The organism is Mycoplasma sp. 06067-C1-B144P-99-0482-3 (assembly GCF_051053925.1).
Classification (GTDB): Bacteria; Bacillota_I; Bacilli_A; order Mycoplasmatales; family Mycoplasmataceae; genus Mycoplasma; species Mycoplasma leachii.
Genome location: NZ_CP144017.1, coordinates 519,044 through 634,386, shown reverse-complemented (window position 1 = coordinate 634,386; position 115,343 = coordinate 519,044). Strand labels below are relative to the sequence as shown.

The following is a 115,343-nucleotide window of genomic DNA, read 5'->3' as shown; positions in this document are numbered from 1 at the left end:
AGTGAATATCAAGTACAAAAACTAATAAAATATTAAAAATAAAGACATTTAGTCTTTATTTTTTTATAATTATTCTAATATAAGGATGTGATAGTGTGCTCAATAAGTATAATTATATGTCTTTTGATTATCGTGAAATTAAAGATTTTAAAGATTTATTAACTGAGTTAAAAAAATATATTAAAAATAAAAGTGAATTAGAACGCATTGAACAAGCTTATAAATATGCGTTTAAATGTCATTTTAATCAAACTAGAAAAAATGGCGATCCTTATATTTATCATCCACTATCTGCTGCTTATTATTTAGCTCAATGAAGAATGGGACCAAATACTATTATTGCTGGATTATTACACGATATTTTAGAAGATACTCCTATTCAAAAAGAAGAGCTTGTAGAACTTTTTAATGAAGAAGTAGCCAATTTAGTTGAATCAGTTACTAAAGTAAGTTTTTTTGCAAAAGAAAATCGTCAACAAATTAAATCAAAATATTTAAGAAAACTTTATTTATCAATGTCAAAAGACATTAGAGTAATTATTATTAAAATTGCTGATAGATTACACAATATTTATACTATTAAAAATTTACGCTCTGAAAAACAAAAAATCATTGCTCAAGAAACATTAGAAATTTATTCAGCAATTGCTCATAGAATTGGTATGAAAAGTGCTAAGTCTTTATTAGAAGATAGATCGTTTGAAATATTAAATCCAGAAGAATTTAAAAAAATCACTGATTTATTTAATAGTGATATGGAAAAACGCCAGCAAATTATTAATGAAATTATAGTTAATCTTGAACAATATTTAAAAAAAGAAAAAAATATTAAAATTATTAGTATTTTTGGAAGACCTAAAACTATATATTCTATTTATAGAAAAATGAATGTCATTGGTAAAAATTTTGAAGAAATTTCTGATTTATTAGCAATTAGAATTATTACAAAATCTATTGATGATTGTTATAAAATTTTGGGGTTTATTCATCAAAAATACATTCCTTTGGCTGGAAAATTTAAAGACTATATTGCAACTCCTAAAAATAATGTTTATCAATCTTTACATACTACTTTATCTGATTCAAATGGCAATATTTTTGAAGTTCAAATTAGAACTGAAGAAATGAATCAAGTTGCTGAAACTGGGGCAGCTGCACATTGAAGATATAAAGAAGGAGAAATTGTTGATATTGCTAAAAAACAAAAAGAAATAGATGATAAGATAGATATTTTTAGTCGAATTTTAGATTTAGATCAATCTGATGATCAACAATTATCAATTGAACAATCGATTAAAGATGATTTATTTACTGCTTCTATTTATGTTTTAACACCAAATGGAGCTGTGATCACTTTACCTTACGGATCAACTGTTTTAGATTTTGCTTATAGAATTCATACTGAAATTGGAGAAAAAACAATTGGAGCTAGAATTGATGGTGTGTTTTCACCAATTAATACTGTTTTAAAATCTGGAGAAGTTGTTGAAGTTAAAACATCTCCAAAACAAGAACCAACTCATGAATGGTTAAAAATTGTAGTTACTTCTAATGCAAGAAACAGAATTAAAAAATATTTACAAAAGAAAATTAATGAAGAAACATTAGATAAAAAAGATCAACAAAAAGAATTAATTAAAAAAACTGAAACTAATATTAATGCTTATATTAATCAAAAAGATTGAAAATGAAAGAAAAAAACAGCTGATGAAATATTAGAGACAGTTAAATCAATGGGTTATAACTCATTAAATGATTTTTTATTAGATGTAGCTAAAGGTGAATTTACAATAAATCAAGCTGCTGAAAAAGTTTTTATAAAGCAAAATTATTCAAAAGATGATGAAGCTTATGCAAGTATTAAATCAAAAATTATTTATGATACTAGTATTAAAAATGATATTTTGGTTGATGGTATTAAAAATATCAAAACTACTTTAGCAAGTTGTTGTATGCCAATTCCATATGAAGAAGTTGTTGGATTTGTTACTAAAAATAGTGGTATTAAAGTACATTTAAAAGAATGCATAAATATCGATTGAACTAATATGAAATCAAGATTAGTAGTTGTACAGTGAAATGAAGCTGTTGCTGAAAAAAATATGTACACTACTAAATTAAAATATTTTGGAATTGATAGAAATAAATTACTTTATGATATTAGTAAAATTATTTCAGGATTAAAAGTTTCAATTATTAATGCTAATATTTTTACTGATCAAAAATCATTATTATCTAGTGGAGAGATCACTGTTAAAATTAAAAATAGTACTCAGTTAATCCAAACAATTTCAGCTTTAAGATCTATACCTGGCATTAATGGAGTTGAAAGAGGAATTTCAAATCAAAAGATTAAATAATAAAAATCCGGGCCCAAGGATTTTTTAATTAATTAGTGTAAATTTTTAGCTTCAACAAGTTTAACATTAATAATTTTTGTTATTCCTTTAGTTTGCATTGTTACTCCAAATAATGAATCACATTGAGTCATTGTTCCTTCTCTATGAGTAACAATTATAAACTGAGTATTATCTGAAAAATGTCTTACATATCTTGCAAATCTTTCAACATTAACTGGATCTAGTGGAGCTTCAGCTTCATCTAAGATTACTAAAGGTAGAGGTCTTGCTTTTAAAATAGCAAACAATACAGATAAAGCAACTAGAGATTTTTCTCCTCCAGATAATAAGTTTAGATTTGTAATTTTTTTACCTGGTGGAAAAATTTTAATATCTATTCCTGTTTCTAATATATTATTTGGATCAGTATAAATTAATTCAGCATAACCTCCACCAAACATTTTTGAAAATACATCTGGTAAAGCTTTATTAACATCTTCAATAATTTGTTTAAATTGAGACTCCATTGCAATATCAATATCTAAGATAATACTTTCTAATTTTTCTTTAGCACTATAAATATCTTTTATTTGTTGATCATAATAATCAAAACGTTCTTTTTCAGTTTTATATTCTTCAATAGCATCCATATTAACATTTCCGATATTTTGAATATAAGCAGTTAATTCTATAATTTTTTCTCTTGCTAATTGTTCGTCTTCAATTTTTGGAATATCCATAGTTAAAGCAGTTTCTTCAGTAATTTGATATCCATTAGATAAACGGTCAATTATTGTTATTCTTCTTTGTAATAAAACATTATACTCAGTATTAATTGATCCTGCATGGTTTTTTAATTCATCAAGTTCATTTCTTTTTAAACTGTTAGCAGAATTCATTTCTTTTTGTTTTTCCATACTTTGAGTACGTTTAAAAGAAATTGAATTAATTTCAATTTGAACTTCGTCTCTTTGAATTTCTAGTTCTGAAATTTGTTTTGATAATATAATTGATTCTGATTCTTCATTTTTACTAAATATACCAGTAAATAAATTTTTACCAGTCAAGCTTTTATGTTCATCAGATAACTCTTTAAGATTTTCTGTTCAATTAAATAAATTATTTTTAGCATTTCTAATAATACCGTTTAAATCATTAATTTGATCTCTTAAATTATCATTTGCTGTTTTATATTCAGTTAGTTCTTTTGTTTTTATTAATTCTTTTTGTTCTAAAGCTTCTATTTTATTTTTTAATTCTTCTAAATTATTATCTTGATTTAAAGAATTTTGTTTTGCAAAAATATTAGCATTTTTTGCTGAACCACCTATTATTGCTCCATGTGGTAAAATTCTTTGTCCATCTAGTGAAACAATATTAAATCTAAAATTAGTATTTTTTGCTAAATTAATAGCATCATCATAAGTTTGCACTACTATTATATTTGCTAAAGCATATTCAACAGCTTTTGAAATCTCATTAGAATACTCTACTAATTCATTAGCAAAGCCAACAAAACCTTCGCTTTTTTCTAATATTTGTTTTTGAGCAGGATTAATCAAATTAAGACTTAAAGTATTTAAAGGTAAAAAAGTTACTCTACCTAAATTAGTATTCTTTTTTAAAAATTCTATAGCTTTTTTAACATCTTGATCGGTTTTCATAACTAGTGAGTTCATATGACCACTAGCTGTTACTGAAATAGCAATTTGATATTCTTCTTTTACATTGATTAGTGTTTTTAAAACACCAATAACTCCACTAATTTGTTTTTGATTATTTAAAATAGCACTAATTGCATCCTGATATGAATTTAAAGCAGTTTTTTTTCTATGTTCTATTGTTTCAAGTTGAATATTAATTCTTGAAATTGCTGTTCTAATAGTTTCAATTTCTCTATAAATTTCATTATATTTACTTGTATAATAGTCATATTTTTCTTTTAATTCTAATAATGAATCTTCAGCTTTAGTGATTTTATCTTTTTCAGATTTAATACTAATTTGTTTTTCATCAAATTGTTTTTTAATTAAAGTTGCTTTATATTCATCTTGATCTTTTGTATTAAGATTTTCTTGTTCTTTTAATTCTGCTTTTTGTTTTCTAACTTTTAAATTTGCAATTTTTTGGACTAATGAATTAAATTTAGTATTAAGTTCAGATAATTTTTGATTATCTTCAGCATCTTTATCAATAATTAAGTTAACTTCATCTTGATTCATATTAATTTCATTAGTTAACTTTTTAATTTGAGTTTCATATTCTATTTTTTCTATTCTTAATTCTTCAATTCTATTTGATAAAACTCTTAAATCTTTAGTTAAAATATATAATTCAATATTTTTTAGTTCATTGACTTTTTGTTGGTATTCTAAAGCTTTTTTTGATTGACGTTCTAAATTTGGTAATCTTCTAGAAATTTCTTTTGCAATATCTTCAAGTCTTGTTAAGTTTTCAGTTGCTTTTTCTAATTTTAATAAAGTTTCTTTTTTTCTTTTTTTATACTTACTTACTCCAGCTGCATCATCAAAAATTTCTCTTTTTGTTTCAGGTTTTGATTCAGTAAAGTTAGCAACAGTTCCTTGAGAAATAATAGCAATACTTGATCTAGTTAATCCCGCTTCTAAAGCAATAGATTGAACATCTTTTAGTTTACATTTATTAGAATTAATATAAAATTCACTTTCTCTAGTGTTTTTATCAAACTTTCGAGTAATTTCTACAATATCACTTTTGATTGAAGAAAAGTTTTCATGAGTATTATTAAAAACTAATGTTACTTCAGCAACATCAGTTGCTTTTTTTTCATTATTTCCACTAAAGACAATATCATCCATTTTACTTCCACGTAAAGTTTTAGTTGATTGTTCTCCTAAAGTTCATCTAATTGCATCAGTAATGTTTGATTTTCCAGATCCATTTGGACCAACAACTCCAGTCATATCATAATTAAAATCCATTACTGTAAGATCAGCAAATGATTTGAACCCACTAGCTCTAATCTGCTTTAAAAATAACATTAATTAATAACTCCTTTATATAATACATTTATATTATATTATTTTAAAAAATAACAAAATCAAAACTAGGACAAAATATTTGGACAAATATGTTAAAAAGGTTATAAGTGCACAATACTTTAGAAAAGGAATTGAAGATAATTTACCTAATGAAAAAACACCTAAATTTAATCAAGATGTTTTAAATCATATTGATCAAAAATAAAATTTTTTATACATTGAAATGGTTTATTTAATAGTCTTTAAATCATTTTCATTAATAAAAAATACTTATTTACTTTTTCGTGGGTTATTATACAAAATGGTACTATAAGTTATAATTATATTATCAAAGAAATTAGAGAATAATAGATCTATTCTAACAAGCCTAATTTATCTTTGAGTTCATGGGAAAACCTTGAACAATCACTTTTAACCCTCAATACGATTCCTGAGATCTCGTCAACTAACTCACTAGGTAATCCATTGGGGTATTTTTTTATGTATAAGAGTGTTTTGTCTAATCCACTATGAATTCTTCTTGTTTGGTTTATCATTGTTAGTATTTTTAAATCTTCTTTTCTACTTTCATCTAATTGTTTTCTTCTAACAAAATCAACTTCAACTCAATCAGTTGAACCAATTTCTAATGGCTTTGCAATATAGCGTTTAGTATCTGTTCTAAAGTAAAGTTGTTCATCTGAACCAATTACAAGTTGAATATTTTCTTTTTTATAAAATCTAAAACGTTTACCAAATTCATCGTATGGAGCATAAATTTTAGTTTTATACTCTGCTACACCATTTGCAAATTTTCTAGGTATAGGTAGGTCAAAGAATTTTTCAACTTCATTTTCACCTAGTTGTCTAAATGCATTATCTCTTTTTCTTTTTTTACATTTACTATTAACAAAATCTATTAATTTGTGTTTTATTTGATTTGCTTGTTCAATTGTTTTTATATCATTTTGTTTAAAGAAGAAAGGTGCATTTTTTTGGACTGTATCTCACATTCTTTCAACATGTGGTTTTGCATTAGCATTAGATGAAGAAATCACCTCTATACCCCTATTTTCAAGCTCTAAACGCGTTCTAGCGTTATTTCTTTCATCTTTTTTAAAATTAGCTCTATTATCAGTAATAATTCTTTGAGGATAGCCATAAGTTCTAAATATTGTTTCAAAAATTTTTTGATAAGAATTTAAAGATTCTTCGTATTCTTCAAAACACATATCAAGTATTTGATTAGTTCCAACATCAACAGCCATAACACATGTTGCTATTGTGTTATTTTGAAAATAATAATGAGTACATCCATCTACTTCTATTACCTGTCCAAATTTATAATTGTTTGCTACTGCTAGTCTGTGTTTTTCTACGTTTTTAGGCACATAAAAAACTAGCTCATTGCTATACCTAATTAATTTTCCTTCTTCTTGTTGTCTTCTTATTTTTTTAACTTCTTTTTTGGTTTTACGTTTGCAATAAGGGCTTGCATAACCTTGTTGTATTAGTCTCCTATTTAAAGTTGAATAAGAAATTTTATTTTTAGTGTTAGTTGACATAAGAGTGCTGTGATAGTTTTCTAAAGTTAAATAAGAACAACTAGCATTATTTACATCTCCACCAGTTATTTTTACTTGTTCTTGGTATTTTTCACCTAAATTATGTATTATCTCATCACTATATTTTTGAGCATTTTTATTATTAGTGTTTTTATGTGAAAGAATTAGCTCTGCTTCCTTGCTCTTTCATTTAATATATTCACTTTTATATTTTTTTACAGTAGAAAGTGATTTTTGAAACTGTATAGCGATTGATAACAACTTTCTGTTAGGCTCTTTTTCAAAAGTATCTATTATAAGTTTCTTTTTTTCATTAAACTTTTTATTTTCTTGGATAACAAACATTAGACCTCCTGTTCAATTATAAGACCACAGATCTGTGGTCTTATAATTGGTCTGGTACCATTTTGTTTAATAATCCAACTTAATAAAAAATACTTATTTACTTTTTTTTTTTTTTTTTTTGTAAACTCAAAAAGAAAAGAAAGGAAAGTATATGAAAAATATCTTAAAGTTTTTAAGTGTGGTTACTTTAATTCCAACTACAAGTTTATTAGTAATAAGTTGTACATCGCAAACAAAAGAAACGACAAAAAAAACTGAAAAACCAACCCAAACTCTTAGTCCAAAAACTGAAAAACCAACCCAAACTCTTAGTCCAAAAACTGAAAAACCAACCCAAACTCTTAGTCCAAAAACTGAAAAACCAACCCAAACTCTTAGCCCAAATAAACAAACAATTGATGAAATTAAAAATATTTTAGAACAACAAAGTGAAGCTTTTGGTAGTTTTCATACTTTCCAAGACGTTGTTGATCAAATTAAAGTTTATGCTCAAAACCAAGGTATTAAAGACTTGGATAAATTAGAACTTTTAGATAAGACACTAGCTAATAAGAATTTAATTCCTGGTGATAATAAAAATAATTTTAAACTTAAATATTTTGATATAGAAATCCCATTTGTTCTAAAAAATGTTTTAGAAAATGAAGTAAAAACTAAATATTCATCTACTAACCCTAATGAAATAATACAATTAGGTTATAAAAAACATGATGATTATATACAATTAAATATTGAAAATAAAACTACAACAAAAGTTCCTGTTACATTACCATTAAAAATCAATTCATTTTATAAAGCATTTAAAGATCTTAAAAGTGAAACTATAACTAACCTCGATAAATGAAATACATCAAATGTAAAAATTTTTACAAACGCATTTGAAAAAGCTAAAAACTTTAATACTGATATTTCTGAATGAAACACTTCAAACGTAATAGAAATGACTAATGCTTTTTATGAAGCAACAAATTTTAATCAAAATATTGGTAAGTGAAATACTTCAAAAGTAACTGATATGTCTTCTATGTTTGAAGGAGCAACAAATTTTAATCAAGATTTAAACAATTGAAATGTTAAAAATGTAAAAAATATGGCACAGATGTTTTGAGACGCAATAAAATTCAATGGAAAAATATCAGATTGAGATGTTTCTAATGTTGTATCAACCAATAATATGTTTTCAGGTGCCAAATCTTTTAATCAAGATATTTCAAATTGAAAAACAAATAAAGTTGAAAGTATGCGTGGAATGTTTGCCTGAGCAAATGCATTTAACCAAAATTTATATAAATGAGATGTTAAAAAGGTTATAAATGCACAATACTTTAGAAAAGGAATTGAAGATAATTTACCTAATGAAAAAATACCTAAATTTAATCCAGAAGTTTCAAAACTTATTGATTAAAAATAAAATTTTTTTATACCTTAAATTTGTCAGTCTAATACTTTTTAAATAATTTTTAGGGACTGCTACCCTAAAAGTAAACACAAGAAATATCATTTAAATTAAAATGATTGTTAGCTTTATTCTAACTATTTTATTTTTAAATTTCAAGTACTTTTTGATAAAAAAATAAAAAAATAATAACGTCAAAAATCATCTATTGATAAAATAGATGTTTTTCTATTACTTTTAATCTAAAAATTTAAAATTTTAAAATTTTTCTTTTATTTAAATTGATTTTTGATTCTTTTTCTTGATTATGTCATTTTAAATATTCAGATACATCTTTTAAATAATCATTAAAATCTTTATAATTCTTTTTATTTGAATGTATTGTGTTCTTTTTTAATTGAGCGTGATAACTTTCAATAACAGCATTATCAGTACAACTGTAATTAGCTCCCATTGATTGTAAAATATTATATTTTTTACAAATTTTTCTAAAAGAGTTAGATTCGTAAACTAGTGCATGATCTGAATGAATGATTATATTATTTGTATTAATATTTAACTGTTTTAATTTATAAATAGCATTTTTAAAATTAGTATTAATTAAATTGGAATTATTTTTTTCACTAATTCTATAATCTATAATCTGCCTACTTGCACCATCTAACATAGTTGATAGATAAGTTTTTTTGCCTTTATAAATTAAATAAGTAACATCAGTATATAAAACTTTACCAAATTTAATTACTGATTTAAAATTTCTTTGAATTAAATCTGGTATATTAAATTTATTATGTCCGGATTTGTGTTTGTTATGCCTTTTATTTTTTAATCAGCCTACAATTAGTTTGTATTTTCTCATTATTTTTAAAATAACTTTATGATTAATAACTAAATTAAACTCTTTTAAAAGTGCTTCTTTAATTTTTCTATATCCTCTTGGTCTTTTATCAAATATATGTTTTATTAATTTTTCTAATTTATTAGTTTTAGTAATTTTATTTTTATTAACTTGTTGTTTTAACTTTTTATAATATGAACTTTTTGAAATTTTTAGAAATTCTAAAATAGGTTTTAGTGAAATTTTGTATTTTTTTCTTATAATTTCTATTTGTTTAAATACTTTGATTTTATTTTCATTAGTATTTTGTCATAAGTTTTGTATTTCTAATAATCCTTGTTGTTCTAGATGTTTTTTATTAGCTTTATTAAGTAAATAATTATATGATTTATTAATAAAAAATACTTAAAAACTCTATGATTTTTGATAAAAATTCTAAAAAATAAATCTTTAAATGAGATAATTTTATTTATTTTTTTAAATAACTTATACTTGCTTAAAAACACATTATATTAGATATTAAATAAAATAAAAATAGTGTCAATAGAATTAAATCTAAATAACACTATTTTTTTATTGATTGTTTTAATAATTAGTTGTTTTAAATAAATTAATTTATATTTCTTGTTATAAAAACATTAAGATTTCGCTCTTAAGAATTAGTCATGATATTCATGATTAGGATCTATTTTTGTTAGAACAAAATAATTGTCTTTATTTAAATAGCCAAATAATCTAAAAGGATTTCTATTTTTTCCTAAATGTATTTCTCTAATTTCTAACTGCTCACTTACTCATCTTTTTTCAAGTGGCTTAGAATGTGTTCTCATATATAATTTTTCAACTTGAGCAATTGTTAATTTTTTACTTAAAATATCATATATTAAGTTATGAAAATTTTTAAGACCACTTATTGTAAGTGATTTAAAATCAAAACCATTATCTAACTCATGAATAATAGCAATCTTAAATGGATATGATTTGTCTTTAGATGATAGCTCACTTTTCTTATCTCAATTTAGTTCTTTAGTTAAGCTTTTTTTCAAAATTAATCACCTGTATAAATACTTCTATAATAATTTTTCATATCTTCTGGTTTAATTAATTTAGTTGATGCTTCTAATTCTTCTAAACCTTTTCTTGCATTTATTCAAGGTGTTTCAGAGTGTGATATGGCTTCTAATTCATATCCAGTTCTTTCACCATAAGTACTCCAAACTGCATCTAAAAGCTCTAGAGTATTTTTATCCAATTTATAATCATTATTTTCTTTTTTTGGAATTTCATTTCATCCATAAACTTTGTAATCTCTTCATAATTCAGGAGAAACAGGACCATGTATTCACGCTTGAAATAATGTATCACTCAGAATGCCTTCATCAAATAATGCATAAGCTCATGCTTCAGCATAATAAGTTAGTTTTTGAAGTTTTTTAGGTGTCATACTTTCTTTTGATAAAAATCAATCTGAAATATCTTTGTAACTATATTTTGGTCTCATATTGTTCACTTCTTGATTCTTATATAAATTTTAGCATAATTACTTTACTAAAATAGTTCATAAAAATTTTTATCTACTAAGAGCAAAATTATAATAACAAGTAATAAAAAAAGAACTCACGTTCTTTTAATTACTTAATGGTTTTTTAAGTTTTGACAAACAATCACTAGCAGCATTTTGTTCAGCCTCTTGTTTAGAATAACCTTTACCAACTCCAAATTTTTGCCCATCTAAATTAATGCTAACTGTGTATAAAGTTTTATTTTCATTTGCAAAAAATTCTTCATTTTCAGTAATGTATTTTAAATCACTTCTTTTTTCTGATTGTAATAATTCTTGTAATTCAGATTTAAAGTCTTTTGTAACATTAATAAAAGTGGGATCTTTCATATATTTAAATAAAGTTTGCTCTAGTCAAATTAATAATCCTTCTTCACTTTGATCCAAATAAACAGCTGCAGTTAAAGCTTCAAATATATCAGCTAAAATTGATTGTTTTTCATAACCTTTAGTCATTAGTTCACCATGACCTAATCTTATTAATTGACCTAAATTAATATCTCTAGCAATTCTAGATAATGATTCTTCTCTAACTATACTTGCTCTTAGTCTGGTCAGTTCACCTTCACCTAATTTAGAGTAATTAAAAAATAAGAATTTTGAAGTATACATTTGTAAAATAGCATCACCTAAAAATTCTAATCTTTGATAAGAATATTTTAACTTGCGTTCATTAGCATAAGAATTATGAGTTAAAGCTTCTTTATATATTTGTTGATCATTTATTTTTATTTTATATTTTTCAAAAAAGTTTTTAATATTCATTTTCTATTAATCCTTTTTCTATTTTTTTAACAATATTATTTTTAATAGCATCTAAAGTCATTCTTAGTGTTGCTTTAAACGATCTAACATCACTTGAACCGTGTGATTTAAAACAAATTCCTTTTATACCTAATAAAATAGCTCCAGCATGATTTTTATAGTCAAATTTAGCAGCAACATTTTTAAATGATTTTTTTAAAACTAAAGCAGCTAGTTTTCTAACAAATGATGAAGTAATTTCTTTTTTAATTTCATTTAATAAAACTTTCGCAGCACCCTCACAAGCTTTTAAACATATATTCCCACTATAACCATCAGTTACAATAATATCAACATTACCAGTTAGTACATCTCTTGATTCAACGTTTCCAATAAATTTTATATTTTTTAGTTTTTCTAATTGTTTAAAAGTTTGTTTTTGTAATTCTAAACCTTTAGATTTTTCAGTTCCAATATTTAATAATCCAACAGTTGCATTAGGATTTTTTAAAACTTCTTTATAGTAAATATTTGCCATTTTTGCATAATTTATTAAATCTTCAGGTGTATTTTCATTATTTGCCCCAACATCTAATAATAAAGTTAATTTATTTTTAGCATTAGGCATTGTTGGCATAAAACCAGCACGAACTATATTATTTAGTTCACCTAAAATAAAATGAGCAGCACCTATAAAAGCAGCCGAATTTCCAGCTGTTAGCATTCCATCAACTTTTTGATCTCTTACAAGTTCTAAAGTTCTAATAATAGATGCATCTTTTTTTCTTCTAATATCTAAAATTGATCCATTCATATCAATTACTTGACTAGTTGGTAAAATTTCATATTTATTTTTATCAATTGGGTTTTGCTCTAAAGCAGTTTTAATTTCAGTTTCATCTCCAACAAAAATTAAATATAAATCATCATGTTCTTTAATAAATTCACTAGCTGCTTTTATAGCTGTTAAACTTCCTAAATCTGATCCCATTATATCAAAAGCTATTTTGTACATAATTTCTCCTTTAAAAAATCCCTATTAGGGATTATTCTATTGCTATTAATAAATTATAAGTTTCTTGACCACCATCAATAATTTCATACTCAACATTATATCCTTCATCTAAGAACTTTCTTAATTTAACTAAATCTTGTTCATTAGTTTCACCACCAGAAAAAATAGTGATTATTTCAGTTTTACTTTTAATATATTTTGATAATTGTTTATCAAATATTGCTTCTAATGTTTGTTCAACACCAATAATATTATTATCAACAATTGCTAATAGATTATCTTTTTTAATTTGAATACCATTATAAGTGGTATTTTTTTCTGCTTTTGTAATGTTGAATGAAATTACATTTTTAATTGCTTTAGATAAGTAAGAATAATTTTTTGAATGAGTAACAGAAGGATCAAAACTTAATATAGCTACCATACCTTGTTGAATAGTTTTTGTTTGAATTACATAGATTTTAGATTTATTCTCTAATTTTTCAGCTTGTTTTGCAGTTAAATAAACATTTCCACTGTTTGGTAATAAAAATACTGTTTTAGCATCAACTGTTTCTATTGCTTGTAAGAAATCTTCAGTTGAAGGGTTCATTTTTGATCCAGCATTAATTGCAAAACTAATTCCTAGTTCATTTTCAAAATAATGTTTTTGTTTTTCACTTGAAACTACAGAAATAATTGCAACTTCATTAGCAAGTTTTCTTTCAGCTTTAATGTTTGAGTTTTCTTTTCATTTTTGATCAGCATTTTTTACTTGTTTATTTGCTTGAAGATTCATATTTTCAATTTTTAAAGTTTGAAAATCTCCATATTGTTGTAAAAATTGTAGTACTTGTCCTGGTGAAAGTGAGTGAGTGTGTACTTTTAAAATATCATTGTCAATAACTACAACTATAGAAGTATTTCCAAAAATTTGTAATTGATCTCTAATCATTGAATTTTGTAGCTTATTAATTCAATCATTATTTAACATAACAATAGCTTCTGTACAATATCCAAATTCTTCTTCAATTTGCATATCAATGTTTCCACCAGTATTAGTTTCTAATTTATCTAATTTAGCAACAACTTTCTCATTAGAAACATAACATTCAATACCTTCTAAAAATTTAACTAATCCATAACCACCAGAATCCACAACACCAACTTCTTTTAATAAAGGCAATAAATTAGGGGTGTTTTCTAAAGAGTTGTTAGCATTTTTAACTATTTGTTTTCAGAATTTTTTAATATCAATATTATCATCAAGCTGGTTAATTTGTTCACTAGTTTCTCTAATAACTGTTAAAATTGTTCCTTCAACTGGTTTCATAACAGCTTTATAAGCAATCTCACTAGCTTTATTAAATCCAGATTTTCATTCACTAACAGATAAGTCTTTAGCATTACTCATTCCAAGGGATAGACCTTTGATAATTTGACTAAAAATAACTCCAGAATTACCTCTAGCCCCCATTATTAATCCTCTAGAAAAAGCTGATAGAAATTTACCAATGCTTTCATATTCAACATCAATAACTTCATTATAACCATTTGCAGTAGTAAGATTCATATTAGTTCCAGTATCACCATCAGGAACAGGAAATACATTTAATTTATCTATTTGTGGATAATGATTGTATAGATTATTAACTCCACTTGTGATCATGTTTTTTAATAATTCTAATTTTTTCATTTTACTCAGATCTTTTCTATTTTTTAAAATTAAATCTTTAGCAATAAATCTTCAACAATTATATCAATTTTATGTTTTATATTATTTTTTAATTTTTTTTCTAATTCATATTTAATGCGAATTTGAATTTTTTTTAGAACATCTAAAATATTTACTCCATAAAGTAAAATCACATGAATTTTAAAGTGCTGTATATTCTTATCTATTACAAATTCAATAGCTTTGTGAATGTCATTTGTAGATAGGTCATTTTTATCTTTTGAAGAGAAATTTGCAAGCCCTACTACACCAGGCACTGTAACTACAGCTTCTTTTATTGTCTGAACAACAAATTGATCTATATTACCCACGAAAAACACCTATCTTTCATCCTAATTATTCTAACATAAAAAAAGACAATTATTTAGTAAGGAAATTAGCAAATAATTATTTTATAAAGATATAATTTTCTTGAATTTTAAATTAAATATAGTACTATTTAATAGTATGAGTAATTTTAGAACTAAGAGGTGAAGTTTATGGCAAGAAGAGATGCTTTGACTGGTAAAAGTGCTTTGTCAGGTCAATCAAGATCACACGCATTAAATGCAACTAAAAGAAAATGAAACTTGAATTTGCAAAAAGTTAGAGTAATAGATGAAAATGGTAGTGTATTTAATATAAAAGTATCTGCTAGAACATTAAGAACTCTAAAAAAACAAGAAAAAATCGTTTAATAATGAAATAATACTAGTATGACATTTGTCATATTTTTTTTATATAATAAAACTAGTATCAAGCCCTTTTGGCGGAATTGGCAGACGCATTAGACTCAAAATCTAACGAAGAAATTCGTATCGGTTCGACCCCGATAAAGGGCACCAATTGAGTATAAACTTGGAGAAATCCAAGTTTTTCTTTTTTTTATTTATTAGAATAAAATAAGTAAATAATTTAATTGGTGTTAATATGAGTTGAACTATAAAAAAAACTAATGATAAAAAATTAGTAGTTAAAAAAGATGAAAATGGTAGTTTTTTAGAACACAACAAAGCAGTTAATCTGGCTATAAGAATGGCTAAAAAACAAAAATTAATAGTAGAAATTTTTAATGATAAAAACCATTTAACAAAAACTTATAATTTTAATCAAGTATTAACTCAAACTGAACTTGTTGAAAAAATTCAAACTGAATTAAAACTTGCTTATGCTAAAAAAACAGTTGCAAAAATTAAATTAGAAAAACATAAAAAAAATTTAAAAGAAAGCAAAAAAAATAAAAATAATCAAGAAAAAGAGCAACTAAAAGAGCTATTTAAATTAGCAAAATTAAATTATAAAAATAAAAAAAGACAAATTAAATATATAAAATTTAGATATAAAATAGCAAAAAGAAATCTTAAAGATTGATAACTTATAAAATTAACAAAATCTTTATAACGTTGTGATTTGTTATAATTATTAAATAGTTAATTCTAAACTTAGGAGTTTTTTAATGCAAAAAACAAGTAAAACAACTAAAGTTAAAAATAAAAACTATCTTAAAGACCTTTTTTTAAACAAAAAATCTTGACTAGTTTTAATATTAGTAATTTTTTTCATTTTTTCAATTTGAGTTTGAACTCTTGTTTCAATTAAAAATGATGTAATTAATATTGGTGGAAGTGCTAGTGCTGATTTAGTATTACAAAAATTAATTAATGAATACCAAAAACAAACTAATAAAAAGTTTAATTATTCTTCAACTGGTTCTGGAGCTGGTGCTAGAAATGTAATTAATAAAACTTATAGCATAGGTTTTATTTCTAAATCACAAACTGATTTATCAATTCCATCTGAAATTAGAAATGTTTTTAATAATCCAAAAACAAAAGACGATCTTGAAGAATTTATAAAAATTAATCAATTTAATAAACAAGAAATTTTTAATAAACTTCAAAATAATAAAACTTATCATTACACTAGCTTTGCAAAAGATTCTATTGTATTTATTTATAATATAAAAAATACTGGATTAACTGATGATCAAATTAATCAAATTAAATTTAATGTTTCAAATAATATGATCAGTAAACAATCTCAAAAAGCTTTACACAAAATTTATACAAATAATAATCAATCAGATCTAATTAGTTGAAAAGAATTTTATAAACTACTAACAAATAAAGATGAAAATAATATTAGTAATAAGATTAAAGTAAGAACTTATTCAACAAATAGTGGTTCTGGAACAAGAAGTTCATTTGAAGAGCTTTCAGGATTAAAAAAAGAAAAGAAAAAAATTGGTCAAGCTGTTAATGAATATAATTCAAATGGAGCTATTTTTACACAACTAAATGCTTCTGATGGTTCTTTTGGGTTTGTTTCTATGCAATATGCTCAAGATTTAAAAAAATTTCCTAATTTAAGATCAGTAATTATTAAACAAGATAATCAAGAGTGAAATTTAAATAAAAATGATGATAACCTTTTAACTTATCCATTAAGTAGACCATTTGTTGCTTTATATAAATTAACAGATAATCAAAAATTAAATAATGACGTTTTAGATTTTGTTTATTGGTTTAGTTGTTCAGATGACAAAAAAGTTCAAGAGATTTATAATCATTTAGGTTTAATTAGAAATTGTTTAAGTTTTAAAAATAATTAAAATAAATTATTTTAATCAATTAAATAGTAAAAATATTAAAAAAATAAGTGGGTATAATTTATGTTATTTAAAAAAATAACAAATAATTTAGAGTTTCGAGTTATTAAACAAAAAAAAGAAACTAGCTTTGTTTGTTTAAAATCTATTATTATTGCATTAACTATTTTTGTTTTACTAGCATTAGTTATTTTATTAGGTTTTGTAATGATTAAAACTAATGTCTTATTTAATAAACAATCTTTTTTTGATTTTGTGTTTGGTAAAAATTGAAGTCCAGATTCTAAGCAATTTGGAATATTAACCATAACATTGATGACATTAATTTTAATTTTTATTTCAATGTTAATTGCTGTACCTTTAACAATTTTTACAAGTTTTTTTATTTCAGAATATTTAACACTAAAATCTCAAAAAATCACAATAACAATTATTAAATTACTAGCTGGTATTCCTAGTGTTGTTTTTGGGTTATTTGCAAGAGAACAAATTGGAGCTTTATTTAAATTAATGGGAGCTTCAAGTAATGATAATTTGATGGTAGCTTCTTTAACAATGGCTTTTATGGCAATACCAATTATGATTAGTTTAAGTTATGATGCTATTAAATCTGTTCCTTTAATTTATAGAGATGCTTCATTAGCTTTAGGAATTTCAAAAGAAAAAACAACATTTAATATTATTAGAAAATCAGCAACACCAAAAATTATTTCAGCTGTTATTTTAGGAATGGCTAGAGTAATTGGTGAAACTATGGCTATAATGATGATTGCTGGTAATTCAACTGCTTGATTTGATACAAATAATGGAGTTTCTGGATTTTTATTTTCATCAATTAGAACACTATCTTCAACTATTGGATTAGAAATGTTAGAAAATAGTAGTAATTTGCATGAATCTGCATTATACGCTATTGGAATGTTTTTATTTATTTTAGTATTTATTATTAATCTTTTGATTTTATTTGTTTCAAATAAAAATTCAATTTCTCAAAAAATTCATTTAGTTTTATTTAAAAATAAAAAAACTCACAAAATAAAACATATTAAGTTGTATCAAAAAAAAACATTAGACCAAATTATTACTAATAGAACTGAAAATAAGTTATTTAAAAAGATTTATTCAATTATTATGTTAATTTTGATGTGACTATCAATTAGTTTTGTAATTATGTTTACTTTTTGAATAGTCTTTATAACTATATTTAATGGTTTATCAAGTTTAAAATATAGTGAAGCCTTTTTAACTATTGAAGGTGAAGATGGAATATTTGCAGCAATTCTAACTACATTATTATTAATTTTATGCACATTATTATTTTCTATACCTTTAGCTTTAGCTTGTGCTATTTATCTTAGTGAATTTGCTAATAAAAACTCTTATTTAGCAAAGTTTTTTAGATTTTTATTAAACTTAGCCGCTTCAACTCCATCAATTATTTTTGGAATATTTGGATTATCTGTATTTATTATTTATTTAAAACTACCTTTTTCAATTTTTTCAGCCTCAATTACAATGACAATTGTTGTTTTACCAATGTTGATTAAAAACTTTGAAGACGCTTTAACTTCAGTTCCTCTTTCATATAGAGAAGCTGCTATTGCTTTAGGATTAAGTAAAACCAAAACTTTATTTAAAATAGTTTTACCAAATGCTTTACAAGCTATTATTACTGGAACTATTTTAGCTATGGCTAGAATCATTGGTGAATCAGCTCCTATTTATTTAACTTTAGGAACAGCTATTAAATATCCTGATAAGGGCTTTTTATCTTCAGGATCAACTTTAACTACAGGAATTTATAAAATAGCTAGTGAATCAGCTCCAGGGCAAGGTAATGATATTGCTTGATTAATGTCACTAATTACAATTATTTTTGTTTTAACTTTAAATTTATCAAGTTCTAAATTATCTTTACTACTAGTTAAAACTAATAAAAATGTTAAATTTCAATTTAAACAGATTTGTAAAAATTTTATAAAAAAGGAATTTTATAAAATCTATATTAGTTCATTTAAACACAATTTAAAGAAGTTTATTAAAAGTTTAAAAAGATATCTTAATATAAATAATTTATTTAAAGAAATTAAAAAAACTATTAAATATAAAAAAGAATATAAAAAACTTAAAAAAAGAGATAACAATTATGAGTAATGAACAATTAACAACTAATATAAAACCAAAAAAAGAACCTTTAAAAACTGCTATTGAAATTAAAGATTTTAGTTTTTTTTACAACAAAGGAAAAACTCAATCTTTATTTAACATTAATATGGAAATTAAAGAAAAATCAATTACTACATTTATAGGTCCATCTGGTTGTGGTAAGACCACATTATTAAAATCTATTAATCGATTAAATGATCTAATTGATGGAGTAAAAATGTCTGGTGCTATTAAAATTTTTGATAAAGATATTTTTGACTCTGATATTGATATTACAAAATTAAGAACTGAAGTTGGAATGGTATTTCAAAAACCTAATCCATTTCCAATTTCTATTTATGATAATGTTGTTTATGGATTACGCTCTTTAGGAATTAAAGATAAAACAATTTTAGATCAAATTTGTGAAGAATCATTAATAAAAGCTGCATTGTGAGATGAAGTTAAAGATATTTTAAATGCACCAGCTTTAGGATTATCTGGTGGACAACAGCAAAGATTGTGTATAGCTAGAGCAATTGCTATGAAACCAAAAATTTTATTAATGGATGAACCAACAAGTGCACTAGATCCTATTGCAACTTTAAAAGTTGAAGAATTAGTTTTAGATTTAAAAAAAGATTATACAATTGTTATGGTAACTCACTCTTTACAACAAGCTACAAGAATTAGTGATTACACTGCTTATTTTTTAAAAGGTGAATTAATTGAATTTAACAAAACTAAAAAAATATTTACAAATCCAAAAGATTGAAGAACTGAAAATTATATATCAGGTAGATATGAATAAAGGATGATATGTCAAGTAATAAAATATTAGATCGCGATCTTGATCAATTAAGAGAACTTATAGAAGATATGATCAAAGAAACTAAATTACAATATGCACAAAGTTATCTTGTAATTAAAGAAAAAAATAGATTAAGTGAAGCTCAAAAAGTAATCGAACATGACAAGCTTATTAATGATATGCAAAATAAATTTACTTCAATGGCTTTATGAAAAATTTCAAAACAAAAACTAGTAGCAAAAGATCTAAGACTTGCAATTGGAGGAATTTTAATTACTAGAGAAATTGAAAGAATTGCTGATTATTCTAAAGCAATTTCTAAGTTCTTTATTTTTTATAAACCTAATGAAAGACACCTTTTAATGATTAGTGAATTGTATCAATTAGTTGTTGAAATGTTAGATATTTTTTCAGATGTTTTTGGTAATTTAGAAGTTGATAAGGAACAACAAGTCTTAAGTTTAGAAGAAAAAATTAATCAAAAATTTAGATCTTTTTATGATTTATTAATTGATGATATTAGACAAAAAACTACAAAAGCTAGAGCTGAAGAAATTGCTGCTGTTTTAAAACAAATGTTTAATTTAGAAAGAGCTGGAGATCATTTATTAAATGTTCAACAAATTATTAATTTTGTAAAAACAAGCAAGTTTATAGAAAAAACTGAAAAAATTAAATAAATAAACTTAAAAGACTTAAGTAAATAAATTATAAAATTAAATTATCTAGCTTAAAAAGGAGACTAATTATGGGTTTTTGAGCTAAATTAAAAGAAAAATTAACTAAAAAAACTGATCAAGTAGATGAAAGTGAAAATATTTTACAAGATAAAGATAAAAAAATAGATCAAGATCAAAATCTAGTAGATGAACTTGAAAAAACAACTCAAGATATTAAAAAAGCAGAATTAAAAGAACAAAGTAAAAAAAATCAAGAACAAAAACTAGAAGTTGAAAATATTAAAGAAAAAAAAGTAAAAACAACAAAAATTAATCAAACTAAAAAAATAGAAAAATCATCTGAAACTTTAAAAGAAAAAAAGAAAAGAGAAAAACAAAAACAAAAAGATAAAAAAGTTGAAAAAGCAATGCTTAAATCAGCTTTTAATTTTTCTCAAGATATTAAAAAACTTTCAAAAAAATATAAACAAGCAGATGATGAATTTTTTGAAGAACTAGAAGATGTTTTAATCCAAACTGATATGGGTATGAAAATGGTTTTAAAAGTTTCTAATTTAGTCAGAAAAAAAACTAAAAGAGATACTTCTTTTGAAAACATTAAAGATGCTTTAGTTGAATCTTTATATCAAGCTTATACAGATAATGATTGAACTAATAAAAAATATCGCATAGATTTTAAAGAAAATAGATTAAATATTTTTATGTTAGTTGGAGTTAATGGGACAGGTAAAACTACTTCTTTAGCTAAAATGGCTAATTATTATGCTGAATTAGGATATAAAGTTTTAATAGCTGCTGCTGATACTTTTAGAGCTGGAGCTACTCAACAATTAGAAGAGTGAATTAAAACTAGATTAAATAATAAAGTAGATTTAGTTAAAGCAAATAAATTAAATGCTGATCCTGCAAGTGTTGTTTTTGATGCAATTAAAAAAGCAAAAGAACAAAATTATGATCTTTTATTAATTGATACTGCTGGTAGACTACAAAATAAAGTTAATTTAATGGCTGAATTAGAAAAAATGAATAAAATTATTCAACAAGTAGAAAAATCAGCTCCTCATGAAGTTTTACTAGTAATTGATGCAACAACAGGACAAAATGGAGTAATTCAAGCTGAAGAATTTTCAAAAGTTGCTGATGTTAGTGGAATTATTTTAACTAAAATGGATTCAACAAGTAAAGGTGGAATTGGTTTAGCTATTAAAGAGTTATTAAATATTCCTATTAAAATGATAGGAGTTGGTGAAAAAGTAGATGATCTTTTAGCTTTTGATATTGATCAATATATTGTTCATTTATCTTCTGGATTTATGCAAGGTGATGAAGTTGAAAAATAATTTATTAGAAAAAACATTAGAATTATCTGAGTTATTTAAAATTTATAAAGAATTATTAACTGATAAACAAAAACAATATTTTGAATTATATATTGATGAAGATTTATCATTATCTGAAATTGCTGATGAATTTAATATTTCAAAAACAGCAGTTTATGATTCTATTTCTAAAACTAGTAAATTATTATTTAGTTTAGAAAAAAAGTTACATTTAAAACAAAAAGAAGAATTACTAATTTCTCTAATTAATAAAATTGAAACAAATCAAATAGATCAAAAACAATTTATAAAAAGTTTAAAAGAGGTGATTTGATGAAAGCATTAATGATTGGAGATGTTTATGCAAAACCCGGAAGAGAAATGCTAGAAAAACATTTAAAAAATATTGTTGATCAAAATCAAATAGATTTTGTTGTTGTTAATGGAGAAAACACAACTCATGGAAAATCTATTTGCAAAAAACATTATGAGTTTTATAAATCACTAAATGTTGATGTTATTACTAGTGGTAATCATATTTTTAAAAATTCTGAAGTTTTAGAATATATTAAAACAACTAATGATTTATTAAAACCTTTAAATATGAGCAAACATACTCCAGGTAATGGTTATGTTATAGTTAAAAAAAATCAAAAAAAGATAGCAGTTGTTAGTTTAATGGGACAAAGCTTTATGGATATAGTAAATAGTCCATATGACGCATTAGACGAGTTTTTAAAAACTAATACTGATTTTGATGTTTTATTAGTAGATTTTCATGCTGAAAGTACAGCTGAAAAGATTGCTTTTGCTTTTAATTATGATGGTATAATTACTGCTTTTGTTGGAACTCATACTCATGTAATGACTGCTGATGAGAGATTATTACCAAATAAAACTGCTTTTATTTCAGATATTGGAATGACTGGAGTGATTGATTCAATAATTGGTGTAGAACCAAATGATGTGATCAAAAGAGCAAAAACTGGTTTACCTGTTAAATTTAATATAGCAACTGGTAAGTGTTGATTAAATGCTGTAGTTATTGAAATTGATGATAAAACAAATAAAGCAATAAGTATTAAAAGATTAACTATTAAAGATTAATAGTTGTGTTAAAATATTAAAAGATTAGAAAACAAAATAATATCTTATTAAGAACCATGGAGAGATAAAACTTAGTGAAGTGGTAGCAACCTATTAAATTAGGTGCTTAAATAAGGGCTTTAAGCTAACAATGAGATTGTCTTAAACCATGACAATTTTATTGTTATGGTTTTTTTAATTTTTATTAATTCAAAAATAAAGGGAAATAAAAATGAATCAAAATATAGAAAAAAGATTATTTACTAGTGAAAGTATTAGCGAAGGACATCCTGATAAAATTTGCGATCAAATTTCAGATGCTATTTTAGATCAAGTACTAAAACAAGATATAAATGCTAAAGTAGCTTGTGAGGTATTTGCTACAACCAATTATTTACTAATTGGAGGTCAAATTAGCTCAACTGCTATTGTTGATTATGAACAAGTTGCAAGAGATGTTTTAAAAAAGATTGGTTATGTTGACGATGCTTATGGCATTAATGCTAATACTTGTAAAATCGATATAAAAATTGAATCACAATCACCAGATATTGCTCAAGGTGTTGAATTAAGTAATGATCAAATTGGAGCTGGTGATCAAGGAATTATGTTTGGTTATGCTACAAATGAATCAAAAACATATTTACCACTAGCAATTACTATTGCTCATGAGTTAGTTTATAATGCGTCATCTCAAAGAAAAAAAGGTCTTTTTAAATGAGCAAGGCCTGATATGAAATCTCAAGTTACAATTGATTATACTAATATTAATAATCCTAAAATTGATACTATTTTAATGTCTATTCAACATGATCCAAATTATAATGAAGTTGAATTTAAAAAATATATTAAAAAAAATATAATGGATTTAGTTGCTAAAGAATTTAATTTAAATACTGATTTTAAAGTTTTAATTAATCCAACAGGTAGATTTGTAATTGGAGGACCACAAGGAGATACTGGTTTAACTGGAAGAAAAATTATAGCAGATACTTATGGTGGATATTCAAGACATGGTGGTGGAGCTTTTAGTGGTAAAGATTCAACTAAAGTAGATCGTTCTGCTGCTTATATGTGTAGGTATGTTGCAAAAAATTTAGTAGCTGCTGGTTTAGCTGATAAAATAGAAATTCAAGTAAGTTATGCTATTGGTATTAGTCAACCAATTTCAATTTTTATAGAAACTTTTAATACACATAAAGTTGATTTAAATACTATTTATAAAGCAGTTTATGAAAATTTTGATTTTAGTGTAAGTGGTATGATAAAAACGTTGGATTTAAAAAAACCAATCTTTTTTAAAACTTCTAAATATGGGCATTTTGGTAAAAAAGATTTACCATGAGAAAAATTAGATAAAATAGAAGTACTAAAGGAGTATAAAAAATGTTCTTAGAAGTAATTGCAAAAGATCTTAATGATATTAGAGTAATTAATAATTCTAAAGCTGATCGTATTGAATTTTGTAAAAACTTAGAAGTTGGTGGTTTAACTCCAAGTTTAGATGAAATCATTTTAGCTAATCAAATTACTTTAAAACCTTTACATATAATGATTAAAAATAATTATAAAGATTTCTTTTTTGATGATTATGAATTAATTAAACAATTAGAAATGATTTCAGTTGTTCAAAAACTTCCAAACGTTCATGGAATTGTAATTGGAGCTTTAAATAGTGATTATACAATTAATGAAGATTTCTTACAAAGAGTAAATAAAATCAAAGGAAGCTTAAAAATTACTTTTAATAGAGCTTTTGACTTAGTTAAAGATCCAATTAATGCTTTAAATGTTTTAGCTAAACATAAAATTGATGCTGTTTTAACTAGTGGAGGAACAAATCTGAACACTGGTTTAGAAGTAATTAGACAACTAGTTGATCAAAACTTAGATATTCAAATTTTAATTGGTGGTGGAGTTGATAAAAACAATATTAAACAATGTTTAACAGTTAATAATCAAATCCATTTAGGTAGAGCTATAAGAAATAATTCATCTTGAAATTCAGATATTTTAGTTGATGAAATTAATCTGTATAAAGATCTAGATAGAGAACAAAATAATGAACAAGAAAGTTAAAATTATTGGTGCTGGTTTAGCTGGTTGCGAAGCTGCGTATTTTTTAGCAAATAATAACATACAAGTTGAATTATATGAAGTTAAAACTCTTATTAAAAATGAAGTTCAAAAAACAAATAACTTTGCTGAATTAGTATGTTCTAATACTTTTAGAAGTCAGTCATTATTAAATGCTGCTGGTATTTTAAAAGCAGAAATGAGACGTTTAAACTCTTTAGTTATAAAAATAGCTGATTGTTGTAAAATTGATGGAGATGATGCATTAGCTGTTGATAGAGAAGATTTTTCAAAAAAACTAACTGATGTTATTAAAAATCATCCAAATATTACAATTATTGAACAAAATGTTAGTCATATTGATGATGAGAATGATTTAACATTAATAGCTACAGGTCCTTTAACTACAAATGAATTAAAAGAAGATATTCAAAGATTAATTGGAAAACAAAAACTATTTTTTATGGATGCTTCAGCTCCAATTATTACAAAAGATTCAATTGATTTTAATAAAGTTTATTATTCAGGAAGACACAAACTTGGTAAATATATTTGTTGTCCTTTAAACGAACAAGAATTTAATGAATTTGTAGATAATTTAATTAATGCAGAACAAGTACAATTAAAAGAATTTGAAAAATCAATCTTTTTTAAAGGCTGTCAACCAATCGAACAACTTGCAAAAACTAGTAAAAAACTCTTATTAAAAGGACCAATGTCACCAAATAATTTATTAGATCAAAACAATCAACAACCTTATGCAGTTGTGCAATTGCGTCAAGATGATGCAAAAGATAGTTTATATAATATAGTTGGATTTCAAACTAATTTAAAATGACCAGAACAAAAAAGAGTATTTCAAACAATCCCAGGATTAGAAAAAGCAAAAATAGTTAGATATGGAGTAATGCATAAAAACTATTATATTAATTCTCCAAAAATTTTAAATTTTAAATTACAAGTAACTAGAAAGAAAAATGTCTTTTTTGCAGGACAAATTACTGGAGTTGAAGGATATATTGAATCAGCTAGTTCTGGTATATGAGCTGCTATTAACATTCTAGCTTTTATTAATAATAAAAAAATAAAACCTTTACCAAACACAACTATTTTAGGTGCACTAACTAACTATATAACTAATTCTAAAATTTATAGTTTAAAACCTATGAAATGTAATTTAGGTATTTTAGAACAAGAAAATAAATATCAAAGTGATGATAAATTTTATTCTTTTAATAATTCTAAAAATTCTTTAGAAAATTATATAGAACAATTAAATAAAATATTAGGATTAAATATTTAATTTTAATAAAAAAGTTTAAATATTACTTATTATTTAGTTAATAAATTAACTATAAAAAGAATTTTAGAACAATTTTATAAACACTATTTATAGAAAGTAAGTATGAAAATTTTAAAACTTAAACCTTATTTTTCAAAAAAAATTTGAGGTGGAAATAGGTTGAAAGATTTTGGTTTTGATATAAAAGATAATCAAAACATTGGTGAAGCTTGAGTAATTTCAGCTCATGAAAATGGGATGAGTTATGTTATTAGTGATGATCAATACAATAATTTAAGTTTAAAAGAATTATTTGAAAATCATAAACACCTTTTTAATAACTATAAAGGTTGTTATCCTTTATTAGTAAAAATTATTACTGCTAGTGATTATTTATCAGTTCAAGTACATCCTGATGATAATTATGCTTTAAAAAATCACAACCAATTAGGTAAGCCTGAAAGTTGATATATAATTGATGCTAATAAAGATTCTGAATTAATTTATGGACATACGGCTAAAAATAAAAAAGAACTAATTGATTTAGTTAGTCAAAATAAATGAAATCAATTATTAAAAAAAGTTAAAGTTAATCCAAATGATTTTTTATATGTAGCTCCTGGTAAAGTTCATGCAATCTCACCAAACTTAGTAATTTATGAACTACAAAGATCTAGTGATATTACTTATAGATTTTATGATTATAATAGAATTGATAAAACTACAAATAAACCTAGACAATTAGATATTTTTAACTCAATAGAGTGCACAATAACTCCAGATATAAATGAACAAATTATTCATAATGCAAACAATAAAGTATTTTCTTCAAAATATTTTTCATTATATATTTTAGAATGTACTAATTTAAAAGAGTTTGAAGTAGATGAAAAATGTGATTGATTACAATTAACTGTTATTAGTGGGTCTGGATATATTAATGAAGTATTTTTTAAACAAGCAGAATCAGCTATTACTATTGATGGAATTGACAAACTAATAGTTAAAGGAAAAATTAAGATTATAATATCTTGAATAAAAAATAATGAATAATTTACATCATAGTTGAAATAAACTATTTACTAGTTTAAATTTATTTGACCAAATAAATAATTTAATCACTAAAGCTTATAGTAATAATGAAATTGTTTTTCCAAAACAAGATGATGTTTTAAACTTATTTAAATTAAGTGATTTAAATAATATTAAAGTAGTAATTATAGGTCAAGACCCATATCATGATTTTAATCAAGCAAATGGGATTGCTTTTAGTTCTAATCATATAAAAACTCCAGCTAGTTTAAAAAATATTTTTAAAGAATTAGAAAGTGATTTAAATATTAATCATTTTAATAATAATAGTTTAGAAAATTGAGTAAAACAGGGAGTGTTTTTAATAAATACTATTTGAACTGTTGTTGCTCATAAACCAGGTTCTCATACTAACTTAGGGTGAGAAAAAATTACTAAAAAGATTTTAGAACAAATTATTTTAAATAATAAAAATGTAATTTTTTGTTTATGAGGAAATTTTGCTATTAAAATGTATGATTCTTTACTAGTTAAATCTAAATTTGTTTTTAAATCAGCCCATCCTTCACCACTAAGTTATAATAAAGGTTTTAAAAATAGTAAACCCTTTAGTAAAATTAATAATTTATTAATAAATCAAAATTCTACACCTATTGATTGAAGTCTTTAAAAAGTTGATTATTAGTTAAACAATAATTAATCATATAAAATATAAATAGATTAGAAAGAAGAAAACTAATGAAAAAAGTTAAAGATATCAATACAAAAGATAATTTAATAGATGCTATTTTAAGAATAGAAAGAGTAGTAGTTTCAACTGGAAGTAGTGGAAATAATTATTTAATATTACACTTAGCAGATAGTAGTGGAAGAATTGAAGCTAGAAAATGAATAGTTAATGAAGAAGACAAACAGTTATTAAAACCAAATGCTATTATTTTATTAAAAAATACTATAGTTAATGAATATCGAAACATTTTACAATTAAAAATTGAAAATTATCAAATACTTCATGAAAAAGATTTAATTAAATATCATTTAAAAAAATCTGATTTATACATTTGTGCTCCTTTAGATATTAAAACTAGCTTTCAAGAGTTAATAACTCTTTTAAATAATATTAATAATCAAACTTATAAGACAATAACAATTAATTTAATAGAAAAGTATAAAAAAGAGTTTTTAACTTTTCCTGCTGCTATGAGTATTCATCACAATGTTACTAGCGGGTTATTTTGACATAGTTATACACTTGTAAAAAATGTTTTAAGTTTAAAAGAAAACTATTTTTATGCAAATATTGATTGAGATTTACTAATATGTGGAGCGATTTTACATGATATTGGTAAAGTAGTTGAAATTTCTGATATGAATGGAAGTGATTATAGTTTTGAAGGTAAATTACTAGGTCATATTTCAATTGGAAATGCTGAAATTAATAAGTTAGCTGAACAATTAAATCTTTATAAAGATCAAAATAATAAGATTAATAAAGATATTACTTTATTACAACATATGATTTTAGCTAGTCACGGTAAAAAAGAATTTGGTTCCCCGATTGAACCAGTATTAATAGAAGCTGTAATTTTGTCAACACTTGATGATTTAGATGCTAAAATTTATAAAATTAATGATGAATTAGAAAAAATAGAACTAGATAATTGAACTCAAAGAATCATAAGTATAGATAATAAAATGTTTTACAAACATAAAAAATAGAAGCCTCAAGCTTCTATTTTTTTTATTATTAGTTATTATATTATTTTATTAAAAGTTTCTTTTACTTCATTAATATCAGCAATCTCAACTTTTAATATAAAGCCTTTTTCTTTTTCATATTTTGGCATTATATGTTCATGATAGTGTAAAACAGTTTGTCCTGAAATTGGATTTTCATTTGATAAATAATTAAATCCTACAGGATTTAATTTTTCTTTTAATAAGTTAGTTAAATATTTTTTAGCTAATATTACTTCTTGTAGATATTTATCATCACAAGAGCTAAAGTTTTCAAAATGTTTTTTAGGAATTATTAACAAATGCCCATTACTTACAGGTTTAACATCTAAAAAACTATAAACATATTCATTTTCATAAACTTTATAAGAAGGAATTTCTTGATTAATAATTTTACAAAATAAACAATCCATAATTAGTCCAATGTAGGTTTTTCACTTTCTATATATTTTGAAATCTCATCAAATAGAGATTTATAATAAATTCCATCTGTGTATAAATAAGCACTATATAGTTCAGTCTTAGCTGCATTTTGAACATCACTATTTTTAGCTGCAATTGCTTCTAATTGATCTAATAATACTTGTTTTTTAGTTGCTGATAAATCTTGAATATCATTTGATTTTTTAGGATCATTATTTCAAATGTAAGCATCATTTTGCTTATCTTTGATATTATCATAATTTTTTAGGTTGATATCATAAGAGATCTCTGCATCCATATTTTTAGTAAATAATTGTTTATTAAAATCAAAAGTTTTTGATAATTTGTAAGTAAAGTCTAATGATTTTTTATCTTTTTTTTCTAGTTTTTTTAATGTAATTGTTTTTTTAGAACCATCTGAATAAGCGATTTCTATTTGTTTATCATTGCCATTTTTTAAAGAGACATATCATTTATCACCTTTATGGGCTACTAACACATCTCCATTACTTAATGATTTAGCTTCTTTTATACTTAGATTGCTAAAATACTTATTATCTAAAAAGTACTTATCATTTAGGTTAATTCAAGTATTCTGTGCTACCTTTAATTCATATTTATCATCATTTGTTCCAGATTGACCATTATTTCCACCACCATTAGAAGAACTACTAGGTTGTTTTTGAATTTGAACATCATTTGATGAAAATAAATCATTTAAATAAATTGGTAAAACAAATACATAATCTACGTTACCATTAATTTCTGATGAAAATCCTCTATTATTATTAGTTAGTAACGATGGAGTATTTACAGTAGCTACTGCTTTTTTAGCTTCTTCTGTAATTTTTAAATCACCACTTAAACTTTCAATACTTGCATCTTTATTTTTTACAAATCCATTAAATCCACTTATCGAAAATAATGAATCAGTTCCTTGTTTGCTTTCATTTGTTACTGAAGCTGTTTTTATTTGATCAAAAACAACTTTTAAACTTTTTTTATTATCTTTATTTTTTAAACTTCCATCAGAATTAACATATTGGTCAATTTTATTATTAACTTCATTAACTTTTTGTTGATCTAAAGAGAAAGCTCAAACCATTTTAACATTTGATGTAGTTCTGTCTACTTGTGAATAGTTAGATTGAATATCACTAATTAATTTATTTACGTTATTTAAAATAATTTTTTTATTTGCTGCAGACTTATTATCATATTTATCTATAAATAAATTTGAATCAATATATGAGTGCCCTAATAAGTCACTAAATAATTTTGCTTCGATTTTAGTTTTAAAATGGTACATAAATCTATATTGCATTATTCCTTGACCATCTGTTTCAAACTTATTTGTAGAGTTTTTATATCATTCTACTGAATTATTGTCACCATTACTAGTTGGTTTTCCATTATCATCAACAGAAGATGTCTTATTGATATATTCTTGATTTTTAGGATTTTTTAATTTACCAATTCTAAAATTGTTTTTGTCTGATTCTGTTAATAGACTAATACTTGGTAATTGAGGAGTACTTGGTATTTTATTATCTAATGTATCAAATTCCCCAGTTGTTTGTCATCTTAGTCATTTTGAACTACCATTAGTTCCTTCTCCACCTGATGAAGTAGAACCATTGTCTTTATAGTAAATTGCATAAATAGAATTATCTTTTTTATCATTTTTTGAATCTAAATCATAAGGATTTAAAGGGAAATTTTCACTATAGCTTAAATCAATGTTATCAGAATGTTCTTCAGCAGCTCTTTTTGAAGTGTAATCAGCAAATAATTTTATAGTTGCTAGGTTTTTTAAAACCTGTTCAGCTTTTTCATCACCTAATAATTCTTTTGTTTTAGATATTTCTAATCCAAACTTTTTAGATAAATTATTTAGATTATCAGCATATTTATTTTTTGAAATAGTTTCATTAATCATATCTAGAATTAATGATTTGTAATCTAGTTTTGAAAATCTTTCACCAGTAGTGAAATTAAAATCACTTGATAATTTCAAACCACTAATTATTTTTTGTGCTAATTCTTCAGTTATAGAGGGTTTTTCAAATTTTTCGTTTTTAGTACTACATGCTACAGCTGTAACCATTGTTCCAACTGACAGGCACATAGTTCCTAGAATTGTTAGTAGTTTCTTCATTATACATCACCCCTCATTGGCTCAGAACCACTGCTAGATCCTGAAGTGCTATTAGATGAACTAGTATTTGCTTGTGCTTTCAAATCAGTATTAAAAATTCCAGATTGTAATAAATTGTCATATCTTTTCTTTTTATCTGAAGTCATTGAGTTCAAGTCTATAGATTGATCAGGAATAAAGTTTTTATCTAATGAAGCATTTTTAGAATATTTTTTATAATTTTCTTTAACCTTATTTACTCATTTTTGATTAGCTTGTTGTAATTTTCTAATACCAGATGCTTTTAAATTTTTTGCTTGATATAAAAAGATTTTTTGAATTTGTTCATTATCTCTACTGTTGTCTGTTGTAATTATTGTATTTAATAAGTTAATATTTTGTTGACTACCATTTTTTAATATTTTAGTAAACAATTCATACAATCAATTAGCTTGTGAAGAAGAAACATTACCAGATTGAATTGATTTAGATACTTCGCTTAGAATGTCAATATTATAAAATGGTTTAGTTTTAGAATTATCAATCAACGATGTATTTACTAAAAATCTCTCATAATCATTTTTGATATTTGAATTTAATGAATTTACATCAATTCCAAGATTTTTAATAGCACCAGCATAACTTAAGTCTTTTTTAGTTCAATCCCATTTACCATTTGTAGCAGCGCCACTACCTCCAGTACTTGGTGTTCTTGGAGCTGGAATTGTATTTTTATTACTTTCAAGCGTAGAATTAATTAAGTAAGGAACTAAAACATTAGAATTACTTGAAGAGTAAAGAGATCTAATTTGTTTTAAAGCAGCACTTTGTTTAATTGAGTTTGCATTTTGTTGTTCTTGAGTTGATGAAACACTTGTATTATTTTCTTTATTATTAATTAATTTATAACCATCTACTTTAGTTATGTGTAAACCATCTCCATCAATAAATGCAATTATTCCTTCTTCTTTATTTAATACAGTATAAATATTTGAACTATTATTAACACCATTTGTACCAGTGTTTGATGCTCCAGAAGAACTAGAACCACCACTATTTCCAGAAGAATTACTATTATTTTTTTGATTAATTTTTTTAAATAGCTCAGTTAGATTATAGATTGTTAATCTTGTGGCATCTCTTGCTTCATTTTTGCTAGATGATTCAGATATTGCGTTATCTACTTTGTTTGCTTCATCACTAGAAAGACCACCTGTAGTCAACGCTTTTTTAAACTCATCAGAACTTAATTTACCATTCATTTCATCTTTTCAAGTTCAATCATTATCATTTTTATTACTTGTTAAGAAATCATAAATAGAAAATTTTACTGTATCAGAATACGTAGTGTCACTAAGAGTTAATAATTTACCGCTTGCATTAATCTTGTGATGATCATTTTTAGTATCTCATTGAGTTCAATTTTTATAATCTGTTGATTTGTTTGTAGTAGTGTTTGCTTTTATTTTAGATTCTTCTCCTCTAAAAATAGTATCAAATCTAGAAAGACCAGCTGTATAGTTATTAGTTTCTTTATCTTTACTATCATTTCCTACATAGGTTTGTAGTACTGCTTGAATTCCTTGAAATCTTTCAATTAATTTAGTGGTTAAATCTTGTCCTGAAGACTCAGTTGGTATTAATGCTTTTAAAGATAGATTTTTTTCAATATCAGTTGATGTTTTATTATTTGCAAACTTAAAAATTAAATCAGAAAAGACAACAGGTTTTTCATAGCTGAAGTAGTTATTAATTGCATATTTTTGAGAATTTGAAATTGCTCCATATTCACCCTTAATGGGGTCTATTTTTAATTCACCATTTTCTAAAGTAGGAATTTGAGTGACTATTTCAGTTCAAGATTGAGGAGTTTGATTATTATAATTTATAAAATTCTTTGGTCCATCTTTTGAATAGTTTAGAGGTTTATTTCATTCTCTAAAGGCAATAGATCCACTTCTTGCATCATCTGATACTTTACTTAGTATTTCTTTAATTCAAGTTTCCCCATTAGCTGTTCCATTATTAGAACCTGATATTTTTTGTTTAACTTGTTTTGCTGAACTATAAGTAATAGTTAATGTATTATTAGAAGCACCACTACCACCTGTTGAACTTCGATCTGATATACCTCCTAAACCATTAACCATATTTGTAAAAGTTACAACTTTTGCATCATTTCAATTTTTGTCGACTTTGTCAAAAGCTTCTTTAACAGCCTTAGCTAGTTCTTCTAAACTATTTTTATTTGGATATGCATTAGCAAAATTATTAGTTAAAGTCTTTCAATCTAAATTAGTTGTTTGAATTCCTTTTTGTCACATAGAATCAGCAACTGTTGAATTAAACATTAAAAGATTTTTTAATTTAATAAAAGCACTATTTGAACTATCATTTAAAATAAAGTTTGACTTATAAGCATTTTCTAAATCTGCTAAATTCTTTTTAACACCAGGAAACATTTCTTCTAAATGTTTTAGTCAACCTTTTGCATCATTTTTATATTTATTATCTTTTAAATCATTTAAACTTTTATTAGCTAAACCATATAAAGTAGCTGTATCAGTACTATTTTTATCTCCTAATAAATTTTTAATTTGAGAATTAATGCTAGAATCTCATCCATTTTCATTTTTATCAGGTAATTGTAATTTATTATCTCTAATTGCTAATAAAATTCCAGCTGCTAATAAATTATTAGTTTTATTAATAAGTTCTTGGTTATTTGAACTAATTCCGTTTCATTTTTGATTTCATTCTAATAAGTTTTTTGAATCAATCTTAATGTCTCCAAAATTAGTTAAAAAAAGTGAATTTTTATTTTTTACTTGTTCAGTTTTACAACTAATAGCTAAAACACTTGATGATGCAACTAGGGTTATAGCACTAAGTCAAGTTAAAAGCTTTTTCACTAATATCATCCTTTCTGTTGATTTTAAAATGTATTAAAAAACACTTTTTTAAAATCACATATACCAATTAATTATAACTTAATTTAAAATAATTATTTATAATTATTGTTTACTTGGTTGGATTATTTATAATTATTGTTTACTTGTAATACTAATAAAATTTGACTATCTACTCACTAATAAATATTTTGTAAAACTATATAATTATAGGTAAATAAAAGGAGTTGAGATAGTGAATGATCAATTTGAAAAAATTAAAAAACAATTTCCTTTATTAAAAAAACATCCTAATTTAATTTATTTTGATAATGGAGCTACAACTTTAAAGCCAAATTCTGTAATAAATGCTCAAACTAATTATTTAAAAAATATTTCAACAAACCCACATTCAAGTGATTATAAAATTGGATATCAAAGTTTAGAAATTTTAAATAACACTAGAGAACTTGTAAAAAACTTTATTAATGCAAATCATACAAGTGAAATTATTTTTACTTCAGGAACTACTCAATCTATTAATATGATTGCAAAAGGTTTAATTAACTTAGTTAATCAAGATGATGAAATTCTAATTACTAGTTTAGAACATTCATCAAACTTAGTTCCTTGAATTTGATTAAAACAAAAAACTAATGCTGTTATTAAAAATTTAGAACTAACAAATGATTTTGGAATTGATATCAATAAATTAGATCAATTAATTACTAATAAAACCAAAATAATTAGTTTTGCTCATATTTCAAATACAACAGGATATATTAATGATGTTAAAAAGATTATTCAAAAAATTAGATCAATTAATCAAAATGTAATAATTGTTGTTGATGTTGCTCAATCAATTGCTCATTTTAAAGTTGATGTTAAAGATTGAGATGTAGATTTTATTGCTTTTTCAGCTCATAAAATGTATGGCCCATTTGGAGTTGGTATTTTATATGGTAAATATCAATTATTAGATAAATTAGAACCCTTAAATTTAGGTGGTGGTTCTAGTTTAACTATTAGTAAAGATTTTACAAGTTATACTTTAAAAAGCTTACCAGAAAAACTAGAAGCTGGTACTTTAAATATTTCAAATATTTATGGTTTTAAAAAAGCAATTGAATTTATTTTAAAAATTGGAATTAATAATATTTGTTTATATGAAACTAAATTAAAACAATACACAAGACAACAAATTAAAGCTAATCATTTAAAAAATAAAATTACTTTTTATAATTTAAATAATGATTCTCCTTTATTATTATTTAATGTTAATCAAATTAATGCTCAAGACATTTCTAGTTTTTTAGATGTTAAATATAATATAACTAGTAGATCTGGAGCACATTGTGTTAGAAGATTAGAAGATGTAATTCATATAAAAAGTGCATTAAGAATTAGCTTTGCAATTTATAATACAACTGATGAAATTGATAAATTAATTGATGCATTAAATAACACAGATAAATTTTTAGATATATACTTTTAAATTATGATAGATATAAATAATGATTCTTTATTAAGAGAAATAATAATAAAACACTTTTTAACACCAACTAATAAAACTTTAACAAATAATAAAAATGCTATTATTAGAGAATTAAAATCTCAAACTTGTGCAGATCAGTTAATAATAGAAATATTAATAGAAAATCAAATTATAAAATCAATGAAATTTGATGGATCAGCTTGTGCGATTGCTACAAGTTCAATAGATCTTTTAATTAATAATTTAATTAATTTAAACACTAAAAAAGCAATTGAACTTATAAAAAACTATCAAAACTTTTTATTAACTGGAACTTTAATAAATATTGATCAATTAAATGAACTAGTTGTAATGAAAAATATACATAAACAAAAAAACCGTATTTTATGTGCTAGTTTAGCTTTAAATGATCTTTTAGAAATTTTAAATAAAGATGAATAAATCTATATTAAGAAAACAATTACTAGAAAAAAGAAAAAACTTTGATTCTAATTATATAACTACTAGTAATTTATTAATTACAAATAAAGTAATTAATTTTATTAAAAAAAATAAGTTCAAACAAATTTGTATTTACTTATCAACTAAATATGAAGCTGATACTAAAAAGATTATTAATTGGTGTATAGAAAATAATATTTTAGTATTTGTTCCAAAAGTATTAAATGATAATAACATGAATATGGTTTTATTAAATAATAGTTCTTTAACTAATTTAAACAAGTTTAATATTTATGAACCAATTAGTAATATTAATGCTAGCTTAGAACAAATAGATTGTATTTTTACTCCACTAGTTGGATTTGATGAAAAACTTAATAGAATAGGAATGGGTAAAGGGTTTTATGATAAATTCTTTAGTTTAAATTCTTATAATTATTTAAAAGTTGGCATTTGTTTTGATAAACAAAAAACAACACAAATAATTATTGATGATAATGATATTAAACTAGATTGCATTATTACTGAAAAACAACTATTATTTATAAATAAAAACTAAATTAAAAAAAGGAGTTAGTATGAAATATCAAATTAAAGATAATCTTTTTAAAGCTATTAATAATGAGTGATTAGAAAAAACAGAAATTCCAAATGATCGTACTTCAATAGGAGAGTGTGTTGAACTAGATATTAAAAATGAACTAATTGTTAAAAAAATTGTTAAAAATTTAGTAAAAAAACAAGAAAATGGTTTATTAAAAGATATCAATTTAATTAACTTTACTAAGTTTTATGCTTTAACTAGTGATTTTAAAACAAGAAATAAAAACAATATTGAACCATTAAAAAAATATGTCTTTGAAATTTTACAAATTAATGATCTTAATGATTTAAACACACTATATACTAAATTCATTTATAGAAATTATTTATTACCAATTAATTTTGATATTTCTAATGACTATATTGATTCAAGTATTAAAACACTTTATTTAACAATTGCTTCTCACATATTACCAGATAAAAGTCATTATGAAGATAAACAAAAAAAGACTATGTTTTATTCAAAATTTAAATTAATGGTAAAAAAATTGCTAACACCTTATTTTGATGATTTAAAAAAAGTTGATCTAATTATTAAACAAACATTAAAATTTGATCAAATTATTGCTAAATACTCATTAAGTTCACTAGAAAAAGTGCGCTATAATGAGTTGTACAAACCTTATAAATATTCAAAAATTGTTAATAAAACTAAATATTTAGATTTAAATAATATTATTAGTAATTTAATTGATAAAAAAGTTGATCAAATAATTTTTACAGATGATCATTTTGCTAATAATCTTGATAGAGTTTTTAACTCTAAAAATCTTGATTTAATCAAATCATGATTAATAGTGATGTTAATTATTCGTTTTTCTAAATATTTAGATGAAAAAACAAGAACATTAGCTAGCAAATATTCTTTATTTATAAGTGGACAAAACAAAGTTAAAAATAAAGAAAAACATGCCTTAAATTTAGCTTTAGATTATTTTTCTATGCCAATAGGTTTATATTATGGTCAAAAATATTTAGGTTCAAAAGCTAAAAAAGATGTTGAAAATATGGTATTTCATATGATTGAAATTTATAAACAAAGATTACAATCTAATACTTGATTAAGTAAACAAACTATTGATAAAGCATTGTTAAAATTAAATGTACTAGGAGTTCATATCGGATATCCAAGTGAAATTGAACCTTGTTATGCTAACTTAGTGACAAATTCAGAATCATTAATTGATACTGTTTTTAGTTTTAATCAAATAATTAATAAATATGTTTTTAGTGAATATAAAAAACCAATTAATAAAAATTATTGAAGTATGTCACCATATCAAGTTAATGCATATTATCATCCTATGTATAATCACATTGTTTTTCCTGCAGGAATTTTACAAGGTTCATTTTATTCAATTAACCATTCAACATCACAAAATTATGGAGGAATTGGGGCTGTAATTGCTCATGAAATTTCTCATGCATTTGATAATAATGGTGCTAATTTTGATGAAAATGGTAATTTAAAAATGTGATGAACAGAAGAAGATTTTGCTAAATTTAATCAAAAAACTAAAGCTATGATTGATCTTTTTGATAATAAACAAACTGATTTTGGTAAATGTAATGGAGCTTTAACCGTTAGTGAAAATATTGCAGATGCTGGTGGAATTAGTTGTGCTTTACAAGCAGCAAAACAAGAAAAAGACTATAATGGTAAAGAATTTTTTATTAATTGAGCAAAAATCTGAAAATCTAAATATAAAGAGCAAACTGCTTTAAGATTATTAGAAACTGATCCACATGCTCCAACTGAATTAAGAGCAAATATTCAAGCTGCTAATCAAGAAGAATTTATTAAAGTGTTTAATATTACTCCAGAAGATAAAATGTATATTGATCCAGAAAAAAGAGTAAAAATTTGATAATAAGTGTTAAAAAAATTAATACTAATTGTTTTAAATTTTTATTTTTTTATTCTATTTTTTAATTTGTTATAAGCTTTATAATTTTTTAAAAATTTTATTTTAAAAACTATATTTAATTAATTAAATCTTAAATTTAATAATTATAATTAGTAATTTTTTATATTTATCATCTTGTTTTTTAACTAAGTTAAAATTGATTGAATTAAATTAGATTGTATTATTACTGAAAAATAAATTTATTAGTAAAATATTAAAGTAAAAGGAGTAATATGATTAAAGTAAATTTAGATCATGCAGATATTAATATAAATAAGGTTGCAGATCTTAATAAGATAAAAGAAATTCATCAAATGATTTTTAATAAAACAGGAAAAGGTAATGATTTTTTAGGTTGACTAAATTGACCAGTTGATTTTAATAAAACTGAATATGAACAAATGAAACAAGTTGCTAGTGATTTAAAAAATCAAATTGAAGTTTTAGTTGTTATTGGAATTGGTGGATCTTATTTAGGGTGTAGAGCTGCTGATGAAATGATTCGTGGATTATATCATCAAAATAAAGTAGAATTAATATATACAGGAAACACAATGTCTTCAACTTATATTTATCAAGTGGTTGAATATTTAAAAAATAAGAATTTTGGAATTTGTGTTATTTCAAAATCAGGAACTACTACTGAACCTGGAATTAGTTTTAGAGTTTTTGAAAAATTATTAATAGATAAAGTTGGATTAAAAAAAGCTAAAAGTTTAATAGTTGCAATAACAGATAAAAATAAAGGTGCTTTAAAACAATTAGCAGAAAAAAAAGGATATCAAACTTTTGTAATTCCAAATGATATTGGTGGAAGGTTTTCAGTTTTAACTCCAGTTGGAATTTTTCCTTTACTAGTTAGTGGAATTGATACTGATAAAATTTTTCAAGGTGCTTTAAAAGCCAAAAATGATTTAATTAATGATGATTTATCAAATCAAGCTTATAAATATGCTGTAGTTAGAAATTATTTATACAATCAAGGATATAAAACTGAAGCTTTGATTAGTTATGAATTACAATTACAAATGCTAACTGAATGATGAAAACAATTATTTGGTGAATCTGAAGGAAAAGAAAATAAAGGTTTATTACCAAGTTCAATGATTTTTTCAACAGATTTACACTCACTAGGTCAATGAGTTCAAGAAGGACCTAGAAATGTGATGTTTGAAACAATTATTAAAATTGAAAAGCCAAATTATGATTTAAATGTTCCATTTGATGAAGATAATTATGATGGATTAAATTATTTAACAAAAAAATCATTTCATCAAATCAATCAAACTGCTTTAAAAGGAGTAATTCAAGCACACTCAGTTACTGGTAAAATGCCAAACATTGTTTTAGAATTTGAAAAAATGGATGATGAACAATTTGGATATTTGGTTTACTTTTTTGGATTAGCTTTAGCTATGAGTGCTTATTTATTAGATGTTAATCCATTTAATCAACCTGGAGTTGAAGTTTATAAATACAATATGTTTAAGCTGTTAAACAAACCTGGAATTAAATAAGGAAAGGATTTTATTAAGATAAATTATGATAAAACAAAATAAAAAACTAGATGACACATATAAAGCAGGCTTAATTTTAATAATTATAGGATGCAGTTTTACATTACTATGAGCATTAATTGGATTTTTTAGTATAATTGCTGGAAGTCTTGCTGCTAGTTCTATTACTAGTAGTTATCCAACAGATCCTAACATTGATATAGTTAAAACTAGTATAACTACTGCTATTATAGGTGTTAATATTATAGTTATCATAGCTTCAATACCTGCATTAATTACATTACTATTTGCGATTAAATCATTAAAATATCAAACTTATAAATACAAATTAGTTTGTGGAATTATGGGGATTTTATTTGGTTTTTTACTTGGTTTTATTGGTGGGATTTGTTTATTAGTAACAAATAACAAAGATGAAGAAGAAATCATTATTAAAAATAAAAATGATGATAATCAAATAACTTTAAAATAATAGCTATAAATTTTAAAAAAAAGAAAAGAGTAAGTTAAAATGATAGATAATAAGACATTAAAGTGATTAAGTGAAAAACAAGTAATATTAGATCAATTTATTCAAAATAAATGAAACTTTAAAAATGATAAAACTTTATTAGATAAAAAAATTACAGCTTTTTTAGTAGAACTTGGTGAATATGCTAATGAAGAAAGAAGTTTTAAATATTGATCTAATAAAAAACCATCAGATTTAGAAATTCAATTAGATGAATATATTGATGGGATTCATTTTATCATTAGTGTTGGAAATCAAATAAACTATAATTTTGAACAATTTGATTATAATTTTTTAAATAAAGATTCTATTATTGATATTTATTTTGAAATTATTAGTTGTTTAAATAATTTTATTAAGGATAATAATAATATAAACTACTCTAAATTATTAAATGCATTTTTAAATATTTGCGAGATTAAAAATTATAATCAAGATCAAATTATTGATGCATATAATATTAAAAATGAAATTAATTTTCAAAGACAAAACAATAATTATTAATAAATAGGAAGAATTTATGGAAGTCATTAGCTCGGTCTCTAACCCAAAAATAAAAGAGATATTAAAATTAAAAGATAGAAAGCATAGAAATAAACAAAAACTTTTTATAGTTGAAGGTTTTCATATGATTATGGAAGCTTATAATGATCAGATTATAAAAACATTACTAGGTACTAGTAAAGCTTTAGAAGTGTTAAAAGATGAAATCCCAAACATAGAACAAGTAATTGAGATTTCAGAAAATGTTGCTAAAAAAATTAGTGATACAGTAACAAGTCAACAGATTTTTGCAATTTGTAGTATGCCTGAAAATACTAAAATTGATTTTGAAAACAATATTTTATTATTAGATCAAATTCAAGATCCAGGCAATTTGGGAACACTAATTAGAAGTGCTGCTAGCTTTAATTTTAAAACAGTGATTGCTTCACCAAATAGTGTGAATTTTCATAACCAAAAAGTTTTAAGATCAACTCAAGGTAATTTATTTCAAGTTAATTTAGTTAATGAGTATTTAGTTACAGTGATAAATCAATTACATGATAATAACTACATTATTATTGGAACTTCACTTCATGATGATAGTAAACCTTTAAGTAAAGTGAAATTTGATTCAGATGATAAATATGCATTAATTATTGGAAATGAAGGTAAAGGAATTTCACCAGAATTATTAAATTTAATAGATTTAAATATTAATATTGAAATGGCTGAAAATGTTGATAGTATTAATGCAGCTGTTGCTGGATCTATTATTATGTATCAAATTAATAATGCTAAATAGTTTATTAATAATTAGAATAAGTTCGATTACTGTCGAACTTTTTTTATTATTTTTTTACATATTTTTAAATAAAATTTATTTCAAAAATTGAAAAATATTGCTTATTAAAATTAAGTTAAAAAAATATTATTTTTATATAATAGAATATAAGCAAAGGAGAAAAAATATGTACAAATTTAAAGCACTTTTAGATGGTAAACTATTTGATAATAATAAAGAATTAGAAATTATTAATCCTGTTGATTTTAGTGTTGCTGGAAAAGTTGTAAGCTTAACTAAACAAGATATTAATGATGCATTTTTAGCAGCAAAAACTAGTCAAAAAGCTTGAGAAAACACTGATTTAGAAAAAAGAATCACTATTTTAGATAAATGAAAACAATTAATTGATCAAAATAAAGAAGAATTAGCACAAATTATTATGAGTGAAACAGCTAAACCTTATAAAGATTGTTTAACTGAAGTAATTAGAAGTGTTGAATATATTGATCAAACTTTTTATGAAGTTAGAAATTTAAAAACTTTAATTATTGATGGAGCTAAATATGGAGCTAAAAATAAAATTGGAACTTTTATGAGAGTTGCAAAAGGAGTAGGAGTTGCAATTAGTCCATTTAATTATCCAATTAATTTAGCTGTTTCAAAAATTTTTCCTTGTTTAGTAACAGGAAACAGTATTGTCTTTAAACCGGCTACTCAAGGAAGCTTAATTGGTGCAAAACTAGGTGAATTGGCATATCAAGCTAATTTACCAAAAGGAATTTTTAATGTTGTTACTGGTAGAGGAAGAGAAATTGGTGATGATATTGTTACAAATAAATTAGCTGATTTTGTTTCTTTTACTGGAAGTGTTGAAACTGGAAAACATTTATTAGAAATCTCATCAACAAAAGATGTAGTTTTAGAATTAGGTGGAAAAGATCCTGCTATTGTTTTAGATGATTTAGATTTAGAAAAATATGCAAAAGAAATTATTAGTGGTGCTTTTAGTTATTCAGGTCAAAGATGTACAGCTATTAAAAGAGTAATTACAACTGATAAAATAGCTGATCAATTAATTCCACTTTTAAAAGAAAAAATTAATAAATTAACTGTTGGTTTACCAAAAGATAATTGTGATATTACTCCTTTAATTGATCAAAAAACAGCTGATTTTGTATATAGTTTAATTGATGATGCAAAGCAAAAAGGTGCTAGAGTAATAATTGGTGATAAACAAGAAAAAAATTTAATTTATCCAACTTTAGTTGATCATGTTACAAGTGATATGAGATTAGCTTGAGAAGAACCATTTGGACCAGTTCTACCAATTATAAGAGCAAATAGTGTTGATGAAATGATTGAATTAGCAAATAAATCTAATTTTGGATTACAAGCTAGTGTTTATACTAAAAATCTAGATCAAGCTTTAACTGTTGCTAAAAAATTAGAAGTTGGAACAGTAAATATTAATGGAAAATCTCAACGTGGACCAGATGTCTTTCCGTTTTTAGGAGTTAAAGATTCTGGATTTGGAGTACAAGGAATTGTTGATACTTTATTATTTTCAACTAGATATAAGGGAATAGTAATTAATAATTAGTATAATAGTTAAAAAATCCAAGTTTTTTAATAACTTGGATTTTTTTGTTTTTATAATTATTTTTTCTTAATTTCATGTCCACCAAAACCGTTTCTTAAACTAGAAACAACTTTTGCTGAAAATGTATCTTCTAATTTACTTCTTTGACGCATAATTACAGATAATGCAATTACTGGAGCTGGTGTGTTTTGTTCTAAAGCTTGTTGAACAGTTCATAATCCTTCTCCATTCATCTCAACTTGACCAGTTAAACTTTCTAGTTTAGGATCGTTTTTAAATGCATCAATCATTAATTCAATTAATCAAGATCTAATAATACTTCCATTATTTCACATTAAACTAACTTTTTCTAAATCATAATCAAATTCTGAATTATTTAAAATTTCAAAACCTTCACCAATTGCTTGCATCATTCCATATTCAATACCATTATGAATCATTTTACAAAAATGACCACTACCGACTTTTCCAGTATGCAAAAAGCCATTTTTTACACATAAAGATTTAAAAAACTCATTTAATGGCTCAATAGCTTTTTTATCAGCTCCAACCATCATACATGCTCCATTTAAAGCACCACTAATTCCACCACTAATTCCACAATCTATAAAATTAATGTTTTTAGATTTTGCTATTTCATATCTTTTTAATGAATCTTTATAAAATGAATTTCCTGAATCAATAATAGTATCACCAGCTGATAAATAAGATAAAACTTCATCAAAACAATCTTGAGTAATTTTTCCACTTGGTACTAATAACATAATAACTCTTGGGGTTGATAAATTATTAACTAGTTCTAAAATACTATTTGCTGTTTGAATATCTTTTTGATTTAATTGCTGATACATTGATTTGTTTAAATCATATCCAATTACTTCATAGTTTTTATTTTTAATATTTTGAATTAAATTAAAGCCCATTTTACCTAAACCAATTAATCCGATTTTTAACATTATTCTTCTCCTATTTTTAAACTTTTAAAAAACTTATAAATTTGATCAGTACTATTTAATTCATTTGTCATTTGTTCAACTTTTTTAATATCTTCAAATAAAATTGCTATAGTTTGTAGCATTTCTATTTGTTTATCATTTAATAAACTTAATCCAATAATTCAATTAACTGGTTCATTATCTCAGCTCATAGTTTTATTTAGTTTAACTATAACAATACCTTGATTTTTTATAAATTCTTGTCCTTGTATAGTTCCATGTGGGATTGCTAAATAATTACCAATAGCAACACTTGCTAATTGATCTCTTTGTTTTATAAAATCTATGTATTTATTATCTATATAGTTTAGTTCAACCATTTTTAAACCAACAAATTCTATAGCTTTATTTTTATTTTTAAAACTATCTACTATAAAAATACAATCTTTATTTTTTATCATTATTATCACTCTTTTTATTTTTTAATAATTCTTTTTTTATTGGATTATAAATATTTTGACCTAGAAATTTATCTACTCCAAAAACATAAGCATTAGGTGACTTTTCTTTAGCAAATTCAACAAAATTATTCATTGTAATAATTACATCTATATCATTTGTCAAGTCTTTAACAGCACAATTTGAAACATTTACTTGAATTTGATTATCTTTAACTCATTTTTTTAAAATTCCAGCAGCCATTGCACTTGAACCAACCCCAGCATCACAAGCAACAACAATTGTTTTTACTTTAGTTCAATCAAATTGAGTATTTTGTTTTTGTTCTTGATTTGAAAACTTAACTCCAAAATCTCCTACTTGAACATTCATAACTACATTATTATGTTTTTTCTTAATTAACATAATTATTGAAGCAATAATAAATGAAACAATTGCTCCTAAAAATACAGCTATTATATTAACAATAATTCTTTTAACTGTAACACTCATAGCAATAACTGAAATTAAACTACCAGGAGAAATTGCAGCAACAGCTCCACCACCAAATATTTTAACAATAGATAAACTTGTAAAGGCTCCACTAATTGTAGCTAGTACCATTATCGGTTCACTTAAAATATAAACATAATGAACTTCATGAATTCCACCAATTAATTGAATAACACTAGCGCCACCAGCAGCTGCTCTTTGTTGTTTTCTTCAAATAACATAAGCAATTAATAACCCAAATCCAGGACCAGGATTACCACCAACCATAAAAAATGCACTAAATCCAGTTGTTTCAACTTCTTTTAACCCAATTGGAATTAATACTCCTCAATTTAAAGCATTATTTAAAAATACCGCTCTTAATGGTTCAGTAAAAATTGCCATAAATGGAAAAATTCAAGGTAATTTTGTAAATAAATTAATAATTGCAATCATTACATAACTAATACCATACATTATAAATGGCCAAATTCAAAATATACTTAATCCAAATATAATTGCTAATCCTGCTAAAGAAAAGTTTTTTACTAACATTTCATAACCAGGTCTAACACGATTAACATATATCAATTCAATTTTTTTAACAATAAAAACTAATAGAGGTGAAATAATCATCGCTCCAACTATTTGATTTGGTGGAGTAGTTTGACTTACAGTTGTTCCATTAGAACCAAAAGTTCAATCTTTCATTACAGTCTTATATAAAAAATCATTTCCTATAATTGCACAAACTATTAAAAAACCAGCTAACATGCCACCGCGTTTTTGATAAATCATATTACCAGCTGTATAAGCAATTAAAATGGGTATTAATCATTTCATAACAGGACCTACTAATTGACCAAAAGCTTCAAAATTAAATCAACCAGTGGCAACTCACTTACCATCTACATATTTTCCTAAAAATATAGCTGTAATTAAACCTCAAGCAATTAAAATACTTACAGTTGGCATAATCATCCCAGCCATAAAACTTCCAATTTTTTGGATATGTTTTTTAACTTTATTTTTAGAAAATTTAGCATTTTGTACTAAAGAACTATCAATATCTGCTTTTGTTTTAAAAACACCTATTTTCTTTTTTAATTCCATTTTTATTTCTTCCTTTCAATATTTTTATAACAAAACTAAAGTTTGTATAAAACAAATTTGAAATAAAAAGTGTTTTTATTTTTTTAATACTTATATAAAAAATAATTTGTTTAAAAATATTAGTTTATTTGTAAAATTGATATGATAATTTTTTAAACATTTAATTTTAATCGTTTTAGAATAAATATAATTATTATATGTAGAAGTACTTATAAAGGAGAAAATTAATGGCTGAAAATAAAAAATATGATGAATCAGCGATTCAAGTTTTAGAAGGACTAGAAGCAGTTAGAAAAAGACCTGGAATGTATATTGGATCAACTGATAATAAAGGATTACATCATTTAGTATGAGAAATAGTAGATAATGCCATTGATGAAGCTTTAGCTGGATATTGTACTCAAATTGATGTTATTTTAGAAAAAGATAACTCTATTACAATTAGTGATAATGGAAGAGGAATTCCAACCGGTATGCATAAAACTGGAAAATCAACTCCTGAAGTTATTTTTTCTATTTTACATGCTGGTGGTAAGTTTGATAGTACTGCTTATAAGTCAAGTGGTGGATTACATGGAGTTGGATCAAGTGTAACTAATGCTTTATCTAAAAGATTTAAAGCAACAATTTATCGTGATAAAAAAATTCATGAAATTGAATTTAAAAATGGTGGTAAATTAGAAAAACCATTAACTTTTATAGCAAATACTTATAAAACTGGAACAACTATTAATTTCCTACCAGATGATAGCATTTTTAGTAATACTAAATTTAATTTCTCACTAATTAGTGAAAGATTAAAAGAATCAGCCTTATTGAACTCAGGATTAAAAATTACTTTATCAGATTTAATTTCAAATAGATATGTTGAATATCAATTTGAAGATGGATTAGTTGAATTTATAAAAGAACTAGTTGATGATAAAAAAGTAATTACAGATATTATTACTATTAATAATGAAAGTAAAAATATTATTGCTGAAATTGCTTTACAATATATTGAAGATGATAATGAAATTATTTTAGGTTTTGCAAATAATGTTAAAACTAGTGATGGAGGAACTCATTTAGTTGGGTTTAAATCAGGTTTAATTAGAGCAATTAATGATTATGCAAAAGATCAAAAAATTTTAAAAGATAAAGCTAAATTAGATTCAAACGATTTAAGAGAAGGTTTAGTTGCTATTGTAACAGTTAAAATTCCTGAAAATCTAATTGAATATGAAGGACAAACAAAATCAAAACTTGGAACTTCTGATGCAAAAACAGTTGTTGAACAAATTGTTTATGAGTTTATGAGTTATTGATTAATTGAAAATAAAGTTTTAGCAAATAAAATTATTGAAAATGCATTAAATGCTCAAAAAGCAAGAATAGCAGCAAAACAAGCAAGACAAGCAATTAAAAGTGTTAAAGGCAAAAAAAACATTAATAAATTAATGTTAGGAAAACTAACACCAGCTCAAGGTAAAAAAAGAGAAATAAATGAATTATATTTAGTTGAAGGAGATTCAGCTGGTGGTAGTGCTAAATCTGGAAGAGATCGTAATTTTCAAGCAATTTTACCTTTAAGAGGTAAAGTTATTAATTCAGAAAAAGCTAAATTAGTTGATTTATTAAAAAATGAAGAAATTCAATCAATTATTAATGCAATTGGAGCTGGTGTTGGAAAAGATTTTGATATTTCTGATATTAATTATGGGAAAATCATTATTATGACTGATGCTGATACTGATGGAGCACATATTCAAACTTTATTATTAACTTTTTTTTACAGACATATGAAAGATTTGATTGTTCATAAAAAAGTTTATATTGCTTTACCTCCTTTATATAAAATTACTTTTAATGATAAAAGTTTTATTTATTTATGAGATGAAGAAGAATTAAATGAATTTAATAAAACTAATACTAAAAAATATGAGATTCAGCGTTACAAAGGATTAGGAGAAATGAATGCTGATCAATTATGACAAACAACAATGGATCCTAAAAATAGAAAAATTATTAAAGTAACAATAACTGATGGTTTATTAGCTGAAAGAATGTTTAAAACACTAATGGGTGATGATGTTGAAAAACGTAAATTATGAATTCAAGAAAATGTTAAATTTACTTTAGAAGATGATCAAATAAAAATTATAGAAATGGAAAAATAAAATGTCAGATAAATCAGAAATTATTTTATATCCATTAGAAGAATTGCTAGGTAATAGATTTAGTCGATATGCAAAATATATTATCCAAGAAAGAGCTTTACCTGATGTTAGAGATGGATTAAAACCTGTTCAACGTCGTATTTTATATGCGATGAACCAATTAAATTTAACATTTGATAAACCTTATAAAAAATCAGCAAGAGTAGTTGGAGAAGTTATTGGTAAATATCACCCACATGGAGATAGTTCTATATATGATGCAATGGTTAGAATGTCTCAGTGATGAAAAGTTAATATCCCACTAGTTGATATGCAAGGAAATAACGGTTCAATTGATGGAGATAGCGCTGCTGCTATGCGTTATACAGAAGCTAGACTTACTAAAATTTCTAATCTTTTATTAGAAGATTTAGAAAAAAACACAGTTATATTTTCACCAAACTTTGATGATAGTGAAAATGAACCAACAGTTTTACCTAGTTATTTTCCAAATATTTTAGTAAATGGAGCTACTGGAATTGCTGCGGGTTATGCAACAAATATGCCTCCACATAATCTAAGTGAAATTATTGATGCGACTATTAATATAATTAAAAATCCAAATATTACTATTGATCAAATTTTAAAAATAGTTAAAGGTCCCGATTTTCCAACTGGAGCTGTTATTCAAAATAAACAAGGAATAAGAGAAGCATTTTTAACTGGTAAAGGAAAAGTAATTATTAGTAGTAAATGGCATCAAGAAAAAAATAATGTTGTAATTGATGAAATTCCATATGAAGTAGTTAAACAAGATCTTGTTAAAAAAATTGGTGATGTTATTGATAATAATCCTAATCTAGGAATTAAAGAAATTAGAGATGAAACTGATAGAAAAGGTTTAAGAATTGTTATTGAATTAAATGAAAAAGCTAACTTAGAAACTGTTAGAAAATTTTTATTTAAATCAACTTGACTAAGTGTTTCATATAACTATAACAATATTATTATTGTTGATAAACAACCAAAACAATTAGGTTTAATCGATATTATTAAAGCTTATATTTTTCATTATAAAGAAGTATTTATTAAAAGAACTCAATTTAATTTAAATAAAGCAAATCTAAGATTAGAAATAGTTAATGGTTTAGTTAAAGCTTTATCAATATTAGATGAAGTTATTAAAGTAATTAGAAAATCAGAAAATAGATTAGATGCAATTAATAATTTAGTTATAACTTTTAAATTTACAACAAATCAAGCAACAGCTATTGTTGATATGAGATTATATCGCTTGACTTCAACTGATGTTAATAAATTATTATTAGAAAAAACTGAACTAATTGATAAGATTAAAAAATATCAAGAAATTTTAAATAATAGTTTAGTTTTAGATAATGAGATCATTTCAAGATTAGAAGAAGTTAAAAAGCAATTTGGTATAAAAAGAAAATCTCAAGTTGAAGATTTAGTTGAAGATTTAGATGTTGATCAAAAAGAAGTGATCATTGAAAAAGAAATTAATTTATGAATTTCAAAAGATGGTTATATTAAAGTTATTGATAATAATATTTTAAATAAAAATGAATTAAGTTCTTTTGGTAAAAAACCAAATGATATGTGAATTAGTCAAGGAGTTTGTTCAAATTTAGATCATTTGATTTTAATTTCAGATCAAGCAAATTATTATTCAATTCCTTTATATAAAATCTCAAGTAGTAAATGAAAAGATCAAGGTGTGCATATAAATAGTGTAGCAACTACTCAACCAAATGAAACTATTATTAATGCTTTAGTAATTAAAGAATTTATAAATTCTACTCAACACTTATTATTAGTTAGCAAAAATGGGTTAATTAAAAGAACTCAAATTTCAGATTTAGAGACTAAAATTTTTAACAAATCATTTAAGATTATGAAAATTAGTGATGATGATAGTTTAGTTTATGCAGATCTAGTTAGTTCTAAAACTTCATATTGTTGTATTGTTACAAAAAATGGATATGCTGTTAGATATAATATTGAAGATATCCCAATCCAATCAACTATTTCAAAAGGAGTTAAAGCTGCTAATTTAAAAGATGATTATATAATTAGTGCTTTAAGTTTACAAAATAATAAAGATGTTTTAATTTTTACAAATAAAAATAATTACAAAAGACTAGATCAAAACTTAATTCCGATTTATATTAGACCAAAAAAAGGAATTAGAATTTTAGTTGAAAAAAAGAAAAACAAAGAACAAGTAATATTTGGTTTTGCAATTAATGATCAAATGAGTATTAGTATTTTAGATACAAATGATCAAATCACTGATATTAATGTAAGTGATTTAAAACATACTAATTTAGAACAAAACAGTATTTCTACAAATATTGATGAAATTTCATATATTTCTATTAAACAATTAATAAGATCAATTGCTTTTGATCAACCTGCTTTAGCAAATAATTTTAATGATCAAAATACAAATGATCAAATAGAAACTAAACCAAAGTTTAATAAATTAGTAAGTGAACGTATTGTTGTTTCAAAAGATACTAAAAACAAAGCTATAAGTAATGCAAACCAAGTTCACGGATCTAATTTAAGTTCTTATTTAGATGATATTTCCTCACTTTTATCTAAAGTTAGTCAAAATAAAAAAGATAAAAAAACTAAACAATTAGATTTTGAAGATTATTTTAGTGATGGTGATCAAAATCAAGATGATAATTAAAGTTCAAATTATTTGAACTTTTTTTATTTAATTAGTTTTATTTTATTAAATTTTAATTTAGTAATGTTTTGATATTATTAAAATAGATTTTAAGATTGGAACATATTATGGAAGAACAAATAAAAATCAGAGGTTATTTATCTAAGTTTTTATACAAATCAGATTATTGAGCTTTAGCTATTTTTACAAGTGAAAATAATCCTAATAAAACTATAAAAATTAAAGGTGAAATTAGTGATTTAAAACCAAAAATTTTATATGAATTAATAGGAAAACAAACAAGTCATATTAAATATGGAACAAGTTTTGAAGTAAGTAGTTTTACTTTAGCAAGTATTAATACAGAACAACAAATTATTAACTTTTTAAAATCTGATGTTTTTCCAGGAATTGGTAATTTAACAGCTAGTAAAATAGCTAAACTTTATTCAAAAAACTTTATACAAGAAATTTTAAATAATAAAGAACAGTTTTTTCAAATCAAAGATATTAGTAAAGACAAATTAGAATTAATTTATAATAAAATCAAACAAATTAATGAACAAAATTATTTAAGAATTGAATTTATTAATCATAATTTAAACTTAAAAATACTAGATAAACTAAAAAAGTTTACTGATGATGAAAATGAAATAAAACAAATTCTAACTAATAATTGGTTTGAATTTAGTTTTAAACATGAACTTGGTTTAATGCAAGATATTGATAAGATGTTTTTACATTTTAATAATAATGATATTAATAATTTAACTAGAATTAGTTATTGACATTTATATGCTTGTAATGAGATTTTATTTAATTTAGGAGATAGTTATACTTATAAAAACTACTTATTTAAAAAAGTTTCTGATTTAATAAAAATTAATGATTTAGACTTATTAAATAATGGTTTAGATTATGCTATTAAAAATGAATTATTAGTTTTAAAAAATGAAAAGATTTATACTTATGAATCATTTAATGATGAATTAGTAATTAGTGAAGTTTTAGTTAATAATCATTTAAAGACTAATGATACTGATGATGATTTATTAACTAGTTATATTAATCAAATTCAACTAAATACACAAATTAAAGATTTTAAATATGACAAAGATCAAGTTTTAGCTTTAAAAAACTTTATTAAACATAAAATCAGTATTATAACTGGAGGGCCTGGAACTGGTAAAACAACAATTATTAAAGCAATAGTTGAATTGTTTAAAAAAGTTTATCATTCTAGTAATTATGCAATTTGTACACCAACTGGAAGAGCAGCTGCAAAAATTAGAGAAAACTTTACAGAAAGTCATGCAATAACTATTCATAAACTTTTAGGTTATGAAAAAGACAATAAATTTAGTATTAATAAATATCACCCACTAGATTATGATCTATTAATACTTGATGAGTGTTCAATGATCGATGCTCGCTTATTTTCTCAATTTTTATCTTCAATAAATAATGCTCAAAAAATTGTTTTGATTGGTGATGTTGATCAGTTAGCAAGTGTTGGGTATGGAAATGTTTTTTATGATATTATTAATTCCAAAATTATTTGTACTACTAATTTAATAAACATTCATCGTCAAAGTTTTAATAATGGAATTATTGATCTAGCTTATATGATAAAAAATGATAATTTAGATCTAAACAAATTACAAAACTTAGATAATGTAGAGTTTTTCTTTAATAAAGATAAACAAGCTTGTTTAGAGTATTTAAAAACAGTTTATAGTAAAACTATTAATCAAACTAAAAGTATTCAAGTGATTTCTCCAGTTTATGCTGATATTTTAGGAATTGAAAATTTAAATAATTTTATTCAATATAACTTTAATCAAAATATTTTAGATACTAGTAATGTTTATGATAGATTAAGATTTAGATATGCTGTTAATGATAAAGTTATGTATTTAAAAAATGATAGTGAATTAAATTTATCAAATGGTGATATTGGATATATTTGTCAAATTAATAAAAATAATAATAAATTTAATTCAGCTATTATTAACTTTAATAACAACTTGTTTGAATTTACAAGTGAACAATTTGATGAAATTAATTTAAGTTATTGTTGTAGTGTACATAAAACTCAAGGTAGTGAATATGATCAAGTAATTTTAGTTTTACAAGATACTTTATTTAGTAGTTTTTTAAATAAAAAACTTTTATATACAGCTATGACTAGAGCAAAAAAACAACTAGTAGTAATTGGTGATTTTGACTTGTTTATAAAAGCAAGTAAAAAAAATGCAAGAATTAGAAAAACTACTTTAGTTGAACATATTTTAGATAAATTAAATAATTAGTGTAAATAAAAAGTCATAAGATTTAACTTATGACTTTTTATTAGTTCTTAATTTTGCTTTCAATAACTTGTAGTCTTGATTCTAAAGCTTCTCATTTACTTCTTGATTGTAAAACAAAATGAAGAATAATTCCAGAAACTAATCCAAGTAAACCAAATCCTAAAACTACTAATAAAATTAATTGGTTACCAAGTCTATCAGCAACAATACTTTCTCTTCCATTAATAATAATAGTCATTTGGTGTTTTGCTTCAATTGCTGATCTAATTTGTTTAAAGAATGCATCTGGTGTAAAGGCAATAACACTAACAACATTAACTGCTGCTGCATATTTTTCATTTGCAATTCTTAAATCAGTTCCAATTGGAGATCATCTAATTGTAACAACAGCTCAAGTAACAGCTCCCATTACAACTAAATTTAATCCAGCTGCAACTTGTAATATAATAGTTGAAGCTTTTTTTAGATTTGGATCTGTATCATTTGTAATATTATCTAATCCAAATCCAGGTAAAATTACTCCAACTCCAACTAATAACATACCAAGTAATAAACCTATACAAATTAGTGGAATATAAAAATTTTTCTTATCAGCATATTTACCAAATCATCCTGCAATCATAAATCTCATAGCATATGTTCTCATTAATCCAATTAACATAACAGCTAATCCAGGAACTCAGAACACGTTTTTTAAATAGTTTACATATGAAGATAGCCCCATTTGTAACATGTAAACTCCTAAAACTAAAATAGCTAATAAAATTACAGTTTTATCTTTAATAACACTTACTAGTGCTTTAACTGAAAAGCTTGGTGGTTCTTGTAATTTAGGTTCTTTAATTAAAAATAAGGCTAATAGTGCTGAAAGAATAATAAATCCAGCATATAAAGAAATTAAAATTAAAAATCCTACTGAAACTCCGTTTTCTCCACCAACTTTACCTAAAATTTGATGGTTTTGCAATTCTAAAAGTAATGTACCAAATAAAGCAATTGCTAAACCAATTAACCCATTTAGCATTCCTTGAATACCGTTGTTTTTTCCAACTTGTTTTTCTTGTAACTCTTTTGGTAAATGTTCAGTGTTAACGTTTTTTACAAGTTTTCATAATGGTGCTCAAAATAATGCACAAGTTGCAAAAGCAAATCCTGCAAAAATTATACATAATTGAACAACCATTAAATTTCTAAAAGCACCTTGTAAAACATGGTCTGTATTACCAGCTAATAGAGGAATAAATGGTAAAATAACATACCAAACTCCTAAAACTCCAGTAATAACAATACCTAATACAACCATTGATTTGGCTCTAAATTTATCTCCTAATCAAGCTCCAAGTATATAACATGGAAGTGAAACATAACCATAAATTGCTCCAGCTTGTGAATAATCTGATTGAGCTAATCTAAAGTTAGCGTTCATGTTAGGAATAAAATTATCCATATAAAATGGAATAGCCATAATAGCAACATCGGCTAAAGCTAAAATCAAAAGAACATAATTACGTTTAAAAAATTCAGGAATACTTCCAAAAAATTTAGTAACCTTGTCCATATTAATCCATTCTATCAATTTTTATTTTTATTTAATCTTAAATAATTAGTTATTAAATTAATAATTAAACTAATTTAATAACTAATTAGTAGTTTATATAGAACAATAACTAGTCTATACACTTTTATATTACAATATTAAATCTAGTAAAAAATAATAATATTAAAACTAACTAATAATTCATTCTTATTTTTGTTAAAATTTTTAAAAAAGCAAATTTTAAAAGAAAGGAGTGTTTTAAAATTCTGACTGTTTTAAAAAATTATAGATATTATATAGACTTACTAAATATAATTTAATAATATTTAACAAAATAAAATTGAAATTAGTTCTTATTAACTAATTAATATAAATGAAAGAATCAAATTAAAATCTTATGAAAAAACCAAAACCAAATAATGATAATGTTTTAATTGAAATTAATGACTTAAGGTTTAAATATCATAAAAAACAATTAAATTATGATTTATTAATAGATCATTTACAAATACAAAAAAACCAAATTATTTCTTTACTAGGACCTTCTGGGAGTGGAAAAACAACTTTATTAAACCTTTTATTAGGATATATTAAACCAGATAAAGGAAGTATTCACATTTTAAATAATCCTAAAATTCACGAAGTTGCTTATATTATGCAAGAAAACTCAGTGTATGAAAATACAACTGTTTTTAATAATGTTTTTTTAAGTGCTAAAAATTATTCAAAATGAGTTGAACAAACATATTTGAATTATTTTGAAAAATTTTTAAATAATAAAGAGTTATTTTCAAAAAAATTAATAGATCAATTTGAAGTTTATAAAAATCTTATAAATGATTTAAATTCAAAAACTAAAACAAAAAAACAAGCTTTTTTAAAACTTGTATTTTTATGTTTATTTGAAAAACAAGTAAAACATAAATTTAAGTTTTTAAAAGAAATTAAATTAAAAAAATTATTTAAAAATGAAATAGAATTAATTTCTAAAAAATTAGGTATTGATCAATTATTATATAAAAATGTTAACCAGTTATCTGGTGGTCAAAAACAAAGAGTGGCTTTTGCTAAAGGAATTATTAAAAAAACTAATTTAGTTTTATTAGATGAACCATTTTCAGCACTTGATGCCAAAATTAAAGAATCAACTATTGATTGATTAATTAAAATTAAAAAAGAATTTAATTTAAGTATGATAATAGTTACTCATGACCAACAAGATGCTTTAAAAATTAGTGATCAAATTATTTTACTAGATAAAGGTAAAATCCAACAATTTAGTTCTGGAGAACAAATGTATAATGATCCAAACAACTTGTTTGTTGCAAAATTTATAGGAAGTCCTGAAATTAATTTTATTAAAACACAAAATAATAAAAGTTATTATATAAGACATAATAAAATTAAAGTTAAAGCTAATTTAAATGGTAAATATCAAATTATTGATAAAAAAAGTTTTGGAGATAAAGTACATTATTTAATTAACTTTAATAAAGATATTAAATGAACTTTAGTTTTAAATGATAATTCACTACAAGTTAATGATTTAATTGATCTTAAATATAATCAATCTGATGTATTAGTTTTTAATAAGAATGGAAATCGTATTTATGAATAAGTTCTTATTAAAATTTAAACAAAAAGATAGTTTTAATTTAAAACTAAAATTAAAAAACTCACTACCTGTTTTAAAAATAATTTTATTAATGTTACCTTTATTACTTTTAATTTTATTATTTACTATTATTCCTATTTTTCATACATTTATAAAATCTTTAAGATTTACACCAAATGAAGCAAATAGAACGATTTATGAATATAACTTTAAAAACTATAATAACATTTTATCTGATCCTAACTTTACACATGCTATTTTAAATTCAACGTTTGTTTTATTATTTGGTACTGGAATTTCAATAATTCTAGCTTTAATTTTTAGTTTTATTATCAATTCTTTAATTAGTAAATCTACAAAAAGTATTTTACTATCAGTTATTTATTCTCAATTTTTTATATCAGGATTTGCAATCGCAATTGCTTTTACTAATTTTTTTGGATCTAAAAACTTATTTTTTTATATATTAAGATTAAATCAATATAGTTTTACTAGTGGAAATAAACGTTTACCAATTTGAATTTATTATGCAATTTATCAAATATGAAGATCGTTACCATTTAATTTAATTTTATTTGCAGCAGCTTTATCAAGAAGTGATTATAAATATAAAAAGTTAATGTTAAATGATAAATTAACATTAATTCAATCTTTTAAATATGTTTATTTAAATGAACTATCTAAAGTATTATTTTCAATCTTATTTACTAACTTTATTTTTGCTAGTTTATTATTACCATCTGCATTATTAGAAGATAATTTTAATGTTGATTTAAATTATGCTCATACTTTAACAAGTTATACAATTAAATATCTTGGATGAGGAGCAAATGGAGTATTAAGATTTGAAAAAGGTTATTCAGCAGCTTTTTTTAGTTTTTCTTATTTGATTTTATTATTGTGTTTAATTTTATTATTAAGACCAAAAACAATTAAAAACATTTATAAACTAGTTAAAAAAACTATTTTAAAATATAGAGGTAAATATGATGACAAAAATAGTAATTAAAGAAGTTATTAAATATTTATTAATCTTATTATTATGTTTATTTTTATTGTTTCCTTTGTATTATTTACTATTACAAGCTTTACTTTCAAATTCTTCTATTATTGAAAATAAAACTTATTTATTTATTAAAGAATGAAATTGATCTAATTTTATAAAAGCTTTTCAAAGTAATTTTTTAATTGCTTTTGGTTGAACATTATTATTTGCAACTATTTTAATTAGTTTAAGAATAGTTATATATTCTTTAGCAATTATTGGTTTATTAAAAATGAAACCAGTATATCAAAAAGTGTTTTTATACTTTTTTATAATAATTAGTTTGATTCCTGAGTTTTCTATATTTTTAAGTTTAAAGTTTGTTTTATTACAAATTCATCTGTACACAACTCCAATTGCTTATGTTACAAATGCTATTTTTTCATTTTTTAACTTTACATATATTTTTAATTTAGCAAAAAGCATAGAATCAGAAAAATCTAAAGTAATGATAAATGATAATTTAAAATGATATGACAAATTGTTTTATGTTTATTTACCTAAAATGAAATTAGGATATTTTTTATTAATTATCTTTTCATTTATATCAGTTTGAAATGATTATTTATGACCACAATTCATTCTTTCAAATGGATTTACAAATATAACTATTTGATATCAAACTTTAGGTAGAGAACATGAAGCAAGTTTAATAAACATTCAAGCAGCTGGAGCTATGATATCTATATTAGTACCACTAGTTATTTATATAAGTTTTTCTAAAAAGATTGGTAGATTTAATTAACTATCAATCTTTTTTTAAAATGAATTTTTTCATTTTTTTTTAGAAGTTTTAAAAGTTCTTAATATAAAATATAAGTGAAAAAAGAAAAAATATAAAAATATAGGAAAAGAAGAGATGAGAAAAAAATTACTTGGATTGTCAGCTATGGCATTAACTATGACAACACCGTTTGTTGCAATTGCATGTTCATTTAAATCAGATAGAGTTTTATTTTCATTAGCTCAAGGTTCAGGTTGACCTTTAGCTAGATCTTTAAAACCATTGGTTCAATACTATAATAATAATTTTAAAAATGATAAAGATTTTGTTCCTGTTAAATTCAGTTTTGCAGATAATAAAAATAAAGATCCTGATGTTGAAACACATAGTATTTATACAGAATTTAATCTAATTAAAAAAGTTAAAGAAGATATGGAAACTGGTAATATAAAAGCTTTACCAAATATTATTTTAGGTGCTCAATCTGGAGCTTATATTATTAATCAAGATCAAAGATTATTAGATGTTTCAGATCAAGGAATTAATAAAGATTTGTTTAGTAGTAAAATTGCTGACTTACACTCTGTTTTAGCTGGACAAACTGATACAAACAAGCTATATAATATTCCATTTGATAATGCTGATACTGATTCAGTTCACTATAATTTAAAATTAATGAAAAAAATGTTTGATTTAATTGAAGAGGGTGGTGGAACTGTTGAAAAAAGCTTTGAAATATATAAAAAGGCTGAAGAATCATATAAAAATAATAAGGGAAATGCAATACCTAAAAAAAGTATTTGAAATGCTTTAAAAGTAAAAAAACCTAAAAATAAAAATGGAATGAATATGTCAAATGATAATGAGGGTTCTTTTAAAGATCTTAAGGTTAATGCTGAAACATTTAAATCTATTAAATCTCTAAGAGAACTTGCTGCTAAATTCACAGAGGGTGTAGAAATTGACCAAAAAAAAATTGATAGTGATACTCTTTCAGGTGAAGTTTTTTCAATAGATTATCAAGAAGGTGAATTTTATAAAGAATTACACTCTAAAATTGATAAATCAGTTTTTGAGTTAGAAAAAGGTAAAGAAAAAACAATACCAAAGGTTAAATATAACTTAATTAATGATAATAGTGTTAAAGAAGAATTTAAAAAATTATGAGAAGAATGAAAAAATTCTATAAAAAGAATAGATAGTAATAAGAATAATTTACTAGACAAAAAAGTATTTCAATCAATGAAATTTATGGCAAATGCTGACAAAGAATGAGGTTCATGAAATATTTTTAGATTCCAGAGTGCTTTTAGTTTAGCAGCTTCAGTTGGAGCTCATCAAAATAAAATAACTGATTTTACAAGAAAACATCCTTATTTTAAAGATGATGTTTTAAAAGATCCAAATTTTGATACTAACAATGCAAAAGAAGCAGATGTATTTATGGACTCACAAATAACCCCATTGATTAATAAAAGTAATAATAACAATGGTACTATTAGTGCTAATATGTCATCAAATGGTTCAAATATAACTCCAGGAATTTTCCATGAAGGTGGTTCTAGTATTATTCCTATTAATGTGGATAATGAAAAAATAAATTTAGGAACTAAAAAATTCTTAAAATGAATTTACACAAGTTCAAATAAAATAAATGGTATTGAAGAAGAAAATTGATTAACATTAGCAAAAACCTCTGGTTACATAATGCCTTTAAAAAAAGTTGTTACTGAAGAAACTATTAAAAAACTTCAAGATTTAGTTACATCATTAGAAAATGAACTAAGTAAAAAAGAAGATATTTCAAAAGAACCACAATACTTCACTTTAAATATGTTGAGATCATCGTTACTTTCTTTAAAATCACTTGTAAAACTAGAAAAAGGAGAAGTTATTGCAAAAGCTGTTGTCACTGATGATAGTACATCTCAAATGACAAGCTTAATTTCTAATGCTCTAATCAAACAAACAGAAATTAAAGGAAATACAACAACACAAGCTGAAGAATTAATTAAACAATTTGAACAAATTGTTAAAAAATAATAATTTCATTATTCTTTTCTAATAATTAAATCATTAAAACATTTATAAAAATTTAATTGTTATTGGTGTTTAATATTAGATAGTTAGTAAATATAATGATTTCATTTATGTCAAAAAACTAACTTTTTAATTTTGAAGAATATTATGTTTAATAAAAATCATAATGATTCTTATATCTCTTTTAAGGAATAAATAAAAAAATCTCTAATTACCCTACAAATTAATAAGTGTAGGTATTTTAGAGATTTTTAATTATTTTTATTTTTTTACATTTTTTTCAAACGTTTTTATTGTTTCTTGTGGAATGGTTTCACAAAAACTAAACATGTTTACCACATCTTGAAATGATGATTCAGGAATTTTTAAATCTTTTAATTGATTATGTTTAACATATAAATTGATTTGATCTATTTGATCATTTTTAATTTTTAAAACAAATTCAGGATCAGCTACAAAAACTGAACTTAAACCAACTAGATCAGAATATTTTAAAGCTTCTAAACACTTATCTGGTGTATTAATTCCCCCAGATGAAATTATAGGTAATTTATTTTTATAAATATCATAAATTACTTTATTAACTAATTGTCCTTTATATTTAGTATTTGATCTAACTTTATTTAAATAAATATCATGACCTCAACTTGCAATTGCTAAATATGAAATCTTTCCAATTTCAACAATTTTATCTACAAGTTGAGTAAAATCTTCAATTGTATATCCCAAAATATCTCCATAAGTTTCTTCAGGAGTTGCTCTAAATCCAAAAATAAAGTTTTTTGGAGCATACTTATCAATTACTTCTCTTATAGCTTTAACTACTTCTAAACAAAAACGAGATCTATTTTCAAAATTAGTAGCTGAATATTCATCAGTACGTTTATTTATTATTTGACTAAAAAAAGTTTGTATTAATAAACGTTGAGCCATTGAAATTTCAATACCATTAAATCCTGCTTTAATTACTCTTAAAGTAGCATCTTTATAATCTTGAATAATTTGTTTAATTTTTTCTTTTGGTAGTTCTAAAACTTCATGCTCAATTGGTGTGTGGTTTTTTTCATAAGATGGTCCATATAAATAACCATATTTTTTTAATGAAGTTTTTGAAAACTTCCCAGCATGAGCTAATTGTAAAATAACACAATTAGAATCGGTTTTCATTTCTTGATACAACCTAGTTAAAGAAGGAATATCATCATCACTTTTAGCACTAATTCCATATTCAAATAACTGTCCAAATTCATCAAAATAAACTCCTCCAGTTATTTGAAGTGGAGCTGAATGTGATCTTCTTTTAACATAATCAGCTTCTTTGTCTGTAATTTTTCCATCTAAAGTAGCTAAACTTAAAGTCATTGGTGAAAGTACAAAGCGATTTTCTAGTTTGAATCCATTTAAATAAAAGGGTTCAAATAATTTTTCATATTTATTCATTATTCTTCATCTAAAATGATTTTTGCTACTTCTTCTGGTTTAACTTCTGTAAAGAAATAACTTTGAAGATCTGCATCACTAAATGCTTTAACTAAATCTTCATAAGTCATTTTAGTTCCTATTAATGCTTTTTCTAGTTCTAATAAATCTTTTTTAGCAAAAAAATCACCACTAATTTTAATTTTTTCAATTCTTTGATTTTCAATAGCTAATGAAAAGTTAATAGTACCAATTGCTAATCTAGCATCACGGTTATATTCATATCTAGGACTTAAACCATAAGTCCATTCTCAGTTTTTATATCTAGTTTTAATCAATTCATCAACTTCTTGTCAATCTTTATCAGTCATTATATAACGATTAACATCTTTTAAATCATCAACATTAAAGATTTTTTTAATCATTAAGTCTTTAAATTCAAATATATCTAAATTTCTATAAGGTTCATCTAAATATTGACTTAAAGCTGCAACTCTTTGAGAAACTGACTTAACACCTTTAGCTTCAATTTTTTTACGGTTTGGATTTAATACTTGACTCATTGCATCATAATCAACATTATAAAGTAATGAATTTCCACCATAAATAACATCATCTAATAACATCATAGCAGCACCAGAAACTTTTTTACCATCAATAGTTAAATCATTTTTACCTGATTGAGTAATATTTTTAGCCCCTAATTCTTTTAAAATTTTAATAGTTGGTTCATAAAACTTAGCATAATTTCCTAATATTTCAGTACCTTTTTTATATGGAATTAAATAACAAATATTAACTGAGTTTGAATCAATATAAATTGTTCCTCCACCAGTAGCTCTTCTAACTATTTCTAAGTTCTTTTCTTTTAAATATTTAAAGTTAACTTCAACTTCTGGATTTTGAAAATATCCCATTTGAATATGAGGATCTGCAATACTTGGAAAAACAATAGTATCATCTATTTTTAAATTACTAGCTGCTCAAATTTGAATAGCTAATCAATAAGCACCATCTTTTATATATTTACCATTTCTAATTGGTTCTATTAGTACCATTTTTTACCTCTTCTAAATTTTTAATTACTAAATTAAGATCATTTGTATATGTAATTGTTTTAGATCTAATTTCTAAAGGAATACGATAAATCTTTTTATTCATAGTTAAATAAGTTGCCTTATCAAATTTTTCAACCATTTGTCAAAAAGGTTTTTTAACAGTTAATTGGTTATTAAAATTAACTCCAATTTCTCAAAACAAAAGTTTTTTATTTTTATTTTGATTAATAAATTGTTCGTAATTATTTTGAGTTTGTAAAAATTCATCATCTTTAATAAACACTTGACATCAATAACGTTGATGAACTTTTAAAAAACTATTACATTTTTTACAACGTGGAATTTGATCTAAATCAACTTTTAATTTTTTTTGATTATTTGCCATATTTAAAATAGCATCATCATTAATATAAAGTTCATCACTACATTTTTTAGAACATTCTAATAAATTTAATTTACTATCTAAATAAAAAATCTTATTTAAATCAAATCCAGCTAACTCTAAACTATTATCACGATTAGTTGTAATAATAAAATAATTTTTATTTTCTAAATAGTTTTTTAAATCAATAAAACTATTATCTAGTTTTTGATCAAAATAATTTAACTTAATATATCTTGAAAAAAATGCTCAATAGTTTTTAATATCTGAAAATGGATAAACACTAGCTTGCTTAAAATCTATAAAATTAAATTCTTTTATAAAATCACTAAAATTATTTTCAAATTCAATTTGTTTATCAGTTTGATAAATTTCAGACCCAATAGCAATTATTAAACTATCATTTTGATTAATTAAATTATCAAGTTGATCTATATTAAGATTTGCATTCATTTTAAAAATCTTCTAAACTCATAAATTTATTTTCATCAATATCACTTAAAACCATAATTCAGTTTTCATTATCATCATGAGAACTAATTAATTTAGGATTATCTAAAGCTTTTTGATTTCACTTAACTACAGTTGCATCAAGTGGCATTTTTAAATTTAAAATAGCTTTTGAAGCTTCTAAAGCTAAAAAGATATCATCTTCTTTTAAGTGTTTTTTATCTGTATTTTTAAATTGTAAATAAGAAACTGTACCAATATCATCTTGCATTTCTGAAGTCATTCTTAAATAATATTCATTTTTATTATCTATTTTTTCAATAACTAAATATTTAATAACTTTTTTCATATTAACCTTTCATATATAAACTCCAATTTATATTTTATATAAATTATCATTTTAATTTTAAACTTATTTTTATTTACAAATAACAAACTATTTTTAAAATGTGAAAATAAAAACATATTTTTTTTAGAATTAACAAAAAACTAATATGATGTAATAAAATGTTTTTAGAACTATATTAGGAGAATGATATGAATCTAATTTATGATTATAATTACGTATTTAAAAACAATAATAATGATAATGAAAGTATTATTTTTGTTCATGGGTATAATTCTTCACCAAGAACTTTTGAAATATTTGAAAAATATTGAACAAGATCAAATTATTATGCACTACAATTTCCAGGATCAAATCTAGTAAAAGCAGTTAAAGATCATAAAGTAAGTGTTGAAGGTTTTGCTAAATTATTAATTGATTTTATAGAACAAAATCAAATTAAAAATGTGGTTGCTATTGGACATTCTATGGGTGGAGGAGTTATTAGTATTGCTTATAAAATGCGTCCTGATTTATTTAAAAAATTAATTTTTATAACTCCAATGAATAAACCTCAACGTGCGCTATATGAAAGATATAAAATTGATTATTTTCCAAAAACATTTGATGAATATATAACAAATACTCTTTCATCTTTATATTATGATCCATCAATTTTAACTTCAAATGAAGAATGAATGAAAAAAGCAAAACAAGAATTTGATCCTTATGTTTATAATAATGAAGTTATTGTTGAACTAGGTCAACCAAAAGATCGTACTTTTGAATTAATAGAACAAGGACTAGATGCTATTAAAATACCAAGTTTATTAATTCTTGGTGAAAAAGATGGTGTGATTTTAAAAGATGAATGTTTAGATTATTTTAAAAAACATGTAAATGGTGTTGAAATGCATTGAATGAAAAAAACTGGTCATATGGTTTTTCAAGAAAACTTTAATGAATTTATTAAAATAGTTGAAAACTTTTTAAACAAAACTAATTAGTATGAAAAAACTAATATATGATTATGACTATGTTTTTAAAGACAATAATAATTCTGATCTAAACATTATTTATGTTCATGGGTTTAACTCATCATATAAAGCTTTTGAAATCTTTGAAAAATATTGAACTAAAACAAATTATTATTCAATTCAATTTCCAGGATCTCAATTAGTAAAACCAGTTAAAGATCATAAAGTAAGTGTTGAAGGTTTTGCTAAATTATTAATTGATTTTATAGAACAAAATCAAATTAAAAATGTGATTGCTGTTGGTAAATCTATGGGTGGAGGTACATTAGCTATTGCTTATAAAATGCGTCCTGATTTATTTAAAAAACTAATTTTTATAACACCAATGAACAAAACTCAACTTCCATTATATCCAAGATATAAAATTGATTATTTTCCAAAAACATTTGATGATTATATAAATAACACACTTTCATCATTATATTATGATCCTTCATTTTTAACTTCAAATAAAGAATGAATGAAAAAAGCAAAGCAAAATTTTAATCCAAAAATGTATGATAATGATTTAATCATTAAATTAGGTACACCTAAAGCTAAAACTTTTCAACTAATTGAAAAAGGGTTAGATTCAATTAATATTCCAACATTATTAATTCTTGGTGAAAAAGATGGTGTGATTTTAAGAGATGAATGTTTAGATTATTTTAAAAAACATGTAAAAAATGTTGAATCATATTGAATTAAAAAAACAGGCCATAGAGTATTTGAAGAAAACTTTGAAGAATTTATTAAAATAGTAGAAAACTTTTTAAAAATAGGTTAAATATGAAAAAAATAATTTATGATTATGACTATATATTTAAAGATAATAATAATGATACAGAAAATGTTATCTTTTGTCATGGTTTTAATGCTTCACTAAATGTTTTTAATATTTTTAAAAATTATTGAACTAAAACAAATTATTATGCACTACAATTTCCAGGTAATAATAAAGTAGAACCAATTAAAGATCACGAAATTTCAGTATTGCAATTTGCAAAACTAGTAGTTGAATTTGTTAAAAATAATAATTTAAAAAATGTTACTTTAATAGGTCATTCTATGGGTGGAGGAACTATTTCACTAGCTTATCAATTAGCTCCTGAATTATTTAAAAAATTAGTTTATGTTTGTCCTATGAATAAAGCTAGTGAAGATGTTAATAATAATTTTTTACATGATTATTTTCCAAAAACATTTGAAGAATTTACAACTGATTTTTTAGGTTCACTATATTATGATCCTTCATTTTTAACTAAAGATCCTAAATGAATGCGATTAGCTAAATGACATTTTTCAGGTAATGATTATAATACTAAAGAATTAACTGATTTAGGAAAAACTTTAGTTTCAAAAGAACTACATGAACAAATTTATCAAGCAATTAAAACTATTAAAATACCTACTTTATTAATTCTTGGTGAAAAAGATGGCGTTGTAAATAGAGAAGCTTGTTTAAAATACTATCAAGACGAAGTTAAAAATGTAATTACTACTTGAATTCCAAAAACTGGTCATATGGTATTTGAAGAAGATTGAGATTCATTTATAAAAATATTAGAACCATTTTTATTAAATAAATAAAAAAGATGATTTCTAACTTAGTTAGATTTAAATCATCTTTTTTTAGTTTTAAAAATAAATCTTTTAAGCTATATTTAATATACAAATTTAAAAAGAAAAAATAATTAAATAAAAAATGCAGGTGTAGAGGAAAATCTGCATTTTTTTATTATTGTTATTATCTTTTTATTATTTTGGTATTAATTTGTCAAATTTCTTTTAAGCAGTAACTTATATTTTTAAAATATTATTCAAATAAATGTTTAACTGAATCGATTGTTTTATGTAAAGTTTCACAAGATTTATCAAATTTTTCTTGTTCTTCTTTAGTTAAATCTCATTCAATAATTCTTTCTCAACCATTTGATCCAATAATAGCTGGAACTCCTGTATATAAGTCCTTATTTTTGTATTCACCATTTAATTGAGCACCAACCATTAAAGTAGCTTTTTCGTCTCTTAAAACTGCATTAACTATTTTAGTTAAACAAGCTCCAATTCCATAGAATGTTGCTCTTTTTAAATTAATAATTTTATAAGCCATATCAACAGTATCTTTTTGAATTTGATCTAAATCTTCTAAAGTTAAACAACCACATTTTACATAATCTAAAATAGGTCTTCCCATGATATTTGCTTGAGATCAAATTGCAACTGAAGAATCACCATGTTCTCCAGCAACATAAGCTTGAACTGATTCTGGTTTTACATTTAATTTTTGACCAACTAATCTTCTTAGTCTTGCTGAATCTAAAGTAGTTCCAGATCCAATAACTTTATGTGGATCAAAACCTGTTATTTTTTGATATACATGAGTTATAACATCAACTGGGTTAGAAGCAATTACAGTAATTCCATCAAATCCTGATTTTTTAACTTCTGTTGCAATATTTTTCATAATTTCAGCATTTCCAGCAACCATTTCTAATCTAGTTTCTCCTGGTTTTTGTGGTCTTCCTGCTGTAATTACAACAACATCAGCATCTTTACAATCTTCATAACTTCCTGCTTTAATTGAAGTAAATGAGTGAGGAATAACTGCTAGTGTATCTGAAAGATCTAAAGCATTTCCTTCAGCTGGTTGTGGGAATGCATCAATTAATACATAGTGTTCTGCAATCCCTTGATTAATTGCTGCATATAAAAATGATGTTCCAACAGCTCCTGCTCCAATAAGAACAACTTTGTTTGCGGTTTTCTTCATTTTGTTTTTTTCTCCTATCTTCTAGTTTTATTATATAACATCAAAAAAATATTTATAATTTTTTATTTTTACTATTTTTAAAAACTATTTTACCTTCAACTAGTACTTTATTAACATATAAATCATCATCTAAAACTACTAAATCAGCTAATTTATTAACTTCTATACTTCCTACAGTATCAAAAATATTTAATTGTTTTGCTATATTAATAGAAGTCATTTTAATTAAATCAGTCATTTTAATATTACATATCTTTTGAAAAACTCTAATATTATGATCATAAGTTGAACCAGCTCCAGCTAAAGCATTATTATTTTTTAATCTAATTTCTATACCTTTTTTATAAACTTCTAAATTACCTAATTTATATTCACCATCTTTTAAGCCTTTAGCATTCATAGAATCAGTGATAATACATAAATTATCTGCTGTTTTAAAATTGTAAATCATTTTTAAAATTTCTTTATCTAAATGGATTCCATCACTTATAATTTCACATAAAACATCTTTATGATTAAAACTAGCAACAACTAAACCAGGATTATGTTGATCAACTCCACTCATTCCATTAAATAAATGAGTAATATGTCTAACACCTAATAAATAAGGTTGTTTAAATTGATTTGCTTTTAAATTAGAATGACCAATACTTGGAATAATTTGATTATTAATTAAAAATTGAGTATAAGTTCCATCATCTAATTCACTAGCATAAGTAACTATTTTTAAACTATTATTAGATAATTTATTTCATTTTTTAGTTAAATTAATATCTGGATTTAATAACAAGTTTTCTTGATGAGCACCTTTTTTAAATTTAGAAATAAAAGGTCCTTCTAAATGAGCTCCTAAACACTTAGCTTTACCATTATTTAATTTTATAAATTCTCCAAATTCTTTATAAATTTGGTTGTTTTTTTTAACACTATTAGTTACACTTGTTTGAATGTATCTAGTAACTCCTTCTTTTATTATGTTATCTGCAAAATATTTAAATCTATTTTTATTTCCAGTTTCAAAATCAACTCCATACCCACCATGAACATGACAATCTATAAATCCTGGTAATAATCATTGATTTTTTAAATTAATTCCATTATTTTTTTTATAATCAGATCCAATTTCAACTATTTTTTTATCTTTAATAATCAAATAACCATTATTAATAATTTTATTTTCTAAAACAATTTTGGCATTTTTTAATATCATAATTACCTCTATAAATTTATAATATTACTTTTTCTAACTAAATAATTAAATTGTTAAATTATCATATCTTTAAAGTGTTAATATATAAGTATTATGAAATTTAACATTAAACATAAATTTAAAAATAGTAGATTTACTAATTGAAAATGATATTTTCAATTAGCTGTTATGTTGTTATCTGCTATTACTTTAATCAATGCTTTTTTTAATGGTATTTTAAATGAGCAATGATATTTTGAATCAATTAATTCTTTTCAACCTAAAAGATTAATCAATTATGATATTTTATTAAGTTTTTTTTCAGTTCAAGTAAGTATCATAACAACTATTTATTTATTAATTGTTGTAATTAATTATAAAAATGTAAATTCAAATATTAATACTCAAAGAACTAGAAATATTGTTTTAAATTGAAATTTATTAGATTTTATGATTTTTTGAATTGGGATTGTTGGTTTTAAAAACACAATTGCAGGACAAATTGCTTCTTTAACAAAAACTCAAATCTTTTCAACTGTTATTACTCATTTTATAGTTCCATTATTACTACTTTTTATTTACTTATTTGAATCAGGTAATAATAAGTATGAAATTAAAAGATTTTATAAAAATATAAAAGAGTTATTTTGAGTTTATTCTTATCCATTTTTTTACACACTTTTTGTTTTAATGAGAGCTCAAATTTATTTAAAAGATAATAGTATAACTGATTTTATTTATCCTTATGAATTTTTAGGTTTCACAACACCATATATAGGACATTCTAAAGTTGGTTATTTAATATTTATTTGAATAGTATTTGTTATTTGATTAACATTAAATCATTTAATTATTTTATTAATTAATAATTTAATATTTAAAATTAAAAATAAGAAAAAAGAAAAAATCGTTACTTCAAATTAGTTACGATTTTTTTAATCTTCTATAAAAGGATTTTTAGAATTATTTTTAGTTTTTGTTTTATTATCTTTATTAGTTTGATTTTTTATTATAACTTGTTTGTTTAAATTATTATTTTGTTGTTTTAATTGTTGTTGTTTTTGATATTCTTGTTTATATAATAAAATTTGTTCATTTAGTCTTGATAAAGTTTCAAAAATACTACTTAATATTATACAAATAAAAAATATACTAATAATTATATAAAATGAGATTTTAATAGCACTACTATTATTTACTAATAAACCTATTAGTAAGTAAATAATAGTTAAAATAAAACTAAACATATATAAACTTAAACTAGTATATAAATAAATAATTTCTTTTTTAACATATTTATAATTACTAGATTTTTGTTTTTTAATTCGATTAATTATATAAATTAGTAAAGAAATAAATGCTAGTATTAATAAAATTATTTCTAAACTAATAAAAGGAATTAAACTAGTAAAAATAGGTCTGTCTTTTGTAAATTGAATAAAGGTTAGTAAAATACAAATTGCTAAAACAACACTACTAATTGTTGCTAAATGTTTTAATAATTTGTAAGTTTTATAATTAATTTTATTTTCCATATGATTATTTTATTCTAATAGTATTTTTGTTTTTTGGTTTAAAGATTTTATTATATATAATATAAAAAACAACTAAAGTTAAATTAATTCCAATAACTCCAATAATAAAAATAAAATATAAAGTTCAGTTTTTATTTTTATTAACAACAATATTTCCTTGATATAAATTTGCTTGTTGATGATTTGCTCAAAAGTTTAAACTTGAAAATGTATTTTTATTAAGTTTTTCTTGATAAGAGTTTAAAGCTAAAAAACTATCTAATACATGTCCAAACTCATGATTTAATGTTTGAAATTGATTGTTTGAAGCAAATCAAGATCTATTATACTGAAATTGATTTTCAGTTTTATTAAAACTATCTGCTTTAATCAAAACATAACTATAAGAAGATGAATTAGTATTTTTTGAAAAACTTGTACTAGTTATTCCCTTAATTTTTGAATCATGAATAGTATTATTAAGTCTAAATTGGTTATCATTAGTTAAAATTAAATTAACAAAAATCTTATCTAAATTATTATGAGTAACTTTTTGTAAAGTGTTAAATAAATGAACTGTATTAGCTTTTAGTTCTTCTAAATCAAAATAATCAGAATCTAAACGACTAGGAATTGCTTGTCAAATATTTTCAAAATTTTTCTTTATTTGAATAGCACTATTGTTTCCAAAATTAAATTTTGATTTTTCTTTTCAATAAGTATCTAGTTCATCAAAATTATTAAAAAATTGTTGATCATTATTTTTATTAATAATATTTTTTGGTTTATACAAGTTTAGTTTCATATAATCTAAAAAAATCTCTATATTTTCTTTATAATAGTTTAAAAATTTTGTAACACTTAAAATGTTTTTATTTTTATTTAACAAATCTAAATTATTAATTTGAGCTGTAAAAATATTATTATAAATGTAATTAATAGTATCATAAACATACTGAACACTATTATAGCCATATTGTGGAATGCTATTTCTAAACCTTTCAAAACCTAAATTTGTATATCCTAAATCTAAATGAGTTAACCTATCATAGCTAATATCTAAATTAGTTTGAGGTTCTAATTCATATTTATAAAAAACATCAGTTTCATTATCAATCACATTTTTAATTTTTTTTCAATTTATAGTTTTATCATTTGAAGTTAAAATTCCAATATTTTGTTGTTTTAATTTATAAAAAGTTTTAGTAAAAAAATGTTCTAATAAATACCAAGTTAGATTTTTTTGTTTTTCATTAGATGAAACATATCTACTAAATGATTCAGCAAAAAACTCTTCAGGTGATGTTGAACCATATTCTGAAGTTACTAAAATACTTGATAAAATTGCGTGTTTAAATTCTTCAGATTGCTGTTCAGTAATATAATAATTAGAACGATATCTTTGTTTTGTTTTTGCTTTAAAAAACATTTCAAAATTGGCTAATAGATTATCTGTAAATTGGTTAAAACTTTTATTAGTTTTTGCAGTTGAGTGTTTGTATAAAAAGTATCTTAAAGCTTTTCCACCTCATAAAAATTCTTTTTGTGTTTGAGTTTCATTATCATCATTAAATTGAGTATTATAAGTTAAATTAATTTGGTTTTGATTTTTATTATTAATAAAAAATAAGCTAGTAAAAAATATTAGAATTATTAAAAAATAACTAAGAACTTTTTTCATAACACTAGACTTTCTATAACTTAAAAATTATAGCAAAAATTACTTATATAAATTATTTAATAATAAATATTGATTTTTTACTAAGTTTATACAAGTATATTTTTATATAAACTATAATATTAAATGTAATAAGAAAAAGTAGGATTAAATTTATGGCAAAAAAAGAAGTTAAACAATATTTAACTGATGTTTTGATTAATAAAATTGATTATTATGTTTCTATTAAAAAATTTGATTTTGATACTATTAAAGAAATGCTAGCAATTGATTTAATAGATTATGAACCTTATATGATTCAAACTATTGATAAGTATATTAAATACATTATTTGACTAGATCAAAAAAATAAAAATAAATCTGAAGCTTTTTTAAAGTTTTTAAATAAATATCAACAAGAACAACTAGAAGAAGTTGAATCAAATGAAGATTTAGAAAGTCAAAATAACAATGATAAAAAAAATGATGATAACTTATTAGATTATCAGCAAAGAAAAAAACATCAGACTTGATTAGATCAATATTTTAGAAAACAAAAAGCTAAATATCATATTTATGATTACTCGCCATTAGATGATTTAAAAAATAATTTTGATCAAAATTTAAATGATGAAATTGTTAAATCAAATGATGATTATCAAAATGATGAACAAATTGTAAATAAAGACTTTAATTTAACTAATTTAATCACTAATGATAATACTTTTTATCAAACTTCAACAATTAGTTTAGATGATCTAAAAACAAATGATGATCTTTTAAATGAACAAGATGAAAAAATAATAAAACTTGATCAAAATATGGATGAACAAGAAATTGAATTAGATCCAGAAGAATTTGGAACAGCTACTATTAATTTTGATAAATTAACTTATCAAGATGAACAACAAGAAAATCAAGTTATTAAAACTAGTCAAATAAAAGATGATGAAATCAAACTAAGTTTAGATGAAGACGATTTAACAAAAGATTCATGAATTGAAGAAAAAGATTTAACAAATGAATTAATTAAAGACAAAAATTTAATAAATGATACTTGAATTGAAGATGAAAATAAAGAAATTAAAACTAGTTTAGATCAAAAATTAATTAGTGAACATATAGTTGAAAAACCAAATGAATTAATTGATAATGATGAAGTTGAAAAATTAGATAAATACTTATGAATTGAAAAAAAACAATTAAATAAAGATGATTTGAATACAAAAGATAAGCTAAATAACAAACAACAAACTAAAATTGAAAACAAAGAAATTAAATTAGAACAAAATAATGATTCTTGTTTAAAAACAACTACAAATAATTGTTGTTATGAATGTAATCAAAATGAAGAGCAATTAAAAAATGTTTGTAAAAGCAAAGATAATTGTCAGTGTAATTTAACTGATTGTAAATGTCAAAACTCTTGTAGTCAAAATCAAACAGATTTAAATAAAATAGAAATTGATCAAGAAAAAAATGAACATAATTTAAAAACTTCAAATAATAAAATTTGAACAATAAATCCTGAAAGTAATTTAAATATACATAATAATGAAAAAGATTTTTTAGAATCTAAATCTAATCAAATAACTAATCAAGATCAAAAGAATTTATCAAAAGATATAACTAGTAATTTAAATAATACTAAACAACAAGTTTTAAATTCTAATAATAATAAAGAAGTTTCAAAAGTTATAGAATTAAATAAGCCTGTTAAACTATATCAACAAGTTAAATGAAATGATAAAAATTATTATGTTGTTGGAATTAAACTTAAAAAAGATGTTTTTGGACATGAAACACCTATTTTGAAATTAGAATCTTTAACTAAACCATATGAAATTATAGAAGTAAAATTTATCAAAAAATAATAAAAATAAAAGCTTGGAACCCCCCCGCTTTTATTTTTATTATTTATTTTAATGTTGTAGATGATAAATCTTTAGTAAGTAAGTCTTTTAATTTAATAAAAATTTCTTCAGTTTCTTCTTCAAATATTTTTTTGTATTCAGCTAAATTTTTTTTGTAATCACTAATTATATCTTTAACTCTTTTATCATCTTCTTCAGTTGCTTCTTTTGTAATTTCATCAGATTCTTTTATTAGATCTTTTTTAGGATCACTATTAAAAACAATTCCAACAATTTCTTCTTTTTTGACATTCATTTCAATTTCAGAAACTCAAATAGAATCTTCATTTTCTGAATTTGTAATATTACCTAATAAATCACCAACAAAAAAAGGAGATGTAAAATTAATTAGTTTTTCTTTGAAGTTTTCTATTGTTTTTTTAACATCTTTATTATTTTCAACAATAATTTCATCTAAAAGTTTTAATGCATCTTTTGATATTTCATCTTTATTTTTAATCATTTCTTCTTCACCATTATCTGTTAAATCTATTATTTGATTTATCAATTTAGTGGCTTCTTCTTTTGTTTTATCACTAAGAACTAATTTAAATTCTTCTTTTTTTTCTTCTTTTTTTTCTTTAGATTTTTCTTTATCATCTTTTCCCTTAGTGTCAGTAGTTTTTTGTTCGCTTCTAGTTCCACCACATGCAATTACAACAGCACTTGTAGTTGCAATTAAAGTAACTGAACCTAACAAGGTTAGTAGTTTTTTCATAAATGTTTCCTTTCTAAAATAACCGGTTAATTAGCTACATATTTATGAATTTTATATAGCTAGAAACATTATATATATATATATATATATATATATATATAATGTCAAGGTTTTAAGGATATATGTTTTAAGGATATATGATAAATAATTAATTTAATCAGGATGCTCATACTTTTGTAGTTTAATCTAATAGTTATTTAATTACTAAAAAACAGAGAAAAAGATTAATAATCCAACGAAAAAGATTAAAAATCTTTATTTTTATATCAAGTTAAGATATAATTATTTTTGTATTGAATTGGAGTTGAAAAAGTTAATGGCAAGTGTTGTTGTTCATGATGGAGAAACAATCGAAAAAGCATTAAAACGCTTTCAGAAAGTTGCTTCATCAAATAAAGCAGAAGCTAGAAAACGTGAATACCACTTAAGCAAAAAAGAAAAACGTATTTACAAACAAAAACAAAACCGTAAATACAAATAGTGGTTAATAATTTATAATTAAGAGTCTTTATTAGGACTCTTTTTTTATACACTTTTTTAAAAATAGTTAATTTAAAAAAATTTTCTAATACTATATTGAGGTGATATTATGAATGATTATATCAATGCTTTTTTACATAAAATAGATAACAAATTTTTATATTTAGAATTAAATAATTTGGGTTATAGATATTTGTATTTAAAAAGAGATATTAAAAATTTTAAATTAAGTGAAAATAATAAAATTTATATAGCAACTAATGTGATTGATAATCTTTTTAAATGTTATGGTTTTTATAATCAACTAGTAAGAGATCTTTTTGAAATTTTAATAAATATTAATACAATTGGAGAAAAAACTGCTTTTTTAATTTTAGAAAACTACAGTTATGAAGAATTAATTGATATTTTTAAAAATGCTAAGACTGATAAAATTTTACAACTTAAAGGAATAGGAAGTTATACAGCAAGACTAATTATAAATAGTGTTCAAAAAGAGTTATTTAATAATAAAATAAGCGAAAAGAAAAATAAAGTAATTACAAGCTTAGAAAAATTAGGCTATAAAACAAAAGATATTTATAAAATCATCATTAATATTGATGAAGATTTAACTATAGATGAACTAACAAAATATGTTTTAGAAAAACTAAGTTATATAAATAATTAAAATTTATTAAAGGTGACAAAAGTGTATGTTTAGACCTGAGAAATGAGAAGAATATATTGGACAAAATAATATTTTAGATAATTTGAAAGTTTTTATTAAATCTGCAAAAAAGCAAAATAAAGTTGTTGATCATATTTTTATTTATGGTCCTAGTGGATATGGAAAAACTAGTTTAGCTTATTTACTAGCAAAACAACTAAAAACAAATATTAGAATTTTAAATGGTCCTAATTTACAAAAAGCTAGTGATATTATTTCAATTTTAACTAGTATTAAAGAAAAAGATGTATTGTTTATTGATGAAATTCATGCAGTTAATAAAGAAATATTAGAAATTATTTATCCAGTTTTAGAAGAAAATAAACTAAATATCATTATTGGTAAAGACTATAATTCTAAAGTTGTAAACATTGATTTACCTAAATTTACAATAGTTTGTGCTACTACTGAAATTAATAAAATGCCTATACCTTTATTAAATAGATTTCCAATTAATTTCACAATGCAAGAATATAATTTAGAAGATATGAGTAAAATTGTTGAATTATATTGTAATAAGTTTCAAATTAAACTTGATCAAGATATCTACTTATATTTAGCTAGTTTTTGTAGAAAAACACCAAGAATTGCTATTAATTTAATTAAAAGAATTAAAGATCATATCATTTGTGATAATCCTAAAAAAATCAATATTCATTATATTAAAAAAGTATTAGAAAAGCTAGAAATTTATGAACTAGGTTTAACAGTAACTGAAATTAATTATTTAAAAATGATTGCTAAAAATAAAAGAATTGGATTAGATAATATTGCACATTTACTAAATACAACTCCTTTAATTATTGCAAATAATATTGAACCTTTTTTAATAAGAGAAAGTTTAATTATTAGAACAATTAAAGGAAGAGAAATTACTTATAAAGGTTTAAAATATATTGAGAATTTTTAAAATTTTAATCTGAAAAACTTTTAATATTAATTAATTATTATTTTAAAATTTATTTAAGTTTAAAATTTTTAAACTATTTTTATTAAATAAAAAAAGAGGTTAGTTATGGAAAAATTTGATGTAGTTGTTCTAGGAGCAGGACCTGGTGGATATAGTTTAGCAAATATTTTAAGTATTAATAAACTAAAAGTTGCTTTAATTGAAAAAGAAGACTTGGGTGGAACTTGTATAAATAAAGGATGTATTCCTACTAAAACATTAATTAAATCAGCTAAAGTTCTTGAATTAGTTAAAAATGCAAAAAACTATGGAGTTTTTACAAATGATATTAAATATGATATTAAAAAAATTCAACAAAGAAGACTAGAAAATAAGACATTTTTTAATAATAGCATTCAAAAACAACTAGATTTAAACAATGTTAAATTTTTTAAAGGTTTTGGAGAAGTTTTAGATCAAAATAGTATTAAAATAAATGAACAAATTATTTATTTTGACAAACTAGTTTTAGCAACTGGTTCTAGATCTAAAGTTATTAATTTTCAAGGAATAGAAGAATCAATAAAAAACGGATATTTAATTAATTCAGATCAAGCTTTATACTTAGAAAGTGTTCCAAAATCAATGGTAATTATTGGAGATGGGCCCATTTCATTAGAATTTGCTTATTTTTATAATACTTTAGGTGTTGAAGTTACCATTTTAACTAATGTTGATTTTTTATCTCGATTTGATATGGATATTCAAAAAAGTGTTAAGCAATATTTTGACTTAAAAAATATCAGAGTTATTGATAGAGTAAATATTAAAAGAATTGATCTTGATAAAGTTTATTATGATGATAATAACTTTGTTCAAGCAGAAAAAATTCTTTTAGCTGTTGGTAGACAAGCTAATAATGAATCATTTAAAAATCTTGATATTAAAAAAGATAAAAATGGTTTTGTTTTAGTAGATGACTTAATGAAAACAAATTTTAATAATATTTATGCAATTGGTGATATAATTGGTTTAACTTTACTATCTTCTGTAGCTTATAAAACAGGTGATATTGTTGCTAGAAATATTTTAAAGTATAATGACTCTGAAAAATTTGATAAAAATCTTGTTCCTTGAGCAATTTATTTAAACCCAGAAATTGCTGGAGTTGGTTTGACTGAACAACAATTAATTGAACAAAAAATAGAATTTGAATCACTTATAATTAATTCAAAAGCACTTCCAAGAGCTCATGCAGATGGAATTGTTGCAGATTATTCTTTTATTAAATTTTTAATTGACAAACAAACCGATCAAATTTTGGGTTGTTTTATGATGATAGAAACTGCTAATATATTAATTAATCAAATTGCTTTATTTATGCAACAAAAATTAACTTTTACTCAATTACAAAGATCAGTTTATACACATCCAACTATTGCTGAAGCACTATATTATTCTTCAAGAATTAAAGGAATAAAGTCAAAATAATAAAACAAAAAAACTTATAGAGTAGTTCTATAAGTTATAAATAAAAAATTATTCAGTTTTAAATTTAATCATATATTCTGAAATAAAAGGATTTAAACCAATTAAAAAATCAATTTTAATTAATTCTTTAATGATTTTGTAAAGAATTAGAATTTTTTTACTACTTCCTTCTAAAAAACTAGTAATAAATTGATCAGAAAATATACTTTTTTTGGTTTCAAAAATAGAAAAGAGCTGGTCAATTAATGTCTTTTTAATAGAAATGTCTTTAGTTTCTTGAATTTGACTAATTAAAGTTAAAGTTTCATCAATATTTTCTTCAAAACCACTAATATATAATTCTTTTATTTTTTCTATAAGACTATTTAATAAATTATCATATAAATAATAAATATCATCATAACTAGTGTTACTTATTAGTTCATCTTCACCTAATTTAGGAAATAAACTTTCTAAATCAATAATTGAATTAAAAGATAAAGAATAAACATTAATATCAGTCATTAAAGTTAAGATTTTAGATAAATCTTCAACAATTTCTGTTGGATTAGACTCTGGTGTGCTTTTAAAAAGTTCAAGTGGATTTATTTTGTTTTCAGTTATAAAATTTTCTTTTTTAGTTTTTAAAAACTCTTTTAATTCTTCTCAATTATTTAAATCTAAAAGAGTCAAAACTAAATCTCTAGTTTTTTTATTACAAGTTTCTAATAATGGTTTGACTTTAGCTTTAGTATAAATCTTGATTTTCAACTTATTTGCTTTTTCTTTTTTAGCTATATTTGTTTCTTCTTCTAAAATACTATATATTAAATGTTGTTGTACTGTAATAAAAAAGAACTGTTTAACAGTAATATTATTTATCATATTTGCCTTTTCGTATTTTAATAATATATTAAATATCTTATTTTGATATTATTATAAATAGAAAAGATGATAAAGATGAATTTTAATAAAATTATCGTTGAAAATGAAAAATATTATTTAAATAAATATCAATATTTTTATATTAATAAAAAAGAAATAACTAAAATATTAAAACAAATAAGTTGACCTGCGATTATTGTTGATACTGAGTTTTTTAACAAAAGTCATAATAAAGAAGAATTACAACCAACTTTATATGATGATAATGAAAAAGATTTGGTTTATATTTTACAATACTCATTTGCAAAAAACTTAGAAGAAATTTATAACAGAATTAACCGTAAAGCAATTAAGTCACTATCTATAAAAAGAAGTTATAATGACAAGACTTATGATTTTTTTAAACAATATAATTTGTTAAAAAAAAGTTTTATTAATATGTGTATTAATAAAAATATAAAAACAATTATTTTTGCAGGTCAAAGTAATGATAAAAAAATTATCGAATCTTGAATTAATCAAAATAAAAGTTTATTAAAAAATAAAAAATCTGATTTATTTATATTAGATAAAACTACTAATGAATATAAAATTAATAGTTTAGATATTTATCAGGTATTAAATCATTTATCATTTGTTAATTTAGATAATAAAAATCAACAATTTTATAACCCTAAAAATATTCAAAAAGGTTGAATGGGAGAAAATACAATTACTATTCCTAGTTTAAGAAAATTTATTGATTATGCTAAAGATATTTTTAATGATAATAATTTAAATGATACTGAAAATATTTATTTAAGCTGTTGCAATGCTTTAAAATTATTTTCATTAAATAAAATGGATTTAGATGAGTTTAAAATATTAAATAAAAGTATTAATTTAGCTAAAACTCATTGTTTTAATGATGTATTAAAGATTTTATATTTTATTGATTTTATTTATGCTTTTTCTAGATTTAAAAACACTAATAATAAATATATTAAAAAAGATTAGGAGTTTTTATGAAATCATGTTTAGGTTGTGGAAGTTTATTACAAACTACAAATAAATTAGAGCAAGGTTATGTTAATGATTCTGAACACGCTTATTGTTTAAGATGTTTTAAAATCAAAAATTACAATCAACTAGTTGATAGTGAAATTAATGATAAACAGTTTATTAATAAAATTTCAACTTTAATTAAAGAAAATAAAAATAATAATTTAGTCTTTTATTATGTTTTAGATATTTTTGATTTATTTGGGTCAAGAATTTTAGAAATAGAAAACTTGATTAAAGACTTTAAAGTAATTTTAGTAGTTAATAAAATAGATCTACTACCAAAATCTATCAAACTAGAAAAAATCAGAAATTATATTAATAATATTTTTAAAAATAGTTTTTTAAAAAATGTTGAGATTTTTTTAACTAGCGCTAATAAGATCAACTTAGTTAAGCCTTTATTAAATAAAGTAATTAAAAATAATAAAAACCAACAATACTTTATTGGGGCAAGTAATGTTGGTAAATCTAGTTTAATTAATAAAATACTAGAAATAAATCATTTAATTCCAAGTATAGTTGTTTCAAAATTTTTTAATACTACTTTAGATTTTATTAAAATTCAACTAGATAAAAATACAACTATTTTTGATAGTGCTGGAGTCAGTAGAAAAAACAGTATTGCTAATTTAATGAATAAAAGATTTCAAAGTTATTGTTATTTTAAAAAAGAAATACAACAATTTACTTATCAATTAACAAATAATAATTCTATTTTCTTTTCTGGAGTTTGTTGATTTGATTATTTAAGTTCATTTAATCAAAAAACTAATTTTCATATTTATACAAATAAAGAAATTAACTTACATAGAACTAATACTAAAAATGTTATAAGATATTGAAATAATAATAGAAAAAACTTAATTCCATATATAAACAATAGTGAAAAAATTCAAGTTTATAAATTTAAATTTACAAAAGAACATTTAAACAATTGATATGATATTTCAATATCTGGATTAGGTTGAATTAATTTTAAAGTTGAAAATGAAATGATTATTAAAATTAATATTCCATCAGATGAAAAAACTGTACTAGTTAGTTTAAATGAACCTTTAATTTAAACCAGTTATTAGCTAGATTTTTTTTAAATCTTTAGCTTTAAAAATAACTGGTTTTTTAAATTTTTTATTAATATCCAAAATCATATTTTCTATTTTTAAAGCATTATCTATTTGATTTTTATCAACTTTGGTTTGATTTTCAATATCAAGTTGTACTCAATTTTGATTTTTATGAATTAGTTTGCTAACACCTACTCCAATTAACAAAATTCCTTTATTTTGTTCATATAAACTATAAAAACAATCTAATGCACTATTATAGATTTTTTCAAAATCATTAGTATGGTTTTTTAAAGTAATTTGTTTGTGTCTACTTGCTAAGTTTTTTTGTTTATCAAAAAGTTTTTCATCAATTTTATATCTAATTTTAATTTCAATAGTTTTACATAATAATTGATTTTTGTGTAATTTATATGAAATAAATTTAGATAAATTTAAAATAATAGTTTCTATTTCATCATATTGATAAATTGGTGTATTTAAAGTTGTTTCTTTTGAAATACTTTTATAATCATTTGATAAATAATTAATATAATCACTACCTAAACCTAAAGCTTCATTTTTTAAAGCTAGACCTTTTTTATTTAATAATTGATAAACTTCAACATCACTTAATAAAGCTAAATCTTTAATAGTTTTAATTTTTGTATTATTTAAAAGTTTAGCTGCTGATTGACCAAAACCATACATTTTATTAATTGAAATAGGCCAAATGCTATCTTTAAAATTACTAGTTGTTGTTAAAGTAATTCCGTTTGGTTTATCTAAACTAGTTGACATTTTAGCACTAAATCTATTAAACCCAATTCCAATTGAACAAGTTAGATTAAATTGATCATAAATATCTTTTTGAATATTTTTAGCTAGTATAAGTACACTTGTATTTTTAACTAAATCACTTACATCTAAATAAGCTTCATCAATTGAAGCAACTTCAATTTTATTAGTATAATTATTTTTTATAAAATCTCAAATTTGATATGAAATATTATTAATAAAAATCATATCTGGTTTAACACTTATAATTTGAGGATAAAGTTTTTTTGCTTTAAATAAAGGCATAGCTGCTTTAATATTATATTTTCTAGCTTCATAACTAGCTGTTGAAATAATAGATTTATCAAAACTATTAGAAATTACTACAGGTTTATTTTTTAATTCAGGATGTTTTAGTTGCATACAACTTGCAAAAAAAGCATCCATATCTATATGAATAATAGTTTTGTTAAACATCTTTCTCCTATGTTGTATAATTAGTATTAAAAGTAGATATATAAATTATAAATTTAAAATATAATAAATATTAAAACTACTATTTAAATAAAAAACTTAGAATTATAAAATTAATTTACAGTTTTAATTTAAATTACTAATAAGATTATGAACAAAACTAATAAAAAAATTATTTTATTATTACAATCAATAATAATATCTGTTGTTATTTTTTTTATATTTTTAAAAACAAATCAAAATATTAACATAACTTATGTTAATAAAATGATTACTAATACTTCAAATAATACTAATTTATCAAAAGAAAATAGATCATATTTTTCTTTAAGAGATGATTATATTTTATTTAATCAATATCAATATAATACTGGGTTGTGTTGAGATTTTAGTGCTACAAAATCATTAGAAACTTCATTAATGATTAATAATAATGAAATGTATGATTTATCAGAAGCAAGCATTTCAATTAATCAAAAAGATCTAATTGGTGGTGGTGCTTGGTTTTTTGATTATGATCAACTAATTAAAGAAAATGGAATTAGTTTTGAATCTGATTTCAAATTTGGTGATTTATATTATGTACCAAATAAAGGTGAATATAAAACTTGATTACAAAAAATATATAATTCTAAAAACATTAAATCATTTAGAGATCAAGTAAAAGATGTTAGATTTAATAGATACGATCTTTTAAATATAAAAAAACATATTGTAAATAATGGTTCATTATTTGTTCCAATTAAAAACTATGCTACTAAAGAAAATCAAAACTACAAACATATTAGTATAAAAACTAATAATAAAACTAAAGTTCATGAACTAATTTATACTAGTAAAATAAATACACATGCTGTAAGTATTATTGGGTGAGATGATCAATATTTAGCTAGTGATAATTCTAAAGGTGCTTTTATTGTTTTAAATAGTGATAGTTATTATAGTAATAATGATGGGATAAATTTTTTACCTTATAATTCTAAAGCAATTATTAATGATTTAAATGGGTACGAATATATTGGTGATAAATTATTAATTTCAAAAAGTAATAATAATTTTAATAATGAATTTTCTAATTATTACAATACAAAAAATTATGGTCAAAAAAACTATAGTTCAAAAGCAAAAAACACAAATATTTTTAATACAACTCAAGATGTAAAAATAGAATATCAAATTAATAATAATCTTGCTAAACTCTATAATATTAATGCTTATGTTTATTTAAATGATCTTGATGTTTCTGATTTATTTAAAATAAATTCTGATCAAAATAAAATAACTATTCAAAGTAAAGATAAATTAAAATCTGGTAGTTATACAGTTAAACTAATCTATCAATATAGTTTATTAAAAGATAAAACAAATACAATAAAAGTTAAACATGAACATAGACAAATTTATCTTTTAGATCAAACAAATACAATTTCAGCTAACTCATATTGAGATTATAATAACAAACAACATTTAGTTTTTCATAACTATAATAGTTTTGTTGCAAATGACAATTTACCTGTAATTTTTATAGATAAAAATAATAATCTTAATTTTGAATACAAACCTCTTTATCTTTATAGTGATAAAAAAGATAAAATAAGCTATAAAATAAATCAAAAAGATATCTTAAAACCTGAAACTATCTCAAATAAAGATCAAAATGAATTTCAATTAGATATAGATAAATATGTAGATAATAAAAAAATAGCTTCAAATAAGTATCAATTTTATAGACTAGATAATAATATTAATTATTATTTTGCAAAAATTTATTTAACAAATAATACTAAAATTAAAAATTTAGCTAATGAAATTCCTTTTTTTAAAAATAGTTATTTTGATAAAAAGTATTTAGACACACCTACAAATAATAATTTAAAGTTTTTAAAATATATATATATAAATAAAAACGGAGAAGAACAAGATCTATTATTTGATCAATCTAAAAATAAGTACTATATATCATATGAAATTATAAATAGTTTAAAAACTAATGTATTAAATTTAAATTATATAGGTAATAAACATAAAACTAATAATCAAACATATAATACACCAATTATTATTAAACCTGTATTTAAAGAAGAAGAACCAATTTTAATAATAAATAATATTAAAAAAGACTATTTAACAAATCAAAAAATTAATGATGAATTTGATATTAAAATAATAAATAATAACCAAATAAAACATATAAAACCAAATGTAAAAATTAAAAATATTAATAATAAATATATTGATACAATAAAATATAATGACAATAAAATTATTTTAGAATTTGAATATGATAACAAAACATATAATCTTGATTTTCATATCAATCCTGTAAAAAGAATAATAAATATCAAACCTAAACTAGAAAATACATTTATATATGATACAAACTACCATAAACTAGAATTTGATACACCAATTGATAAAAATATTATAAAAATAACTAATAATGAACATATTAATTCAGGAAACTATATAACAATATTAGAAATTATTGATAATAATTATGTATTTAATAATAATAAAAACAAATTAGAATTTAAATGATCAATAAAACCAAAAAAGATTTCAGAATCATCAATTATAAATAAAGATAAATTAATATTTGATAATAAAGTTTTATACTCATATGATAATAAAGTATTTAAAGAATATCATTCACTTGATAAGTTAGAAATTCCTTTTAATAAAATAGTTTATTTTAAATATAAAGATGATCTTAATCATGATTCTTCTTCAACAATTAAAATTAATCTTGAAAAATATAACTTACAAAATAATAAAAGTAAAAATATTTTAATTATAGTTTTATCAATAATTATACCTATTAGTTTAATAACTATAATTACAATAATCATAATCATAATTAAAAACAAAAATAAAAAACATATCAAATAAATACTTAGATATAAAAAAGCGTTACTTTTTTAGTAACGCTTTTTAAATAATACTTATTTTGTTTTTTATTAAGTAATTTTAATTTAATAAGTCTTTAATTTTTCCTACGTTTCCCACTTAGTCGCGAAAACACTCAGTTTTCAGCGACTATATTTTTTTATAAAAAAATATAATTTATTATGCTTTTATGCTTAAATATGATATAATAAAGACGTGAAGAAGTCAAGAAATGATGTAAAAAGACAATGAAGAACATCAATAGCAAGAGTTAAAAAAGGCGAATACTTATCAATTGGAGTGCTAAGACCAGATAACAAAGGTTTTGTATATAGATTAGGATATGGATATTTACATGAATTAAAACAATATCATGATGATCCGCTAGCAATTATCAAAGCAATTATTGCAAACTTTCCATTGTCTTGAACAAAAGAACAAGCAAGAACTAAATTAGATGAAATTTTTAAAGAGAAAAAAGAAACCAAAAAAGAAGTTTTAGAAAGGTTTAAAGGTTACGAAGTAGTTGAAAAACTATTTGATTATTTCAATATTTTTAATGATTGTTCTCCCACAAAATCGACAACATTAAAAGATGTTGTTTTACAGTTGATTTATCAAAGAATTAAAAATCCAATAAGTGTTTTTAACACTTATAAGACAGCAAAAAAAGAAAAAATAGACACTCATTCAAAAAATTCATTTTATAGATCATTAGACTATATAGCAAAAAACAAAGATGAAATTTTAAGAAATTTAAATGCAAAAATTTGTGCAAATACCAATAGAAAAATTGATGTATTATGATTTGACGCAACAACTACTTATTTTGAAACATTTTCTCGTGAAGGTTATAAAAAAACTGGTTATTCAAAAGATGGAAAATTTAAAGAAGACCAGATTGTTATAGGTATGGCAACTGATGAAAATGGAATACCGTTACACTACAAAATATTTCCAGGAAATGTTGCTGATTCAAATACTTTAATACCATTTATGCTTGAAATTGCAGATATTTATGAAGTTAACAGTGTAACTATAATTGCTGACAAAGGAATGAGTGTTAATAGAAATATTAGATTTTTAGAATCTAAGAATTGAAAATACATAATCTCATACAGAATGAAAGCTGGAAGCAAACAATTTAAAGAGTATATATTAGATGAAAAAGATTATATAAATGATGGTGGTTTGATATACAAAACTCGTGATATTGCATCTTCATACAATAAAAAAAGAATTAATGGACATTTTAGAAGACAAATAATTAGTTTTAGTCAAAAACGAGCAACTAAAGACAAAAACGATAGAGACATTTTAATTCAAAATTTCACTAAGAAAATGAATAAAGATAATCTTGTTTCTTGTGATGATTTAGCGGGATCTAAAAAATATAGATTCTTTAAACCTATAAACAAAGGTGCATTTTATGAACTTGACATAGAAAAAATACAAGAAGATCAAAAATATGATGGATACTATGTTTATGAAACAAACAGAACAGATTTATCAGTAAAAGAAGTTATTAATTTATATTCAAAACAATGACAAATTGAGTCTAATTTCAAGACATTAAAAGGTAAATTATCTCTTCGTCCAATGTATTTATCAACTTGAAACCATATTGTTGGTTACATTTGTTTATGTTTCATTTCATTAGTGTTTTTAAACTACATCATCTACATTCTAAATTCAAAATTAGGACTGACTGGAAAAAGCAAAATCACTGAGCATAAAGTGATTAATGTTATCAAAGAAGTTAAAGAAATTGAAGTATTTGTAAATAAACAAAAAATCGAAACTATACAAGTGTATAATGATGAGTTACAAGAAAGTTGGCAAACTTATCAAATATTATTAGAGCTTTTAACAAAAGAAAAAGTCACTTAGACATTACATTATAAAAAACATAACTTATGAGATCAAAAATTTACATAAGTATGTTTTTTTGTTTTATGCTTAAACTGGGAAACGTAGGAAAAACATATCAAATAAATACTTAGATATAAAAAAGCGTTACTTTTTTAGTAACGCTTTTTAAATAATACTTATTTTGTTTTTTATTAAGTAATTTTAAGTTAATAAGTCTTTAATTTTTGAAGCAACTATATCAATAGCTACATCATTTCCTTTTTTAAATGGTATTACAATATCTGCATAATCAATAGTTTGTTCTATAAAAAGATCATGCATAGGTTTAACATCAGTTAAGTATTGATCAATAACACTTTCAATAGTTCTATTACGTTCTTTTATATCTCTGACTAATCTTCTAATAAATCTTAAATCATCAGGAGTTTTTACAAATATTTTAATATCTCCAAGTTCGCGTAATTTTTCAAAATGTAATGAAAAGATGCCATCAACTATAATAACATCACTAGCTTTAATTAGTTTTTCTTTATTTGTTCTAATATGTTTTTTATAATCATAAGTTGGAACAAAAATATCATGTCTTTTTAAAAGTTGTTTTAAATCTTTAATTAAAAGATCAATATCAATTGAATTTGGGTGATCAAAATTAATATGGTTTCTTTGCTCTAAAGATAAGTTAGTAAAATCTTTATAGTAATTATCCATTGAAATATGTTCTACAGATTTATCTTTTAAAATCTCATTAGCTATTTTACTAGCAATAGTTGTTTTTCCACTAGCACTACCACCAGCTATTAAAATAATGCTAACTTTTTTACTCATATTTCTCCTTAATAATCATTATTTTATTTATCTGTATTTAGTTTATTCTTTTTATTTAGTTTAATTTTAAAAATATTAGAATAATTTTGACAAACTATACCAACTACAGTTAAATATAAAACAATAATTCCAATATGTGATCCAATAGCGCCTATTTTATTAACCATAAAAAATATGCTTGCTAAAAATAATAAAACTATAGTAATAACAAAAATTACAAAATTAGTTATAAATAAAATTTTTTCTACTTTTCTAGTTTGTTTAACAAAAGTTAGTAAAAAAGGAATAACTAATAATGATGAACTTAAAACAATTCCACTTACAGCTAAACCATAAGCAGGATTAACTCTACCTAGTAAGTGTAGTTGAGCATTATGACCATAACCAAATGATTCATTTGCAATTATAACGATCATAAACATATAAATTATAGTTAATAAATTAAATAAATATTTTTTCATCATATCTCTTTCTTTTTAATATCTATATTTCTATTTTTTTATAACACAAAAATATAAAAAATAAAAACATCAGATCCAATTTATTCAGTTAGTAAAACAATAGCTTTAGTATAAATTTCTAACATTTTTTTTAGATCATCAATTTTAACATACTCATTGTAAGCATGCATTGTTGAATTTTCAATATCAAATTCTGCACCAAAAGCTACAACATTAGGCATAGCTTTAGCATATGTTCCACCACCAATAGCTATAGGTTTTGCCTTGTAGTCTTGAGTTACTTCTTGATAAACTTTCATAATTTTTTTAATTAAATCAGAATCTTGATGAACATACAAACTATTATCAATTTTTTTAACTTCTAAAGATAAATTAATTTTTTCTAAATATTTAGTTAATGTTGGAATGAAAATTTGATTTGGATTAGTGAATACAGGGATTCTAAAATTTAAACAAATTTTAGAATCTTTATTTTTAATTTGAATAATTCCAACGTTTTGAGTAAGTTCACCAGTCTCATCAGAAATATCACCAAAAACATTTTTTAGGTTAAAGTCTAAATGTACATCATTAGCTAAATAATCTGTAATTTTATGATGAACATCATTTTCATACATACTTTTAGCTAATCAAGTTGCTGCATTAATTCCATATCAAGGTAAACTACCATGCCCGGCTTTTCCTTGAACAATTAACTTATCATTTTCAATTTTAGTTGTTATATCATTTTTATTTAGATATTCTTGTATTTCTTTAATTTTTGGTCCTTTATATCAAACAGTGTCACAAACTACATTATAAGCAGCTCCACCACTAATTTGAATATCAGTTTCTTCATTAGAAACAATATCTAAATCAGCAATTCATTTTTCAGCATAAACAACAGGAAATTCACCATCTGGAGTATATCCTAAATCAGCAATCCCATGATCTTTAACATAAGTTTCAATTGAATCTCATGTAGTTTCTTCAGTTAATCCAAAAATTAGTCTAATTTTATATTTTGAAGATATATAATTATGATCCTTTAAATATTTTAAGGCAAATAAATTCATCATAGCAGGACCTTTATCATCAAAAGTTCCTCTTCCAATTAATTTATTATCTTTAATAATTGGTGTGAAAGGATCAGTAACTCATTGTTCAATATTTCCTGGTGGAACTACATCTAAGTGAGCTAAAATTACAAATAATTTTTCACCAGTTCCATAATCAACAAATCCGTATTTATTATTAATATCTTTATAAGTTTGAAAACCTAAATTATTAGCTAGATCAATTACATAATCTAATATCTCTTTACAACCTTTTCCATAAGGAGCATCTTTTGTTGGAGCAGTTAAAAAAGAAGGTATAGACACAACTTTCATTGTTTCATTTAATGCTTGATCAAAATATTTAGATATTAATTCTTTTTCATCGACTTTCATAATATGCACTCCTAATATAATAATATAACAAATCAAATATAATAATCATTTATCATCTTAGCTATAAATATAGTTAAATTATTTATCTTAAAAAAAAGACTATATATTATAGTCTAAATAAAAAAACAAAATTAAAATATTTGTTTATATAAATTTATTTTAAAATATCGTTTCAATATTTAACAATTAAATGTAATCTAGTTATAGCAGTTCCAACAACAACACTATGTATTCCTAAATTTAAAATTTCTTTTGCTTGTTGTGGAGTTCATATTCCACCTTCAGCAATAATTGGTTTTGTAATTACTTTTTTTAAATCTCTTAAAAATTGATAATCATTTTCTAAATTGTTATGTCCTTTTGTTTGGCTTGTACAACCTCTTAAAGTCGAACCTATTAAATCAAATCCTAAATTCTGAGCATTAATAGCATCTTCTACACTAGAACAATCAGCCATTAATAATTGATTAGGATATTTTGTTTTAATTGTTTTAACTAAAGTTGTTAAATCTTGATCAGGTCTAGTTCTTAAAGTAGCATCAAGAGCAATAATGTCTACTTTTAAATCAACTAATTGATCTACTTCTTTAATTGTTGGAGTAATAAAAACTTCACTATTGTCATAATGTTTTTTAATTAAACCAATAATTGGAACATCTACAACTTTCTTAACTGCTTTAATATGTTCAACTTGACTTAATCTTAATACTTTAGATCCGCCTAAAACTAGTGCATAAGCCATTTTGCTTAAAACATAACTATCATTTAAAGGTTCATCATCGATTGCTTGACAAGAAACAATTAATGTATTTTTAATTTGATTAATTAAATCCATATTAACCTTTCTTAAAAAATAAATAACTTTCTAAATTATTATAAAACAAAACCTCTAATTTAATTAGAGGTTATAAATTCTAATTTTTAAAATGTTTATCAACTAATAAATGTAAAATTCCTAAAACACCAGAGTCATTTTTATTTAAAGTGTATTTTATTTGTATTGTATTAATATTATAAAATATAAATTCTTTTTTAAATTTAGCATTTATTAATTCTAAAATTTGTTCACCACAATAACTAAATCCACCACCAATATAAATTACTTCTGGAGATAATAAATAAGAAATTGTGCATAATAAATTAACTAATTTATCTAAATAAATATCTATTTGTTCTTTATAAAAATCATTTTGATTATATAAAGTTCAAATATCACTAGAATTATAATTATGCTTTTGTTGATTTAATTTTTCAATAAATTTAGATCAAGATAATTCTGTATCAAGAATTTTATTTGAATTTTTAATTGCTCCAATTTCTCCAGCTATACCATTATTTCCTAAAAAAAGTTTTTCATTTAAAATGATCCCCATACCAACTCCAGTTCCTAGAGTTAGTGTGATACTATTTTTAATTTCTTTATCATTAACATATTCAATATAACTAGCACTATTAGCATCATTAATAATTTCAATTGGAACTAAATTTTTATAACTAATTAAAAAATCTTTTATATAAGTTTTTAAGCCAAAATTAGAATAATTTTTAATATTTTGATTTGCAAATTTAATCACTCCGTTTTTATCAACAACTCCAGCAGTCGCTATTCCTATACCATCAAGTGGTAAATTAGAACTGATAATATCAATTAATTGTTTAATTAATTCATCTTTTATAGGAATAGTTTTAATACTATTAATAAATATAGGTTTTAAATCTTGATTAAAGACACCATATTTTATAGAAGTTCCACCAATATCAATAGATAAATATTTTTTTATATTAGTCATATAAAATTTTAAAAACTATTTTAGTAATTTCATTAAAATTAGCTTTGATTTTTGGTGAATGTGCATCTGTTGAAAAAAATAAAGAAAAACTTTGATCATTTTGATAAATTGTTTTTGTAGCTTTTGTTTTATATAAATAAACATCATCTTTTTGGTTATATAAAACTTGTTCATTTAAATCATTTACAAACTCATGACCAATATATTCATCTCCACTAATAATAATGTGAAGGCCTAAATATTTATCATGTGATTCAAAAATAGCATCATTTATATCTAGTGTTTTTGTAGTAAATTTATTATAAAATAGTTTATCATTTATAACATTAATTCCATCTTTAAGAGATTTTAAATCATGTTCTTGAATGAACTTAATAGCTAAATCAATATTTTTATGAATATTTAAATATCTATTTAAATTAGAAATTTTGTCGTAAATCATTTTTTCTCCTAATCACTTTTAGCTACTTTTTTTGTCTAATTTTTTTAATTAAATCTTTTTTAAATTGATTTTCATTAGCTTTAATTTCTTGTCATTCTTTTTCACCAGCTTCAATCATTTTATTAAAATCTTCTTTTGAAAAAGTATGTATAGTCAAACCTTCTAGTTTATCAATTTTTTTATTTTTAAAAATGAAACTTGATAAATATCCTAATAATAATCCAACTATAAAAGCTAAAATAATTCCATAAAAATCTGAAACTACAGTAGTTTTTGATGTTTTATTGACTATAAAAATAGCTAAAACAATAATAAATGAACTAATTGATCCTAAAATTGCTCCAATATTTGAAGTTCTTTTTGTAAAAATACCTAATAAATAAATTACAGTAACTGAAGTTCCAAACAATCCAATAACAGCAGCAAATAAATCTAATAAATTATCAGCTTTAGAAATAATTAAAACTATTGAAGCAATAGTTCCTAATAAACCAATACCTAGAATTAATCCTTTTGCTCAATACATTTTTTCTTTATCTTTTAAATTAGATTTAATTCTTACTAAAATGTCTTCAACAATACAAGTAGCAGCTGAATGAAGTGATGATGTTATTGTACTCATTGATGCTGAATAAATTCCAGCAATTATTAACCCACTTATACCAATTGGTAATACTGTTACTATAAAATAAGGTAAAATTTGATTATTTGCTTTAATTCCAATACTTTTCATTATATCTTCTATATTAGTTAACCCTGTTTTTTGAACATAAAAAGCATATAGCAATGTACCCATACCATAAAATAGTAAAATAGTAATTAAAGCTAAAATAGCATTAGTTCATAAACCTTTTTTTACTTGTTTAAAACTTTGATTTGATTGATATCTTTGAACAACATCTTGTGAACCTATATATTGATAAAAAGTATTAATTAATTGACCAAAAAATAGAACTAGTATTCAAGGTTTGGCTCAATTTTGTGGAATAATTGATTCTTTTTCTAGTAATTTATGATTGTTAATTACAATGTTATTTACTTCTGATAAATTTTCTATTTTTATTAAAGCAAAAATAATTGCTAATAAAATTCCACCTATTAAAACAATAGCTTGAATAAAATCAGATCAGATAACTCCATTTAATCCACCTAAAACAGTTGAAATTACACAAAATATTCCGATAATAACAGCTATTAAATAAGGATTAATATTTGTAACTGCAGTTAAAGCAATAGTTGGTAAATAAATAATTAAACCAACTCTAATAACATGAAATAAAATAAACATTAAACTAGCAGACACTCTTAAAAAGTAACTAAAACGTTTTTCTAAAAAACCATAACCAGAAACATCATTTAATTTTTTAAAAAACGGAATTATAAATCTAATCAATAATGGAGTAGCAATAAAAATTGTTAGATTTCCAAATGCAAATAACCAGTCTGATGAAAAGGCTTTTGCTGGTGTAGCCATATAAGTAATAGCTGATAAAGTAGTTGCATAAATTGAAAAACCAGCTACTCAACCCGGGGTTTTTCCTCCTGCTTTAAAATATTCATCAGTATTATTAGCTTTTTGTAGTTTTGATTTAACTTGAAAGTATAGACCAATTGACAATGTAAATAATAAATAAATTACCAATACTACATAATCTACTCAATGAAATGATTTAATAGCACCATTAGTCATATTTTTAGTAAATAAAATTAAATTACTCATATTCTAAATATCTTTTAAATATTTTTCTTGAATCTCTTTTGCTTTTAATGCATATTGAGAAATTGATTGAGTCATTGGTAATCTACAAAATACTTCACTTAAATCATAATGCTGTCTAATAATTTCTTTTAAAATTCCATATAATCCATTTGCTAAAACTATATCAATAAAATCATTAATTTGTTTTTGTAATTCTAAAGCTTGTTGGTTTTGTCCATTTTTAACTAGTTCAAATAATTGTTTTGCTTTTTTTGCATTAACATTAAATGTTGAGCCTATAAAACCATCAATATTATAAATTGATGCAGATAATTGTTGTTCATCAAAGCCATAATATACTAATTTATCAGGAAATTTTGCTTTAATTCTTTCTAAAGTATATAAATCAGTTGCTGTGAATTTAACTCCAATAATTCCATTAATAGCAAATAATTTTTCAAAAGCTTCAAGTGAAAAATTAACACCTGATAATAATGGGATATAATAAGCAATTAAAGGCAAATTTGTTGATTCTTTAATTTCTTTATAATAATTTAAAATTTGATCTAAACTAAACTTGTAATAAAAAGGAGTAACAGCACTAATAGCATCATATTCTAATTGTTCAGCTAATTTTGCTTGCTCTATTGATTCATAAATGTTTAAAGAACCAACTTGAGCAATTAATGGTATTCTTTTATTAACATGTTTAGCAACAATTTCTAAAATTTTTTTTCTTTCTGAATTTGAAAGCAAGAAAGCTTCACCAGTTGACCCATTTACATAAAGTCCATCAACTTTTGAAATTTCAATATTATAATCAATAAACTTTTTTAATGCTTGCTCATTTATTGAACCATCTTTTTTATATGGAATCAATAAAGCAGCAAACACACCTTTTAGGCTTTTCATATATATCTACTGCCTTTCTTATACTATATTAATTTTTAAATAAGAAATGTAATACTATTTATTAAGTATCCTTATACTATTATTATATCTAATATAGTATTTTCTTATATTACTACTAGACTAGATTAGTCTAAAAGTTAATCAATTTTAAAAAAAACATAAAAAAAGAACTCAAAATCCCCCGAACCCCATATTCCGGACTAAAAATCCAGGAAATGGGGTTTTTATATGTCCAAATTAGATTTAGAAAAAAAGTTAAAAATTGTTAAAGAAGCTAAAAAACTTAATGTAAAAAGGAGCACTTATTTAGCAAATAAGTATAATATTTCAGATTCAACTGTAAAAAATTTAATTAATAGATTTGAAGCATTCGGAATTGAAGGACTTATTAATAAGGATAAAAAACCTTATTATAGTCCAAAATTAAAACTCAAAATTGTATTATATAAACTTAAAACTAATCAGTCTTATGATGAAATTGCAAGAAAATTTAATATTGTTTATTCATCAACTATAGCTGGATGATTTAAAAAGTATAAAGAATATGGATTTTTAGGGTTAAATAATAATATAGGGAGACCTAAGAAAAATATGAAAAACCCTAATAAAAAACCAACTAAAATAAAGAAATCTCAAGTAGAAATTAACAATGAACAACAGATTAAGGAATTAAAAGAACAAGTTGAATACTATAAGTTGGAGGCTGAATTCTGAAAAAAGTTCCACACCTTGTTGACAAAACAAAAATCAACAAGAAAAAAACAAAAGTAGTTTTAGAATTACTAAAAACACACAAAAAAGTTAAAATTTCTGTTCTCTTAAAAATAGCCAAGCTGCCTAAATCTTCTTTTTATGAATGAAAACATAAGTTAGAAAATACAATAGATAAAAACAAAGAATTAAAGGAAATGATTGTTGATATTTTTAACAAATCATTTGAAACATATGGGTATAGAAGGCTAAAAATAGCTTTAGAATCAAAAGGATATATTGTTAATCACAAAAAAATTTTAAGGTTAACTAAAGAGCTTGGTGTTCAGTGTATCAAATTTAGAACAAAAAATGGAAGATATAGTTCTTATAAAGGAACTGTTGGAAAAATTGCAGATAATGTTTTAAAAAGAAATTTTCATTCTTTACAAGAAAACAAAGTTTGATGCACTGATGTAACAGAGTTTAAAGTTAATGGTCAAAAGTTATATTTATCACCAATTATTGATCTTTACAATGATGAAATTATTTCGTATTCGATTCAAACTAATCCTAACTTAAACTTAACAAATTCAATGCTAGAAAAAGCACTTAAAAAGGTTAAAAATACAAATGGTTTGTTAATTCACTCTGATCAGGGATTTCATTATCAACACATTAGCTGAGTTAAAAAACTAGAAGAAAATAACATAACACAAAGTATGTCTAGAAAAGGTAATTGCTTAGATAATGCTATTATAGAAAACTTCTTTGGTTTATTAAAACAAGAAATTTATTATGGTGAAAAATATAATTCAGTAGAAGAGTTAACTAAAAGGATTCATAAATATATTTATTGATATAACAACATAAGAATAAAAGAAAAATTAAAAGGATTGTCTCCTGTACAATTCAGAAAACAATCCTGTTATAATATTGAAAAATTTTAGTCCGTGTTTATGGTAGCGGGGGGAAAGAGCTCTTAACTATTAGTTAGGAATAACACTTACTCTAGTACGGTTTTTTCCAAATTTTTCATACTTAACAATACCAGAAATTAAAGCAAATAAAGTATCATCTCCACCACGTCCAACGTTTAAACCAGGATGAATTTTAGTTCCTCTTTGTCTATAAATAATTGAACCAGCATTAGTGAATTGACCATCAGATTTTTTAGCTCCTAAACGTTTAGATTCTGAATCACGACCATTTTTAGTTGACCCAACTCCTTTTTTAGAAGCAAAATATTGTAAACCTAATAAGAAACGCATTTTAAGACACCTCCTTTAATCTTGTGTTTTTTTTGTATTGAATAGTAATAGTTTGTAATTGAATTTTTAACATATTTAACATTAATTGTAAATTTTGATTATCTTCTTTTTTTACAAAAATAGTTATTTTATTTTCTAAAACTTCAATATCTACATCATTTTTATAATAATTATCGATTGCATTCAAAGCTCCACTAATAATAGCAGTTAAGCCAGCACACACTAAATCTTTTCCATATTCTGCACTATTAGCGTGACCTTGCATTTGTAATTTAATGATTTTATTATCTTTATATTTAATTATGATATCAACCATAATTACTTAGCACTAATTTCTTCAATTTTTACTTTTGTATAAGGTTGTCTATGACCATAAATTTTATTTACATTTTTCTTTGGATGATATCTTATAACACGGATTTTTTTTGCTTTTCCTTGTTTAATGATTGTTCCTAAAACTTTAGCACCTTTAATAGTTGGTGTTCCAATTTTACCATCAATCATTAAAATTTCATCAAATGCAATTTTATCATTAACTTCACCTTTAATTTTTTCAATAAAAATTTCTTGACCTGGTTCAACTTTAATTTGTTTTCCACCAGTCTTAATGATTGCAAACATTATTTTCCTCCAGTCTAGACTCGCCTATGTATGTGAGTTATACTTCTTTAAAACATACAAAAGAGCGGTTGAAACTTTTTTTCAACACTTATATATTACTATATTGAATTAAATAAAACAAGATAACTACTAAAAAGGTTTTAATTAATCAAAAATACTAATACTTTGATCAAAATCACTATAAATATCAGTTGATGAATCACTATTGTTATAAGCATCGTTGTAATTTATTTTAATATTATTTTTACTATTTCCTACTTCTAGAACTGGAATTTTAATTTCTTGAGCTTTTGTTTGTTGAATTTTTAAATCAACTAATTTAGTATTATCAACTTTAAAACTGTTATTTCCAATTTTATATTCTGCTTTTATTGGATTTTTGCTTGCTTGATAAAAAGCAAAACCTATACTTGCAATATCAGTTATAAAATTAGAAATTCCTTCAAATCCAGATTGTACAATTTTAGCTATTCCAGTAACTAAAGCTCCACTAATACTAGCGCCTCCAATAATTTCTTTTGTGTCTTCTAAATTAATTTCTTTCATAATATACCTCCTATTAAGGTATTAGAAAATTTTTTTCAAAGTGTACTTTTTATATAAAATATTTTTTGAAATTTTAGTTTTTAAATATACAATTTCACAAGCTTGCTTTAATTTATAACCTTTTATGATTTGTTCATCTATTAAATTAATTAATTCTAAATCAGTAAATTCGTTTTTATTTATTTTAACGATTTTGTCAATAATGATTACAAATTCACCTTTTAAAACAAATTCATCACTATTTATATACTTATTAATTTGATCAATAGTTCCATAAATAATCTCTTCATTTATTTTAGTTAATTCTTTAGCAATAACTATTTTATGATTTTTATCTAATATTTCATTTAAACAATTTATAGTGGATTTAAGTCTATGAACTGATTCATATAAACAAATAATTGAATCATTAGCATATTTATTAATTAATTCATTTAATTCATTTTGTTTACTAATTTGATTTTTATTTTTTAAAAAACCATAAAAATAATGACTATCAATCAAAAAACCACTAGAAATCAAAGCATGCACATAAGCAGATCCAGCACCTATTGCTGTAATATTACAATTAATTTCTAATTCTTTTAATTGATTAATTAGATAACTTGCTGGATCACTTATTATAGGAACACCAGCATCACTTATAATTGCAATATTTTTATTTTGGTTCAATATATTTATAATTTGATCGATTCTTAAATTTTCATTAAATTTATGTAGTGATAATAAATTACTAGTAATCTGATATTTATCAAGTAGAACTTTACTAGTTCTAGTATCTTCACAACAAATAACATCAACTTGTTTTAAAGTTTGAATTGCTCTTAAGCTAATATCTTCTAAGTTTCCAATTGGAGTTGTAATTAAATAAACTGTTGGCTTATTATTCTTATAAGTTTTTTGAATAATCATATATTTTAAAATCCTTATTTTTATTTTAAATTTAATAAATAAAAAAATAGTCAAATGACTATTTTTTTTGCTTGTGAGTTTCATGTTTATTACAATTACTGCAGTATTTTGAAACTTCTATTTTAGGTTTCTTTTTATCATTCTTACCGATGTAGTTTTCATTTTTACAAACTGTACAACGTAAAATGTATTTTTCACGCATTTTAACTACCACCTTTCACACATATCAAACTTTTATAACACTTATAAGATATTACCAATTTAAAAAAAGGTTTTCAAGTTTTTTAAGTGTTTATTGATTATATATCCTATTTTAAAAGTAAAAATAGAATGAATTATAGTAAAATTATTGTTGTAGATAAAGGAGTGTTATAATGAAAAAACTTCTATCGTTATTTGCTTGTACATTTGTTGTTTCAATAAGTACTAGTTTTGCTATAAGTTGTAAAACATTATACAAACAATATCAAGAATTTGAAGACTTGATTAACCAATCTAAAAATAAAACAATGATTCTTTATTTAGGAGCTAATGATAATAAGTCAGCAAAATCATTTGAACAAGGTTTAGAAGAGTTAACTCAAACTAATTCCTTAAATCAAGCTATTAAAAAAATCAATGATACTATTACAACTGATGCAACTAATTTTATTTATAAATTTAAAAATAATTTAAATTGAAATAGTACAACAAATCATACAACAGTCTTAAACAATGTTAATGTCAAAAAAGATAAAAATAGTAAAACTAAAAAAGAAAGATGAATTATTGATGAAAAAAATTCATCAAATAATAATCAAATTTTTAAAAACATGACAAATGATGTTGTTATTAAAAATCTAAAGTATGATTCAGATGATAAAATATGAAATAAAGGTTTAACTTCAAAAATCTTAAATGAATATCTTGTTAAAAATTGAGCAAAAGCTTTTTATGGTGAAACTAGTTCAAGTTTTTCTAAAAACAATAACACTGTAACTGAAAAAGTAGAAAAACTACAAGAAAAAGTTAAAAGCTTAAAAGGTCCTTTATTTTTAATAATTAGAGATAAAATGTTTTATGGTATTGTAAGTGGATTTGAAACTTTTAGTAAACAAGATCAAAAAAATGCTACTAAAACAATTGATAACTTTACTAATGGATCAGAAATTAGAAAAGATGTTTTTGACAAATGATTAAATTATTTAAAACAAGCTATTGAAATGTATGATGTAGTTAAACTTTTACAAGATTCAGATCCTATGATCACTCCTAAAACTGATTGAAAATACCAAAGTTTAGAGAAAGTAGAAGAGAAAAAACAAAATAAAAAAAGTGATAAAAAAGAAGAAAAAAAAGAAGAAAAAGACAAAAATTCTTCATCTCAACCTTCAGCACCAACTCCTACGCCTGCACCATCTCCAAGCCCAGCTCCAGCACCTGCAACTCCATCAAAATAATATTTTAAAAATAATAATTTAATGAATCTTTAAGATTCATTTTTTTTATCTAAAAAACAGAAAATAAAAAAACATGCCTTTTATAGCATGTTTATTTTCAAAATGGTCCCCAAGGCCGGACTTGAACCGGCACAGGATATTAAGCCCGTTGGATTTTAAGTCCAATGCGTCTACCTATTCCGCCACTTGGGGAAGATAAGTGGTGACTCGTCGGGGATTCGAACCCCGGACCCACTGGTTAAAAGCCAGTTGCTCTACCGGCTGAGCTAACGAGTCAAGATGGTTGGGCTAGCAGGATTCGAACCGGCGCATGAGGGAGTCAAAGTCCCTTGCCTTACCGCTTGGCTATAGCCCAATAATAATGGTGGAGGGGGAGGGATTCGAACCCCCGAACCGTAAGGAAGTGGGTTACAGCCACCCGCGTTTAGCCACTTCGCTACCCCTCCAAGAACTGGTGCTGACTAAAGGATTTGAACCTTCGACCTATTGATTACTAGTCAATTGCTCTACCAACTGAGCTAAGTCAGCAATATAAATTCGCTTCCTCTAACACAAGACACAAATAATTTTATATCATTTATAACATATTTCAATAGTTTATATAAAAAATGAAACATTTTTAGAAGAAGTTAGAATATATAGAGTTTTTTAATATTATTTTGAAATTATTTTATCTAAATCATCAACTTTAATTGATAATATTTTGTATTCATCAATTAAGTTTTTATGCTTATCACAAGGAACAAAATAATTAACATCATAATTTAAATATTTATTAAAATAGTCTTCTAATTCATTGATTAAATCTAATCCAGCTTTTTCATCAGTTTGAGAATAACTTTTAATATTATTCAAAAAAACATATTCTTTATAGTCTTTTTCACTACCTAAAAAACCATAATTATGATCTATATATCTTTTTAATTGTGAAATTTTTATTTTCATATCATCGATTTTTAAATGATAAATATTTTGGCATTCTTCACATTCTTTAAAAGTATTTTTAATTTGAATTAATTGTTCTAAAACTTGTGTTTTGTTTAAAATTACTTTTAATTTGAATTCATTTTGTGAATCTAAAATAGCTCTTTTATCAATATATTCTTGATTATTAAAAATGTTAATAGAAGAATTATTAATTTGTTCAGATGAATTTAATTTTTTTTTGTTTTCAATAGCTTTAGGTTTATTATAAACTTTAACAGAATTTTTATTTTTAAAAAAAGACTTAATATTATTAAAAAAATTTTTTAACTTTTGGATTAGTTTCATTTAAAATCACATCTTTTCTAAGATTAAATTTAAAATAGTAAAATTGTTGATTAATCAACAATTTTAAATAAATCTTTAATTGATTTTTTAGTAGTTTTTTTATCTTTTTGTTTTTCTTCTTCTTCTTTTAGTTGTTTAATATCTTTTTTAGTTAGTTTCTTTAGCTCATACTTCATTTCTTTGTTTTCTCATTTTTTTAAATTAGAGCTAACATTTTTTTCAACAACTCTAGTTAAATCTTCAGTTTTTAATGAAATATGTTTATTTGGTAAAATAGGTTTACCAAAAACAACTTTAACTTCTACTTTTTTAGGTCTTTTTTCAGCAAAAACTAAATAAGAGTTAATGATTGAAACAGGAATAATAGGAGCGTGTGACATCTGAGCAACTTTTAAAGAAGCTGCTTGAAAACTATTCATTTCTTGAGAATGACTTCTAGTTCCTTCTGGAAAAATTACTAAAGAGCGTTTATACTCAACAACTAAATCTTTTGCTTCTTTAAAAGTTTCTAAAGCACTTCTTGGACTTTTTCTATTTAAAGGAATACAATCAACTAATCTAACAAAGTTTTTAAATTTTTTACTTGTTCATAATTCTTCTTTTGCAATAAAAGCCAGTGGTTGTTGTTTAGAAAAATCGTTAATAGCAAATAAAATAGCAGGATCAATATTTGATTGATGGTTAGCAGCTAAAACAACTCCTTTATCCATTCAATTTTCAATACCTTCAACTTTTATATTAACATCTAGTACATATAATAACTTGCTAACAGCTTTTTTAACTCAATTATATCTGTATTCTTCAGAATATCTATCTGGTTGCTTTTTATTTTTTCTAACAATTTTAGCTGCTTTAAATTTAATATGTAATAAAGGCAATCACATAAATAACATTTTTCAAGGATTAACATGAATATAATCTTTATTCTTTTTTTCATGTTGAATGTTATTTAGTGTGTTTTTGGGATCTGTATTTAAACTATTAACTTGATTCATTTTAATCATTCTTTCTATTGAACTAAATTAATTTAAAATTTAAATCTTATTTAATATAAATTTATAAAAATAAGAGGATATTCTATAAATAATTTTATCATCAATTATTTTACAAAAATATTCTCTTATATAGATATTTATTTACTTAGTAAATGCTTTATTTGCGTTTTTTAAAATAAAATCAAGAACCAGCTGCTCCAGCAGCAGCAATTGAACCAACTCCTAAAGTTGACCCAACTATAACACCAGTTTTTGAACCACCTGATTTATTTGTTTTACTATCAGATTTATTCATTGTATTATTTGGAATAGGTTTTTTTATTTCAAACTTATTAGGACTTTTATCTATTATTGGAGCTGATGGAGTAGAGATTTTAGAATTTGAATCTAATTTAGGTAAAATGCTATTAGATTCTGATTTTGGTTCGTTTTTAGGTTGAATAAGTTCTGATTTTTCTGGTTTATTATTAGGTTTTTTTGGTGGAATTGATTGTTTTTCTTCTGATAAAGAAAACAATAAGGTCGCTGATCCTTGATAATTTTTGTTTGATTTTTCAACACTTATAATTGCAGCATTTTTTGATAAATCAATTTGTACAGTCAATTTTTCATTATTTAATCTAGGCTTCTTAATTTTAATAAACTTTATGATATCATCTTCTGATAATTTTTGTTTAAGTTCAAGTTTAAAATTATAAAAAACTGATTCTAGTGTTTTTTTCTTGGCATTAAATTTTAATTGTACTTTACCATAAAAATCATCATTATTTTCTTTAGCATTAACAATTGCAGAATCTTCTGTTATAGCAGTTATAAAAAAAGATTTTTCATCAAAACTTGATATATCTATTTTTTCTTTAAATTTTTTTATTATTTCTGTATCAGTATTTATAGGAATGTTTTCCAAGTTTGTTGTTGTTTTTGATTCTAGTGACAAATTCCTTTTAACATAATACTTAATTTCTTCTATTTTTTTATACTTACTAGAATTAGTCTTAGGTTTGACTAGTGCATAAGTAGAATTTTGACCATACTTATCCTTTCCAACTTCAATATCTAATGATGAAAAATCTAAAAAATTATATTTTTCTTTAATAGCTTCTAATACTAAATCTTTTATTGATTTACTGCCGTCATTTATAATAGAAACATATGCATTATATAGTAATTTAGTTAGATCTGTTTCATCCTCATTATTTGTTTTTTGTTTTAAAATCAAATTATTGCTACTATTGGCAAAATTTGCAAAACAAAAAGGCAAGAAACTTAAACTAAATACCACACTACCTGATAATAAAACTAACAGTTTTTTCATATAACCACTTTTCTAAACAAATATTTTATATATTATATCTTACTTATTATTATATTGTTTTAGAGCAATTCCAATAGCATATTTTTTTTCATGAGAAATAGAAATTAAAATATTTTGTAATTCTTGATTTTTAATTACAGGTTTATTATTAATATATTCAATATCTATTTTATTCATACTAATTGGTTCATCTAATGTTTTAATAATTGCTTCTTTAATAGCTCAACGTCCAGCTAAAAACTCTCTTTTTTGCTTTTTGTTTTTAGTATTAAATGTCTTAATTTCATTTATTGATAAAACTTTAATAACGAATTCTTTTTTTATTTTAATTCTTTTATTTTCAACTATATCTATACCAAGATTATTAATCATAATATTACCTATTATTTAGTTATTTACGTTTTTAAAAATAAAATCAAGAACCTGTTGCTCCAATACCAACAATTAAACCAACTCCTAAAGTTGACCCAACTATAACACCAGTTTTTGAACCACTTGATTTTGAATTCTTATTTGAAGTTGATATTTTTTTATTAGGAATTTGTGGTATTTTAGAATTAGTAGTAGAACTAGATTTACTTTTATCTGTAACTGGTGTGTTGTAGTCGTTTTTTTTGTCAGCTCCAAATTGTTTAAGTTCTTTATCCACCATAGGTTCAACAAATTGTTTTTTATGATCGGATAATTCTGATGTAGATTTTAGCATTATCTTTTTAGGTTTTTCTTCATTTGGTAGTTTTTTGGGTACAGATAGCTGATTAGATGTTTTCTCTCTTTGTGATTCATCTGAAATCATTTCTGAATCCACTAATTTATTTGTTTTTTTATCTAAAATTTGTTTATTAAGAAGTGATTCATCACTTTTCTTATTTTTTATCACTTCTGAACTAGTTGATGATTTAGATATCAACTCATCTTTTTTAGGAGATAACGTAGGTTTTAGTAGATCAAAATCATATGATAATACAACAGAACCATAAAACCTTGTATTTTCATTTGCTTTAATAGTTATATTTTTCTTTTGATCATCAATTATTATTGATAAAATTATATCTTTTAGTGATGGATATTTGTTATTAATAATTTTAATAACTTCATCATCTTTAAGTTTCGTAAGCCTGATTTTAACATTATCTATCACAGAGTTTAGTGTTATTTTTTTAGATTTAAACTTAATTTCAGTTTCACCATAATATTCGCCAAATTCCCTACCCACTAATATGGCACTTGATTCTTTTATATTTTTTATCTCAAAATCTATCTCAAGTTGTTTGGAAATATTTCTTTTTTTAAGAATATTAAGTATATTTTCCTTTGTATTAATATCTATAGTTTCTGGGTGAAGTAAGTTAAAATCTTCTATTTTATCATTTATATCATATTTTTTATAACATGGTATTGTAGATTTACCTGTATATTTACTCTTTGAATCTTTAGGACTTAAAACAACATCTACTGTTCCATAATTTCTATCAATTTCAATTTCAATTTTTAGTTGAGAAACATCTACTTTTGGATATTTTCCTTTAATAGTATTTATTATCTTCTCACTAGTATTATTGAATCTATCTTTTATAGAAATATAAGCTTCTCTATCAAATATCTTACTTAAATCAGTTTCTTCTTTTTCTTCTTTTTGTTTTAAAACAAAACTAGGTACTTGATTATTATTTTTAGAATTTAAAACATAAATAGATAATGTAGTTAGACTAAAAAATATATTACTTGATAATAAAACTAATAATTTTTTCATATAATTTATTTCTTTTCAATAAAAAAGATAAAGAAATTAGTCTTTAACTTTAAAACTAATTTCAATATCTGGTAATTTTATATATTTAATATTAACTGCATCTAACATTTTTTTAGAAGCAATAAATTCTTTTTTTTGATGATATGGATCATTTGCATAATAAATTCTTTTAATTCCTGCTTGAATAATAATTTTAGCACATTCATTGCACGGAAATAAAGTAACATATAAATCACAATTACTTAAATCAGATCTACTACTTACAATTGCATTCAATTCTGCATGAGCAACATAAGCATACTTATTTTCTAATCAATCTTCATTAGTTTTTGATCACGGAAAATCATCATCACTAACTCCACGGGGAAATCCATTATATCCAGTTGCTACAATTTGTTGTAATTCATTAACAACAATAGCTCCAACTTGAGTATTTGGATCTTTACTTCTCATAGCACTAGCTTTTGCTATTAATATAAAATAGTGTTGTCAAGACAAATAATCTAATCTCTTACTCATAATGTTTAAAAATTAGTAATGAACTTTCCAAATTGATTAAATTGTCCATCTCAACCTATATTATTAACTATTTTATTTAAATTGTGAATACTAAATCAACCTTTTTTATAATAAGTTGATAGAGCTAGCAAAATATGTTGATCTAGTGCTGGAGTTAAATGAGGTAATAGAATAAAAGTTAAACTAATAACTAAAATAGCTAAAATTAAAACAATATGAACATATTGGATTCAATTTCACTCTTTTATATTAAATTTAAAAATTCCTCAAAAAGCACTTCCTAAAATAATAGCTGTTCCAGTAATTAACAATCCAGTTCAGCCATCACCTAAAAAGAATGAAAATCCAACTAAAAGTAAAATACAAACTACAGCTTTTGCCTGACCAAATTTAGCCACAGGAGTACTTGAACCTGAAACATCAATTAATAAAGCACCAATAAATATTCCCATAGTACTAATTATTCCACCAGTATAAATTGTTGGTAAAACACTGCTTGAAAATAAACCTAAAACTAAATAACTTAAAATTATCACTAAACTTAGTTTCTTAGTATTTGCTAATTGTATTTCAGTAATTTTTGAAATACTAAAAAAGCCAGTTCCTAAAATTAATAAACTTAAAATATCAATAATTAAACCATTTTTTTTAATTGGGGCAATACCATAACTAAAAATTCTTCATCACTGTTTTCCAACAATCGTTAAATTTCAATTAGTTCCACCAAAAACTAAAATTAAAATATTTTTACTATTTGGATTTGTTTCTAAAATAAAATATCCAATAATTTGTAAAATACTAGGAATTAAAACAAGTACTATTAAAATAACTCAAGATAAAGAAATTTTATTATTTTTAACATTTTCTAAAAAACTAGTAAATAATTTTATATTATTTTCTTCATTTGTTTCTTTATTTTCTTTTAACTCATTATCTTCAATTTTATTAAAAAGTAATAAGTTCGTGTTATTAAAATATGGTTCTAAATTAGCTTTTAAATCTTGAATTGAAGATTGTAAAACAACTAAATTATTTTTAGTAGTCAATTGATTATCTTCACTAATTATAATATGAAAAACATTGACACGTTTTTTTACTTGCTTTTCAACCTTTTTAATAATATATTCTTTTTCTTTTTCAAATGAAATACTATTGTCAAAATTTAAAATAATTACTTGGTATTTTTCACTAGAACTATATAAATAACTCACACTAGAATTAACTTTAGACTTTAATAACTTATATTTAAAATTTTTAATAAAAAAGTTTTCTAAAGTTTTTTTATCACTAGTAGAAATATTAGTCATTACTTTCACCCCTTAATTCTTTAATTTTATCATCAAATTCTTTAGGAAGAGGCGATATTAATTCAATTTCTTTTTTTGCAATTGGATGAATAAATTTCAATTTATAAGCGTGAAGGTATTGACCAAAATCAGTAAATTCTTGGTGTTTTTTACCATAAACTGGATCATTTAAAACAGGGTGATTAATATAGTTAAAATGTACTCTAATTTGATGAGTTCTTCCAGTTTGAATTTGACATTTTACTAAAGTATTTTTTAAAAATCGTTCAACTACTTCAAAAGTTGTAATTGCTTGTTTTGAGTTTTTAGCTGTAACACTCATTTTTTTACGATCGGTTTGACTTCTACCAATTGGAGCATCAATTAAACCTTTATTTGGCTTAATTACTCCAGTTACAATTGCTAAATATTCTTTATAAATTTGATGACTTTTAAACATTTCACTTAATAATTTATGAGTTTTATCATTTTTTGCAATAATTAATAAACCTGTAGTTTGTTTATCAATTCTATGTACAATTCCAGGACGTAACTCACCATTAATTGAAGAAAGTTCAACATCACTTGCTAATAAAGCATTAACAATTGTATTATTTGTATTATTTAAACTTGGATGTACTGTTATATTATTTTGTTTATTAATAACTAATAAATCATCATCTTGATAAATAATATCTAAGTCAATGTCTTTATTTTTAACTAAATTTGTATCTAAAATAGGATCTTTTATAGTAATTACAATTTCAGAATTTGGTTTAACTAAAAAATTATTATTAATAATAATTTGATCATTAACACTTATACATTTTTCTTTAATTAGTTTTTGAATATAACTTCTTGAATAATCATAACTAGTTAATAATTCAACTAGTAATTTATCTAATCTTAAAGTTGTATTTAATGAATTAAGAGTTATTTTGTTCATTTTCTATTTTTTCTTTTTTTGTTTTAATTTTGCTTTTTATATATAAAACTAATTCAATAATAGTAAATAAAATTGTTAAACCAATTGCAATATTGACATACAAATCAGCCAAATTAAACACATAATCTCTTGAATTAAATAAACTAAAATCTCAAGTTAAAAAATCAACAACTCCATAATATAAATTATCTTCATTACCTGGAGCTCACAATCTAGCTAATAAATTACCTCAAGATCCAGCTAATATAATTACTAGAACAATTAATCATTTTTTATTATTTAAAAAAATAAACATTATTGTTAAAAATAAACTAAAAATTGTTGCAAAAATAATTACTAAATAAGATTTGTCATGTAACCTACCATAAGCCATTCCAAGATTAATCACGTATTGAAAGTTTAAAAACCCACTAATAAAAGTTTTAGTTTCTCCTAATCTCATATGAGACACAACTACAGCTTTTGTAATTCAATCAAAACTAATTAAACTTATAAAAATAGGTAAACATACTACTAGTTTGAATTTTCAAAGATAATTGTGGTTTTTTAAAAAAACTTTTGTTTCTACTAGCTTATCTTTTATTCACATTTTTTCACCTATAATGATTTAACTACATTATTACAATGATTACAAATTTCATCATCAATTAAATTATCAAAGATTTGTCAACATCTTTGGCATTTTAATCCTTGTTTTTGTACAACTTTAATTGATGAAATATTTGTTCTAACAAAACTATCATCAATATTATCTACAAAATTAATACTATTAACAATAAAGATTCGACTTAAATCTTTAATATCTTTTAATTTTTCATATTCTTTATCTAATTTAATGTAAACAACAGCTTCAAATCCTTTATTAATAATTTTACTTTCTCTACTAATTTCTAAAGCTTTATTAACATCATCTCTTAAAACCATTACTTTATCTCATTTATCAATAAATTCTTTATCATAAACAAAGTTTTGTTCTCTATTATCTAATAAGTGAACTGATTCAAGTTTATTGTCATTTAAATTTTGATAAACCTCTTCAACAGTATGAACTAAAATTGGTCTTAAAATATCAATCAAACAATACAATTGTTCATATAAAACAGTTTGAACTTGTTTTCTTCTTAGATCGTTTTTACTATTAATGTATAAAATATCTTTAATAAAATCTAAATAAAAAGCAGATAAATTCTTAGTAACATAATTCATAGTTGTTGTATAAACTAAATTGAAGTTTAATTCTTCATATGCTTGTAAAGCTCTATTTTTAAAAGCAGTTAAGTTAGCTAAACTATACATATCAACTTCACTTAATTTAGCTTGATAATCAGTTTTAGGATTAAAATCATTTAAATTAGCTAAAATAAAACGCATTGTGTTTCTAATTTTTCTATATGCTTCACTAATTTGTTTAATAATTTCTTTTCCAATTTTTTGATCATCAGTAAAGTCAGTTGAAGCTACTCATAATCTTAAAATATCAGCACCAAGTTCATTTGAAAATTCAATTGGATCAACACCATTACCAAGTGATTTAGACATTTTATTTCCTTTTTCATCAGTAGTCATACCATGTGATACTAATTGTTTATAAGGAGATTTGTTTGCATAAATAGTTGAATTAATCATTGAAGCATTAAATCAACCACGATATTGATCATTTCCTTCTAAATAAATATCATAAGGTGTTTGTAACTTAGGATATTTCTCACTTAAAGCAATTGAACTACTTCCTGAATCAAATCAAACATCTAAAGTGTCTTTTTCTTTTCTTAATGATTTATTTTTATATTCATCTGGTAAAAATTCATCAGCATCTAAACTAAATCAAGCGTTAGTCCCAACTTCTTCAATTTTATTAATTGCATAGTTTAAAATTTCATTGTTTAAAACTAAATTATTATTTTGATCATAAAAAGCAATAATTGGAACTCCTCATAATCTTTGACGAGAAATAGTTCAATCAAGTCTTTCATCTAAAACTTGATATAAACGTTTTTTAGCTCATTTTGGATGAGTATCAATTTGATCAACATTTTTTAAAATTTCTTCTTTAACTGGAGCTAAGTTAACAAATCATTGTAAAGTACATCTATAAATTATTGGTTTTTTAGTTCTTCAGTCATGTGGATATGAATGAGTTAAAAAGTTTAGTTTTAATAATTTATGGTTATTTTCTAATCTTTTAGTAATTATTTTATTAGTATCATCATAAAACATACCAACAATTTCTGGATCTACATCACCAATTTCATTTGTAAATTTTCCTTGATCATCAAGTGGAGCAAATGGTTTTACATTATTTTGTTTTGCAATTAAAAAGTCATCTTCACCAAATCCTGAAGCAATATGAACTAAACCTGATCCAGACTCACTTGTAACATGATGTCCTAAAACTATTTTATTAATTTTTGAATCATATAAAGGGTGAACATAATTTAATCCAACTAATTTATTTACATCTAATTCTTTAACTACTTTAACATTTTCTCAACCAATAATTTTACTTACTTGATCTACTAAATCAGAAGCTAAAATAAATTGTTTATCAAGATTTTCTACTTGAACTAAACTATATTTAATTTTTTCTCCAATAGCAATTAATTGGTTTGATGGTAAAGTTCAAGGAGTAGTTGTTCAAATAACTAATTGAGTATTTTTAAATTCATCACTATTAATAACATCACAACCTACATAAATTGAAGGAGAGGTTATATCTTTATAAATAATTTCAGAATCAGCTAAGGCAGTTTCACTTGATGGTGATCAATAAATAGGTTTTAAATCTTTATAAATCAATCCTTTTTGATACATTTTTTCATATAATCTTAGCTCAGACATTTCAAAATCATGAGTTAAAGTTACATACTTAACATCATAATCAGTAAACATTCCTAAGCGGTTAAATTGATCAGCTTGATTTTGGATTTGTCCTAAAGCATATTTATAACAAAGTTCTCTAAAAGCAACACTGCTCATAGATTTACGATCAACACCCATTTTAGTAATAGCACTTTCAATAGGCAAACCATGAGTATCTCAACCCATAATAAAAGGAGAATAATACCCAGCTGCATTTCTATATCTAACAATGAAATCTTTTAAAGTTTTATTTAAAGCATGACCAATATGTAAATCTCCATTTGCATAAGGTGGTCCATCATGTAGAATAAAAATTTTTTTGTTTTCATTTAATTTCATTTTTTTATTATAAATTTTGTTATCTAGTCAAAATTGTTCAATTTTAGGCTCTTTTTGAGCTAAATTTGCACGCATATCAAAATTAGTTTGACCAATTAGTAATGTGTCTTTATATTTATTTGACATATTTTTCTTCCTTTCTAAAAACAAAAAATCACTCCACTAAGGAGCGATTTACCGCGGTACCATCCTAATTAAATTATAAAAATATTCTATAATTTATCTTTATAGTTTTAACGTGACAACCGCAAAATTCTACTCAGCTATAGCTTTTCTTTTTTGAAGATAAAAAGTGATATTTTATAAATTCTTTTACTAATTTTCACCAACCATTAGCTCTCTGAAAAAAGTTTATTTATAAAATGTGTCTTTTTATATTAAGGTTATTTTATATTAAATTAAGCTTATTGTCTATTTTTTCTAGTTATTTAATAAAAAATAAAATACTAAAAAGTAATGTTTAATCTTATGGACTAATATTTTTTAATTTTTTACTAATTTATAATGTATAGTTGACATCTAAATTTATTAATTTTATTTATTAAAGTTTCATTTTTACTAATATTAGTATTAAGAAATGTAAAAAACAAAAAAAGAACTTTTAAAAGTTCATTTTTAGTTTTATTTTAAGTTATCACAGCAATTATTTAATAAGGATTACTAATATTAATCAAGTTAATTAAGTAATGAATATTTAAAATAAATTCAAATAAATTTATAGTAGTATTTTATAAATTTTATTTTTGTTTGTGATTATTTTTTTCTTGTAATTTAACAAAATTTAAACTTTTACTTACATATTCATTTTCAAATTCAATAATAGATTTAGTATGATGAGTTCCGCGATCATAAATTTCAATTTGATTAGCAAAACTATTTTCAATATTATTTTTCATTTGATACATTCTAAAACTATCTAAATAACTTGTGACTTTATCTAGACGATTATGAATATATAAAACTGGAATATATTTTGTATTAATTGAAATTAACTTAACAAAATCTAATTTAGTTAAATCAACATCATATTCATTTTTATAAATTTCTAAAATATTATCTAAAACATCTTTTGAAAGATTAGTTAAAAATTTAGGAGAATAATCTTTAATCATTCTTTGTAAAAGATTTTTAACAGACATATATGAAGAATCAGAAACTGCTCATTTAATATTTGCTTTTTTAATCAAATCGTTTTCTGTTAATAAAAAATAATTAGTTGTAAAAGCACCCATACTAGTTCCAACTAATCCAATTAAACTAACATCATAGTTTTTAATTAACCAATTAATAACAGCAATTAAATCTCATTTTTCTTTATAACCTCAAGTAATGCAATTAGAATCACTAATACCATGATTTCTAAAATCAAAAGTTAAAATATTATATCCTAAACTTTGATAATGTCATATTAAATATAAAACATCTAAACGATTAGAATTATACCCATGCACACCAATTACTCATTTATTAGATTCTTTTTCATTCAATCAAATACTTGCAGCTAATTTTGTATTATCTAATGAATAAATTCAAAAATTCAAATTAGGATTTTTGTATTCTTTAATTTTTAATTTTTTATTTGAATTTCTATTTATTGAATTAAGAAATGAAAATATTTTAATAGGGCTAAAATTAATAGCAAAACCTTCATCTCTTTTGTGAATAGTTTTTGAAAATCTAGAGTTTCACATATTAATCATAGTTTTTGCTAGATTTGGATATTTATCATTCATTTTTAAATTAATAAAAATTAAATAAATTATTTTAATTTTTAATTATAAATTTATAAATATTTTCATTAAGTCTAATATATTCACCTTTTTTAATATATAAAACTCCAGAAAGAAAATCTTTAAAACGTTTAGCTTTAGTGTCATCTAAGTTTTTAAAATCTACAACAACAACACTATGTTCTAATAAAGTATCAACAACTGATTTAATTTCAGAAAATTTCATAGGACTAAAAACATATGTATTAATATGAGTTTTTTCAAAATCTAAATGATCGTCTTTAAAACTAGAGTCATTATCAAAATTATTTGTTTGATAATTTTGATTAGAAGTACTTTGTTGATTATGACTATCTTTTAAAATAGAACTTTCATTTTCATAAAAATCAGAATCAGTCGATTCAAATTCTATTTGATCTTGATCTTTATCATCGTGTTTAAAATTACTTTTTTTCTTTTTAAAAAACATAATATTTATCTCCTATTTTAAAAATGTTGGAAAATCATCATCATTGAAATCTTCTTCAGTATCTTCTGTTGTTGTTAAACTCATTTCATCATCAAATTCATCATTTTCTTCTTCAGTTTCTTTTGTTTCTGATTTTTTCATAACTTCTGATTGCATTTCAGATTTATTTGATTTTACAATATTTGGTTCATGATTTTGTAAGTTTTTATTATCAAAACCTGTTGCTATAACAGTTACAATAATTTCATCATCATCTGTTAAATCATCATTAATAGCCATACCAAAAACAATGTTTAATTCTTTATTATTTACAGCTTGACTAATAACTCCAACTGCATCATAAGCATCGTTTAAACTTACTGTTCTTCCACCAGTAATATTTACAATAATATCTTTAGCTCCTTCAATTGAAGCTTCTAATAATTTTGATGAAATTGCTTCTTTTGCAGCTTCAACAGCTTTATCTTTTCCAGAAGCTACTCCTATTCCAAATAAAGCATTTCCCTTTTTATACATAACTGTTTTAACATCAGCAAAGTCTAAATTAATTGTAGCTGGAACTGCAATTAAATCAGTTATAGTTTGAACACCTTGTTTTAAAATAGTATCAGCTTCTTTAAATGACTCAGCAATTGGAATTGATCCAATGTACTCTAATAATTTATCATTTGAAACAACTATTACTGAATCAACATATTTTCTTAATTCTTCTAAACCTTCTTTAGCATT

104 protein-coding genes, 6 tRNA genes, 1 riboswitch and 1 other annotated feature (2 of these 112 running past the window's edge) are annotated in these 115,343 nt (G+C 22.9%); of the genes, 51 read left to right on the top strand and 59 right to left on the bottom strand.

Annotated features, from left to right (window positions below):
* On the top strand, window positions 1-36 hold the 3' end of the coding sequence (locus V2P32_RS02805; RefSeq protein ID WP_014584399.1) for an adenine phosphoribosyltransferase. Its footprint begins 477 nt before the window's first position; only the last 36 of its 513 coding nucleotides appear in the window; its start codon lies off the left edge, out of view; the stop codon is at window positions 34-36.
* Between the two features lie 59 nt (window positions 37-95).
* The gene (locus V2P32_RS02800; protein ID WP_434343224.1) at window positions 96-2,360 is read left to right on the top strand and encodes a RelA/SpoT family protein; all 2,265 of its coding nucleotides are present in this window, start codon (window positions 96-98) and stop codon (window positions 2,358-2,360) included.
* A gap of 32 nt (window positions 2,361-2,392) precedes the next feature.
* On the opposite strand, the gene V2P32_RS02795 is transcribed toward V2P32_RS02800, so the two are convergent.
* A complete protein-coding gene (locus tag V2P32_RS02795; RefSeq protein WP_434343223.1) occupies window positions 2,393-5,359 on the bottom strand; it encodes a chromosome segregation protein SMC in 2,967 nt (988 codons plus the stop codon).
* Between the two features lie 79 nt (window positions 5,360-5,438).
* Here V2P32_RS02795 and V2P32_RS02790 point away from each other — a divergent pair, with 79 nt between their 5' ends.
* Complete coding sequence (locus tag V2P32_RS02790; RefSeq protein ID WP_434343222.1) at window positions 5,439-5,564, top strand: hypothetical protein; 126 nt, start codon at window positions 5,439-5,441, stop codon at window positions 5,562-5,564.
* A gap of 148 nt (window positions 5,565-5,712) precedes the next feature.
* On the opposite strand, the gene V2P32_RS02785 is transcribed toward V2P32_RS02790, so the two are convergent.
* A complete protein-coding gene (locus tag V2P32_RS02785; protein ID WP_434343221.1) occupies window positions 5,713-7,248 on the bottom strand; it encodes a hypothetical protein in 1,536 nt (511 codons plus the stop codon).
* A gap of 151 nt (window positions 7,249-7,399) precedes the next feature.
* On the opposite strand from V2P32_RS02785, the gene V2P32_RS02780 reads away from it, so the two are divergent.
* On the top strand, window positions 7,400-8,653 hold the full coding sequence (locus V2P32_RS02780) for a BspA family leucine-rich repeat surface protein (RefSeq protein ID WP_434343220.1): 1,254 nt from the start codon (window positions 7,400-7,402) through the stop codon (window positions 8,651-8,653).
* A gap of 241 nt (window positions 8,654-8,894) precedes the next feature.
* Here V2P32_RS02780 and V2P32_RS02775 read toward each other — a convergent pair whose 3' ends face one another.
* The 7 genes from V2P32_RS02775 to V2P32_RS02745 form a co-directional block, all read right to left on the bottom strand.
* Entirely contained in the window at window positions 8,895-9,752 is an 858-nt protein-coding gene (locus V2P32_RS02775; RefSeq protein WP_434343990.1) for an IS3 family transposase, read from the bottom strand.
* Window positions 9,753-10,141: 389 nt separating this feature from the next.
* Entirely contained in the window at window positions 10,142-10,528 is a 387-nt protein-coding gene (locus tag V2P32_RS02770) for an MAG6450 family protein (protein ID WP_013447797.1), read from the bottom strand.
* 2 nt (window positions 10,529-10,530) lie between these two features.
* Complete coding sequence (locus V2P32_RS02765; protein WP_434343219.1) at window positions 10,531-10,983, bottom strand: Panacea domain-containing protein; 453 nt, start codon at window positions 10,981-10,983, stop codon at window positions 10,531-10,533.
* Between the two features lie 126 nt (window positions 10,984-11,109).
* Window positions 11,110-11,808, bottom strand: coding sequence for a ribonuclease III (gene rnc, locus V2P32_RS02760; RefSeq protein WP_434343218.1), 699 nt, complete (start codon window positions 11,806-11,808; stop codon window positions 11,110-11,112).
* Window positions 11,798-12,802, bottom strand: a complete 1,005-nt coding sequence (plsX, locus tag V2P32_RS02755) for a phosphate acyltransferase PlsX (protein ID WP_434343217.1) — start codon at window positions 12,800-12,802, stop codon at window positions 11,798-11,800. Before plsX ends, rnc begins: the two co-directional genes overlap by 11 nt.
* Window positions 12,803-12,833: 31 nt before the next feature.
* The gene (locus V2P32_RS02750) at window positions 12,834-14,477 is read right to left on the bottom strand and encodes a DAK2 domain-containing protein (protein WP_434343216.1); all 1,644 of its coding nucleotides are present in this window, start codon (window positions 14,475-14,477) and stop codon (window positions 12,834-12,836) included.
* Window positions 14,478-14,506: 29 nt separating this feature from the next.
* Complete coding sequence (locus tag V2P32_RS02745; RefSeq protein WP_434343215.1) at window positions 14,507-14,827, bottom strand: Asp23/Gls24 family envelope stress response protein; 321 nt, start codon at window positions 14,825-14,827, stop codon at window positions 14,507-14,509.
* Between the two features lie 168 nt (window positions 14,828-14,995).
* Here V2P32_RS02745 and rpmB point away from each other — a divergent pair, with 168 nt between their 5' ends.
* The 16 genes from rpmB (at window position 14,996) to V2P32_RS02665 (ending at window position 29,253) form a co-directional block, all read left to right on the top strand.
* On the top strand, window positions 14,996-15,193 hold the full coding sequence (rpmB, locus tag V2P32_RS02740; protein ID WP_013447791.1) for a 50S ribosomal protein L28: 198 nt from the start codon (window positions 14,996-14,998) through the stop codon (window positions 15,191-15,193).
* 62 nt (window positions 15,194-15,255) lie between these two features.
* Window positions 15,256-15,340 (top strand) — tRNA-Leu (locus V2P32_RS02735).
* Window positions 15,341-15,425: 85 nt separating this feature from the next.
* Entirely contained in the window at window positions 15,426-15,869 is a 444-nt protein-coding gene (locus V2P32_RS02730) for a hypothetical protein (RefSeq protein ID WP_107669694.1), read from the top strand.
* Window positions 15,870-15,951: 82 nt separating this feature from the next.
* The gene (gene ptsS, locus V2P32_RS02725) at window positions 15,952-17,106 is read left to right on the top strand and encodes a phosphate ABC transporter substrate-binding protein (protein WP_434343214.1); all 1,155 of its coding nucleotides are present in this window, start codon (window positions 15,952-15,954) and stop codon (window positions 17,104-17,106) included.
* 60 nt (window positions 17,107-17,166) lie between these two features.
* Window positions 17,167-19,257 (top strand): phosphate ABC transporter permease PstA, encoded by a 2,091-nt coding sequence (gene pstA / locus V2P32_RS02720; protein WP_434343213.1) that lies wholly within the window; start codon window positions 17,167-17,169, stop codon window positions 19,255-19,257.
* Window positions 19,250-20,059 (top strand): phosphate ABC transporter ATP-binding protein PstB, encoded by an 810-nt coding sequence (gene pstB, locus V2P32_RS02715; RefSeq protein WP_434343212.1) that lies wholly within the window; start codon window positions 19,250-19,252, stop codon window positions 20,057-20,059. Before pstA ends, pstB begins: the two co-directional genes overlap by 8 nt.
* 8 nt (window positions 20,060-20,067) lie before the next feature.
* Complete coding sequence (phoU, locus tag V2P32_RS02710) at window positions 20,068-20,739, top strand: phosphate signaling complex protein PhoU (RefSeq protein WP_434343210.1); 672 nt, start codon at window positions 20,068-20,070, stop codon at window positions 20,737-20,739.
* A 68-nt stretch (window positions 20,740-20,807) separates the two neighbouring features.
* Window positions 20,808-22,079 carry a signal recognition particle-docking protein FtsY gene (gene ftsY, locus V2P32_RS02705; protein WP_434343209.1) on the top strand — a complete coding sequence of 424 codons (1,272 nt, stop codon included), beginning with the start codon at window positions 20,808-20,810 and terminating at the stop codon, window positions 22,077-22,079.
* On the top strand, window positions 22,063-22,404 hold the full coding sequence (locus V2P32_RS02700) for a putative DNA-binding protein (RefSeq protein ID WP_434343208.1): 342 nt from the start codon (window positions 22,063-22,065) through the stop codon (window positions 22,402-22,404). The genes ftsY and V2P32_RS02700 overlap by 17 nt, the downstream gene beginning before the upstream one ends.
* On the top strand, window positions 22,392-23,165 hold the full coding sequence (locus tag V2P32_RS02695; protein ID WP_434343207.1) for a TIGR00282 family metallophosphoesterase: 774 nt from the start codon (window positions 22,392-22,394) through the stop codon (window positions 23,163-23,165). Before V2P32_RS02700 ends, V2P32_RS02695 begins: the two co-directional genes overlap by 13 nt.
* 41 nt (window positions 23,166-23,206) lie before the next feature.
* A riboswitch (SAM riboswitch) is annotated at window positions 23,207-23,302 on the top strand.
* Between the two features lie 74 nt (window positions 23,303-23,376).
* Window positions 23,377-24,540, top strand: a complete 1,164-nt coding sequence (gene metK / locus V2P32_RS02690) for a methionine adenosyltransferase (RefSeq protein WP_434343206.1) — start codon at window positions 23,377-23,379, stop codon at window positions 24,538-24,540.
* Window positions 24,531-25,223 (top strand): copper homeostasis protein CutC, encoded by a 693-nt coding sequence (locus V2P32_RS02685; RefSeq protein ID WP_434343205.1) that lies wholly within the window; start codon window positions 24,531-24,533, stop codon window positions 25,221-25,223. The genes metK and V2P32_RS02685 overlap by 10 nt, the downstream gene beginning before the upstream one ends.
* Window positions 25,207-26,523 carry a methylenetetrahydrofolate--tRNA-(uracil(54)-C(5))-methyltransferase (FADH(2)-oxidizing) TrmFO gene (trmFO, locus tag V2P32_RS02680; protein WP_434343204.1) on the top strand — a complete coding sequence of 439 codons (1,317 nt, stop codon included), beginning with the start codon at window positions 25,207-25,209 and terminating at the stop codon, window positions 26,521-26,523. Before V2P32_RS02685 ends, trmFO begins: the two co-directional genes overlap by 17 nt.
* Window positions 26,524-26,625: 102 nt before the next feature.
* A complete protein-coding gene (locus tag V2P32_RS02675; RefSeq protein ID WP_434343202.1) occupies window positions 26,626-27,555 on the top strand; it encodes a type I phosphomannose isomerase catalytic subunit in 930 nt (309 codons plus the stop codon).
* Window positions 27,548-28,204: a uracil-DNA glycosylase gene (locus tag V2P32_RS02670; RefSeq protein ID WP_434343201.1), complete on the top strand. Its 657-nt coding sequence runs from the start codon at window positions 27,548-27,550 to the stop codon at window positions 28,202-28,204. Before V2P32_RS02675 ends, V2P32_RS02670 begins: the two co-directional genes overlap by 8 nt.
* 68 nt (window positions 28,205-28,272) lie before the next feature.
* On the top strand, window positions 28,273-29,253 hold the full coding sequence (locus tag V2P32_RS02665; protein ID WP_011387346.1) for a 3'-5' exoribonuclease YhaM family protein: 981 nt from the start codon (window positions 28,273-28,275) through the stop codon (window positions 29,251-29,253).
* Between the two features lie 35 nt (window positions 29,254-29,288).
* Here V2P32_RS02665 and V2P32_RS02660 read toward each other — a convergent pair whose 3' ends face one another.
* Genes V2P32_RS02660 through V2P32_RS02650 form a run of 3 tightly spaced genes read right to left on the bottom strand, consistent with a single transcriptional unit; the run spans window position 29,289 to window position 34,743 of the window.
* Window positions 29,289-29,684 carry an HIT family protein gene (locus V2P32_RS02660; protein ID WP_011387345.1) on the bottom strand — a complete coding sequence of 132 codons (396 nt, stop codon included), beginning with the start codon at window positions 29,682-29,684 and terminating at the stop codon, window positions 29,289-29,291.
* Between the two features lie 2 nt (window positions 29,685-29,686).
* The gene (locus tag V2P32_RS02655) at window positions 29,687-31,852 is read right to left on the bottom strand and encodes a lipoprotein (RefSeq protein WP_434343200.1); all 2,166 of its coding nucleotides are present in this window, start codon (window positions 31,850-31,852) and stop codon (window positions 29,687-29,689) included.
* The gene (locus tag V2P32_RS02650; protein ID WP_434343199.1) at window positions 31,852-34,743 is read right to left on the bottom strand and encodes a lipoprotein; all 2,892 of its coding nucleotides are present in this window, start codon (window positions 34,741-34,743) and stop codon (window positions 31,852-31,854) included. The genes V2P32_RS02655 and V2P32_RS02650 overlap by 1 nt, the downstream gene beginning before the upstream one ends.
* Window positions 34,744-34,975: 232 nt before the next feature.
* Between V2P32_RS02650 and V2P32_RS02645 the strand changes: the two genes are divergently transcribed.
* From V2P32_RS02645 to V2P32_RS02605, 9 genes are all read left to right on the top strand, one after another.
* On the top strand, window positions 34,976-36,214 hold the full coding sequence (locus V2P32_RS02645; RefSeq protein ID WP_434343198.1) for an aminotransferase class V-fold PLP-dependent enzyme: 1,239 nt from the start codon (window positions 34,976-34,978) through the stop codon (window positions 36,212-36,214).
* A 3-nt stretch (window positions 36,215-36,217) separates the two neighbouring features.
* Window positions 36,218-36,655, top strand: coding sequence for an iron-sulfur cluster assembly scaffold protein (locus V2P32_RS02640; RefSeq protein ID WP_434343197.1), 438 nt, complete (start codon window positions 36,218-36,220; stop codon window positions 36,653-36,655).
* Window positions 36,648-37,214, top strand: coding sequence for a 5-formyltetrahydrofolate cyclo-ligase (locus tag V2P32_RS02635; RefSeq protein ID WP_434343196.1), 567 nt, complete (start codon window positions 36,648-36,650; stop codon window positions 37,212-37,214). The genes V2P32_RS02640 and V2P32_RS02635 overlap by 8 nt, the downstream gene beginning before the upstream one ends.
* A gap of 19 nt (window positions 37,215-37,233) precedes the next feature.
* Window positions 37,234-39,129, top strand: coding sequence for a M13 family metallopeptidase (locus tag V2P32_RS02630; RefSeq protein WP_434343195.1), 1,896 nt, complete (start codon window positions 37,234-37,236; stop codon window positions 39,127-39,129).
* Window positions 39,130-39,398: 269 nt separating this feature from the next.
* The gene (locus V2P32_RS02625) at window positions 39,399-40,682 is read left to right on the top strand and encodes a glucose-6-phosphate isomerase (RefSeq protein ID WP_434343194.1); all 1,284 of its coding nucleotides are present in this window, start codon (window positions 39,399-39,401) and stop codon (window positions 40,680-40,682) included.
* Window positions 40,683-40,707: 25 nt separating this feature from the next.
* The gene (locus tag V2P32_RS02620; RefSeq protein WP_434343192.1) at window positions 40,708-41,154 is read left to right on the top strand and encodes a hypothetical protein; all 447 of its coding nucleotides are present in this window, start codon (window positions 40,708-40,710) and stop codon (window positions 41,152-41,154) included.
* A gap of 39 nt (window positions 41,155-41,193) precedes the next feature.
* The gene (locus tag V2P32_RS02615; RefSeq protein WP_434343190.1) at window positions 41,194-41,697 is read left to right on the top strand and encodes a dUTP diphosphatase; all 504 of its coding nucleotides are present in this window, start codon (window positions 41,194-41,196) and stop codon (window positions 41,695-41,697) included.
* 16 nt (window positions 41,698-41,713) lie between these two features.
* Window positions 41,714-42,481, top strand: a complete 768-nt coding sequence (locus tag V2P32_RS02610) for a TrmH family RNA methyltransferase (RefSeq protein WP_434343188.1) — start codon at window positions 41,714-41,716, stop codon at window positions 42,479-42,481.
* Between the two features lie 166 nt (window positions 42,482-42,647).
* Entirely contained in the window at window positions 42,648-44,063 is a 1,416-nt protein-coding gene (locus V2P32_RS02605) for an NADP-dependent glyceraldehyde-3-phosphate dehydrogenase (protein ID WP_434343187.1), read from the top strand.
* A gap of 56 nt (window positions 44,064-44,119) precedes the next feature.
* On the opposite strand, the gene gnd is transcribed toward V2P32_RS02605, so the two are convergent.
* From gnd to V2P32_RS02590, 3 genes are read right to left on the bottom strand one after another with little or no spacing between them, the layout of a single operon-like run.
* The gene (gene gnd / locus V2P32_RS02600; RefSeq protein ID WP_434343186.1) at window positions 44,120-45,019 is read right to left on the bottom strand and encodes a phosphogluconate dehydrogenase (NAD(+)-dependent, decarboxylating); all 900 of its coding nucleotides are present in this window, start codon (window positions 45,017-45,019) and stop codon (window positions 44,120-44,122) included.
* Window positions 45,019-45,459 (bottom strand): PTS sugar transporter subunit IIA, encoded by a 441-nt coding sequence (locus V2P32_RS02595; protein ID WP_013447763.1) that lies wholly within the window; start codon window positions 45,457-45,459, stop codon window positions 45,019-45,021. Before V2P32_RS02595 ends, gnd begins: the two co-directional genes overlap by 1 nt.
* A complete protein-coding gene (locus V2P32_RS02590; protein WP_434343185.1) occupies window positions 45,446-47,041 on the bottom strand; it encodes a PTS lactose transporter subunit IIB in 1,596 nt (531 codons plus the stop codon). The genes V2P32_RS02595 and V2P32_RS02590 overlap by 14 nt, the downstream gene beginning before the upstream one ends.
* Before the next feature lie 227 nt (window positions 47,042-47,268).
* On the opposite strand from V2P32_RS02590, the gene parE reads away from it, so the two are divergent.
* From parE to recD2, 3 genes are all read left to right on the top strand, one after another.
* On the top strand, window positions 47,269-49,200 hold the full coding sequence (parE, locus tag V2P32_RS02585; RefSeq protein ID WP_434343184.1) for a DNA topoisomerase IV subunit B: 1,932 nt from the start codon (window positions 47,269-47,271) through the stop codon (window positions 49,198-49,200).
* Between the two features lies 1 nt (window position 49,201).
* Window positions 49,202-51,898, top strand: a complete 2,697-nt coding sequence (gene parC / locus V2P32_RS02580; RefSeq protein WP_434343981.1) for a DNA topoisomerase IV subunit A — start codon at window positions 49,202-49,204, stop codon at window positions 51,896-51,898.
* A 107-nt stretch (window positions 51,899-52,005) separates the two neighbouring features.
* Window positions 52,006-54,189, top strand: coding sequence for an SF1B family DNA helicase RecD2 (gene recD2, locus V2P32_RS02575; protein ID WP_434343980.1), 2,184 nt, complete (start codon window positions 52,006-52,008; stop codon window positions 54,187-54,189).
* 40 nt (window positions 54,190-54,229) lie between these two features.
* Here the strand turns inward: recD2 and V2P32_RS02570 are convergent, their stop codons facing one another.
* A complete protein-coding gene (locus V2P32_RS02570; RefSeq protein WP_434343979.1) occupies window positions 54,230-55,747 on the bottom strand; it encodes a hypothetical protein in 1,518 nt (505 codons plus the stop codon).
* Window positions 55,748-56,123: 376 nt separating this feature from the next.
* Between V2P32_RS02570 and V2P32_RS02565 the strand changes: the two genes are divergently transcribed.
* The 4 genes from V2P32_RS02565 to V2P32_RS02550 all read left to right on the top strand — a co-directional run bounded on the left by V2P32_RS02565 (window position 56,124) and on the right by V2P32_RS02550 (window position 61,153).
* Window positions 56,124-57,344 (top strand): ATP-binding cassette domain-containing protein, encoded by a 1,221-nt coding sequence (locus V2P32_RS02565; protein WP_434343977.1) that lies wholly within the window; start codon window positions 56,124-56,126, stop codon window positions 57,342-57,344.
* Entirely contained in the window at window positions 57,337-58,350 is a 1,014-nt protein-coding gene (locus tag V2P32_RS02560) for a sugar ABC transporter permease (RefSeq protein ID WP_434343976.1), read from the top strand. The genes V2P32_RS02565 and V2P32_RS02560 overlap by 8 nt, the downstream gene beginning before the upstream one ends.
* Window positions 58,328-59,131, top strand: a complete 804-nt coding sequence (locus tag V2P32_RS02555) for an ABC transporter permease subunit (protein WP_369024605.1) — start codon at window positions 58,328-58,330, stop codon at window positions 59,129-59,131. The genes V2P32_RS02560 and V2P32_RS02555 overlap by 23 nt, the downstream gene beginning before the upstream one ends.
* 114 nt (window positions 59,132-59,245) lie before the next feature.
* On the top strand, window positions 59,246-61,153 hold the full coding sequence (locus V2P32_RS02550; protein WP_434343973.1) for a P68 family surface lipoprotein: 1,908 nt from the start codon (window positions 59,246-59,248) through the stop codon (window positions 61,151-61,153).
* 258 nt (window positions 61,154-61,411) lie between these two features.
* Here the strand turns inward: V2P32_RS02550 and V2P32_RS02545 are convergent, their stop codons facing one another.
* From V2P32_RS02545 to V2P32_RS02530, 4 genes are read right to left on the bottom strand one after another with little or no spacing between them, the layout of a single operon-like run.
* Window positions 61,412-62,590 (bottom strand): NADH-dependent flavin oxidoreductase, encoded by a 1,179-nt coding sequence (locus V2P32_RS02545; RefSeq protein ID WP_434343971.1) that lies wholly within the window; start codon window positions 62,588-62,590, stop codon window positions 61,412-61,414.
* Window positions 62,590-63,627: a lipoate--protein ligase gene (locus tag V2P32_RS02540; protein ID WP_434343970.1), complete on the bottom strand. Its 1,038-nt coding sequence runs from the start codon at window positions 63,625-63,627 to the stop codon at window positions 62,590-62,592. Before V2P32_RS02540 ends, V2P32_RS02545 begins: the two co-directional genes overlap by 1 nt.
* Window positions 63,605-64,462 (bottom strand): deacetylase SIR2, encoded by an 858-nt coding sequence (locus V2P32_RS02535; RefSeq protein ID WP_434343969.1) that lies wholly within the window; start codon window positions 64,460-64,462, stop codon window positions 63,605-63,607. The genes V2P32_RS02540 and V2P32_RS02535 overlap by 23 nt, the downstream gene beginning before the upstream one ends.
* 1 nt (window position 64,463) lies before the next feature.
* Window positions 64,464-64,808: a glycine cleavage system protein H gene (locus V2P32_RS02530; protein WP_434343967.1), complete on the bottom strand. Its 345-nt coding sequence runs from the start codon at window positions 64,806-64,808 to the stop codon at window positions 64,464-64,466.
* Between the two features lie 188 nt (window positions 64,809-64,996).
* Here V2P32_RS02530 and V2P32_RS02525 point away from each other — a divergent pair, with 188 nt between their 5' ends.
* The 3 genes from V2P32_RS02525 to V2P32_RS02515 are packed head-to-tail and all read left to right on the top strand — an operon-like array spanning window position 64,997 to window position 67,390.
* Complete coding sequence (locus tag V2P32_RS02525; RefSeq protein WP_434343965.1) at window positions 64,997-65,791, top strand: alpha/beta fold hydrolase; 795 nt, start codon at window positions 64,997-64,999, stop codon at window positions 65,789-65,791.
* Window position 65,792: 1 nt separating this feature from the next.
* Window positions 65,793-66,587 carry an alpha/beta fold hydrolase gene (locus V2P32_RS02520; protein ID WP_434343963.1) on the top strand — a complete coding sequence of 265 codons (795 nt, stop codon included), beginning with the start codon at window positions 65,793-65,795 and terminating at the stop codon, window positions 66,585-66,587.
* Between the two features lie 2 nt (window positions 66,588-66,589).
* On the top strand, window positions 66,590-67,390 hold the full coding sequence (locus V2P32_RS02515; protein WP_434343962.1) for an alpha/beta fold hydrolase: 801 nt from the start codon (window positions 66,590-66,592) through the stop codon (window positions 67,388-67,390).
* Between the two features lie 226 nt (window positions 67,391-67,616).
* On the opposite strand, the gene V2P32_RS02510 is transcribed toward V2P32_RS02515, so the two are convergent.
* Both V2P32_RS02510 and nagA read right to left on the bottom strand, forming a co-directional pair.
* Complete coding sequence (locus V2P32_RS02510) at window positions 67,617-68,573, bottom strand: L-lactate dehydrogenase (RefSeq protein ID WP_434343960.1); 957 nt, start codon at window positions 68,571-68,573, stop codon at window positions 67,617-67,619.
* 52 nt (window positions 68,574-68,625) lie between these two features.
* Entirely contained in the window at window positions 68,626-69,783 is a 1,158-nt protein-coding gene (nagA, locus tag V2P32_RS02505; protein ID WP_434343959.1) for an N-acetylglucosamine-6-phosphate deacetylase, read from the bottom strand.
* Window positions 69,784-69,876: 93 nt separating this feature from the next.
* Here nagA and V2P32_RS02500 point away from each other — a divergent pair, with 93 nt between their 5' ends.
* Entirely contained in the window at window positions 69,877-70,686 is an 810-nt protein-coding gene (locus V2P32_RS02500) for a hypothetical protein (RefSeq protein WP_434343958.1), read from the top strand.
* A gap of 11 nt (window positions 70,687-70,697) precedes the next feature.
* Here V2P32_RS02500 and V2P32_RS02495 read toward each other — a convergent pair whose 3' ends face one another.
* The gene (locus V2P32_RS02495; protein WP_434326087.1) at window positions 70,698-71,297 is read right to left on the bottom strand and encodes an MFS transporter; all 600 of its coding nucleotides are present in this window, start codon (window positions 71,295-71,297) and stop codon (window positions 70,698-70,700) included.
* 4 nt (window positions 71,298-71,301) lie between these two features.
* Complete coding sequence (locus tag V2P32_RS02490) at window positions 71,302-72,957, bottom strand: hypothetical protein (RefSeq protein ID WP_434343956.1); 1,656 nt, start codon at window positions 72,955-72,957, stop codon at window positions 71,302-71,304.
* Between the two features lie 152 nt (window positions 72,958-73,109).
* Between V2P32_RS02490 and V2P32_RS02485 the strand changes: the two genes are divergently transcribed.
* Window positions 73,110-74,807: a hypothetical protein gene (locus tag V2P32_RS02485; protein ID WP_434343955.1), complete on the top strand. Its 1,698-nt coding sequence runs from the start codon at window positions 73,110-73,112 to the stop codon at window positions 74,805-74,807.
* A gap of 43 nt (window positions 74,808-74,850) precedes the next feature.
* Here V2P32_RS02485 and V2P32_RS02480 read toward each other — a convergent pair whose 3' ends face one another.
* Window positions 74,851-75,564: a lipoprotein gene (locus V2P32_RS02480; RefSeq protein ID WP_434343953.1), complete on the bottom strand. Its 714-nt coding sequence runs from the start codon at window positions 75,562-75,564 to the stop codon at window positions 74,851-74,853.
* 316 nt (window positions 75,565-75,880) lie between these two features.
* Here V2P32_RS02480 and rpsU point away from each other — a divergent pair, with 316 nt between their 5' ends.
* The 4 genes from rpsU (at window position 75,881) to V2P32_RS02460 (ending at window position 79,133) form a co-directional block, all read left to right on the top strand.
* Window positions 75,881-76,045: a 30S ribosomal protein S21 gene (gene rpsU / locus V2P32_RS02475; RefSeq protein WP_434343989.1), complete on the top strand. Its 165-nt coding sequence runs from the start codon at window positions 75,881-75,883 to the stop codon at window positions 76,043-76,045.
* 108 nt (window positions 76,046-76,153) lie between these two features.
* Window positions 76,154-76,714, top strand: coding sequence for a Holliday junction branch migration protein RuvA (ruvA, locus tag V2P32_RS02470; protein ID WP_434343951.1), 561 nt, complete (start codon window positions 76,154-76,156; stop codon window positions 76,712-76,714).
* Between the two features lie 25 nt (window positions 76,715-76,739).
* Window positions 76,740-77,663 carry a Holliday junction branch migration DNA helicase RuvB gene (ruvB, locus tag V2P32_RS02465; protein WP_434343950.1) on the top strand — a complete coding sequence of 308 codons (924 nt, stop codon included), beginning with the start codon at window positions 76,740-76,742 and terminating at the stop codon, window positions 77,661-77,663.
* 105 nt (window positions 77,664-77,768) lie between these two features.
* A complete protein-coding gene (locus V2P32_RS02460; RefSeq protein ID WP_434343949.1) occupies window positions 77,769-79,133 on the top strand; it encodes a dihydrolipoyl dehydrogenase in 1,365 nt (454 codons plus the stop codon).
* Between the two features lie 48 nt (window positions 79,134-79,181).
* On the opposite strand, the gene V2P32_RS02455 is transcribed toward V2P32_RS02460, so the two are convergent.
* Window positions 79,182-79,997, bottom strand: coding sequence for a hypothetical protein (locus V2P32_RS02455; RefSeq protein ID WP_434343947.1), 816 nt, complete (start codon window positions 79,995-79,997; stop codon window positions 79,182-79,184).
* A 75-nt stretch (window positions 79,998-80,072) separates the two neighbouring features.
* On the opposite strand from V2P32_RS02455, the gene V2P32_RS02450 reads away from it, so the two are divergent.
* On the top strand, window positions 80,073-80,993 hold the full coding sequence (locus tag V2P32_RS02450; RefSeq protein WP_434343945.1) for a hypothetical protein: 921 nt from the start codon (window positions 80,073-80,075) through the stop codon (window positions 80,991-80,993).
* A gap of 8 nt (window positions 80,994-81,001) precedes the next feature.
* Window positions 81,002-82,105, top strand: a complete 1,104-nt coding sequence (yqeH, locus tag V2P32_RS02445) for a ribosome biogenesis GTPase YqeH (RefSeq protein WP_434343943.1) — start codon at window positions 81,002-81,004, stop codon at window positions 82,103-82,105.
* A gap of 12 nt (window positions 82,106-82,117) precedes the next feature.
* Here the strand turns inward: yqeH and V2P32_RS02440 are convergent, their stop codons facing one another.
* Window positions 82,118-83,338: a Y-family DNA polymerase gene (locus V2P32_RS02440; RefSeq protein WP_434343942.1), complete on the bottom strand. Its 1,221-nt coding sequence runs from the start codon at window positions 83,336-83,338 to the stop codon at window positions 82,118-82,120.
* A 147-nt stretch (window positions 83,339-83,485) separates the two neighbouring features.
* Here V2P32_RS02440 and V2P32_RS02435 point away from each other — a divergent pair, with 147 nt between their 5' ends.
* Window positions 83,486-86,224 carry a C1 family peptidase gene (locus V2P32_RS02435; protein ID WP_434343941.1) on the top strand — a complete coding sequence of 913 codons (2,739 nt, stop codon included), beginning with the start codon at window positions 83,486-83,488 and terminating at the stop codon, window positions 86,222-86,224.
* A 213-nt stretch (window positions 86,225-86,437) separates the two neighbouring features.
* Window positions 86,438-88,111, top strand: a complete 1,674-nt coding sequence (locus tag V2P32_RS02430) for an IS1634-like element IS1634 family transposase (protein ID WP_434343940.1) — start codon at window positions 86,438-86,440, stop codon at window positions 88,109-88,111.
* A gap of 183 nt (window positions 88,112-88,294) precedes the next feature.
* Here V2P32_RS02430 and udk read toward each other — a convergent pair whose 3' ends face one another.
* The 8 genes from udk to V2P32_RS02390 all read right to left on the bottom strand — a co-directional run bounded on the left by udk (window position 88,295) and on the right by V2P32_RS02390 (window position 95,652).
* On the bottom strand, window positions 88,295-88,918 hold the full coding sequence (udk, locus tag V2P32_RS02425) for a uridine kinase (RefSeq protein WP_434343939.1): 624 nt from the start codon (window positions 88,916-88,918) through the stop codon (window positions 88,295-88,297).
* A gap of 23 nt (window positions 88,919-88,941) precedes the next feature.
* On the bottom strand, window positions 88,942-89,382 hold the full coding sequence (locus tag V2P32_RS02420) for a hypothetical protein (protein ID WP_434343938.1): 441 nt from the start codon (window positions 89,380-89,382) through the stop codon (window positions 88,942-88,944).
* A 77-nt stretch (window positions 89,383-89,459) separates the two neighbouring features.
* Window positions 89,460-90,809 carry a M20 family metallopeptidase gene (locus V2P32_RS02415; protein WP_434343937.1) on the bottom strand — a complete coding sequence of 450 codons (1,350 nt, stop codon included), beginning with the start codon at window positions 90,807-90,809 and terminating at the stop codon, window positions 89,460-89,462.
* A gap of 154 nt (window positions 90,810-90,963) precedes the next feature.
* A complete protein-coding gene (locus tag V2P32_RS02410; RefSeq protein ID WP_434343936.1) occupies window positions 90,964-91,644 on the bottom strand; it encodes an N-acetylmannosamine-6-phosphate 2-epimerase in 681 nt (226 codons plus the stop codon).
* A 79-nt stretch (window positions 91,645-91,723) separates the two neighbouring features.
* Window positions 91,724-92,599 carry an ROK family protein gene (locus V2P32_RS02405; protein ID WP_434343934.1) on the bottom strand — a complete coding sequence of 292 codons (876 nt, stop codon included), beginning with the start codon at window positions 92,597-92,599 and terminating at the stop codon, window positions 91,724-91,726.
* A complete protein-coding gene (locus V2P32_RS02400) occupies window positions 92,592-93,041 on the bottom strand; it encodes a YhcH/YjgK/YiaL family protein (RefSeq protein ID WP_434343932.1) in 450 nt (149 codons plus the stop codon). Before V2P32_RS02400 ends, V2P32_RS02405 begins: the two co-directional genes overlap by 8 nt.
* Window positions 93,042-93,063: 22 nt before the next feature.
* Complete coding sequence (locus V2P32_RS02395) at window positions 93,064-94,761, bottom strand: sodium:solute symporter (RefSeq protein WP_434343930.1); 1,698 nt, start codon at window positions 94,759-94,761, stop codon at window positions 93,064-93,066.
* Window positions 94,762-94,764: 3 nt separating this feature from the next.
* The gene (locus V2P32_RS02390) at window positions 94,765-95,652 is read right to left on the bottom strand and encodes an N-acetylneuraminate lyase (RefSeq protein WP_434343929.1); all 888 of its coding nucleotides are present in this window, start codon (window positions 95,650-95,652) and stop codon (window positions 94,765-94,767) included.
* Window positions 95,653-95,880: 228 nt separating this feature from the next.
* Here V2P32_RS02390 and V2P32_RS02385 point away from each other — a divergent pair.
* Window positions 95,881-97,292, top strand: a protein-coding gene (locus tag V2P32_RS02385; protein ID WP_434343928.1) for an IS3 family transposase whose coding sequence is annotated in 2 segments (ribosomal slippage) — window positions 95,881-96,373 and window positions 96,373-97,292 — 1,413 coding nt in all. Because the reading frame shifts where the segments join, the coding sequence is not laid out codon by codon here.
* Between the two features lie 39 nt (window positions 97,293-97,331).
* Here V2P32_RS02385 and rpmA read toward each other — a convergent pair.
* The 6 genes from rpmA to rpmG all read right to left on the bottom strand — a co-directional run bounded on the left by rpmA (window position 97,332) and on the right by rpmG (window position 99,894).
* Window positions 97,332-97,613, bottom strand: coding sequence for a 50S ribosomal protein L27 (rpmA, locus tag V2P32_RS02380; RefSeq protein WP_011387289.1), 282 nt, complete (start codon window positions 97,611-97,613; stop codon window positions 97,332-97,334).
* Between the two features lies 1 nt (window position 97,614).
* Complete coding sequence (locus tag V2P32_RS02375; protein ID WP_011387288.1) at window positions 97,615-97,929, bottom strand: ribosomal-processing cysteine protease Prp; 315 nt, start codon at window positions 97,927-97,929, stop codon at window positions 97,615-97,617.
* A 2-nt stretch (window positions 97,930-97,931) separates the two neighbouring features.
* Window positions 97,932-98,234 (bottom strand): 50S ribosomal protein L21, encoded by a 303-nt coding sequence (gene rplU / locus V2P32_RS02370; protein WP_013447720.1) that lies wholly within the window; start codon window positions 98,232-98,234, stop codon window positions 97,932-97,934.
* 6 nt (window positions 98,235-98,240) lie between these two features.
* Window positions 98,241-98,314 (bottom strand) — a sequence feature (ribosomal protein L21 leader region).
* Window positions 98,315-98,378: 64 nt separating this feature from the next.
* Window positions 98,379-98,780 (bottom strand): hypothetical protein, encoded by a 402-nt coding sequence (locus V2P32_RS02365; RefSeq protein WP_013447719.1) that lies wholly within the window; start codon window positions 98,778-98,780, stop codon window positions 98,379-98,381.
* Window positions 98,781-98,801: 21 nt separating this feature from the next.
* A complete protein-coding gene (gene rsmI / locus V2P32_RS02360; RefSeq protein WP_434343927.1) occupies window positions 98,802-99,692 on the bottom strand; it encodes a 16S rRNA (cytidine(1402)-2'-O)-methyltransferase in 891 nt (296 codons plus the stop codon).
* Window positions 99,693-99,750: 58 nt separating this feature from the next.
* On the bottom strand, window positions 99,751-99,894 hold the full coding sequence (rpmG, locus tag V2P32_RS02355; RefSeq protein ID WP_013729662.1) for a 50S ribosomal protein L33: 144 nt from the start codon (window positions 99,892-99,894) through the stop codon (window positions 99,751-99,753).
* A gap of 172 nt (window positions 99,895-100,066) precedes the next feature.
* On the opposite strand from rpmG, the gene V2P32_RS02350 reads away from it, so the two are divergent.
* Window positions 100,067-101,131 (top strand): lipoprotein, encoded by a 1,065-nt coding sequence (locus tag V2P32_RS02350; RefSeq protein WP_434343926.1) that lies wholly within the window; start codon window positions 100,067-100,069, stop codon window positions 101,129-101,131.
* Window positions 101,132-101,234: 103 nt separating this feature from the next.
* On the opposite strand, the gene V2P32_RS02345 is transcribed toward V2P32_RS02350, so the two are convergent.
* The 18 genes from V2P32_RS02345 to ftsZ all read right to left on the bottom strand — a co-directional run.
* Window positions 101,235-101,323 (bottom strand) — tRNA-Leu (locus tag V2P32_RS02345).
* An 8-nt stretch (window positions 101,324-101,331) separates the two neighbouring features.
* Window positions 101,332-101,407 (bottom strand) — tRNA-Lys (locus V2P32_RS02340).
* Between the two features lie 4 nt (window positions 101,408-101,411).
* Window positions 101,412-101,486: transfer RNA gene (locus V2P32_RS02335), tRNA-Gln, on the bottom strand.
* 7 nt (window positions 101,487-101,493) lie between these two features.
* Window positions 101,494-101,577, bottom strand: a tRNA-Tyr gene (locus V2P32_RS02330).
* 6 nt (window positions 101,578-101,583) lie between these two features.
* A tRNA-Thr gene (locus tag V2P32_RS02325) sits at window positions 101,584-101,659 on the bottom strand.
* Between the two features lie 126 nt (window positions 101,660-101,785).
* Window positions 101,786-102,403, bottom strand: coding sequence for a hypothetical protein (locus V2P32_RS02320; RefSeq protein WP_013447716.1), 618 nt, complete (start codon window positions 102,401-102,403; stop codon window positions 101,786-101,788).
* 50 nt (window positions 102,404-102,453) lie between these two features.
* Window positions 102,454-103,398: a lysophospholipid acyltransferase family protein gene (locus V2P32_RS02315; RefSeq protein ID WP_434343925.1), complete on the bottom strand. Its 945-nt coding sequence runs from the start codon at window positions 103,396-103,398 to the stop codon at window positions 102,454-102,456.
* A 157-nt stretch (window positions 103,399-103,555) separates the two neighbouring features.
* The gene (locus tag V2P32_RS02310) at window positions 103,556-104,713 is read right to left on the bottom strand and encodes a hypothetical protein (RefSeq protein WP_434343923.1); all 1,158 of its coding nucleotides are present in this window, start codon (window positions 104,711-104,713) and stop codon (window positions 103,556-103,558) included.
* 39 nt (window positions 104,714-104,752) lie between these two features.
* A complete protein-coding gene (locus V2P32_RS02305; protein WP_434343922.1) occupies window positions 104,753-105,085 on the bottom strand; it encodes a holo-ACP synthase in 333 nt (110 codons plus the stop codon).
* A gap of 31 nt (window positions 105,086-105,116) precedes the next feature.
* A complete protein-coding gene (locus V2P32_RS02300; RefSeq protein WP_434343920.1) occupies window positions 105,117-106,466 on the bottom strand; it encodes a hypothetical protein in 1,350 nt (449 codons plus the stop codon).
* Between the two features lie 36 nt (window positions 106,467-106,502).
* Entirely contained in the window at window positions 106,503-106,985 is a 483-nt protein-coding gene (locus tag V2P32_RS02295) for a deoxycytidylate deaminase (RefSeq protein ID WP_434343919.1), read from the bottom strand.
* A gap of 5 nt (window positions 106,986-106,990) precedes the next feature.
* Window positions 106,991-108,292, bottom strand: coding sequence for a hypothetical protein (locus V2P32_RS02290; protein ID WP_434343917.1), 1,302 nt, complete (start codon window positions 108,290-108,292; stop codon window positions 106,991-106,993).
* Entirely contained in the window at window positions 108,285-109,217 is a 933-nt protein-coding gene (locus tag V2P32_RS02285; RefSeq protein WP_434343916.1) for an RluA family pseudouridine synthase, read from the bottom strand. The genes V2P32_RS02290 and V2P32_RS02285 overlap by 8 nt, the downstream gene beginning before the upstream one ends.
* On the bottom strand, window positions 109,198-109,806 hold the full coding sequence (locus V2P32_RS02280) for a signal peptidase II (protein ID WP_434343915.1): 609 nt from the start codon (window positions 109,804-109,806) through the stop codon (window positions 109,198-109,200). Before V2P32_RS02280 ends, V2P32_RS02285 begins: the two co-directional genes overlap by 20 nt.
* 8 nt (window positions 109,807-109,814) lie before the next feature.
* Complete coding sequence (ileS, locus tag V2P32_RS02275; protein ID WP_434343914.1) at window positions 109,815-112,541, bottom strand: isoleucine--tRNA ligase; 2,727 nt, start codon at window positions 112,539-112,541, stop codon at window positions 109,815-109,817.
* Window positions 112,542-113,152: 611 nt separating this feature from the next.
* A complete protein-coding gene (locus V2P32_RS02270; RefSeq protein ID WP_434343912.1) occupies window positions 113,153-114,148 on the bottom strand; it encodes an alpha/beta hydrolase in 996 nt (331 codons plus the stop codon).
* Window positions 114,149-114,179: 31 nt separating this feature from the next.
* Window positions 114,180-114,614, bottom strand: coding sequence for a cell division protein SepF (locus V2P32_RS02265; RefSeq protein WP_434343911.1), 435 nt, complete (start codon window positions 114,612-114,614; stop codon window positions 114,180-114,182).
* Between the two features lie 12 nt (window positions 114,615-114,626).
* Window positions 114,627-115,343, bottom strand: the 3' portion of a protein-coding gene (ftsZ, locus tag V2P32_RS02260) for a cell division protein FtsZ (RefSeq protein WP_434343910.1). The gene runs 426 nt beyond the window's last position; the window shows 717 of its 1,143 coding nt (coding positions 427-1,143); its start codon lies beyond the right edge, outside the window; it ends in the stop codon at window positions 114,627-114,629.